The organism is Enterobacter sp. 4974935 (assembly GCF_058661735.1).
The window spans coordinates 3,133,432-3,248,774 of sequence record NZ_JBZWGT010000003.1; the positions used below are offsets into that span (position 1 = coordinate 3,133,432).

Genomic DNA, 115,343 nt, shown 5'->3' on the forward strand with positions numbered 1-115,343 from the left:
TAAATCCTGGTTGGAGATGTCGATGCTGTAGAGTTTGATCTCGGTTCGGCCGTTCTCTTTCAGCGCCTTATACGCGCCCTGGCTGAAGGCATCCCAGGTACCCCAGATGGCATCGATTTTACCTTTCGGGTATTTCGCGAGGATCGCGCCCACCTTGTTGGCAGTGTCGCCCTGCACGTCAGAAGAGACCGCGCCGATGGACTCCAGCTCTTTAATCTCCGGGTACTGCTTTTGCAGTTCTTTGTAGGCCGCCTGACGGCGCTCCATCGGCGGGAAGCCCGCGACCCATAGCTTGACGATATTGGCCTTGCCGTTGAAATCTTTCGCCAGCTGGCCGAAAGAGAGGTTGGTCAGGGAGGCATCGTCCTGCTGGGTAACGGTTACGCCCGGGATCTCGCCGTTCACAGCGGTATCAAACACCGAAACTTTGATCCCGGCATCCACCGCCTTCTTCACCAGCGCGGTGGAGTACGGATCGCGCCCCTGAGAGAGAATAATCCCGTCGTATTTCTGGCTGATGGCCTGGTTAACGAAATCCTGGAATTTGGCGTCGTCCCCGTTACTTAAAAAGGTGCTGACCTTAAAGCCGAGCTTTTTCCCTTCCTGAATCGCCCCGGCAACAAACTGCGTGGTGTTGTCGTCCGAGCCCAGGTTGCGGATCACCGCGATGCGGATCGGGCCGTCATGGCTGGCAATGGCGGTCGGAACCGGCGCGGGGGTAGCCGCCAGGCCCGGCAGAGAAGTGAGTAACCCAAGAGCTACCAAAGAGAGCGCAATCTTTTTCATTTATTATCCCGTTGTGTTGTCAGCGTTTTTGTATGTAGGTAATCGCCAGCGCTACCGCGAGCACCAGCCCTTTTATAATGTCCATGGCGTAATACGGCACGGAGAGCATCACCAGCCCGTTCGACAGCACGCCGAGGATCACCGCCCCCACCAGCGTACCCAGCGCGTTCGGCTTGCCGGATCCGGCCAGCGAGAAGCCGATCCACGCCGCCGCCACCGCGTCCATCAGGTAGCCGCCGCCCGCATTCACCTGCGATGAACCAATACGCGAGGCCAGCAGAATGCCGCCCAGCCCCGCCAGCAGAGAGGCAATCACGTAGGCTGCCACTTTGTAGCGGGTGGTGCGAATGCCGGAGAGGCGCGCGGCTTCGGGGTTGCCGCCAATGGCGTACATCCGGCGTCCATGGGTGGTCAGCGACAGGCCCAGCTGTGCCAGAATCGTCACCACCAGCATGACGATCACAATGGTCGGCACCTGCCCCAGCAGGCCAAACGCCGCCGGAATGGTCCCTTCCGCCATGTCGCCGCTCGGCAGTACCATGTTCTCGGTAATCGACCCGCCGTAGCTGTAGGTCATCGCCACACCCTGAATGACAAACAGGCTGGCAAGGGTCGCGAGCATGTCCGGAATGCGCAGGATGACGATCAGAAAGGCGTTAAACAGGCCGACCAGCGTACAGAGCGCGAGGGTCAGCAGAATCGACTCGGTGGTGCCAAAGCCGTGCCAGACGAAAAGCGAAATCACCAGCGCGTTCGCCAGCGACGCGGTAGATCCCACGGAGAGATCGAACCCGCCGACGGTCAGCGAAATAGAGACGCCAACGGCAATCACCGTCACGATGGCAATCGAGCGCAGAATGTTGATGATGTTGTTCGGGTCGAGGAAGCTGTCCGACGCCAGGCCAAACACCGCCACCAGCGCGACGACGGTCAGCAGCATGCCCCACTTATAAAGAAAATCGAAAATCTGCTGACGGCCAGACGCCGCCGTGGTCACTGAAAGGGCCTTGCTCACGACGCCGTTCCTCCGGTTGAATAATAAAGTAGTGTTTCTTCCCGGGCCTCTGCCCCGGCGATTTCCGCCACGATGCGACCGTCCCACAGCACGCAGATGCGGTCGCACAGACCGACCAGCTCGGCAAATTCACCCGAGGCGTAAATCACCCCTTTGCCCTCGCGCGCCAGGCCGTCGATCAGCTGAAACAGATCGGTTTTGGCCTTCACGTCCACGCCTTTGGTCGGCTCGTCGAATATCAGCACGCTGGCGTCATTGCGCAGCCATTTCCCGATGGCGACCTTCTGCTGGTTACCGCCGGAAAGCCGACGCAGCACCTGCCCCGGCCCGCGCGTGCGCACGCCGACGCGGGCAATCACCTCTTCCGCCCAGCGCCACGCCTGACGATGACCAAACAGGCTCCAGCGCGAGAAGCTGTTATCGGCACACACGGCAAGGTTCATGCTCACCGGCTCGTCGATAAAAATGCCCTCTTTGCGCCGCTCCTCCGGCACCAGCGCCAGACCGCGTAGCACCGAGTCTGCCGGATCGCGCGGTTTCCAGGCCTGATGGTTCAGCTCGCCGCGCGCCACGCGGCTTTTGCTGGCGCCAAACAGCGCCTTGCAGAGTTCCGTTTTCCCCGCCCCCGCCAGCCCGGCAATGCCGAGGATTTCACCTTTGCGCAGATGCAGGGAGATATCTTTCAGCAGCGCGTCGTCGTGCAGGCCTTCCACCCGCAGCAGCATCTCTTCACCGTGCGGCGGTCGCGGGGGCGGATAGATATCGCTCAGCTCGTGGCCGAGCATCTTCTCGACGATCTCCTCTCCGCTCAGATCCGCCATCGGGCCGGACTCAATCAGCCTGCCGTCGCGCAGCACCGTCAGGGTGTCGCAGATGGCCTTCAGCTCGTGAATGCGGTGAGAAATAAACACCACGCCAATGCCCTGCTGTTGCAGACGTCTTACTACCGCAAACAGACGCTCGCTTTCGTGCGCGTCCAGCGGCGCAGTGGGCTCATCAAGAATGAGAAAACGGCAGTGGTGCGAGAGCGCCCGCGCCAGCAAAATCTGCTGCTTTTCAGCCAGCGTGCAGCTGTCGATGGAACGGCGAACGTCCAGCGAAACATCCAGCTGCGCCAGCGCCTGCCGCGCCTGCTGACGAATCGCGCGCCAGCTGTAGCGGTGTCCCGGCTGCGCCAGCTGGTCGAGCATAATGTTCTCCGCAATGCTCAGCCCGGGGATCAGCGCCACGTCCACCTCCTGCTGCACAAGGTGGATACCCAGCCGTTTGGCGTCCAGCGGCTCGCGGATGCTTACCGGCTGGTTGTTAATGCAGATTTCGCCTTCATAAAGATCGTGCGTCCCACACAGCACCGCCATCAACGTCGATTTTCCCGCGCCGTTGGCGCCGGTCAGCGCATGCACCGACCCGCCATTCAGGGTGAAATCCACGCGCGACAGGGCCTGAAAGCCGGAAAAGGCCAGGCTGATACCGCGCATCTCAAGGCGACTGGAAACCATCCGCGTAAATCCTTCATTACTCTTCTGATTTAGCGAATTTTTCACAGCTCCGGTTGACTGACAACGACGGAAAAGGCATAAGATAAAGCGAAATATTATTAGCCATCCGGATGTCCAGACATAACATCGGGTTAGCGCTTGCTAAAAAAGGACAACTTCATGAGCAACACCAATATCCGCGTCGTGCCCGGCCCGGCGAACTACTTCTCTCATCCGGGAAGCCTTGCGCACCTGGATGATTTCTTTACTCCGGAACAGCTTTCCCGCGCGGTGTGGATCTACGGCGAGCGGGCTATCGAGGGCGCACGCCCTTATCTGCCGCAGAGTTTTAACGCAACGGGGGCAAAACATCTGCTGTTTAAGGGCCATTGCAGCGAGCGTGACGTCACTCATCTGGTGAACGCGTCGGGTGGTGAAGCCAGCGTGGTGATTGGCGTGGGCGGCGGTGCGGTAATGGATACCGTCAAGGCCGTGGCGCGTCGTCTGGGCGTGCCGTTCGTGGGCATTCCCACCATCGCCGCCACCTGCGCGGCGTGGACCCCGCTCTCCGTGTGGTACAACGATGCCGGGCAGGCGCTACAGTTTGAGATTTTTGACGACGCCAACTATCTGGTGCTGGTGGAGCCGCAAATCATCCTTAACGCCCCGGCGGAATACCTGTTGGCAGGCATCGGCGATACGCTGGCGAAGTGGTACGAAGCGGCGGTACTCGCCCCTGAACCGGAAAACCTGCCGCTGACCGTGCGTCTTGGCCTGAACGGTGCGCTGGCGATCCGCGACGTGCTGCTGGAGCGCAGCGAAGAGGCGCTGGCCGACCAGCAGCGCGGCGACCAGACGCAGGCGTTTCGGGACGTGGTGGACGCCGTTATCGCCGGTGGCGGTATGGTCGGCGGTCTGGGCGAACGCTATACCCGCGTGGCGGCGGCACATGCGGTGCACAACGGCTTAACCGTGCTGCCGCAGACGGAAAAATACCTCCACGGCACCAAGGTGGCCTACGGCATTCTGGTGCAGAGCGCCCTGCTCGGTCAGGAGGACGTGCTGACGCAGCTGGTGGCGGCATACCAGCGTTTTAACCTGCCGACCACGCTTCGCGCGCTGGAGGTCGATATCCATAACCGCGACGAGCTGGACAAGGTCATTGCTCACACCCTGCGCCCGGTGGAGTCGATTCACTTTTTACCGATTACGTTAAGCCCTGACGTTCTGCGCGCCGCGTTTGAGAAGGTGGAATCCTTCAGCCGTTAATCGCGCCGACGGGCTATACCTAATGATGATTCTCTCCACTCTTACAACGAGGTCATCATGCAGATCGATTTAACAGGTAAAAAGGCGCTGGTCACCGGCGCCAGTCGTGGGCTGGGTCGGGCGATTGCGCTGTCGCTGGCACGCGCCGGTGCCGATGTGGTTATCACCTACGAAAAATCCGTCGATAAAGCCCAGCAGGTCGTCGATGAAATCAACGCGCTGGGGCGACACGGCGAGGCGATTCAGGCCGACAGCGCCAGCGCGCAGGCGATTCAGGATGCGGTCACGCAGGCGGCGCGCTCCCTCGGCGGGCTGGATATTCTGGTCAATAACGCCGGGATTGCACGCGGCGGCCCGCTGGAGTCCATGACCCTGGCGGACATCGACGCTCTGATCAACGTCAATATCCGCGGCGTGGTGATCGCCATTCAGGAAGCGCTGGTGCATATGTCTGACGGCGGACGCATCATCAACATCGGCAGCTGTCTGGCGAACCGCGTGGCGCAGCCGGGGATCGCCGTCTACTCGATGACCAAATCGGCCCTAAACTCCCTTACCCGAGGTCTGGCCCGCGATTTAGGCCCGCGCGGCATTACCGTCAACCTGGTTCATCCCGGCCCGACCAACAGCGATATGAACCCGGAAGACGGCGAGCAGGCGGAAGCCCAGCGCCGGATGATCGCGCTTGGTCATTACGGCCAGCCGGAGGATATCGCAGCGGCGGTCACCTTCCTCGCCAGCCCGGCTGCGGGGCAAATTTCCGGCGCCGGTCTGGATGTGGACGGCGGTCTGAACGCCTGATCGCAAATTTACTGTATGCCTCTGTCGCCCGGCAGAGGCCTGTTCGAGTCGCCTCGACGATTCGCGTTTTGCCGCTTTCTCGCGGTTTTTCTCCGCTCTACAGTACCCCATAAGAAATTCGGAATTTATCTAATAGTCTTATTATTTCCTTATGTTTTGTGTGGGCGTACAGTGGAGGTACGGATGAAGATTGTCTGGTCTAAAACAGCAGAGAAGCAGTTTTCTAAAATCGATCCTCGATATCAGAACCGCATTAAATTCAGGCTGGAGAAGATGGACGATAAAACATCACCTGTCGCGGATATCAAGAAATTATCTTCTCCCGAAAACCACTACAGGTTGCGATTAGGTGATTACAGGGTCATTTACACCTTCGGGGATCCGCCGGGTGATATCTGCTACGTAGTGGCAGTAAAACGCCGGACAACCACTACCTACCTTCATGAGGAGCATACGGAATATGACTATTCAGTTCATCAAGGATGAAGAAGGAAAAAAACAGTATGTTGTCATACCCTACGGTGAATATTTTCGCATGCGTTTAGCCATGCTTGAGTACGATGACGATGATGAAAACGACTGGGAAGACATCCCTTACGAATCAGACATCTACGATAACGTAGGTTTACCGGGTGAAGTGTGCGACATCATGCATAACGAGAACGTCAGCCTACAGGCCGCCTGGCGCATTTTACGCGGTATGTCCCAGCAGGAGGTGGCGGAGAAGCTTGGCATCAGTCAGTCCGCCGTGTCACAGCTGGAGGCGCTGGACTCCCGACCGCAAAAGCGCACCCGCGAAAAGCTGGCGGCAATTTACGGCTGTAAACAGGAGCAGATCAGCCTCTATTTACCAAAAGAGGGTTAACAGCACTTCGCCCCGCCCTTGCCGCCGTAACGGGCGTCCTGGCGGTCGCGGAAAAACTCTTCGTAGGTCATTGGCGTCTGATCCGGGTGGTTGACGCGCATATGCTCGACGTAGTTGTCGTAATCCGGCACGCCAATCATCATTTTAGCGGCCTGGCCCAGGTATTTACCTGCTTTGGAAAGGGTGTCGAACATAGTCAGTTTCTCGTTTGTTTCCCTCACCCCGGCCCTCTCCCGGAGGGAGAGGGAGGATAAGAAATGTAGGCCGGGTAAGGCGAAGCCGCCACCCGGCACACGGGTTAATGCGCCCCTTTCGCCTGGGTGACAATCTCGTCCAGGTTCTCAGGCATTGGCTCATACGGCGTCTCTTTCGCCGTTGGCGTGTCGACTTTCAACGCCGCCAGCGCGGTTTTCAGAGAATACAACGCCAGCACCACAACCACCACCATAAAGAAGATGGTCAGCCCGGCGTCCAGACGGTTGTTAAACACCAGCTGGGACAGCTGAGATTCGGTGTACTGCGCCGGGATCTTGCCGCTGTCGATCATCGCCTGGAACTTGTTGGCAATGGCCAGGAAGCCCACCTTGTTGTCCGGGCTGAAGGCTTTCTGCCAGCCTGCTGTCAGGGTACAGATCAGCAGCCACGCCGTTGGCACCAGCGCCACCCATGCGTAACGCTGGCGCTTCATCTTGAACAGGACTACGGCACAAAGCATCAGCGCCATGCCCGCCAGCATCTGGTTGGCGATACCGAACAGCGGCCACAGGGTGTTAATGCCGCCCAGCGGATCGACCACGCCCTGATGCAGGAAGTAGCCCCACGCCAGCACGCACAGTGCCGTCGCCAGCAGGTTAGCCGGGAGTGAATCGGTACGTTTCAGATTCGGGGAGATCACCCCCAGCAGATCCTGCAACATAAAGCGCGCCGCGCGCGTACCGGCATCCACCGCCGTCAGGATAAACAGCGCCTCGAACAGAATGGCGAAGTGATACCAGAACGAGACATCCATCAGCCCGCCCAGCGCACCGTGCAGGATGTAGGCCATACCCACCGCCAGCGTCGGCGCCCCGCCCGCACGGGAGATAATCGACTGCTCGCCGACCTCGTTAGCGATATGCGTCAACGTTTCAGGGGTAATCGCAAAGCCCCAGCCGCTCACCACCTGCGCAGCAGAGGCGACCACGTCAACAGTGCCGGCCGGGGCCAGTACCGCCATCGGGCTGTTCATCGCGAAGTACACGCCCGGGTCGATAATACAGGCCGAGACAAGCGCCATAATCGCCACGAAGGATTCCATCAGCATGCCGCCATAGCCAATCAGGCAGGCCTGATTTTCATTCGCCAGCATCTTCGGCGTGGTCCCGGAGGCGATAAGCGCATGGAAGCCAGACACTGCCCCACAGGCGATGGTGATAAACAGGAACGGGAACAGATTGCCGGTCCAGACCGGGCCGGTGCCGTCAATGAATTTGGTCAGGGCAGGCATGGTCAGGGTCGGGCGCATAATCAGAATGCCGATCGCCAGCCCGACGATGGTACCAATTTTCAGGAACGTAGAGAGGTAGTCACGCGGGGCCAGCAGGAGCCATACCGGCAGCACCGCCGCCACGAAGCCGTAGCCCACCAGCATCCAGGTCAGCTGCACGCCGGTGAAGTCGAAGAACGGTGCCCAGGTCGGGCTTTCCGCCACCCAGCCACCGGAGATAATAGCAAACACCAGGAACACCAGGCCAATGACTGAAACTTCACCAATGCGTCCCGGACGCAGATAGCGAATGTAGATCCCCATGAACAGCGCCAGCGGAATGGTGAAGGCGACGGTATAGGTTCCCCACGGGCTGTGGGTCAAGGCTTTCACCACAATCATCGCCAGTACCGCGAGGATGATGACCATGATCATAAAGGTCGCCACCAGCGCAATCACCCCGGCAGTTGCCCCCATCTCCTCTTTCACCAGCTCACCCAGCGAACGACCGTCGCGACGGGTGGAGACGAACAGCACCATGAAGTCCTGCACCGCGCCCGCCAGCACCACCCCCGCGAGGATCCAGATCATCCCCGGCAGATAGCCCATCTGCGCCGCCAGTACCGGCCCCACCAGCGGGCCTGCCCCGGCAATCGCCGCGAAATGGTGACCGAACAGCACTTTTTTATCGGTCGGCACGTAGTCCAGACCATCGTTATGACGCACGGCCGGCGTCATGCGCGTGCCGTCTACGCCCAGTACCGTCTTCGCGATATAACGGCCATAAAAACGGTATGCGATCAGATAAATGCAGACGGAGGCGACCACGATCCAGAGCGCATTGATCTGCTCCCCCCGGTTGAGGGCGATGTAGCCCAGGGCAAAGGCTCCCACAACGGAGAGCCCTGCCCATATAAGGTATTTCCCTGAGTTGTTCATAATGGTTATCCGTTGTTGTGAAACAGTGAGATGTTACATTTTGTTTCTAGAACAACGGATAAAATTTAACAACTTTGAAACGCAATAATGCGTGGTCAAACCAGACATTTACACCACATTGTTAAGCCGATCACTTTCGTAGCGTCACCGTTCACACTTTTACCTTTTTCGGCCAGACACCGCCTTACGGAATGATTTGTATCATTTTTTTTGGCCATAACCTCGCCAGAATGATCCTGCGCAATCGCGTGCATACAAGGAAAAGGATATGAACAGTTCAGTACCTCAGGATAGTCAGGTCGGGCCGGGCGCGTACTTCGCGCTGGCGTTTGCAGCCGTTTTCTTCTCGGGTCTGTTAGGCGGACAAGAGTGGTACGGCGTCTTTGATTTCACCACCCTCAACGGCGCATTTGGCAAAGTGGTCAGCAAAGCCAGTCTGGATGACGGTACGTTAACCACAGCCAGCAGCGCCTTTCGCGGCACCGGCGGCAGCGGCGCGATGGACGGGTTTCTCTTCGCGCTCGGTTTAATTCCCGCGGTGATGTTCGCCCTGGGGATGATCAACGTGCTGGAGCACTATGGCGCCCTGCGTGCCGCGCGAAAACTCTTAACTCCTCTGCTGCGCCCGCTATTGGGGATCCCTGGCACCACCGGGCTGGCGCTGATTGGCAGCCTGCAAAGTACCGACGTGGGCGCGTCGCTTACCCGTAATCTCTCTGATGAAGGGCAAATCAGCGAAAAAGAGAAAGACGTTTTCGCCATGTTCCAGTTCTCCGCCGGGGCGATGATCACCAACTTTTTCTCTTCCGGGGCGATCCTCTTCACGCTGCTCGCCGTTGACGGCACGGCGGCGGTGCCCACCTCCATCGGGGCCTGTATCGCGGTGATGTTTATCATGAAAATTGTCGGCGCCAATCTGCTGCGCCTGATCCTGACGTTTACCCATAAAGGAGACGCCGCATGAGTGCCCCACAGTCCAATCCCGTCATTACCGATGTGTTTATCGAAGGCGCGCGCAAAGGCTGGAGCATTGCCACCAGCAGCACGCTGCCCAACGTGGTGATGGCCTTTATCATCATCAAGGCGCTGGAAATTACCGGCGCGCTGAAAGGGCTGGGCACGATCTTCTCCCCGCTGATGGGCCTGTTTGGCCTGCCGGGCGAAGCGGCCGCCGTGCTGATTGGCGGCTGGATGTCGATGGGCGGCGGGATCGGCGTTGCCATCGGCCTGTTTGATAAAGGCATCCTCACCGGCGAGCACCTGGCGATCCTGGCGCCCGCCATCTACCTGATGGGCTCGCAGGTGCAGTACCTGGGCCGCATTCTGGGGGTGATTGGCACCCGCGCCAAACGTATTCCGCTGATGATCGCCCTCTCGGTGGTCAACGCTTTCTTAGCCATGCTGCTGATGCGCATTATTCTCTGAACAGGACGTGAACATGAACCTTGACCATTATATCGAAGAGCTGAAAACCCTGGTGAACGTAGACTGCGGCACCCAGACGATTGACGGCGTCGCCGCTGTTGCAGGCATCATGCAGCAACTGTGGCAGCGCGAAGGCTGGCATACGGAGCAGGTGAACCTGGGCGACAAGGTGGGGCCCGGCGTCTTCGTCAGTAACAAGCCGCAGGCGGAACGGTTCGACGTGCTGCTGGTCGGGCATCTGGATACCGTATTTCCCGCCGGCACCGTGGCCGCGCGTCCGCTGAGCGAGGATGAAACCCGCCTGTACGGCCCCGGCGTCTCGGATATGAAGAGCGGACTTCTGAATATTTTGTGGGCAATGCGCGCGCTTGACGCCGCAGACAACGATCGTCTCGCGATTGCCGTTGCGATGAACCCGGACGAAGAGACCGGATCTGTCCATTCCCATGAGTGGATTGGCGAGCTGGCTAAGCGTTCCCGCTGCGTGCTGGTGTGCGAAGCCGCCCGCGCCGACGGTTCGCTGGTGAAAGCGCGTAAAGGGATGGCGGGCTATCACCTCACCTTTTGCGGCGTGGCGGCACACGCGGGCAATGACCCGGAAAAAGGCCGCTCGGCGATCACCGCGCTGGCAAAGAGCGTTATCGCCATCAATGCGCTGACGGACTGGGATCGCGGCACTACACTTAACGTCGGCGTGATTCAGGGCGGCAGCGCGGCGAACGTGGTCGCGGACAGCGCTGTGGCAGAACTGGACGTTCGCTTCTGGGAAAACGACGAGTATGACCGGGTGAACCAGGCGCTGGAGTTGTTATGTGAACAAGGCTTTTTAGACGGCGTGACCACCACGCTGACGCGGGTTAATCACAAACCGGCGATGGCCGCGAGCGACGCGACGCAGGCGCTGATGCAGCAGGTTGAAGCGGCGGGTAAAGCGGAAGGCATCGACATTACCTGGCAGGCAGTCGGCGGCGGCAGCGACGCCAACCACACCGCCGCGCTCGGCATCCCCACGCTTGACGGCTTCGGGCCGGTTGGCGCCGGGTTCCACAGCCCGGCGGAATGGCTGGATAAAGCGTCCATTGCGCCGCGAGTTCGGCTGTTGAAGCGGGTGGTATCGATGTTGTAACAACCGCCGGGTGGCGCTTCGCTTACCGGGCCTGCATGTTTCGTAGGCCGGGTAAGGCGAAGCCGCCACCCGGCACTCCCGCCGCACAATCTAACCCAGCACCATCGTACTCAACCGACACGTACAGCACCGCCGCCCCTGCTCGTCGAACACCACAATCTCCCAGCTCTGACTGGAGCGGCCCAGATGCAGCGGCTGACATACGCCGCGCACCTTACCGTGAGAGACCGCGCGGTGGTGCGTAGCGTTCAGTTCCGTGCCCACCACATTCTGCCCGTCGCGGGTCATCAGAAAACCGGCCATCGACCCCAGCGTTTCCGCCAGCGCCGCCGACGCACCGCCGTGCAGCAGGCCAAACGGCTGGTGGGTGCGCGCATCCACCGGCATCTCCGCTTCCAGCGTATCGTCCCCGAGGCGGGTATAGACGATGCCAAGGTGTTCCACCATCGTGTTCTGGCTAGTGGCATTCAGTTCGTCGAGGGATAAATGACGTTTCCAGATCATTACGCCCCCAGCGTGGAGCCGCCGTCCACCACGATATCCTGCAAGGTGATATGGCTGGCGGCATCGGATGCCAGGAACAGCACGGTCGCGGCAATCTCCTGCGGACGGGCAATTTTACCGAGCGGAATGCCGAGTTTGAACTGCTCGCCGAAGCCGCGAATGCGCCGCTGTTCCGCATTATCGCTGGTCCACAACGTGCGCTGCATGTCGGTATCCGTAGAACCCGGCGACACCAGGTTACAGCGTACGCCGCTGCCCGCCAGCTCCAGCCCGACGGTCAGCGCCAGGCTTTTCAGCGCCGCTTTCGACGCGCCGTAGGCGCTCATGCCGATGCGCGGCGTGTGCGCCGCGTCAGAGGCTACGGTCACAATTGCCCCGCCCTGCTGACGACGGAACTGGCCCATCGTCTGCTGGAACAGGTTGAACGCGCCGCCGACGTTGACCGCAAAGGTCTGCTGCCAGTCCTCCTGCGAAAGCTGATCCGTCGCGCCCATACGCAGAATGCCCGCCGCGTTAACCAGCACGTCGAGCCGCTCAAGGCTGCTGAGCAAACGCCCACAGACATCACTCGCCTGCGCCGCATCCGCCACGTCCAGCGTTTCGGTGGCAAACGGATATTCGCCGTGAGGGAAAGCCAGATCGAACCCGGTCACCTGCGCCCCGGCCTCCACAAATGCCAGCGCGGTCGCATAGCCAATGCCCTTACCCGCGCCCGTCACCCAGACGGTTTTACCGGTAAAATCAAAAGCCATCACTTCACCTCGCGGGAGAGCAGCGCCCACCAGGCGTCGAGGGTCGGATTTTTTGCCAGCATCACGAAATCAATGTCGCCGTGCACTTTGCGCCAGCGGGCGGCCAGCGCCATCATCCGTACTGAATCCAGACCGTAGTCGATCAGGTTTTCGTCATCCATCGGCTCGTCGGACTCGTCCAGCAGCGGCAGGATCAGCTCACGCAGCGCGGCTTTCGTTGCCGGAACAGACGGCAGCAACTCGTCGGTCATCACCACGCGGCCCGAACGTCCTGCCACGTATTTCAGCGACATCAGGTGCTCGTCGCGGGTGAAATCCGCCAGCGCGTCGGCGATAAAGAACGGTTTGATGTCGCGCATAAAGGCGTCGGTGGCGGTGGTCATGCAGCCGATGTGGGCGTACACGCCGGTGATCAAAAGCTGGTTGCGGCCGGTCTCTTTCAGCATCTGCTCCAGCGGGGAGCGGTGAAACGCGCTGTAGCGCCACTTCACCAGCACGGTGTCCGCTTCGTCCGGGGTCAGCTCAGCGACGATGCGCTGCTGCTCCGGTGAGCGAGTCAGACCCGGCCCCCACATATCGTTCAGCAGGGCGCGGTCTTCATCGCTCTGATCTTTCGGCTGCGCGGTGTAGTACACCGGAATATTGTGCTCTTTGCAGTACGCGCGCAGTTTAGCGATGTTCGCCACCACCTGCTGCATCATGTCGCTATTTTCGCCCCAGAAATTCAGGAAGTACTCCTGCATATCGTGGATCAGCAGCGCGGCGCGCTCCGGTTCAAACGCCCAGCTTACTTTACTGGTCGGCAGTTCGGCGGCGGTTGGCAGCGCATATGCGGTTAATTTTGGAATAGCCATTCTCTGTTCCTCAGCCCCGGGCGCGTTCAGCAAGCCACAGGCGCAACTGTTTCTTATCAACTTTGCCGACCGGCGTGAGCGGAAGCGCATCCACGCTCTCCACGCGGTCCGGCAGCTTAAATTCGGCAACGCCCTGCTCGCGCAGGAAGCGGCGCACCTCCACCGCGCGCAGCGGCTGTTTCACCACCAGGTACGCGCAGCTTTTTTCGCCCAGCAGGCTGTCCTCCATGCTCACCAGCGCGGCGTGGATCACCGCGTCGTGGCGCAGCAGCAGGTTTTCGATCTCTTCGGCGGCGATCTTCTCGCCACCGCGGTTGATCTGATCTTTCTCGCGCCCCTGCACGGTGATGTAACCCTGCTCATCGATGGCGATCAGATCGCCCGAGCAGTAGAAGCCGTTGGCATCGAAGGCGCTGGCGTTGTGGTCCGGGCTGTTGAAATAGCCGCGGAAGGTGTAAGGGCCGCGCGTCATCAGACGCCCGACCTCCCCGCGCGGCAGCGGGTTGCCGTCCTCGTCCGCCACCCACACTTCATCGTCCGGGCACATCGGGCGACCCTGGGTATTGATGATGCGCTCCGGCGCATCGTCGAGGGCGGTATAGTTCACCAGCCCTTCCGCCATGCCAAATACCTGCTGAAGCTGGCAGCCAATTTCCGCCGGAATGCGCGCCGCAAGCGTGGCGGAGAGGCGTGCGCCGCCCACCTGGAGCAGCCTGAGGGATTTCAGCTGGGCGTTCCCCGCGCCGTCGGCAATCGCCTGCAACCACAGGCTGACCGCGGGCGGCACCAGCGAGGTGACGTTTATCTGATGCTGCTCAATCAGCGGGAAGCAGAGCGTGGCGCTCGGATCGTTCGCCAGCACCACGCAGCCACCCGCCGTGAAAACGCCTAACGATCCTGGCGAGCTCATGGCGTAGTTGTGCGCCGCGGGAAGCGCGTTCAGATAGCGGGTGTGCGCAGTGATACCGCAGATTTCGTTGCTGCGACGGATGCTGTAGTCGTAATCGTTATGCGTGCGCGGGATCAGCTTCGGCGTGCCGGTGCTGCCGCCGGAGAGCTGGAAGAACGCCACTTCGTCGGCGGGCGTCGGGTTCGGGATGAAATTGTCCGCCGGGCGCGCAATCGCCGCCTCCAGCGCATGTTCGCCCTTATCGCCACGCAGCAGCACAACGCGTACCGAGCGATGCGCATCCACAAAGGTGTTGAGAAAATCGTCGCCCGAGAACAGCGCGTGGTCGCGATCGGCAATCAGCACGGCGGGTTTGATCTGCTCCGCGTAGGCGTTGAGTTCACTGCGCTGATGGCTAAAGAGCGCGTTGACCGGCGCGACGCCGATTTGCAGTAGCGCGAAGAAGGTGATGTAGAACTCGGCCACGTTGCCAAGCTGCACCAGCGCGGTCTCACCGCGATGCAGCCCCTGCGCCTGAAGGGAGGACGCCAGATTCGTCACCGCCTGATTAAACGCGCGGTAGGTGATGCGGCGATCGCCGTCAATTATCGCGACCGTATCGCTGTCCGCATGGTCCGTCAGGATGTGGGTCAGCGGCAGATCCTGCCAGTAGCCTTTTTCACGGTAGCGGCGGGCAAACTCCTCAGGCCAGCGGGTAAAAGGGATGGTCATGAGTATTCCTTAGTGCAAACCAAACACGTTGAGCATGGTGGAGAGCTTCACGCCCGTCTCGCGCCACTCGCCGACCGGGGAGGAGGCAGGCACAATGCCCGCGCCAGCAAACAGGCGAACGGTATTTTGATGCAGCCGCGCGCAGCGGATAGTTACCACCCACTCGCCGTTACCTTCGCTGTCGCACCAGCCGACGATGCCGCCGAACAGCTCGCGGTCGAACGGCTCCAGCTCGGCAATCAGCTCTTTTGCCGCCTGATGCGGGAAGCCGCTCAGCGCGGGCGTCGGGTGCAGCAGGCAGGCCAGCGTCAGGGCGTTCTCGTTTTCACGTGCCTCACCTTCTACCGGCGTGGCCAGATGCCACAGCGTCGGGGTGGTGATGAGCTGCGGGGAAACTGGCATGCTCAGATGATGGCTACGCGGTTCCAGAATGGTTTTCATCGCCTGCGTGACCAGATCGTGCTCGTGGCGGTCTTTTTCGGAGGCCAGCAGCTTAGTGCCCGCTTCGCGATCCAGCACATCGTCCGGCTGACGGCGCGCAGAGCCTGCCAGCGGCAGCGAGCTAAAGTGCGCGCCCTCTTTGCGCAGCAGCAGTTCCGGGCTGGCGCCCAGCAGCACGCCGCCGTCTTCCAGCGGTACGTGGAAGTTAAAGCTCGCCGGGTTCTGGGCGATAAGACGCTCCATCAGCGCGCTGCTATCGATCTGTTTGTCGGTAGCGATATCAATCAGGCGCGACAGCACCACCTTATTCACCTGCGGCGTAGCGGTGAGCGACGCGGCGCGAGCAACCATCTCCTCGAAAACCGGCTGTGACGGGATCTCGGTGCGCTGTTGCACGTTCAGCGTCTGCGCGCCGGAGGCATAACGTGCGGACTGCTGACGCGCCGGGCGGGAGAAGGTTTGCCAGCGTTGTGGAATAAACAGCGATGACGGTTTGCGGGTATCGAAGGGGATCGCCCCTACCATCACCGGATGGGCAATGCCGCTGTTTTTCGCATTCCGGAAAGCCTGAGCTAATTTCTGCTGAAAGGGACCCGCCGGATCGTCACCGCCGACGGCGGGTTCAGAAAAACGGGCAAAACAGCCGGACGTGGTAAAACTGCGGTAAGGCGACATAAAGAAAAAGCTGTCTGATTGCAGCGTTGTCGCGGTGTGCTGAACTTCCTCAGCCAGGGACGTGTCCATATCATCCTCCTTAAAATGATAAAAGAAGCAATAATGATTATCATTTATATTTTCGTCGGCTAACCTAATCCCACATCGCCCCGCTGTCAACCGTCGGGCAAATAACTTGTGCGACAAACGCTTGCATCCCTTCCCTACAGCCCTGAAAATGAGAAGCATTATCTTCAATAAAATCAGGATGCCGCTCTGTGAAAATCGCTGCCGTTTGCCGCAATGCCCTTCTTTTAACAGGACTTTTTGTTTTAGGACTAACCTCAGCCCTCGCCGCCGACTGGCCGCGCCAGGTCACCGACAGCCGCGGCGTTCACACGCTTGAGAGCAAACCGACGCGCATTGTCTCCACCAGCGTGACCTTAACCGGCTCCCTGCTGGCCATTGACGCGCCGGTCATTGCCAGCGGCGCGACCACGCCAAACAACCGCGTGGCGGATGCGCAGGGCTTCCTGCGTCAGTGGGGCGATATCGCCAAACAGCGTAAGGTTGCCCGGCTGTACATCGGCGAGCCGAGCGCCGAAGCCGTCGCGGCCCAGATGCCGGACCTGATTTTGATCAGCGCCACCGGCGGGGATTCCGCGCTGGCGCTCTACGATCAGCTTTCCGCCATCGCGCCGACGCTTATCATTAACTACGACGACAAAAGCTGGCAGGAACTGCTGACCCAACTGGGGACGATCACCGGGCAGGAGACACAGGCCGCAGAGCGCATCGCTGCCTTCGACAAACAGCTCGCCAAGGTGAAACAGCAGATGAAGCTGCCGCCACAGCCGGTGAACGCCATCGTCTACACCGCCGCGGCGCACACGGCGAACCTGTGGACGACAGACTCCGCGCAGGGCAAGCTTTTGCACCAGTTGGGCTTTACGCTGGCCGACGTGCCTGCCGGGTTGCACACCTCAAAAAGTCAGGGCAAACGCCACGACATTATCCAGTTAGGGGGTGAAAACCTGGCGACGGGGCTGAACGGCGAAGGGCTGTTCGTGTTTGCCGGCGATCAGAAAGACGTGGACGCGATTTACGCCAACCCGCTGCTGGCGCATCTGCCGTCGGTGAAGAACAAGCGCGTCTGGGCATTAGGAACCGAGACGTTCCGCCTGGATTATTACAGCGCGATGTTGGTGTTGCAGCGTTTGAATTCAATTTTTAAATAAGTGGCACGTTCCCCGTAGGCCCGGTAAGCGCAGCGCCACCGGGCGTTTTGTCGGGTGGCGGCTACGCCTTACCCGACCTACAGGGTCTGCCTGAACCGACGCAACTCCACCAGAACCGCCAGTAAAATCACGCCAACAACGGCTAACACAAACCCGCTGCTGCTCGCCGACGCCACCGGGGTCATTATCGCCCCCAGCCCGCCGAGGATCGCCGCGCCAATCGCATCGCCCGTGACGTTCTGCGCCGTCCACAGGCCGTTAATGCGCCCGAGCATCCCTTCCGGCGTCTGGGTCTGGATCAGGGTGTACTGTAAAAGAGAGCTGACCGCGCTCAGCCAGCCGAAAATCACCAGACACATCACCCCCAGCGCCCACACCGGCATCAGGCTAAAGCAACCAATGGCGATAAACGAGGCCAGCGTCGCCACCAGCATGATCAACCCCGGTCTCGCGCTCTGCGCCAGGTTGCCGCTGGTCAGCGCCCCGAAGGCCGCACCGAGCGGAATGGCGGCGTACAGCACGCCAATCTCTGAGGCGCTCATCTGCCACTCACCCGCCAGCGCCGGATACAGCACGCGCACGGCGCTCGCCATCGTCAGCAGGCCGCCGAGCAGCGCAATGCCGCCAATCAATGGGTTGCTGAACAGGAAACGAATCGCGGCCATCAGGGACTTCAGCGGATGCTCGCGCGGCTGCGGCGGGGGTGGCAGGAGCGGCAGACGCAGTAGCGTCAGGGTGGTAATAAACGTTCCCGCCGCGGCAAGGCCGTAGTTCCACGCCACGTTGCCGGTCGCCAGCAACAGACCGCCCACCATCGGCGAAATCACCGAGCCGAGACGTACGGTGAGCATGGTGATCGCCCCCGCCTGCATCAGGTTCTCGCGCCCGACCAGCGCGGGCGTGGCCGCCAGCAGCGCCGTCACGCCTAACGAAGCAAAAAAGCCGTCCCACAATCCCAGCACGTAAATGGCCACCAGCGACGGCTCCGGCAGCATGGCGTTCAGACACAGCCCGACAAAGCCCACCCCGCAGGTGCCGCGCGCCAGCAGGATCAGCTTTTTACGCTCGTAGCGGTCCGCCAGCACGCCGCCCACCATCAAGCCGATAAACATCGCCCCGCCGGTTAAGGTGACGGATAACCCTACCAGCCAGCTGGAGTGAGTCATGGTCTGGATTTGCACCGGTACGGCCACACCAAGCAGACCGAGGGACAAAATGGAGATAAAGCGAGCGATAAAAACGGCGCGATACGCCGGGTGTGTTTTGAGCAGGCTGAGGTTAAGCAGCCAGGATTTTTGATTCATGACAAAGCCTTGAGTCTATTTCTACCCATTCCATGGGCGCACATGCTAACATAGCCAAATAAGATAGATAACGATAATCACTATCATTATCAAATCATGGATGTTGCTATGTCGTTTTCCTCTTCTGCGGTGCGCGCCCTTGCCGTGCCCGTTTTATTGCTACTGCTAATCCTTGCGATTGCACTCAGCCTGCTGGTCGGCGCAAAACCGCTGCCCGCGTCCGTTATTGTCGATGCGCTATCCGGTACCTGTCAGAGCGCCGACTGCACCATCGTGCTCGACGCTCGCCTGCCCCGCACCCTTGCCGGATTGCTGGCTGGCGGTGCGCTCGGCCTTGCCGGTGCCCTGATGCAAACCCTCACCCGCAACCCGCTGGCGGACCCCGGCATTCTCGGCGTTAACTCCGGCGCCAGCTTTGCCATCGTGCTCGGCGCAGCGCTGTTTGGATTTACGTCCCCCTCTGAACAGCTGATGATGGCTTTTTGCGGCGCGCTGGCGGCCTCGCTGGTGGTGGCGTTTACCGGCAGCCAGGGCGGCGGCCAGCTCAGCCCGGTACGCTTAACGCTGGCGGGCGTAGCGCTCGCGGCGGTACTGGAAGGCTTGTCCAACGGCATCGCCCTGCTCAACCCGGACGTGTATGACCAGCTGCGCTTCTGGCAGGCGGGTTCGCTGGATATTCGTACCCTTGAAACCTTAAAGGTGGTGGTGATCCCGACGATCGTCGCTGCCGCCGTGGCGCTCTGTTTAAGCCGGGCGCTGAACAGCCTGAGCCTCGGCAGCGATACCGCGACCGCCCTCGGCAACCGTGTGGCGCGCACGCAGCTGACGGGGCTACTCGCCATTACCGTGCTCTGCGGCAGCGCGACCGCCGTGGTCGGGCCGATTGCCTTTATCGGCCTGATGATGCCGCACATGGCGCGCTGGCTGGTGGGGGCGGATCACCGCTGGTCGCTGCCGGTCACGCTGCTGGCGACCCCTGCCCTGCTGCTCTTTGCTGACGTACTGGGCCGCCTGCTGGTGCCGGGTGAACTGCGCGTCTCGGTGGTCAGCGCCTTTATCGGCGCGCCGGTGCTGATCTTCCTGGTTCGACGCAGACGCGGGGGTGGCGCATGATGGCCCCGTCCCGTCGTTTACTTACCAGCGTCGCCCTGCTGGTCGTCGCCAGTCTGCTGCTGGCGGTCTGGAGCCTGCAAAGCGGTGCCGTAACGCTTGATTTCGCGCAGGTCTTTCACGCTCTCAGCGGCAGCGCGCCGCGTAACATCACCATGGTGGTCACCGAATGGCGACTGCCGCGCGTGGCGATGGCGATCCTGGTGGGCGCGGCGCTTGGCGTCAGCGGCGCGATATTCCAGTCGCTGATGCGTAACCCCCTCGGGAGCCCGGACGTGATGGGCCTGAATACCGGCGCGTGGAGCGGCGTGCTGGTGGCGATGGTGCTGTTCGGGCAGCATCTTACGGCCATTACCTTTACGGCGATGGCGGGCGGCATTCTCACCTCCCTGCTTATCTGGGCCCTGGCCTGGCGCAACGGCATCGACACCTTCCGTCTGATCATCATCGGGATCGGCATCCGTGCGATGCTGATGGCGTTCAACACCTGGCTTCTGCTACAGGCATCGCTGGAAACCGCGCTCTCCGCCGGGCTGTGGTACGCCGGCTCCCTCAACGGTCTGACGTGGGGAAAAACCTGGCCCGCCGCGCCGCTGATTTTGCTGATGTTTATTGGCGCGTTGCTGCTGGTCAGGCGCATGCGGCTGCTGGAGATGGGCGACGACAGCGCCTGCGCGCTGGGCGTGAGCGTAGAGCGCTCGCGCCTGATGCTGATGCTGGTGGCGGTCTTGCTGACCGCAGCGTCTACCGCCATCGCCGGACCGATCTCGTTTATTGCCCTCGTAGCCCCGCATATCGCGCGGCGTCTTAGCGGTACCGCGCGCTGGGGATTAACCCAGGCGGCGCTGTGCGGCGCATTGTTACTGCTGGCCGCCGATCTCTGCGCTCAGCAGCTGTTTATGCCTTATCAACTGCCGGTGGGCGTGGTGACCGTCAGCCTCGGCGGGATTTACCTCATCGTCTTGCTCGTTCAGGAGTCACGCAAGAAATGACAGATTCAACATTCCGCTTGCGCGGCGAAAACTTGACCCTCGGCTACGGCAAAAAAATCATTGCCCGGGATTTATCCGTGTCCATTCCGGACGGCCACTTCACCGCCATTATCGGCCCGAACGGTTGCGGCAAATCGACCCTGCTGCGCACGCTGAGCCGCCTGATGTCGCCGGTTGAGGGTAGCGTGTTCCTCGACGGGGAGCAGATCCAGCGCTTCGCCAGCAAAGAGGTGGCGCGCCGAATTGGCCTGCTGGCGCAAAACGCCACCACGCCGGGGGATATCACCGTGCAGGAGCTGGTCTCCCGCGGGCGCTACCCGCACCAGCCGCTGTTTACCCGCTGGCGCAAGGAGGACGACGAGGCGGTGAAGCGCGCGATGCAGGCTACGGGCATCACCAATCTGGCCCAACAAAGCGTCGATACTCTCTCCGGCGGACAGCGCCAGCGCGCCTGGATTGCAATGGTACTGGCGCAGGAAACCTCGATTATGCTGCTGGACGAGCCGACAACCTGGCTCGATATCAGCCATCAGATTGATCTGCTGGAGCTGCTGAGCGAACTGAACCGCACGCAGGGGTACACCCTGGCGGCAGTGCTGCACGACTTAAATCAGGCGTGCCGCTACGCGACGCATCTGATTGCGCTGCGCGACGGCGAGATTGTGGCGCAGGGCGCGCCGAAGGAGATTGTGACGCCGGATCTGATCGCGCGGATCTACGGCATGCGCTGCATGATTATTGACGATCCGGTGGCGGGTACGCCGCTGGTGGTGCCGTTGGGCAAGCGTGCGGTCTGATGCCCTCACCCCGGCCCTCTCCCACAGGGAGAGGGAGCAAACCATCCCCTCTCCCCGTGGGAGAGGGTTAGGGTGAGGGGCATTTGCACTATTCTAAAATTTCCTTCAGTACCGGCCCAATCTTCTCAAACGCCTGCGGTGAAATAATATCCACGTGGGCGCAGTCCTGGCTGTACACCTCCAGCTCACCCACCCACGGCGCCCACGCGGCCTGCGGATCCAGGGTTCGCGTGCGTTCGGCGACAAACAGCGTCGCTTTACCGTCGAACCGTGAACTATGCGCGGTGGTGAGCAGCCGCACCGCATCGGCGTAGTTGCCTTCAATAGCGTTAAACAGCTCGCTGGAACCTTGCCCCTGCTGGGCGGCGATAAACGCCTGACGCTCGCGCTCAATTTCCGCCAGCACCTCCGGATCGAGGCCATTGGCCTCTTTCTCCGCCCAGTTCTGGGTTTCCGGCGGCCAGGTATCCAGCAGGCCGAGGAACGCTACGTTTTCACCCTGCTCGCGCAGACGCGCCGCAATGCCCTGCGCCAGCGTGCCGCCGAGGGAATAGCCGAACAGATAATACGGCCCCTGAGGCTGTTGCTTACGCAACGTGTTCAGATGATGTTCGATCACCGCATCGAGATCCGCACACTGCTCCATCGGCCCCTCAGGCCGGGGAGACTGAATGCCGACGATTGACCAGCGCGGGCTGAGGTAGCGCGCCAGGACGCTAAACTGCCAGGCAAAGCCGGATGCCGGATGGAAGCAGAACAGCGTCGGGCCGTTGCTTTCACGCAGCGGGAGAACAGTTTCATACCCCAGACGCTGCGCCTGCTCGTCGCTCATCTGCGAGTCCAGCAGGGCGCTAAGCTTACTCACCGTCGAGGCGACCATAATCTGGCCCGGCGTGACCTTACGGCTGAACGCACGGCTGAGCTGAGCCGCGAGGCGCATCGCCAGCAGCGAGTGGCCGCCGAGGGCAAAGAAATCGGATTCGATATCGTTCACTGCGCAGCCCAGCAGGGCAGAAAACGCCTGCGCCACGGCGACTTCGGTTTGTGTCTCAGGCGCGCGACCAGAGGTTTTGCTGGTCAGCTCCGGCAGCGGCAACGCCTTGCGATCCAGCTTGCCGTTGGCGCTTAACGGCAGCGCGCTGATTTGCAGCAGCACCACCGGCACCATATGTGGCGGCAGCTGGGCTTTGAGTGATGCTAGCAGCGCGTCGCGATCCAGCGGTAAGCCGGATTCGGAGACAACGTACCCCACCAGCTGGCGGGCATCGCCACCCGTCGCCGCTGCCTGGTTGAACACGCAGGCGTGCGCCACGGCCTGGGCCACATCCGGCAGCGCGAGCATCGCCCGATCGATTTCGCCCAGTTCGATACGCTGTCCGCGGATTTTTAACTGGTCATCGCTGCGGCCCAGATATTCTACCGCGCCGTTGTCCAGCCAGCGGGCAACGTCCCCGGTGCGATACATCCGCTCGCCGGGGGCAAACGGATCGGCGATAAAGCGGCTGGCGGTAAGGTCGGGGCGTCCCAGATACCCCTGCGCCAGCTGGATGCCGGTGAGATACAGATCCCCCGCCACGCCGAACGGCACCGGGCGCATCATCGCGTCCAGAATGCGCAGCCCCGTATTCCACACCGGGAAGCCGATCGGCACGCTGTTCCCTTCCACCGCCGCCAGCTCGGGGCCGTACGCCGGATACCAGCTGACGTCCACCGCCGCTTCGGTCGGGCCATAGAGGTTGTGCAGCGGCGCATGGGTGAGCTGTTCCCACTCGCGGCACAGCGCAGTCGGCAACGCCTCGCCGCTACAGAACACCTGCTTCAGCGTCCTGCAACAGTCGACGTTTTCCGGCGTCAGCGAGGCGGCGAACGCCGCCAGCATCGACGGCACGAAGTGGGTGGTGGTTACGCCATATTGTGCGAAGAAGCTCTGCATCGCCTGCGGATCGCGGTGCGCGTCCGGCTCGGCCATCACCAGCTTCGCCCCGGCGATAAACGGCCACCAGAACTCCCACACCGACACGTCAAAGCTGCACGGCGTTTTCTGCGCCACCACGTCATGCGCCTGAAGTGGATAATGATCCTGCATCCACTTCAGGCGGTTAACGATGGCGGTATGGCCGACCATCACGCCTTTTGGTCGTCCCGTCGAACCGGAGGTAAAGATGATGTACGCGGTCTGCTCCGGCTTCGCCAGGCGCAGAGGTTCAGCATCGGTGGCCGGTAATAGTGTGTTGTAACTAAAGGTGGCGATCGGCAGATCGTTAAAGCGCGGAAGCTGCTGGTCGGTGGTAATGAGCAGCGACGGCTTCGCGTCCTCCAGCATCATCCGCAGACGGTCGTCCGGGTAACCGGTATCCAGCGGCAGCCAGGCGGCGCCAGCTTCAACAATCCCGTGCAGCGCCAGGGTCAGGAACACCGAGCGCGGGAGCGCCACCGCCACGCTGTCGCCCGGCTTCACGCCGCGCGCGCGCAGCAGATTTGCCAGCGCGACCACCTGCTCGCGCATCTGGCGGTAGTTCAGCTCAGTATGGGCATCCGCCAGCGCCGGGGCGTCCGGCGTTTTGCTCGCCTGCTCCGCGACCAGATCCGCCAGCGTGGTGGACGGCAGCGCCAGCCCGGTATCGTTGATTCGCGCCAGCCGCGCGTATTCCTGCTCTGATACGGTTTCCACGTCGCCACAGCGCAGGTCCGGGTTGGCGGCAAACTGCGTCAGCATTGCGTTCAGCCGCGCCGCGTGCCCCTTCAGCGTCGCCTCGTCGTAACGCTGCCTGTTGGCGAGGATCTCAATGCTTAGTCCGCCCTGCTCGTCCGGGAACAGCGCCAGCTCCAGATCGTTCACCGGGCCGGTCGCCAGCGTGTGGGTAATGGCCTCCACGCAGTCGATATCCAGCTGATAATCGAACACCTTGACGTTCAGCACCGGACCAAACAAGGGTTCGTCCCCTGCTGCCTGCCCGCTGTCGCGCACGATCTGCTCGGCGTCGTAGCGCTGATGGCGGCGCATCTTTTTCAGCTGGTTCGCCAGGCGCAGCGCCAGCGCCGACAGGCTCTCGTGCGGGCGAATATTCACCGCCAGCGGCAGGACGTTGAGCACCGGTCCGGTCGCGGTCAGCGCGGCGGAGCCCATGCGGCGCATAAAGATAAACCCGGCGGCGTAGTCCAGCCGCCCGGTCAGGCGGCCCAGCCACAGCGCCACCAGCGCAAGCGCCAGATCGGTTCGCTGCGTTTGTCCGGCCGCCTGTGCAAGCTGGCTGAACGCACGGCCGTCCATCGCCATTTTCAGGCGCAGGATGTCGGTGGTGGCGGCACGTCCCGGCAGGGGCGCGGAAGAGAGCGAGACCGGAGAAGGAAGCTGTTTGCGCTGTTCGGTCCAGAAAGCACCGTCGCGCTGATACGCCTCGCTGTCGCGATAGCGCTGATACTCTTCTACCACCTCGGCGAACGGAGTAAACGGGGAGGCGGGCGCAGGTTCACCTTTCTGCCACGCAGCGTAAATGGCGGCGATTTGACGGGTAATGGCCGGGAAACTGAAGCCATCTACCACCAGATGATGATACCGCTGATACCAGTACCAGTGGTTTTCTCCCACCTGAATCAGCTGGTGAAACGCCAGCGGCTGACCGCTGTCGACGCGCAGGTTCTGGTTGAGATCGGCCTCCATCAGCGCCACGGCGGCGTCGTGGGAGTTAACGCGCACAATGGACGGCTCCGGCAGGATCATGGCCTCATCGACCCACTGCCACACCTCGCCGTTATCCTCAGCGAAACGCGTGCGCAGGGTGTCGGCCTGCATCATGCCTACTGCGATGGCTTTTGCCAGCAACGGCGCGTCGATAGCGCCTTTCAGTTCGGTGTAGTGCGCCACGCTCCAGGCGTTTGGCAGGGAGGAAAGCTGCTCTGCCATCCAGATCCCCGGCTGGGCGGCGACAAGAGGGAGACGGTTCATGCGCGCTTCCCCGCAAAATAAGACGGCTCAAGCGTCTGCCACTGTTCCGCCAGCCACTGCTGGCACGCCTCCTGAGATTGCGGTTCGCACACCACGCGCCAGCCCGTGGGCAACTCGCACTCCTGCGGCCACAGGCTGTACTGCCCCTGGTCATTTTGCAAAATGGCGAACTGTCCCTGCGGATTATCGAAAGGATTGCTGAATTCCATACAGACTCCGTTATTGAATAAGCGGCTGCCAGAGGGTCATCAGCCCCTGTGTCAGCCCACCGCGCCAGCAAAGCGCATCGTGTCCGCCGTCAACCTGACGCCAGAAAACCGGTTGCTGAGTGTGTAGTTCGGCGAGGATCGCCTGGTTTGCGCGTAAGATAAGCGGCTCGTTGCGCCCGGCCTCAAGGACGATGCGCAGCCCGCGAGCGGTTTTTTCACCCGCTTTGAGTTGTTCAATGAGCAGCCCGTCCTGCTGCGCGCCGCGGTGCGGCCACCAGTAGGATCCGGACTGGCTGAGGATGCAGCCAAAACGCTGCGGCCAGTTGAGGCCCGCATAGAGGGAAGAGAGCCCGCCGAAGCTTTGGCCCGCCACCACGGTATGGTCGGCGCGGTCGCTGAACGGGGCCATGCTTTTCACCTGCGGGAGGAGTTCGTCCTGCACCGCCAGCCAGAAATCAGGGTTGCACGGCAGCTCGCGGCTGCGGTGTGCGGTGTCAATAACGTCGATTAAGACATAAACCGCAGGCGGCAGTTTGCCTTCATGGGTTAGCGACGCCAGCGCAGGCCAGACGGGCATGCTTTCGGCCCAGAACTGCCCGTCAAGCAGCACCGCCAGCGGGCGCTCCGGGCTTTCATCCCCGGTGGTAAAAATCCACACGCGGCGATGGTTCCTCAGACGCGCGCTGTGCCACTCAATGCAGACTGGATTTTTATAGGGCGTATCGGGATGATTCCAGCCGGGCTGTACGGGCGCCTCCGGCATCTCCAGCGCCGAGACGGCATGCCCGCGTCCGCCGCGCCAGCTCTGCGCATTCAGCGGATCGGAAACCGCGTGCGGCAGCAGTTTGCGCCAGCCTTCGCGCAGCGCCATGCGGTCCGGCTGCTCGCCTTCAAACACTGCGCTGGCAAAATCATCTTCATTGTCGGAGGGGATAAAACAGTAGCTGCCGCGCCATTCGGGGCTGAACTCGCCCTGCCACTGCCAGACGTCGGTATCCGGGATACGTTCAAGGGACTGCGGACGGGCATTTTGATGGTGATCGGTCACGCCGGTGACGTAGAGCCAGACGCGTTTAATCGTCGACGTTTTCTGCGTTCCCGCCGGGTCCCGCCACCAGAATGTCACGCGATAGTTTTCCCGATGACGTTCCCGTTCCGGCCCGTTTTTCGCCTGCCACCACGCTTCACTTCCGGTTGTTAACGCCGTCACCCTTATAACCCCATGTTTAACAGTCTTTTTTGTTTCAGAGCAAATTTTATTGATAATATTATTGATAACTATTTGCATTTGCAATAGCGTAATGCCCGCGCTGTGGGAAGCGCGCTCATTAAATAACCATAAAAGCGGGACGTACAATGAATAAGAAGATTCACTCTCTGGCCTTGCTGGTCAATTTAGGGATTTATGGTGTCGCGCTGCCCGCCATGGCAGACGACAACACCGCCTCCGCGCAGCACGAAGACACCATGGTGATCACCGCCGCCGAGCAGAATTTGCAGGCGCCGGGCGTGTCGACCATCACCGCCGACGAGATCCGCAAAAACCCGCCCGCGCGCGACGTGGCGGAAATCATCCGCACCATGCCGGGCGTTAACCTGACCGGCAACTCCACCAGCGGCCAGCGCGGGAACAACCGTCAGATTGACATTCGCGGCATGGGCCCGGAAAACACCCTGATCCTGATCGACGGCAAGCCGGTCACCAGCCGCAACTCCATCCGTCTGGGCTGGCGCGGCGAGCGTGACACCCGCGGCGATACCGGCTGGGTACCGCCAGAGATGATCGAGCGCATCGAAGTGATCCGTGGCCCGGCTGCTGCCCGCTACGGTAACGGCGCGGCGGGCGGCGTGGTGAACATCATCACCAAAAAATTCGACGACCAGTGGCATGGCTCCTGGAACACCTACCTGAATGCGCCAGAGCATAAGGACGAAGGTTCGACTAAACGCACCAACTTCAGCCTGAGCGGCCCGCTGGGCGGCGACTTCAGCTTCCGCATGTTCGGTAACCTGGACAAAACCCAGGCCGATGCGTGGGACATCAACCAGGGTCACCAGTCTGAACGTACCGGTGCCTACGCCAACACCCTGCCCGCAGGCCGTGAAGGTGTGGAAAACAAAGACATCAACGGCGTGGTGCGCTGGGACTTCGCACCAATGCAGTCGCTGGAGTTTGAAGCGGGCTACAGCCGCCAGAACAACCTGTATGCGGGCGACACGCAGAACACCAACAACGACAACGCGCTGGTGAAGAAGAACTACGGTAAAGAGACGAACCGTATTTATCGCCAGAACTTCGCCGTGACCTGGAACGGCGGCTGGGATAACGGCATTACCACCAGCAACTGGGCGCAGTACGAGCACACCCGCAACTCCCGTCTGGGTGAAGGACTGGCGGGCGGTACTGAAGGTCTGTTCAACAGCAATAAATTCACCGACACCGATCTGTCCGACGTGATGCTGCACAGCGAAATCAACCTGCCGATTGATTTCATTGTGAACCAGAACCTGACGCTCGGCACCGAGTGGAACCAGCAGCGCATGAAGGACTCGACCTCCTTCACGCAAACCCAGCAGGGCGGCACCATCCCGGGCATGAGCGAAGACCGTAGCCCCTACACGTCAGCGGAGATCTTCTCCCTGTTCGCCGAAAACAACATGGAGCTGACCGACAGCACCATGCTGACCCCTGCCCTGCGCTTCGATCACCACACTATTGTCGGCAATAACTGGAGCCCGTCCCTGAACCTGTCGCAAGGTCTGGGGGATGACTTCACCCTGAAGATGGGCATCGCGCGCGCCTATAAAGCGCCAAGCCTGTATCAGACCAACCCGAACTACCTGCTGTACAGTAAAGGCCAGGGCTGCTACGCCAGCTCCGACGGCGTGGGCTGCTACATGATGGGTAACGACGATCTGAAAGCGGAAACCAGCATCAACAAAGAGATTGGCCTGGAGTGGAAACGCGACGGCTGGCTGGCGGGCGTGACCTGGTTCCGCAACGACTACCGCAACAAGATTGAAGCGGGCTACGCGCCGATTGGCCAGACGTCCACCGGCAAAGTCACCACCGATATCTACCAGTGGGAAAACGTACCGAAGGCGGTGGTGGAAGGTCTGGAAGGCTCCCTGAACGTGCCGGTCAGCGACACCATCAACTGGACCAACAACATCACCTACATGCTGCAAAGCAAGAACAAGGAGACCGGCGATCGTCTGTCGATCATCCCGGAGTATACGCTGAACTCTACCCTGAGCTGGCAGGTACGTCAGGATGTCTCATTGCAGTCGACCTTCACCTGGTACGGCAAGCAGCAGCCGAAGAAGTACAACTACAAAGGTCAGCCGGTGACCGGGTCTGAGAAAGACGAAGTCAGCCCGTACAGCATCGTTGGCCTGAGCGCGACCTGGGACGTGACCAAAAACGTCAGCCTGACCGGCGGCGTGGACAACGTCTTCGACAAGCGCCAGTGGCGCGCCGGTAACGCCCAGACCACGGGTAATACCACGACGGGTGCGTATATGTACGGTGCGGGTGCATATACGTATAATGAACCGGGTCGCACCTGGTACATGAGCGTGAATACGAGGTTCTGATACAGGCAGTGACTTCCCCCTCTCCCTGTGGGCTGAGGGATCCCCAGTAATTTTTTTATACAGAAGCAATAAAGTTGCTTTCTAAATGACTGAGGGCTGTCAGCGATGCCCTGGTCCGGCTGTAAATCGCTGAGGCGTTTCCTGCAGGCCGGGGCGAGGCGCAGGGATGCGCCGAGAGGGCGGCTTTACAGGGACGTTGCCTCCCCCCGTACCCGATAAGCCGGAAGGAATAAGCCGAGGGCACCGCGAAGCGGCGATTTACCGCCGGGAGCCCGGGTCGCCAGGGTGGTGGCGACTGAGCCACCCTGGCACGTTCACCGGTCATGTCGTTACAGAGTAGCAAGGAACATAAAGTGAACGGAATGACCACCACCGCCGTATGTTCCCCTCACCCTAACCCTCTCCCCGGAGGGGCGAGGGGATTGCTCAGTGCTCGCATTAATTTGTGGGGAACCCTCAGCCCTTTGGGAGAGGGCCGGGGTGAGGGCATCAGGCCGCACAATACTGAAGGGAAAACCATGCACACAACCCACAGCACATTTTCTCTCGCCGGCCACACCCTTCACCGCATCACTTTCGACCCCACCACCTTCACCGACGCCGATCTCCTCTGGCTCCCCCATCACGCACAGCTGGCTGACGCCGGACGCAAGCGCAAATCCGACCACCTGGCAGGCCGCATCGCCGCGGCGCATGCGCTAAACGAGCGCGTAATCCCCGGCATCGGACCCAGCGGCGAACCGCTCTGGCCGCAAGGTATTTCCGGCAGCATCACCCACAGCGGCACGCAGGCGATGGCCGTCGTCACGCATCACCCGGCGCTTATCGGCATCGATTGTGAAACGATCCTTTCCGAAAACGAAGCCAGGGAAATCAAAGACGGCATTATTGATACGCAGGAAGAACCTGTGCTTTCCCGCTCGGGATACCCGTTCGCCCTCGCCCTGACGCTGGCGTTCAGCGCCAAAGAGAGCCTGTTCAAGGCCCTCTTTCCGCAGGTGCAGGCCTGGATGGGTTTTGACAGCGCCCGCGTTACCCTGCTCGACGACAGGACGCTTACGCTGGCATTGACCCGTCAACTTGCAGGCTTTGAGGAAGGCACTGCCTTCACCCTTCACTGGCAGCAGCACGGCGAACAGGTCATCACCCTGCTGTCACACGCTCCTGCCGACGTGCCTTCACGCTGGTCACCACAAACGTCACGATAAACACCATCGCGAACAGGACCACAATGGTCGGCGCGGGCGCGCTGTCGAGATAAAACGAGGCATAAACGCCGCTTACCGACACCAGCGCTGAAACGGCGACCGCCACCAGCAGCGCCATGTGAAAGCGTCGGGTGATCAGCACCGCCACCGCGCCGGGGGCAATCAGCAGCGAAATCGACAGAATTATACCCACCGCTTTCAGCGTCGCCACGATGGTCAGCGAAACCATGCATAGTAAGCCGTAGTGCAGCCAGCGGGTGCGCAGGCCGCTCGCCTGCGCCTGCTGATAGTCAAAGCAGAACAGCAGAAAATCGCGCCACTTCAGGCCAATCACCAGCGCAATCAACCCCGCGACGAGACCGCTTTGCAAAATGTCCATCCCGTTAATGCCCAGCATATCGCCGAACAGAATGTGGTCGAGATGCACCTCAGGTTTGACGGCGATATAGAGGATCAGCCCGGCGCCGAACATGCCGGAAAAGACGATCCCCATAACCGTATCTTGCTTGATTCGGCTGTTATCCTTCAGGTATCCGGTGGCGACCGCGCAGAACAGACCGGCCACGAATGCGCCCAGCGCCAGCGGCAGGCCCATCATCCAGGCCAGCACGACGCCGGGAAACACCGCGTGGCTCATGGCGTCGCCCATCAGCGCCCAGCCTTTCAGCACCAGAAAAACCGACAGCAGCGCGCAGGGCACGGCCACCAGGAGTGAAATCAGCAGCGCGTTGTTCATAAACGCAAACTGGAACGGTTCGAGGATCAGCGTCATCATGGATGTGCCTCCCGCGCCCGACGGCGGCTGGCAAGCAGCCCGTGCTTCGGCGCAAAGACGAACGCCAGCAGGAACAGCAGCGTCTGGGCGACCACGATAATGCCGCCGGTGGCGCCGTCCAGGTAATAGCTGGCCCACGCACCGAGGAAGCTGGTGATGCTGCCAATGGCGACGGCAATCATCAACAGGCGCGGGAAGCGATCGGTCAGCAGCCAGGCGGTCGCACCGGGCGTAACCACCAGACAGATCACCAGAAATGCGCCGACGGTTTGCAGCGCCGCCACGGTAGAGACCGCCAGTAGCGTAAAGAAGAGAATTTTCAGACGTTCCGGGCGCAGACCGATGGCGCGGGCGTGGTTCTCATCAAAAAAGGTCACCATCAGATCTTTCCATTTGAACAGCAGGATAACTATCGACACCACGCCGATAATCGCCAGCTGGACGATATCTTCCGGGGCGATGGCGAGAATATTGCCGAGGACGATGGTCTGAATGTTCACCGAGGTCGGGTTGAGTGAGACCATAAACAGCCCCAGCCCGAAAAACGAGGAGAAGATCAGCCCGATAATGGCGTCCTCCTTCAGGCGGCTGCGCTGGTTGAGAAACAGCATGCTGCCCGCCGCCAGCCCGCCCGATAAAAACGCCCCCAGCGAGAACGGCAGTCCGAGCATGTAAGCGCCCGCTACGCCCGGCACGATGGAGTGCGACAGCGCATCGCCGATCAGCGACCAGCCTTTGAGCATCAGATAGCAGGAGAGAAACGCGCACAGCCCGCCCACCATCGCCGAGACCCACATCGCGTTGAGCATGTACTCGTAGCCAAAGGGTTCGAGAAGCGCGTTCATTTGGCCTCCTGTCGGTGCGTGACGAAGGGGCGTTCGTCGTCGGTAATAATGCGATCTTCCGAGCCGCTGAGCACCACGTGGCGCAGCACGCCGCTGAAGGCGCGCTCAAGATTCTCGGCGGTAAAGGTGATATCCGTCGGGCCGCTCGCCAGCACGGTGCCTTTGACCATCACCGTGTAATCGCAGAATTCCGTGACCGAGCCCAGATTGTGGGTCGAAACCAGCATCGTTTTACCCTCGTCGCGCAGCTCCCGCAGCAGGCTGATGATCCTGGCTTCGGTTTTGACGTCCACGCCGGTAAACGGCTCGTCGAGCAGGATCACCTCGCCCTGCTGGGCAATCGCCCGCGCCAGAAACACGCGCTTCTTTTGGCCGCCGGAGAGCTCGCCAATCTGCCGATGGCGCAGCTCAAGCATATCCACGCGCTTCAGGGCGTCGGTTACAATCTGCCTGTCGCGCTCTTTAGGCCGACGCAGAAACCCCATATGCCCGTAGCGGCCCATCATCACCACGTCCTCGACCAGCACCGGAAATGACCAGTCGACCTCTTCCGACTGCGGCACGTAGGCGACCAGGTTCTGGCGCAGCGCCCGGTGAGGCGGAAGCCCAAGAATGGAGATAGTGCCGCTCGCCGCCCGCACAAAGCCCATCACCGCCTTAAACAACGTGGACTTGCCGGATCCGTTCACCCCCACCAGGGCGGCAATCGATCCGCCCGGCACGCTGAACGACGCGTCGCGCAGCGCCGTGTGGCCGTTGCGGTAGGTCACGGTCACGTCGGTTACAACAATCCCCTTCTGCATGGTTACTCCTTCATCCCGTCGCGGATGCCCTGCACCAGCGTGCGGGTGGTGACGTTCAGCAGATCGATATAGGTTGGCACCGGGCCGTTTTCTGCACTCAGGGAGTCAACGTACAGCACGCCGCCGTAATGGGCGCCGGTTTCCCGCGCCACCTGACGAGCGGGCTTATCCGAGACGGTGCTTTCGCTGAACACCGCCGGAATGTGATGTTTTTTCACCAGATCGATAACCTTGCGCACCTGCTGCGGCGTGCCCTGCTGATCGGCGTTGATCGGCCACAGGTACAGCTCTTTCAGGCCCAAATCCCGCGCCAGATAGGAGAACGCCCCTTCGCTGGTCACCATCCAGCGTTTGTCTACCGGGATCGCCGTGACCTGCTTGCGCAGCGGTTCGAGAGTGGCGGTGATCTTCTGCTTGTAGGCGTCGGCGTTACGCTGATAGGTCTGCGCGTTGGCCGGATCGTACTTCACCAGCGCGTCGCGAATGTTATCGACGTAAATCAGGGCGTTGTCCGGCGACATCCACGCGTGCGGGTTGGGCTTGCCGTTATAGGGCCCTTCGCTGATGCCCATCGGGGTGATGCCTTTGGTAACAATCACCTCCGGCACGCCGTTCAGATGCTGATAAAAGCGCTGGAACCACAGCTCCAGATTCATGCCGTTCGCCAGGATCAGCTGCGCCTTCTGCGCGCGTTTGATATCGCCCGGGGTGGGCTGGTATTCGTGAATTTCCGCGCCCGGTTTGGTGATGGAGGTGACCTCTGCGGCATCCCCCGCTACGTTTTTCGCCATATCAGCGATAACGGTAAAAGTGGTGATGACCTGGAACTTTTCAGCCGCCAGCGCGCCGGTTGTGGTCGCGGTCATAAGCAGCGCGCCGAGCAACAGACGCTTCAATCCTTGCCGTGGATGCATCGCAGAAGTCTCCTGAGGTGATTAAATTAAAAGCAAAATTAGCCCGTGCTATAAGGTATAGCACAGGCTATATTTAAATGAAAATAGTTATCATTAAAGTTATGTCAACGGAGGGAGAGCCTGATGGCGCTTCGCTTATCAGGCCTACGGTAAAGCAGTTTTGGAGTTTTGTAGGCCGGGTAAGCGCAGCGCCACCCGGCATAAGGGCGACTCACTGCCCGGCAAGTGCCTTATAAAATGCAGGATTCTCCCGAATCACATTAAGTACCTTCGCCGCCAGCCCGGTTGGGTTGCGACGTTTAGACTCCCAGCTCTTTATCGTATCGACGCTCGTGCCAAGCGCCTTCGCCATTTCGCTTTGCGTGATATTGAGCTGCTCTCTGATGGCGCGCACATCAGCAACTTCATAGCGGGTTACCCGGGAAGCGGCTTTTCTTCCGTTATGAATCTCAACGGCCTCTTCAAGCGAAGATTTTAATTCATTAAAAATACTCATTATCAGCCTCCACCTGCCTGATTAGGGTACATAGTACACCTCAAATTTACGGCACTGGAAGCAGTATTTTTCAGAATGGAAGTCAGCTTTTTAAGTTCTGCTTTCTCTGTCTCTGTCAGGCTGTCCTTTATGCATTTTGGATAGGCCATAATGAAAAAGATCACCTCCTCTGTGGCAAGAAAGTAAATCACTCTGATCCCCCCTCTCTTTCCCTTTGAGCCTGCCGCCATCCTTATTTTACGTAAACCCCCCCGTCTGCTGGATCAGGTCACCTTTATCAGGCCAGGCAATAAGTTCCTTTTGCAGATCCTTTAATTCATCATCCGTAGCAATGCTTTTAATCTGTCGGGTAAAGAGTGATGTTTCGATAAACTCTATCGCATGACTCATCCATAGTTCCTTCCCTAAACGCAGCAAAAGCCCGAATGCTTCAGCATCAGGCTCTTGCTGCATGGTTACTCTTCCTTGAGTAAGGCTGCGCCAAATAACTGTATTTATATACAGTCTGAAGGTATTTTAAGAATCCGTTTAGACATCCGGGAACATCACGCTATTCCCCGGCGCTTCCCTGTGGAGATGGATAAAGTTCAGGTGCCGTTCATACTGGTCCAGAATATCCGTAATTACCTGCTCCTTGCTGTAATCCATCAAATCATTCCCCTGGCTCCCTTCCAGCAGGAAGGTCTCCAGCCGGTAGTAGGTCGATTTCCCGCTGCGCGCCCGGTAGGTGAACCCTGGCACCGAATACTGCTGCGGCCAGATCTGATAAACAAAGTTCTGCTCGTCGCCCATGTGCACCAGCAGATCCAGGTGCCCCAGGGTTTCGCCCTCTTCCGGTGGCAGGTTTTTCAGCTCCACGTAGGCGCCACGCAGCTTCAGCTCCTGCGCCACCTCTTCCATCGCCGGGAAGCAGACCGTCTCCATCATCTGGCTGGTGTAGCGCGTGCCCGGGTAGTTCATCAGGCGCGACAGGCGTTTCTTCCAGCTCAATCTGTCCTGTGCGCCCATCGGCCGCGGGGCAGTGTCGCGGCTGGCGCTGACGCGGCGGTAGTCTTCCACCTTAAGCGATTTATACAGCCCGGCCATCACGAAGAAGATCACGAAGCTGAACGGCAGGCCCATGATCACCGTGGTGTTCTGCAACGCAGAGATACCGTTGGTCATCAGCATCCCGAGCGTCAGCAGGCCGATGGCGACGGACCAGAAGATGCGCAGCCAGTTCGGCGCATCGCTGTTGATGTCTTTAAGCTTCGAAGTGAAGTTCCCCAGCACCAGCGCGCCGGAGTCCGCCGAGGTGACGTAGAACAACAGGCCGGTAATGGTTGCTACGGACGCGCTAAAGGTAAACGCCGGGTACTGCGCCAGCAGGCTGTAGAAGCCGCGCTCCGGGTGCACCATCGCTTCCTGGGCAAAGGTTGCGTTGCCGTGGATAATTTCGTGCAGCGCGCTGTTGCCGAAAATCGACAGCCACAGCAGGGTGAAGGTGAACGGGATGATCAGCGTGCCCATCACGAACTGACGGATGGTGCGCCCACGCGAAATGCGCGCCAGGAACAGGCCGACAAACGGCGACCAGGCCACCCACCACGCCCAGAAGAAGAGCGTCCAGTTGTTCATCCACTCCACCGGGCGGTCAAAGGCGAAGCTGTTCAGCGTCATGCCCATAAAGCGGTTCACGTAATCACCTACGTTGAGCACTAGGGCGTTGAGCAGGAACGAGGTGTCGCCCATAAACAGCACGAACAGGATCAGCCCCAGCGCCAGCGCGACGTTCAGCTCGGAGAGCACGCGAATACCTTTATCCACGCCGGAGGTCACCGAGATGGTAGCGATGATCACCGACAGCGCAATTAGCGCCGCCTTCGCCGCCATCGAATCCGGGATGTCAAACAGCACGCTCAGCCCGTAGTTAAGCTGCACTACGCCAATCCCGAGCGTGGTGGCGATGCCGAAGATGGTGCCGATCACCGCCGCGATATCGACGCTGTGGCCAATCGGGCCGTTGATCTTTTTCCCGAAAATCGGGTACAGCGCGGAGCGGATGGTTAGGGGCAAATTATAACGATAGCTAAAGTATCCGAGCGCCATGCCCATCAGGGCATACATTGACCAGCCCGTCAGGCCGTAGTGGAACAGCGTCCAGACCATCGCCTGACGCGCGGCCTCCATCGTCTGCCCTGCCCCTTCCGGCGGCTGCATATATTGCGTGACCGGTTCCGCCACGGAGAAGAACATCAGGTCGATGCCAATGCCCGCGGCAAACAGCATCGCGGCCCAACTCAGCAGGCTGAACTCGGGCTTGGACTGCTCCGGCCCAAGCTTCACCGAACCGAAGCGCGAGCAGGCAATGCAGACGACGAAGACGATATAGAGCGTCGCCGCCAGAAGGTAGTACCAGCCGAAGGTCTTCGACACCCAGTTCAGGGTGCGCCCAATCCACTCGGCAGAAAAATCACGAAAGAAGATGGTCGTCAGGGAAAACAACAAAATCAGCCCGGCGGACGTAAAAAAAACGACCGGGTTGATTTTGTCTTTTTCTCTGTCTTGTGAAAGGTCTGTCATCCAGTATCCCCACTGTTTTTGTAACTATTAAAATCCAAAATCGCAACAATTAAGACACATTTTATATTGAACGTCCAATCAAAAACCGCTTTAATAGATTACCAACGCTGATGAATGGAGTGGCAAAAATGCCCAAAGTGGGGATGCAGCCGATCCGGCGCAGGCAGCTCATCGATGCCACGCTGGAAGCAATTAATGAAGTGGGAATGCATGACGCAACCATCGCGCAAATCGCCCGTCGGGCGGGCGTGTCCACGGGCATCATCAGCCACTATTTCAAAGATAAAAACGGTCTGCTGGAAGCAACCATGCGCGACATCACCGGTCAGTTACGCGATGCGGTATTAAGCCGTTTACGCGCCCTGCCGGACGGCAGTGCAGAGCAGCGTTTGCAGGCGATTGTCGGCGGCAATTTTGATGAAACCCAGGTCAGCGGCGCGGCGATGAAGGCCTGGCTGGCCTTCTGGGCCAGCAGCATGCATCAGCCGATGCTCTATCGTTTGCAGCAGGTCAGCAGCCGCCGGTTGCTCTCAAATCTGGTGTACGAATTCCGCCGCGAACTGCCGCGTGAACAGGCTGAAGAGGCGGGCTACGGGCTCGCCGCACTGATTGACGGGCTGTGGCTGCGCGCCGCGCTCAGCGGCAAACCGCTGGATAAAACCCTGGCCCAGTCGCTCACCAGCCACTTTATCAGCCAGCATTTACCGACCGATTAACCGAGGAGAATTTATGTCCCGAATGGCAGAACAGCAGCTTTATATCAATGGTGGTTACACATCGGCCACCAGCGGTCGCACCTTCGAGACCATCAACCCGGCGAACGGTGAAGTTCTGGCAACCGTGCAGGCCGCCGGGCGCGAAGACGTGGACCGCGCCGTAGAGAGCGCAAAGCGCGGGCAAAAAATCTGGGCGGCGATGACCGCCATGGAGCGCTCGCGCATCCTGCGTCGCGCCGTCGATATCCTGCGCGAGCGCAACGACGAGCTGGCAAAGCTGGAAACCCTCGACACCGGTAAAGCGTTTTCTGAAACCTCGACCGTCGACATCGTCACCGGCGCGGACGTGCTGGAGTACTACGCGGGGCTGATCCCGGCACTGGAAGGCAGCCAGATCCCGCTGCGCGAGACCTCCTTCGTCTACACCCGCCGCGAGCCGCTGGGCGTGGTGGCGGGCATCGGCGCGTGGAACTATCCGATCCAGATCGCCCTGTGGAAATCCGCCCCGGCGCTGGCGGCGGGCAACGCGATGATCTTCAAGCCGAGCGAAGTAACGCCGCTTACCGCCCTGAAACTGGCGGAAATCTACACCGAAGCGGGCGTGCCGGACGGCGTGTTTAACGTTCTGCCGGGCGTGGGCGCGGAAACCGGCCAGTACCTGACCGAGCATCCGGGCATCGCCAAAGTCTCCTTTACCGGCGGCGTCGCCAGCGGCAAAAAGGTGATGGCGAACTCGGCGGCCTCGTCCCTGAAAGAGGTGACGATGGAGCTGGGCGGTAAATCCCCGCTGATAGTGTTTGACGATGCGGATCTGGATCTCGCGGCAGATATCGCCATGATGGCCAACTTCTTCAGCTCCGGTCAGGTGTGCACCAACGGCACCCGCGTGTTCGTGCCCGCGAAGTTCAAAGCCGCGTTTGAGCAAAAAATCGTTGAGCGCGTGGGCCGCATCCGCGCGGGCGACCTGTTCGATGAAAACACTAACTTTGGCCCGATGGTCAGCTTCCCGCACCGCGACAGCGTGATGCGCTACATCGCCAAAGGCAAAGAGGAAGGCGCGCGCGTGCTGTGCGGCGGTGATGTGCTGAAGGGTGACGGCTTTGATAACGGCGCGTGGGTGGCCCCGACCGTGTTCACCGACTGCACCGACGAAATGACCATCGTGCGCGAAGAGATCTTCGGCCCGGTGATGTCCATTCTTTCCTATGACACTGACGAAGAGGCCATTCGTCGCGCCAATGACACCGACTACGGTCTGGCGGCGGGCATTGTCACCGCCGATCTGAACCGCGCCCACGGCGCTATTCATCAGCTCGAAGCGGGCATCTGCTGGATCAACACCTGGGGCGAATCCGCCGCAGAGATGCCGGTGGGCGGCTACAAACACTCCGGCATTGGCCGCGAGAACGGCGTCATGACGCTTCAGAGTTACACCCAGGTGAAGTCCATCCAGGTTGAGATGGGTAAATTCCAGTCCATATTTTAACCGGGAGGTTTATTTGCAATTTGACTACATCATTATCGGGGCCGGCTCTGCCGGCAACGTTCTGGCAACACGACTGACTGAAGATCCGAACACCACCGTCCTGCTGCTTGAGGCGGGCGGGCCGGACTACCGCTTTGACTTCCGCACCCAGATGCCTGCCGCGCTGGCCTTCCCGTTGCAGGGCAAGCGCTACAACTGGGCGTATGAAACCGAGCCAGAGCCTTTCATGAACAACCGCCGCATGGAGTGCGGACGCGGAAAAGGGCTGGGCGGCTCGTCGCTGATCAACGGCATGTGCTACGTGCGCGGCAACGCAATGGATCTGGACAACTGGGCGAAAGAACCGGGTCTGGAGCACTGGAGCTATCTCAACTGCCTGCCCTACTACCGCAAGGCAGAGACCCGCGACGTGGGGCCGAACGACTACCACGGCGGCGACGGTCCGGTGAGCGTCACCACCTCTAAGCCGGGCGTGAACCCGCTGTTTGAAGCGATGGTGGAGGCAGGCGTGCAGGCGGGCTACCCGCGCACCGACGATCTCAACGGCTATCAGCAGGAAGGCTTTGGCCCGATGGATCGCACGGTCACGCCGCAGGGCCGACGCGCCAGCACCGCGCGCGGCTATCTGGATCAGGCCAAACCGCGCCCGAATCTGACCATCCGCACCCACGCCATGACCGATCACATTATCTTTGACGGCAAGCGCGCGGTGGGCGTCGAGTGGCTGGAAGGCGAAAGCACCATACCGTCAAAAGCGACAGCGAAGAAAGAGGTACTGCTGTGCGCGGGCGCTATTGCGTCACCGCAGATCCTCCAGCGCTCCGGCGTGGGTAACGCTGAACTGCTGAAGCAGTTTGATATCCCGCTGGTACATGATTTACCCGGCGTGGGGGAAAACTTGCAGGATCACCTGGAGATGTACCTTCAGTATGAATGCAAAGAGCCCGTTTCCCTCTACCCTGCCCTGCAGTGGTGGAATCAGCCGAAGATTGGCGCGGAGTGGCTGTTTGGCGGCACAGGCGTGGGCGCGAGCAACCACTTCGAAGCGGGCGGGTTTATCCGCAGCCGCGAGGAGTTCGAGTGGCCGAATATTCAGTATCACTTCCTGCCGGTAGCGATTAACTACAACGGCTCGAACGCGGTGAAAGAACACGGTTTCCAGTGCCACGTAGGGTCCATGCGCTCGCCGAGCCGCGGGCACGTACGGATTAAGTCCCGCGACCCGCATCAGCATCCGGCGATCCTGTTCAACTATATGTCCCACGAGCAGGACTGGCAGGAGTTCCGCGACGCGATCCGCATCACCCGCGAGATCATGCACCAGCCCGCGCTGGACAAATACCGTGGGCGCGAAATCAGCCCGGGCGTCGAATGCCAGACCGACGAACAGCTGGACGAGTTTGTGCGTAACCATGCCGAAACCGCGTTCCATCCGTGCGGCACCTGCAAAATGGGCTATGACGAGATGGCGGTGGTTGACGGTGAAGGCCGCGTTCACGGGCTGGAAGGGTTACGCGTGGTAGATGCGTCGATTATGCCGCAAATTATCACTGGCAACCTGAACGCCACCACCATCATGATTGGTGAGAAGATTGCCGACGCCATTCGCGGGCGCGAGCCGCTGGCGAAGAGCACGGCGGCGTATTATGTGGCGGATGGGGCGCCGGTTCGCCGCTGAGTGCGAACTTCTCCTCTCACCCCGGCCCTCTCCCTTTGGGCTGAGGGTTCCCCACAAATTAATGCGAGCACTGAGCAATCCCCTCGCCCCTCCGGGGAGAGGGTTAGGGTGAGGGGAACATACGACGGTGGTGGTTATTCCGTTCACTTTATGTTCCTTGCTACTCTGTAACGACATGACCGGTGAACGTGCCAGGGTGGCTCAGTCGCCACCACCCTGGCGACCCGGGCTCCCGGCGGAAAATCGCCGCTTCGCGGTGCCCTCGGCTTATTCCTTCCGGCTTATCGGGTACGGGCGGAGGCAACGTCCCTGTAAAGCCGCCCTCTCGGCGCATCCCTGCGCCTCGCCCCGGCCGGAAGGCAAACGCCTCAGCGATTTACAGCCGGACCAGGGCATCGCTGACAGCCCTCAGTCATTTAGAAAGCAACTTTATTGCTTCTGCATAAAAAAATTACTGGGGATCCCTCAGCCCTTTGGGAGAGGGTTAGGATGAGGGAAAATTATTTTCGAAATTCCTCTAACCGCCTGACCTGCCGCCCTTCCGCGTCAAAATTCTCCGCCGCCAGCCAGGCGCGCAGCTCCGTGTCCCTTTGCGGCCACTCGCCGTCAATAATCGAAAGCATATCGCTGTCGCGGTTGCGTCCTTTGCGCACCAGCTTCTGGCGCAGACGTCCCTCCCAGACGAACCCCAGCCGCTCCGCCGCGCGGCGTGAGGCGGTGTTCATCGAATCGCATTTCCACTCCAGCCGACGATATTTATGCTCAAAGGCATTTTTCAGCAGTAGCCACACCGCTTCGGTGCCAATGCGGGTGCCTTTCATCTTGCGCGACCAGGTGACGTGGCCAATTTCCACCGATCCCAGAAAGCGTTCAATCGCCATATAGCTCACCAGCCCTACCGCCTTTTCGGTGCGCAGATCGATAACGGCAAAGGGCACCAGGTCGTCATCCAGCACCTTTCCGAGCACCCAGTGCGCAGTAGCCTCAACGCTCACAGGCTGGGTGCTGGCAAGCCACGTCCAGTCGCTGTCATCGCCCAGTGCGTAAGCTTCAAACAGATCCGCCGCGTGGCGTTCTGCGTCCAACGGTTCCAGACGACAATACTGGCCGGTTAACGGCGTGCGAGTTAGCGCTCGGGCACATTTCCAGTCGGGGACGATATCGTTAACGGTTTGACCATGTTGATTGATTTCGGGCACGGCGGTGACTCCCTGCAAGGTAAGGAGTTTGTTATAGCAGGTTAAAAAGCGGTCGAAAAGGAAGAACGTGCAGGCCGGGTAACGCGTAGCCGCCACCCGGCATAAAATTACTTCAGCAGCTTAACCGTCGCGTCGATGTCGATTTCATCTTCGGTGAAGATCATCGTCGTGTTCTGGAAGGTGGTGATCGCCAGCTTCTTCACCGTGCGCATCTCGCCCGGCTTTTTCTCACTTTTCGGCTTGATGCTGTTCATCAGTAGCCCCACCGACAGCACCGCGTTCTCTTTGTCGATTTTGGTCTCAACGGGCTCTTCTTCGCTGAACACCACGAAGGATTTGATCGAGGTGAGCTTCACGCGCTCGCCCGCGATATAAAGATGCTTGCTCTCCGGGATCACCTTCACCGCATACGCGGAAAGGCCTTTGGTGTTTGTGGTGGGTTCGAAGGTCACCGCCGCATCTTTCTTAATCAGATCAGGGTTGGCGACCTTAATCACGTGAAAATAGCGGTTGTCGCCGTTTTCATCTTTGATAAATCCGAAGCCTTTATCTTTAAACCACGTTGTGATTGTACCGTTCATCGCTGTTACCGCCTGTCAGATCTTAAGACTAAAGTTTTGCAGCGCGCAGTGTAATGCACAATGGCTGAGGAGACAAAAAAAAGCCCCTGCACGGGAGCAGGGGAAAACTCATGTCAGAGCTTATTAGAATTTAGTTGAACACCATCCCACCATCGATGAGCAGAGACTGGCCGGTCATATAGTCAGAGTCTGGCCCGGCAAGATATGAAACGCAGGCGGCAACATCTTCCGGTTCAGACAGGCGGCCAAGCGTAATGCGTTTAGCAAAGGTCTCGGTCCCGTAGCCGAGCGGTTTACCCGCTGCCTCGGAGACCTGACGGTCGATCTCCGCCCACATCGGCGTTTTAACGATGCCCGGGCAGTAGGCGTTAACGGTGATCCCCAGCGGAGCAAGATCCCGTGCGGCGGTCTGGGTTAAGCCGCGCACCGCAAATTTACTGGAACTGTAGACGGCCAGCTCCGGGTTACCGGTATGCCCCGCCTGGGAGCAGGCGTTGATGATTTTGCCGCCGTGTCCCTCTTTGCGGAACGCATCAATCGCGGCCTGAATGCCCCAGATCACCCCTTTCACGTTGATGTTGTAGACCTTGTCGACAATCTCCGGCGTGATGGATTCGATCGGCGTGGACGGCGCGACCCCGGCATTGTTGACTATAACGTTGAAGCCGCCCAGTTCGGTGCGGGCTTTTTCCACCGCCGCAAACACCTGCTCGCGGTCAGAGACGTCCACCTTCACAGCGACAGCCTTCCCGCCGTTGCGGGTGATCTCATCCGCGACCGCTTTCGCCGTCTCTTCGTTGTAATCCGCAATAGCGACGGCAAAGCCGTCCTTCACCAGGCGAAGCGCGATCGCTTTGCCAATCCCCTGGCCGGAGCCGGTTACGAGAGCCACTTTTTGCATTTCTCTGTCCTTATATTGATTCACAAAATCTGGCTGAGATGGAGCTGGCCCATCAGCAGCGGGTTATCGCTGTAGTCGACGGGAATGGCCACCACGGCCGGGCCATCGACATCCATTGCGGCACGCAGCGTCGGTTCGAGCGCGTCGGCGCTCTCGACGGCAAAGCCTTTCGCACCGAAGGCGTCGGCATAGGCTTTGAAATCGACCGGGCCAAACTCGACGCCGGAGAGACGCTGGTATTTTTTCTCTTCCTGGATCGCCACCATGTTGTAGGCGTTATCCACCCAGATGATGTGCAGCACGTTGGCATTGAGGCGCACGGCGGTTTCCAGCTCCATGCTCGACTGCAAAAATCCGCCGTCCCCGGAGACCGACACCACCTTGCGCCCCGGGTTGACCAGCCACGCGCCAATCGCCCACGGCAGCGCCACGCCCATGGTCTGCTGACCGTTGGAGATCATCACCTGACGCGCGCGGAAGCTGTAGAGGTAGCGGGCGATCCAGATGTGGAAGCTGCCCATGTCGACGGTGAGCGTTACGTCGTTATTCACGATGTCCTGCATGGCGCGCACGATGCGCAGCGGATGCAGGGCAAACTGGTTTAGCGATGCGCCGCGACGGTCGAGGAGGTCACGCTGATGCTGGCGATCGACCAGAATTTCCGAGGCGCGCTGGCTCAGTTCAAGCTTGTGCTCAATGCGGCTGGCGAGCAGGTTCAGCGTGGCGGCGATATCCCCCACCAGCTCCAGATCGGGAACATACTTGCGCTCCTCATAGGCAGGCAGCACGTCAATGTGCACCAGCGTGGCTTCGCCGCTGTTCCACATAGAAGGCTCGTACTCCACCGGGCTGTAGCCGATGCAGATAATCAGATCCGCCAGATGCAGCAGCCGGTCGCCCGCCTGGTTGTTAAACAGGCCGACGCGTCCGGCAAAGCGGGTGAAGTGCTCCTGATTGACCGCCCCGGCGGCCTGGTAGGTGCTGGTGACCGGGATACGGCTTTTCTCCAGCAGCTTGCGCAGCGCGGCGCTGTTGGCGGGCTGGCTGGCCATCAGGCCGAGTAAGATGACCGGGTTTTTGGCCTTTTCAATAAGCTTCGCCACGTCGTTAATGGCGGATTCCGGTGCCGGGCCCATCAGCGCGGGACCGCTGGCGGGCAAAATCGCCCCCGTGGTGGGCTGGTCGACAATATCCTGCGGCAGGCTGACAAACGCCCCGCCCGGCCTGCCGTGCTCGGCGGCGCGAAACGCGTTGGACACCACCTCGGCAATCGCGTCCGGGGAGTTCACTTCTACAGCGTATTTCGTCACCGGGCTGAACATCGCGACGGTGTCCATGCTCTGGTGCACCAGCTTGGCTTTATCCGCCCGCTTCACCGCCCCGCCCAGCGCGACCACCGGGTCGCCTTCGCTGTTGGCGGTGGCGATGCCGGTGATCAGATTGGAGCAGCCCGGTCCGGAGGTGACCAGCGCCACCCCGGCTTTGCCGGTCAACCGCCCCACTGCCGCCGCCATAAACGCCGCGTTGGCCTCGTGGCGTACGGGAATGATCTCAATGGAGGAGTCCAGCAGGGAATCAAAGACCTTGTCGATTTTTGCGCCCGGGATCCCGAACACCTGCTTCACGCCCTGCGCTTCCAGCTGACCGACAACCATATCGGCGCCGTGCGCCCACTGACGTGACTGTTTCTCACTGTTCACGGTAGTTCTCCTGTTAGTTTTCGACGGCGCGGATAGCCGCATCAAGGTTGCTGGGGTGCAGGTTGGCCTGTAAAAACGCGCTGTCGGCGGGCAGGTCGATCATCAGCTTGTGAATTTCACCGAAGGTGAGCACGCCGCTCTCAAGCTGGTAGTCGAGCAGATGGCCGCCGCCCTGACGGTCGTCGGTGATAAAGTGTTCGTGATAGCCCGCCACGTTGATGCCCTGCATATGCTGCGGGGTGCGGAACCCGACCAGCACGCCCTCGCGCTGGTTAAAGCGGAACACCGGCTGGTCGTCCAGCACGTCGGTCATCGCCCGGTACGGCGGCGTCTGGCGCGGTACGGTGCGGGTGTGCGCGTGGCGGAAATTGCCGTCGATGCGCAGCGCGCAGAACAGGTTGTCGGAGGGGATCTGCTGGTCGATCACGTCGTGGATCTGCTGACGGCTGACCGGACCGTTAAAGGTTTTGCGGTACTGCGGCTGGAACCAGGTCATCACCGCGAACGGCGTTTTTTGCTCCGGCTTAGCGGCGCGGGCGCTGCCGTCGGCGCGCAGCTGGTACACCTGGCTGCTGAAGGCAATCATTTCACCGTCCAGCTCGTTAAAGGTGCCGAGACCAAAATCACCGTGTGCCAGCAGGTCGGCGATCGTCGTCTCCCCTTCGTAGACGCCGCTTAGCAGGGCGCTCATTAGCGATGTCTGATAGATCACGCTGTCAGGATGCTGCGCCGAGAACCCACGCAGGGTCTCGCATAAACTCGCCTCACAGTCGCATGCAGATGAATGCATCATCATGCCCGTCCTCTTCAACTTTATTTATAAAGGTTAAATAAATGTTGACCCGATTCAGCAGAGAGTTCCAATATAGAATCCATGCTGGTTTGAGACGTTTTTGATATGGAACTTCGTTATCTGCGCTATTTTGTCGCGGTTGCACGCGAGCGACACTTCACCAGGGCGGCCAAAGCGCTGGGTATTTCACAGCCTCCACTGAGCCAGCAGATTAAACGGCTTGAGGAGGAAGTGGGCACACCGTTGTTCAGGCGCCTGACGCGGGGCGTGGAGCTGACCGAGGCGGGAGAAGCCTTCTATGAGGACGCCTGTAAGATCCTGGCGCTGAGCGACTCCGCGCTGGAAAAAGCCCGGGGCATCGCGCGCGGGCTGAACGGCAGCCTTTCGATTGGCATCACCAGCTCCGACGCCTTTCATCCCAAAATTTTCGCGCTGATTCGTCAGTTTCAGGTGCAGAACATGGCGGTGCAGGTTCACCAGGTGGAAGCCAATATGTCTTCGCTGACGACAATGCTGGCGGAGGGTGAACTGGATATCGCCTTCGTGCGCCTGCCGTGCGAGAGCAGCAAGGTGTTCGAGTTGAAAATCCTCGACCGGGAGCCGATGGTGGTGGCGTTGCATCGCGATCATCCTCTGGCTGCGTGCGATTCGCTGGCGTTAGAGCAGCTTCGGGATACACCGGTGGTGCTGTTCCCCCAGGAGGTCGCGCCGGGACTGTATGACCGCGTTTACGGCAGCTGCGAGCGGGCCGGAGTCGATATGCAACACACGCTGCAATCTTCACAACTTTCCTCTTCTCTGAGCATGGTCTCCGCTGGCGGCGGGTTCGCGCTGGTGCCGAAATCGATGGCCGCTATTTCTCCGCCGAATGTCACCTACCACGCGCTGAGCTCACCGGAGCTTTATACCGATATCGCGCTCTGCTGGCGGCGCTTTGAACGCTCACGGACGGTGAAACGGTTTCTGGCGATGATGAGCGAGGGGGAACGGGAGCAGGGATGAACCTTTTCAGAAACTGCGGACTGTATTGATGCCCAATTTATTGCGAAGCAGTTTTTGAGGCTGAATTTGAAGGGAGTATGGGCAGGCTGCCATATAAAACTCAGTACCATTACCCTTTAAAAATAAAAAACCCGCACAGGTGCGGGTTAATTTTTATCAGTACAGCTTAACTGCTCGGACTATTGTCTTCATCGCTATCGTACGCCGCACTGATATTTAGCGCGGGTTACAGTGGAGAAACGTTTCCAGCTGCTGGACCTTTTGCGCCATTCTCAATGGTAAAGGAAACTTTCTGACCTTCATCAAGCGTTTTGAAGTTGTCGCTCTGAATTGCAGAGAAATGTACGAATACATCTTTGCTGCCGTCGTCAGGGGTGATAAAGCCAAAACCTTTATCTGCGTTGAACCATTTTACTAAACCAGTCATTTTATTAGACATAGATAAATCCTTAATTTATGAGCCACTTAAGCGCGGCGATGATGGCCTGTATTTCGAGAGTTACTTATTTGGCACTTAGGAGGAGGCTCACGAAGAAGGAGTATCTACTGATAACACCTGAACTGAGGACTGCTTTACTAAAACTGCTTTCATAAGGTCTGTATTCCAAACCGATGACGCTATTAAGACACAGCGAAATTTATTGCGCAATGATTATTATTATTTATTTTAACCATTTAAACGCCCGGATGGCTGGTCGCGGTGCCAGACATCGTTCTGGCTTGAGGTCTACCATGTACTACAAAATGGCTACGCTTTCACTGTGCCGGGAGTTTGGGGTGTTTTGTTCACAGGCGGGAAAATCCTCCCGCGCGACGCAGACATCATTAGAAGGGATGCTCAAAATGAAAAGGTCTGCGTAAGACGTAACCGCAGTGCAAACTGTGCCCGGGGGCGCTGCGCTTGCGCGGGCCTACGGGTCGTATCGCGGTGGTTTTGGAGGCCGGGTCGGGCGTAGCCGCCACGCGGCAATCCCCTTCTGGAAGCCGCCTCGCAAACCTGCAAGCAACCTTATGTAATTCAGGGTTATCCCTTTTCATCCCTTCTTCACGGTCGTAAAGTGCCTGCGTTGCGGCACATCCGTAACCGGGCGTAGGAACCCGTTAGCATAACATGACACTTTTCTGCACGACGAGGATGCTAAATGGCTACTACACCTAACTTTTCTTATGCGCTCTCTGAAGAAAGCGCTGTTCATCAGCTCATCAACGCTTCAATTTCCGATTTTGCGGATCTTTTCGAGCTGGCTGATACCTGCGCCGCGTATGTCAGCGTGCTGGTGGAAACTGACGACACAGTGACGTTTACCACGCTCTGCAAGCGATTGCTGGCCGCGCTGAAGCGGCTGCGTGAGTGCTGTGACTCAGAGCTTCCGTCGTATCTGGTTGAGCAATTGATTGCAGGTGAAAAGATTACTTCCTGCGTGCCGGACTGCTGGCAGGAAACGGTGTTGCAGGTGGATTATGCCGTGGCATTAACGCTGGCGGTGATGGGCGGGACACTGCCTGCGAGCGTGGCGAAAGAACTCACCGGGCTACTGCATGATATGGTCTGGTTGCTGGCAGAGTTTGTGAAGGAGCCGTATATAACGACGCACTGAGGCGGGTGATGGGAGGCCGGAGTTCTGCTGGGTAAGAAGCGGATCCCCGGCCATACGCAAAATTTAATGTTGTTTTTGAATGTCTGGTAAGAGCGAAGAGCGGACAAAGTAGCAGAGGGAAAGCATCAATGTTAATGTCCGGAAAGTTCATGTTAAAACTCTGTATGACATTTTTCATCGACGATTAAAAAGGGCTCTTAATGGCTACTGTTGAGGTATTAAAAGTAAAGTATCCAGGCGCAGATGCCTGGCAAATGGGAGACAGCCCGGAACTGGCCAGCGAGCTTGCGGACCTGATTAAAAAAGGGATTAAAACGGCCTCCTGCGGATCCTTTGCCTCTTACCAGCAAGAAAAGTCTGCCCCGAGGATTGGAAGCTATAACATTATCCTTGATGGCCTGAATGCCCCGGTCTGCGTGACCCGGCTGGTTTCAATGCGACTGGTGCGTTTTTGTGATGTGACTGAGGAGTTTGCCCGCAAAGAAGGTGAAGGCGATTTAAGCCTTCAATACTGGCGAAATGAGCATCAGCGATTTTTTACCCGCGAAGGTCATTTTTCTAAAGATATGGAGTTGATCGCAGAAGAATTTGAAGTGGTTGAAGTGCTGTAAGACGAGAGAGTCCGGCTGGCGTCTGCTGCTATTAATAACAATGTCCGCTCCTGGCACAAAGTGGACATTTCTTTCACAGTCACCTCTTACAGTGTTCACACTCATTAAATGATCGCCTTTATCACGAGCAAATGAAAACTGCAATCCATGACAATTCCCACATTCTCAACCCGCCGACCACCACCTTAAATGTTTCCAATCTGGAAACAAGGGGCAAAAATGCCCGCAGTCTCAAGAGCGCTTTCGACGCGGCCACCAGACATTTTCCTATTCAAGAACTCGCTCTGGAAGATCTTTACTGGGTACTAAAAGGAGACCACTACCCATCACCAGACGACATGCGAAAGCGCTTCCCCAGCCGGGAGAGGATGAAATACCGGGAAAAATGGTGGGTCATTGACGTAGGTGGCGGGTATTTAAGAGTAATGTTATTTACTGATTTTGAGCGCGGAAAGCTCTTCATCAAACACACCAGCACTCACGCAGATTATGACAAGCTCACGGACCTCTACCGGAGAAAGAAAGAATGAACTATTCAGCAGCCATCAAAGCGGCAAACGATCTAACAAGGGAGCTCCCTTTCCTGGGCTCAAGCCCGTCGCGACAAGATTATGAGGATGCTATGGGGTTGGTGGAGTATCTAATTGAGCATGACCCCGATAGTCCGCTGGTAGAGATGCTCACCGCTAAAATCGATAAATACGAAAACGAGTCTCCGGAGTTTGCAGAATTTAACGCGCGTGTTGCCAGCATTCCGTCAGGCGTTGCGTTATTGCGAACGCTGATGGATCAGTACCATCTCACTCAGAGCGATTTCGAAAACGAAATAGGTAAGAAGTCTCTGGTGAGTCGGATCCTCAACGGACAGCGCACGTTAACGCTGGATCATATGCGCGCGCTGGCGAAGCGTTTTGGCGTGCAGGTAAGTGCATTTGTGGGGAATTGATGAGGATAGAATTCTATTAGGTATTAAGTAAAAAGCGACACAGCTATTCTGTTCGCCGTTGAACGTTGGCTCAACAATTGTGCCATCTGCTCGAAATGGATCAGCATCACCATACAGTACGGCAAACAGGCTAGCCATGTCGCGTCTAAAACCTTACGGTAATTGTAGAGGCACATCATCATCGCAAGACTCTCGCCCCCTAGGTTTCTTTGTATCAAAACAAAAGCATTACCTAAACGTCCTGGGAGGATGAACCTCCCATTTCAATCATTTTTTATCTAAACATGAGAAACCGAAGTCAATATATCCCTCTGCACTGATCACTAGACACCATTTATTTTCCCTATCAAAAAAATAATGATGCTGAGGAATATTTTCTATAGCCACATCAAAAAATAAAAAGAACTGCGCGGGATTCAATCTGACAGAAAAATCAAGAGACAAATCATTTATATAGTAAATCTCATCACTATTTGATATCACGTCATGAACATCAGTTTCATGAATGAATTTCTTTATATCTACCAACCAATCCTTATAGTCTCCAAGTAGTTCTAAAGACCTATGAGCACTGGTCTTTGACCAGTCAATTTTTGAACCAGCCCAACTATAACTATCGGATAACTCATCCGCAATGTGTTCCCAGTCATCCACAATTTGTGGTTGTTCAGGAAGCAAAGATATTTCCTTCCTGATTTCATCATCGAGCTTCATTAAGAGCCTCTCCATGGTTTTGATGGTAAATTAAATAAATATTGAATTTTTGTTACAACGGATTCAGGTTCATCAAACATGAAGTGCTCCCCTTTATCTTTACCGCTAAACACATTGATATGAGCTCCGCTTCGCTCATCATACTCAACTCTAGAACCTGTTTTTCCGTCAATTGTTGTCATCCCGACAGGTTGACCTTTAGTCGAACCAAATTTGCCTGTGTTAACTTTTTCGGCTTTAAAACCTCGCTCTTCTAACCATTTCAGAGCCTTATTTCTGGCCTGTTTATATGAGTCTTTGGATGAACAGGTAGACAATCCCAGCGGATAAATCCACCCCAACGGATTCGGCGCATATTGATAAAGGTTCCACCCGCCATTCAGCCCAATCAGATCCTGCACAAAAAATCGCCCGACCTGCGGGTCGTAGTAGCGGAAAAGGTTATAGTGCAGTCCCGTTTCACCGTCAGCGTACTGCCCGGCATAGCGAAGCGGCTGATGCGCCATTGCCGTGCGGTTCACAAGCCTTGAGAACCCTTCGCTCTGATGGCGTACCTCGCCAAAGCTGCCGTACTGGCCGCTCCAGCGCACCTTGCCGCATTCGCCGGTTATCATGAAATCGATTGACAGCACGAGGTTGAAAAGAGCTGTAGATACAGCGTGATTTTAAGATAAATATTGACCTTATCTGGGATCGGTATATTCATCCTTTGGTTAAGCGTGTATTCACTATGTCATTCACATAATGTTCAATCGACATATTGTGCTCCCGATTAATCTGAGAAATCAATGCGCTAAGATGCTCTTGCGATTCATGAAGGGTAGTGGCAATAAGATTATCAAAATCGTTCTGAGTAAATCGTTTATGTCCTTTCAACGTCGAGTGCTGAAGCAGAGTGTGCGCGGTCACTTCCAGCACGGCCCGCCGGTAATGATCGGACAGCAGGACGTCAAGATCGGTCTGACTAATATCAAACTCAAAATAAAAGCTGACAAATCCCGATTCAACAGGTAATGAATATATAAGCCTGTCATTTAACTTATTAACATAAGGTTCGTAACCGTCTCCCATCAATCGTTGCATTTATCTTTTCCTTCTTTCGTCATCAATCTGAAGCTATGTAATAATATTCATCAAGCATGTAAATGCAATACCATTCCAAATTGGGCTATTGCACGCATTGCCATTTAACATGCTATTCTTCAGCATTAACATTAAATTATACGTACGCTGAAGCTTACGGTTTTAATCTTGGTTTTCATATCAGAACAATATCAATGATTACCAATAAATATAAACAAATCAAACACAAACCCAGTTATTAAATTTACAAGCATTAAATTAATGACTGACATTAAATAGTTTAATTAGTTACTTTTCTTTAGATTTCGATAACAACAAAATCACTTTTGTGAATTTTATACACTACCTTATTGCTTTCAAAGAAACAATTCCTCTAAAAATTCTGAGAACGAACCAGAAACCAATTCAACTTCCTTATCATCCATCAAAAAAAACAAACACTTTCCCTAATGAATCATCAGATTTAAGAGATAGCAGAAAAGAATTCCCCCCGTCATCATATGCAAAAGGAACCATATTCCTCAATTTGCCAAACGACTCAACAAGGTCACGGTAGAGTTGTTCTATAGGCAGGTCACCATATTTTATAGGGTTAAACCCGCCAAGCATAAACGGATTACCATCTTCATTTTTATGAGGATATCCGCCATTATTTTTCAGATAAAAATCAAGAAATGAAGCGGGAAGATGATTATCAAAACTCGTATTGAAAGCATTTATCTCGTATACAGTTAGTTTATTTTCTGAACCAGTAAGACACATAGTAATTTCACCCTAACGCATCTACAGGTGCGTATTTTTGTAAAGGTTCCGCACGTATTAAATTATACAAAGGACTGAGTTCGAAAGTTGGTTTAATGCCCACCTCAAACCACAACAATTGAAGAAATTATTTCTTTCACCATTTCTGATATTGTTCGAAAAAGACACCCAGCGCAGAAATATATAAATTATCACCAGACACCGCCATCAGATATCCTTCCAAAATGCAGTATCGCTCGCCCCTGTTAACTTAATAATTTCCGATATAGAATATGTTTTTAAAACATGCGAACCAACACCTCTGATAAATAGCTCAAAACTATCAGCTATCGATTCCCATCCATCCATAGTATGCTCACTTGTAATAGCATAAACTTTGCCATCATGATTATTAAGTAAAATAGTATAAGGGTCTGATATTGCAACACATATCACACCATCTGGTCTATGCTTGCCAATCCACCAATGGTTAAATTCATCATTGTTAATACTGATTATTTTCTCCAAATAATCACCACCATGGCCGAAAGATATATTCCCCAAAGAGAAGTTATCAATATCATAATTATTGACAAACTTAATAAAATCCTTTGAGAAATTTACACGAAGTTTTTCCTCAGAAAGTTTGATATTGTTTATCAGGCGAAATTCTTTTTTTCAAAATCAAATCATCCATCTCTCCATTAAAAGGAGAGAACTTCTCATGTAATTTAACTTCAATTTCATTTATTGTTAATAACACAATTATTACTCTCAATTCGTATGTCAAACATCGCCATTACCAACATGAGTACGTCCAGGTGCGAGTATAGCATATATTCCAAAATCGACATGTTAACGTATTATTGCAACTCCTTTATAATTCACATGCTCAGGAAATACGTTAATCTAGGTTTCATCTATTTTCGGTAACTGTTCTACTTCTTTTATTCTATATAACTCGCTTTAACTTAAGGAACCCGATGCATATCAGATTATTGACTCCAAAATTCCTGGCGTTTTCTTATATAACAATTTGAAGTACGTGTTCCTGATATTAACGTTCTGGTATCTATTTAGAATGCATGATGAGGTCCTCCGGTGTAATGAGGATCAACCCGCGTCTGGTATGGATTGTTACCTCTGACTTCAAATCCCCTACATAACCCAATCGGATCCTGTACAGTAAACCGCACAATCTGCGGGTCGTAGTAGAGGATGGATTATTAATTTTATGTTTGTGGTTCAAGAAAGGATTATATCATATCAAAACCGGGCGAATTTCTCACCCGGCCTTCATTCTTTCTAGCTTAGACAGTTTATTACTAGCGAGTCTAACTCTATCCATGCATCTTCTAATTTAAAAGCCAAATCTGGTTTGTTTTCCACTTTATCAAAACTAGCATACGCATTTCTTATCATTTGAGGTATTGTATATAAATACAAAGCTAATTCTTTATCTATGGATTCATTATTTTTCAAAAGATTAGCAAGCTCTTCTAAACTAGAGACCAATTCATTATACTGTATATCATTGAAAATCATATTAATTCTAACAATATTAACAAAATCATTATCAATTATTTTTTTCTTTACATCATTTAACATAAATGACCTATTAAAATATTAAGGTTTCGTGAAATGCCTTACCAAAATTAAAACTTTCTGGTGCGCCGCATCAGCATTTCGAATAAACGGTGTTTGTAAATTCTCTGCTGATGCCTGGCTTCTGGTGGAGGAAATCCAAGAGTCACGCGAATGCGGAGCACCTGCAATATGTTAGGCCGGTGTTATTTTATGCTAAGCTGTTGTACTTATTTTTTTTATCCGCTCACAAACTCTCGCGTTTCCAGGCGTCACCGCTCTTATGACAGTATTACCATTACATAACCCCCACAGAGCAAACCACCCCAGCGGATACAGTGCATACTGAAAAAGATTCCACCCTGCATTCAACCCAAGCGGATCCTGCACAATTAACTGCCCAACCTGTAGGTCTTAGTAGCGGAACAAGTAATTTCTTCTCAGTTTCAAACTACACTTCAAAAGGATACAATGAGATATTTTTTATGGCTGTTGAAAACGAAACAAATTTACTACCACCTGGGTAGGACTCAACATCTAAAAAAATGATCTGACCACCTAGTGAAACAGTTAAAACCCCGTCACTCTCATAAGAGATGACCTGAGAAACAAATAACATTCCATCACCATCCACCTTGATTTCAGGTGTCTCCTGACAAACATCATTAATATTCAAGCCCCATTTAAAAATGTCATCTACATCAAATTCGACATTATAACAACCATTTACTTCCGGTGGTTCACCACACCATACAGCCACTCCATTGCCTAAAGATGAGGTGAACTCTACTTTATTTCCATCAAATTTTACTACTGTTATGTTTGTCATTTTAGTATCGGTACTCTCACAACAAGATTATCAACATTCATGACATTATTTGCAGGATCTAATGTCCATGTTTCTTCATGGTAATGATGTTTAGTAGGTTTACTATTCATTTCATGGTTACCATAACGGATACTTCTCTTACCGTCAGCCGATACGATTCGGTCTGGGTCTGGTAATCCAGTTCTTGGATGGATATTTGTATGGGGGCCGGGGCCAAGGAAATCATCCCAACGATTAAGGGCATCCTCTGGTTTAACTGGATTTGGAGCATAAGTCTCATTGTGGTACCCCTGCCCTGGAGGATTAGGATTTTTTCCACCAGCATTAGATTCTGTCTTGCATAAACCCAGCGGATCAATCCACCCCAACGGGTTCGGCGCATACTGATAAAGGTTCCACCCGCCATTCAGCCCAATCGGATCCTGCACAATAAACCGCCCGACCTGCGGGTCGTAGTAGCGGAACAGGTTATAGTGCAGCCCCGTTTCACCGTCAGCGTACTGCCCGGCATAGCGAAGCGGCTGGTGCGCCATCGCCGTGCGGTTCACAAGCCGTGAGAACCCTTCGCTCTGATGGCGTACCTCGCCAAAACTGCCGTACTGGCCGCTCCAGCGCACCGCGCCGCGCTCGTCGGTCACCTCCAGCGGCGCGCCGTTCAGATCGGTGTTGAACCAGTTAATCTCACCGCTGTTCTGGTCACGGAGATGATCCACCCGCGCCAGCGGGCTCCAGGCTTCATTCGGGTCATAAATATAGGTGCTGCACAGCCCGCTCTCCTGCTGCTCCTGCAGCAGACGGTAGCCCTGCCACAGGAAGCGGGTGTCGGTGGTGCCGTGCGTCGTGGTGACGATTTTGCGCGTACGGCGGCCCAGCGCGTCGTAGTGATAGCGCGCCTCAAACCGCCCTTCCGGCCCGGTTCCCCGGTCGGACACCAGACGGTTCTCGGCGTCATACGCGTAATGCTGCTCATACAGCCCGTTGCGGCGGCTGACCAGGTTGCCCCAGTGGTCGTATTTCATGAAAAGCGCCTGCCAGTGCTGGAGGCGGTTATCCGTGACCGGTGCCGCAGCGTCACTGCCGGCGAGGTTATCCGCGGCGTCGTAGCTGAACTGCGCGCGGCTGTGTCCCTGTCGGGCCTCGTAGTGCTTCAGCAGACGCCCTTCGGCGTCGTAGCCGTAATCCACCTCACCGCGCAGGGTGTCGCTGACCCCGGAAAGCTCACCGCGCGCGGTGTAGCGGTACAGGCGTTCCAGTAGCGCCTGCTCCGGCAGGGTCACGTCCGTGCTCAATTCGCTGCACTGCAGGGTGCGTCTGCCGAGGCTGTCATACTGACGGAGCTGCTCGCGCGCGCCCTGGGTGCGGCGCACCTCGCGGTGCAGGCGGTCGCGGGTGAACTCGGTCACCAGCTGCTGCCCGAAGCGGATGGCGCTGACGTGGCCGGAGCCGTAGTGCAGCCAGGCCAGCTTTTGCTCGCCGGGCAGCGTCAGGCCGGTCAGGTTGCTCAGGGCATCCCATTCGTAGCCTACCGCGCCGTTAATGCCGGACTCGCTCAGCACGCGCCCGGCGGCGTCGTGCTGGTAAACGATCTCATCACTTTCGATACCCAGGGCAACGCCTTCGGCGGTTGGCGTGCGGCGGATGCGGGTAATCTGGCCGCTCAGATCGCAGACGTAGCGGTTTGCATAAGACAATCATGCTACCGCCACACCCTGATAAATTAAGCTATCTGCACGATACTTATGTTACTTTCTAAAAAGTAGGTTAAATAGAAAAAACTTACTCAAATTATCCTGCTTTTTAAGGTCGACTTTGTCGGCATTACCTATTCCAACCGTAAACCAAAATCTCTGCCGGACATACACGCAAGCCCAACTTGCCCCCTCATGAGCAACTGACTCGCAGAGAAGGGATTTTAGACCGGGCGCAGCGTCACCATGAATATTTCGAACAGCTATATTTTTCTGATAGCGGATAATTATGATATGCCGGAGCTATCCAAGTAACATAATCTGACTAGACATATGGTGTAAAACTTCCCCAAAATTAGAATAATAAAAAACAACCTTACCATTCTTTCAGATTATCAACTGAATCAACCTCTTGAAAACCAATTCCATTTTTCTTACAATATTCAACAGCTTTATCCCATATATTACCATCAAAAACAATTACACTCCCCCCAGCGACAGGAGTAAAAAACCTGTAAAAAAGAAATTGATAACCTTTTTTTATTAAAGAATTTATTACACTTACATCAGCACCACCATAATCATAAAGATTAAGTAGTTCAGGTTTCTCAGGGAAATTCTCTTCAGGTAATCCTTTATTAGTTCTTAACTTATTTTTCAGAAGCATCTTGCGATACTCCGTCAGTTGCTTATTCACTTGTTCATTATTGTTGCCAAAAAAATAAAGCCCTTTTCTACTTAGGGCTGAGCAAGCATCAAGATTTTGCCCCTCTTTATTAAAACACATAAGATTAGTAAATAAAGAGGACAATAGCCCCTTCGATTTTTCAGTTAAAAAATCATAAGGACCATATCCATTACTATCTATATTATATTGATAGCAAATACAATAAGCCTCCGATAGTAAATCAGTTTTGAAATGACCTGATTGAACTATCCATTCGGAAATAGGAAATTTAATTAATTGCTCAGGCATATTATTTACCATGTAAAAATCACCTCATTACCTTTAGGGTCAATCGCATGCACATGACCATTAGAATGATGCTCAGACATACCAGTTTGACTAGCATCCGGGTGGCCGTCGGGATGCTCAAACCAATGATTTTTCTAATTAGGATTACGCCTACCTGGTAGCAGATAAACCTAAAGAAGCTTTTACCAAAAAGCTAAAGGAATAAAATCTTAACTCAGTGCTAGATATTATTAAAGCATCACGACCGTAAATCATATCATATTTTTTTCTAGTGCCTTTACATTCATGTCAACGATATCCCGTCGTGTCTATAGAATTACAAACTTAACCAGTTGAAACTATGCATCTTAAAATATTAACATTTTGGCGGAGATAGAATTTTAAACACGGGCGAGCAATTATTAAATTATAACAAATATATTTTTCTGAGACATGATATTAATACCATGATTAATTGAAAGAAATTTTATAAAAGCAATTAAAAAATTAAGAAAAAAGCATTCTGAATAAAAAAACCATCAATATTATATAAGCCGGAAATAATTAATATTAATCCGGATTTTATTAATCATTTATCTTTACGAGTACTGCCAAAAACCAGCTATGATATTCCCGCCAGATATGTTTTTATACAAATACAAAGCACCGTAACCAAAGATGTAATCACCATCAAGCAATGCATCTGGATAATAATCTTCATCTATCTGCATGAAAAATTCATAACCATCTTTTTGCAAAGCATCAAAATAATAATCTTCCGATTGTATTAATCTTGCCTCTTCGGTTTTAGTGATAAAGTCAAACTCTTCACTTTCAACCTTATCATACCCAACGATAACTGCCTTATTAATGTGTTTTATCGTAAATACATCATTATTGCTTTCATCAGAATGCGTGTGCGTAAAAATTTTTACTGAACAATTAGGGTAGATGTTTTTATCAATCATATCATCATATCGTTCAGGAGTAAGTATCGTAATATACTCATGTGCCTCATCAGGATTCTGAACTGTCAAATAAAACTTATAACCCCGCACAATATCTAGTTTATCTAAAAAGAATTCAGGGATATTTCCACCAATCCGCCCAATGTCATTACCATCAGAAAAGATACTTATTTTAGAGATTAGATTACATTTAATCATTTCTTAAACTCGCTCCCATAAAAAGTACATTCTCTCTTTCCTAATTCCCATAACCCTTTCAGCGAACAAATTCTTAGCATTTTTAAGTCACATTTATGATTAACTACAATGTACGTCTCTTCAGGCATGATTAAAAAAAACTAACAAAAGCCGGAAATTTTATTTTCTTTGCCGGCTAATAGATTTAATAAATCCTGGAGTCTGAGCGTGGTTCAACATCTCTCATACCAAGTTGATTCGTTTTTTCAAAAATTAAATCATAGCAGTAAACAGTCTCTTCCCCCTTTAATAAATGAACCCCTTCAAGGCTCACTCTATATATTCCTTTAGGAACATCAGTGTTAATCCAACCAGTATAATCTTCCCACTCCCAAAACACTGCCATATCAGCAACGTATAAATCACCAGTTACATTAAGATAGAAATATTTATCTGTGAATATAACTTCCCTGTCTTTATTGTCGGGAAATTCATTTAAAAAAAGCCTAACAACATAGCCACCATCATCAAGGCCCATAATAGGTAAGGCAATACCTTCATTAAGAACAAGATCCCCTTTGTCTGTGGTGGTGAATTCCTGGAGAATGTTATCTCCATCCTCTATCTTCCCACCAAATGGGGCCAGTATTCCTGGATAATCGAAAATTATTATCCCGTTAAAATCCACATCAATGTCAATTGTTTTAACCACATCTGCCTCCTGATGCCTTACCTGTTTGTTTATTATTGAACCACTCCAGCAGTTTTGAATGTGCTTCTTTAGGAGTGACATTTCTGGCTAAGATTTCACCCGTCGAAGGAATCTTTAAATCACCTCTTATATGTGAAACGGAGTCTAAATTACGGCTAGACGCATTGAATAAATCTTCCGCGGAACCCTGCCACGGCCCCTGAATTTTTCCAATATCGTTTTTAATAGCTCTATGTAATTCTTCATGCATTCCAGCACTATAAGGATCTGGGAAAAACGTTGGCGTATTTTTCATAGTACCAAGATCGGTTAGCCCAATGCTGTTGGCCTTGTTTCGTGGGATTAAATGGTGTCCCATTCCATTTGGGTTCCATGCCCATGGCATTAGCCCTAATGGATCTATCCAAGTAAGTGGGTTAGGAACGTATGAATATAAATTAAAACCGCCATTCAACCCAATCGGATCCTGCACAATAAACCGCCCGACCTGCGGGTCGTAGTAGCGGAACAGGTTATAGTGCAGTCCCGTTTCACCGTCAGCGTACTGCCCGGCATAGCGAAGCGGCTGGTGTGCCATTGCCGTGCGGTTCACAAGCCTTGAGAACCCTTCACTCTGATGGCGCACCTCGCCAAAGCTGCCGTACTGGCCGCTCCAGCGCACAGCGCCGCGCTCGTCGGTCACTTCCAGTGGCGCGCCGTTCAGGTCGGTATTGAACCAGTAAATCTCACCGCTGCTCTGGTCACGAAGGTGATCCACCCGCGCCAGCGGGCTCCAGGCTTCATTCGGGTCGTATACATAGGTGCTGCGCAGCCCGCTCTCCTGCTGCTCCTGCAGCAGGCGGTAGCCCTGCCACAGGAAGCGGATGTCGGTGGTGCCGTGCGTCGTGGTGACGATTTTGCGCGTGCGGCGGCCCAGCGCGTCGTAGTGATAGCGCGCCTCAAACCGCCCTTCCGGCCCGGTTCCCCGGGCGGACACCAGACGGTTCTCGGCGTCATACGCGTAATGCTGTTCATACAGCCCGTTGCGGCGGCTGACCAGGTTGCCCCAGTGGTCGTATTTCATAAACAGCGCCTGCCAGTGCTGGAGGCGGTTATCCGTGACCGGTACCGCAGCGTCACTGGCGGCGAGGTTATCCGCGGCGTCATAGCTGAACTGCGCGCGGCTGTGCCCCTGTCGGGCCTCGTAGTGCTTCAGCAGACGCCCTTCGGCGTCGTAGCCGTAGTCCACCTCACCGCGCAGGGTGTCGCTGACGCCGGAAAGCTCACCGCGCGCGGTGTAGCGATACAGGCGTTCCAGTAGCGCCTGCTCCGGCAGGGTCACGTCCGTGCTCAGTTCGCTGCGCTGCAGGGTGCGTCTGCCGAGGCTGTCATACTGACGGAGCTGCTCGCGCGCGCCCTGGGTGCGGCGCACTTCGCGGTGCAGGCGGTCGCGGGTGAACTCGGTCACCAGCTGCTGCCCGAAGCGGATGGCGCTGACGTGGCCGGAGCCGTAGTGCAGCCAGGCCAGCTTTTGCTCGCCGGGCAGCGTCAGGCCGGTCAGGTTGCTCAGGGCATCCCATTCGTAGCCCACCGCGCCGTTAATGCCGGACTCGCTCAGCACGCGTCCGGCGGCGTCGTGGCGGTAAGCGATCTCATCGCTTTCGATACCCAGGGCAACGCCTTCGGCCGTCGGCGTGCGGCGGATGCGGGTAATCTGGCCGCTCAGGTCGCGGAAGTAGCGGTACTCCGCGTGGCGCTGAGTGCGCCCGATCAGCAGCCCGCTGTCGTCATAGCTGAACTGCTGGACGCGACGGGCGATGCCGCCGTCGGCGGCAGGCCGTCCGTTTTCTTCGAGCGCGCAGAGAAACCCTCGCGCGTCCCATTCCATATGGCGCACGGTCTCGTCCGGGCGCGTTTCGCTGAGCGGGCGGCCCACGGCGTCGTAGGTGAAGCGGTATTCCGCCCCGTTGCCGTTATCGAGTCGCAGCAGGTTACCGCGCGGGTCGTAGCGCCACTGGCGCACGCGACCAATACGGTCGGTAAGGCTGACCGGGAGGCCGAGCGCGTTATAGGCCCAGCTCACCTCGCTTTCCAGCGGGTCGCGCCAGCCCGTGAGCTGGCCGCGTTCGTTCCACACCAGCGACTCGCGGCTGCCGTCCGGATGGATCACGACGCTCAGCAGCCCGGCACGGCTCCACTCCCGCCGCGTGATATTCCCTTCTGCATCTTCGCTGGCAATCAGTTGCCCGAAGCGGTCGTAGGTGAAGCGGGTGACGCTGCCGGAGCAGTCGGTGCGCTGCGTCAGCAGCCCCTGGTGGTTCCAGACCAGGCGCACCACGCCGCCGATAGCGTCGGTGATGCTCTCCGGGAGGAATTCTTCATCATCGGGATAGCGATACGCGGTGGTGCTACCGGCCGGATCCGTCTCCGACAGCAGGCGACCGCGAAGGTCGTACATGGCCTGCGATGAGGTACCGTCCGGGTAAACCGTGCGGGTGATGCGGTCGGTCAGGCGATGCCAGTGATACTCCGTGCGGCGGCCCGCCGGGTCCGTCTCGCTGGTCATGCGGCCGTATTTGTCCCACGTGCTGCGGCGCATCGCCCCGCCCGGCAGAATGACGTGGCAGAGCTCGCCGTCGCGGTAGACAAACGTCGTCTGGCGACCGTCGTAATCCGTGAAGCGCGCGACGTTGTCGTCGTCATCCACCAGCCAGTGCGCCTGCGCGCCGTCTTCGCGGGTCGCGCGGCGGGTGCCGTTCTCAAAATCGTATTCGAACGTCAGCCGTTCGCCGCCGCTATGGCGGAAGCCGACCACGCGCGGCAGGCCGTCAATCTCCCGCCAGCGGTATTCGCTCAGCAGGCCGTTGGCGTCCTCATGAGCGCTCATCAGCCCGTCCTGCCAGCTGAAGCGTCGGCGCACGCTACCGCCCCGGCCGGTCACGGAGACCAGCTGGCGCTGTTCATCATAAGCGTAACTGACCAGGCAGATCTCGTCATCCAGCCAGGCGCCAACGAGCCTGTCGCGGTCGTAGCGGCAGACCACGCGCTGGCCCGCACAGTCGGTCAGGGCATGCAGGGTATTATTCGCATTCCACTCAAAGAGGATATCGTTGCCGCAGGGTTCGGAGAGGCGCTGGAGCAGCGACGGGGCATCATCCCGCAGCGGCGCATAGTGCCAGCGCTCGCCGCTGACGTCATACACCGACCAGCTGTCGTCCTGGTGATGTTCAAGCCAGTTTTTTTCGCTTTCGCAGTAGGAGCGCATCCCTTTCGGAACCTTCGGGAAGGCAACGTAATCGCCGGACGGTGCGCGCCACACCAGGCCATCCTGATAAGGCTCCAGGCGGCTTTCCCAGAACAGGCTCCATCCGCGGCCCAACACGCTGTCGCCGGGATTGCCGCTGCGCCAGCAGCGCTGCCAGCGCACCGGAAGACGGGAAGGCAGGACGAAGTCCAGCTCATCATCCCCGCTGAGAAACTTCTGTCCGCTGACGATATCCACCGGGCGGGCGATGATCCCCGCGGCCGCCACGCCGGTCATCAGCGTGCCGGCGCGACAGGCGATACGGGCCAGCTTGTTGATGCCGGGGATTTTGCCCAGCAGCTTAGAGAGCGCCCCGACTTTGCCAGCGGCGCCGCCCCAGCCGCCGAGAAGCCCGGCGAACAGCAGGGTAAGATCGGAGACCTTGTAGAGCCACTCGGGCACTTCAGACTGAATGGGGAGGGTTTGCTGCGGGTCGCCGCCGATAATGACGTTGTCTGAACCGGTCATCACCTTCGCGTCGCAGGTGGTGCGATCCCCGATGCGGGACGCTGGCTGGCTGTTAATGGAGACACGCTTAGAGCCTTCGGCCATCTGCTGCGAGCCGTCGTCAGAACAGTCGACGGTGCTATCGGTGGCAAGCGCGGCGGGTTTACCGTTGATAAACACGTTGGGCGAGCCGGAGGTGATGACGCCTTTCTTCGTCATGCTGGATGCCCCGGCGTCGGCGATGCTGTCCCTGGCGGCAGTCGCCAACTCCCCGGTGTAATATCCCACGGCCAGGCTGGCGCCGACGAGCAGGACGCCCACGCCAAGACAGGATGCGCCGAGACCGGCAATAAACATGGCCCCCGCCAGAATGCCCCCGGCTGCGGCAATCAGGCCACCGACAATCGTTCCGGCAATCATCCCGGCCAGCGCACCGGAGTGGCCGATATCATCACCAACGCGTGCTGCTTCAAACATAACAACGGTCCCTGAAGTTAATGGTGGAAGCGGAAGCTCCTGAGAAGATCGCCAAACAGCGCGCCGTCGGCATCGCCCGGCGCGCGGGTGCAGGTCATAGTGAACACCAGGATTTTATCGCCGTCGACGTTAAACACGGCCTGCTGCTGCCAGATGCGTTTCCCGTCGCGCAGGTAGCTGGCATGGACGGTTTCCCCCTGTAAAAGGCTGTCGCCCAGCGTAGCGGCGCTGCGCTCACCCTGCTTCCAGCCCTTGATGTGCTTTGCCATCAGGGCGAGCTGGCGATCGATATACGCGGCAAGCGCTTCGCCGGGGTTGAGGGCATCGCGGGAAATGTTGAACGCGGGCGCATCCGCTGCAGGCGGCGCGAAGACATTGACGGTACGGTCCTGATAGCCCTCAGGAAAAGCAATCATTCCTTCATTAAACAGGCACTGCGAAGATGGTTCTGACATTGAGCGGGTCCCACCACATTTTTTCAGAAGCGGTAAGTTTCGCATATGTGTTTAAGGCTGACTATCCCCAGATTATTGCTCCACCGTCACGCTCGCCGAACGGAAAAACAGCGGCCGTTAGCCCGGCCCCTCGCTCCCCGCCGCCAGCAGCGGCACCACCACGTCGCTGATGGGCACCGCAATACCATGCCTGCGGCCATAGCGCTGGATCACGCCGTTACGAATATCCCACTCCATCGGGCGTTCGGCCTGACGGTCGGCAAGGATCGACGTGCCTAAATCCTCGGGCGCACGCTGGAAGTTCGCCAGAATCTCCTGGGCCACCGCATCGTCCAGCTTCGCCCCTTCGGCGCGGGCGACGGCAAGCCCCTCGCGCAGGTAGGCCAGGGCCAGTTCGCTGATATCCTCGCGCCTGAACATCCCGGCGCGGCGATTGGCCAGCACCATCAGCCCGGCGACCGCGTTTTGCAGCAGCTTGCGCCAGGCGACGGTGGTGAAATCTGTCGAGAGCTCAACATCACAGCGCGTCCCGCGAAGCGCCTCGACCACCCGCTGCGCCTGCGGCACGTCCGGTAGTGTCAGACGCGGTTTTGCCCGCAGCCAGACGGAGGCGTCCGGCTCGCGCTGCGCCGGGAACCAGACCACCGACGGCAGCACCGTTGCGCCGTTGACCAAAGGCGCAAGCTGGGCTTTTTGCTCCACGCCGTTTTGCAGCGCGCAGACCACGGTATTTTCATCGCACAGGGCGCGCAGCCACCCGGCGCTGTCGGCATTTTGCGTCGTTTTTACCGCCACAAAAACGAGGTCTACGGGGCGGGTAATGACGGTGGGATCGGTAAGTACCGGACCGGGCACCACAGTTTCATCCTCATCGTGACGCAGGCGTAATACCGGATGCGCGGTGCGACCGCACAGCAGCGGCGTACGGCCCGCGTCATGCAGCACCGCGGCAATGGTGGTGCCAATCGCACCGGGACCAATCAGCGCAATGGTTGGATAGTCAGACATGGGTCACTCCCCTTTTGCTAAGCCTGCTATCAGTTATACCACCCTGAAAAGAGCGCGCCACGCCCATTGTCTATACTCAACACATAACAGACAACGGAGTGCGCCATGCCCTTACCCGATTTCAAGTCCTCTGAACCTTATACCCTCGGCATTGAGCTCGAACTCCAGGTGGTTAACCCGCCGGGTTACGATCTGAGCCAGGACTCCTCTGCCCTCATCGCCGCCGTCAAAGACGACATCAAAGGGGGCGAAGTCAAACACGACATCACCGAAAGCATGCTCGAAATCGCCACCGGCGTATGCCAGACCATCGACCAGGCGGCGGCCCAGTTCTCCGTGATGCAGCAGAGCATCCTGCGGGCGGCGTCGGAGCAGCACATCCAGATCTGCGGCGGCGGCACGCACCCGTTCCAGAAATGGCAGCGGCAGGAGGTGTGTGACGACGAGCGCTATAACGTCACGCTGGAGCGCTTTGGCTATCTGATTTTGCAGGCGACGGTGTTCGGCCAGCACGTGCACGTGGGATGCCGAAACGGGGAAGACGCGATTTACCTGCTGCACGGCCTGTCGCGCTTCGTGCCGCACTTTATCGCCCTCGCCGCGTCGTCGCCTTATATGCAGGGCACGGACACCAAGTTTTCCTCGTCGCGGCTCAACATATTTTCCGGGTTCCCGGATAACGGCCAGATGCCGTGGGTCAACAGCTGGCAGGAGTTCGAGGGGCTGTTCCGCCGCCTGAGTTCCACCAGCATGATCGACAGCATTAAGGATCTGCACTGGGACATCCGCCCCAGCCCGCACTTTGGCACCGTGGAGGTGCGAGTAATGGATACGCCGCTGACGCTCGGTCACGCCATTAACATCGCCGGGCTTATTCAGGCGACGTCGCACTGGCTGCTGACTGCGCGGCCCTATAAGCATCAGGAACGGGATTTTCTGCTATACCGCTTTAACCGTTTTCAGGCCTGTCGCTACGGGCTGGAAGGCATTCTGACCGACGTGCATACCGGCGAGCACAAAACCGTGGCGGAAGATATCGCCTGGCTGCTGGAGCAGGTTGCACCGTCGGCCGAGAAACTCGGCGCGACGAGCGCCATCAAGGAAATTGCCCTGCTGTTAAAGCAGGGCAAGAGCGAGGCGCAGCGCATGCGGGACTTTATCGCCGATGGCGGCTCGCTGATTTCTCTGGTGCAGAAGCACTGTGAGCTGTGGGCGACGAGTCCGTAAGGCCGTGCCCCCATTCGCGAAGGCGCTGGAACAGCACGAACAGCGCCGGGATGAACACTATCCCCACCACGGTGGCTACCAGCATGCCGCTGAACACCGTGGTGCCAATGATACGGCGGCTCTGGGCACCCGCCCCGGTCGCCAGCATCATCGGCAGGACGCCGATGATGAACGACACGGCGGTCATCATTACCGCGCGGAAGCGGCGCGATGCCCCTTCCCGCGCGGCATCGACAATCGCCATTCCGTCCATACGCCGGGCGCGGGCAAACTCCACGATCAGGATCGCGTTCTTGGCGGCGAGGGCTATCAATAGCACCAGACCAATCTGCACGTACACGTCGTTGGCATAGCCTGCCAGCCACAGCCAGACCAGCGCTCCGCCGATGGCGAACAGCACCGAGAGCATCACGCTCGCCGGCAGCGTCCAGCTCTCATACTGGGCGACGAGGAACAGCCACGCCATCACCACCGCCGCCAGCACAATCCATATCGCCTGATTCCCGGTCTGCTGCTCCTGATACGACATGCCGCTCCAGGCGTAGTCGTACCCGGCTGGCAGGTTTTCCGCCAGAATCTCGCCCATCGCCGCCATTGCGGTGCTGCTGCTCACCCCTTCCGCTGCCGAGCCGCTCACCGATACCGACGGGAACTGGTTGTACTGCTGAATAAATGGCGCGCCGACGGTCGGCGTGATGGTGACGAGGTTGCTCAGACGCACCCGCTCGCCGCTGTTGCTGCGCACGAACAGCTCGCTGATTTGCTCTGCGCGCTCGCGCCACTGCATCTCGTTCTGCATCACCACGTGGTAGACGCGGTTGTTGACGCTGAAATCCCCGGCGCGCGTGCCGCCAAAGGCGGTTTGCAGGCTGCTGAAGATGCGCGACACCGGCACGTCGAGGCGGGCCGCGCGCTCACGGTCAACGGTGAGCGTCATCTGCGGCACGTTGCTGCTCCAGGTGGTGAACACGCGGCTCAGCTGCGGGTGCTGGTTGGCTTTCGCCAGCACCTCGCGAGTTACGCGCTCCAGCTCCGCCGGGCTTTGCCCCGCCTGTGCCTGAATGCGCAGATCGAAGCCGGAGGCGTTGCCCAGCCCCGGCAGCGTCGGCGGTGCAAAGGTCATGATGGTGGCTTCCGGCAGGGCCAGCAGCTGGCGCTGAAGGGTGCCCATCACCTCATCCAGCGGCGGACGCTCGCTCCAGTCTTTGAGCATGATGGAGATAAACCCGCCGTTCGATGCGCTGGTGCCGTTGAGGATGTTAAACCCGGAGACCTGAATCACGTCTTCCACCGCCGGGTTTTTAGCGATCAGCTCGCGCGCGGTGGTCATCACCGCTTCGGTGCGCTCCAGCGAGGCTGCCTCCGGCAGCTGGACGCTGGCGAAGAAGTAGCCCTGATCCTCCTGGGGCAGGAAGCCCTTTGGCATCGATATAAAGCTGAATATCACCACCGCCGCCGCGCCTGCGGTGGCCAGCAGCGCCAGCCACGGACGGAGGTTGAACACGCTCACGATCCGGGTGTAAAGCGTGCGCGTGGCGTCCAGCCCGCGGTTGAACCCACGGAAAACGGCGGCGGGCTGTGCCGGACGCGGGCGCAGCAGCATCGCACAGAGCGCGGGCGTCAGGGTCAGCGCCACGAGGCTTGAGAGCGTGACGGCGGTCGAGAGCGTCACCGCGAACTGGCGGTACAGCTCGCCCACGATCCCCGGCAGGAGCGCCACCGGTACAAACACCGCCAGCAGCACCAGCGTGGTGGCAATCACCGGCCCGGCAATCTGACGCAGCGCCAGCGCGGTCGCCGCCGTGCGGCTCTGCCCTTCCGCCATCAGCGTTTCGACACTCTCCACTACCACGATGGCGTCATCCACCACCATGGTCAGCGCCAGAATGATGGCGAACAGACTGAGCGTGTTCGCGGAGTAGCCGAGCGCGTAGAGCACCGCAAAGGTGCCCACCAGCGACACCGGAATGGCAAGGGCGACAATCAGCGTCGCGCGCCAGCTTTGCAGGAACAGGGACACCACGACCACCACCGCCAGCATCGTCAGCGCCAGCGAGACGCCAATCTCTTTGATGGTAGCGGCCACAAACGAGGTGGTGTCGAATTTGACTTCATAGACCAGATCGTCCGGGAAGCGCGTGGATAACCGTTCCAGCTCCGCGCGCACCGCATCGGCCACGCGCAGGGCGTTAGCGGACGGCGTCGGGTAGATGCCAAGGTAGGCGGAGTCATGCCCGTTCAGCTGCGCGCCCGAGCTGTAGCTGCGCGAGCCAAGCTCAATGGTGGCGACGTCCTTCAGGCGCACCAGCTGCCCCATCTCCCCGGTGCGGATAATGATGTTGGCAAAGTCGTCGGCCTGGTTTAAGCGCCCTAGCCCGTTGATGGTTAGCGTCTGCTGCTGGCCGTTAAACACCGGCGGCGTGCCGACCTGGCCTGCCGCCCCCTGCACGTTCTGCTCGCGCAACGCCTGCGCCACGTCATCGCTGGTCACGTTCAGGGCATTCATGCGGTCCGGACGCAGCCAGATGCGCATACTGTAGTCGCGCGCGCCAAACATCTGTACCTGCCCGACGCCCGGCAGACGCGACAGCGCCTCGCGCACCTGGGTGCTGGCGTAGTTGCTGACGAACAGCGGCGTGTGGGTGTTATTTGGTGAGTAAAGGCTTACCCCCATCATCAGGTTGGTGGCGCGCTTGCGCACCTGCACGCCGTTTTGCTGTGCCTCGGTCGGCAGCTGCGCCACAGCCTGCGCCACGCGGTTCTGCACGTCGATGGCGGCGAGATCCGGGTCGGTGCCCGCCGCAAAGGTGATGTTCAGGCTGTACGTGCCTTCGTCCGAACTGGTGGACTCCATATAGAGCATATGATCCACCCCGTTCAGCTGCGTCTCCAGCGGCGTGGCGATGGCCTCCGCCACGTCAGCCGAGCTGGCGCCCGGCCATGACGCTGACACATTCACGACCGGCGGTGTGATCTGCGGGTACTGCTCCACCGGAATAATCCTCAGCGCGATGGCCCCCAGCAGGGTGATGACCAGCGCAATCACCATCGCAAAGCGCGGGCGTTTGATGAAAAACGTCAGCATGATGGCTCCTTAATTCAGTATCTGAACGGCAGCGCCTGGCTGCACGCGCTGCGCACCGTCAGTAATTGCTCGCTCACCGGGCTTAACGCCGGAGGCAATCTGGAACTGCTGGCCCATCTGCCCGGCGACCTTAAGCGGACGCATTTCGGCTTTATCCTCGGCGTTAACCACCCAGGCGAAGAACCCGTCGCCATTCTGTTGTACCGCAGCGGCGGGCAGGGTCAGGACAGGCTGCTCGCTTGCCGGACGCAGGTAGACGTTCACATTGCCGCCGGGCAGCAGCTGATGGCGCGGGTTAGCGAACTCGGCGCGCAGCATCACGCTGGCGGTACGCGGGTCGATGCGGTTGTCCACGGAGGTGAGTTCCCCGCTGACGCGCTGGCCGTTGCTGTCAATCAGCGCCTGCCAGGCCTGTTTCATGGCGCTGATATCCGCATGCTGTCCGGCTTTGGTGGCAAACGCGCCCTCTTCCAGCGCAAAGGCGATGCGGATCGGATCGAGCTGGACCACCTCCACCAGCACACCGCTGGCAGGATCCACCAGGCTGCCGACGTGAAAGTTGCTGTGCCCCACGCGTCCGTCAATCGGTGAGGTAATGCGCGTGTAGTTGAGGGTGACGCTGCGGGTGTCGAGACGGGCTTTCGCCTGCTCCAGCGCGGCGCTCGCTACGTCGCGCTGCATGCGGGCGTTGTCCACATCGTGGCGGCTGATGGCGTTGCTGCTGCCCAGGCTTTCGAAGCGGGACAGCTGCTGTTGCGCCTGACGCAGCGTGGCTTCGGCGCTTCTCACTTCGGCCTGCGCCAGGCGCAGGGCGGCGCGCGGCTCGGCGTCGTCAAGCTCGAACAGCACGTCGCCCTTTTTCACGTACTGGCCGTCGCGGAAGTGGATTTTGGTGATGACGCCTTCCGTACGCGCGCGCAGTTCAACGGTGTGAATCGCTTCGATGCGACCCGGGATCTGACGTTCGGCGGCGTGGGCGGTCTGCTCCACGGTGGCGATACGCACGGGAATGACTGCGGCGAATGCGGGCGGCAGGGTAGCGGCGAGGAGCGCGAACAGAAGTGGGAGTTTCATGGGAGTACCTCAGTATTTTCCCCTCACCCTAACCCTCTCCCCAAAGGGGAGAGGGAACTTGAACACCCTCTCCCCTTTGGGGAGAGGGTAGGGTGAGGGGTAAGGTTTTAGTTATGCAGCCTTACGGAACCTGCGGGTCAGTCGCTTCTCGATTTCGACGACGAAGAACATCACCCCCGCCACCGCCAGCGTCACGAACCAGTAGCGCAGCGGCAGTGCTTCGGTGCCGAACAGCATCTGCATAAACGGCAGGTAGATGATCGCCGCCTGGAGCAGGAACAGTACGCCCGTTACCAGCCAGATCCCTTTGTTCGCCAGCAGGCCGCGGTTCAGGGAGAACCCTTCGGTGTTGCGGCAGTTAATCATGTACACCCACTGGGCGCAGACCAGCATCTGGAGCAGCACGGTGCGGATGAACTCCGCGCTGTGGCCGCGCGGGGCCAGCCAGGCTTCCAGCGCAAAGGCGGCGATGGCAATCATGGTGCCGACGAAAGCCACGCGCCATACGGCGTAGGCGTCCATCACGTGCTGGCCGGTCTGACGCGGCGGACGGCGCATTATGTTGCGCTCGGCGGCCTCGAAGGCCAGGCCGAAGGAGAGCGTGGCGGAGGTCGCCATGTTCATCCACAGGATCAGCACCGGCGTCAGCGGAATGATGTTCCCCGCCAGCAGCGCAATCACAATCAGTAGCCCCTGCGCCAGGTTGGTCGGCATGATGAACAGAATGGTCTTCTTCAGGTTGTCGTAAACGCGACGCCCCTCTTTCACCGCGCTGGCGATGGTGGCGAAGTTATCGTCCGTCAGGACCATGTCCGCCGCCTCTTTGGTGACTTCCGTGCCTTTGATGCCCATCGCAATACCCACATCCGCCTGACGCAGCGCTGGCGCATCGTTCACGCCGTCACCGGTCATGCCGACGATTTCGCCTTTGTCCTGTAACGCTTTCACCAGGCGCAGCTTATGCTCCGGGCTGGTACGGGCGAAGATGTCATACTTCACCGCCGCTTCGGCCAGCTCCGCGTCGTCCATCTTCTCCAGCTCATAGCCGGTGACCGCCTGCTCGCTGTTGGTTATCCCCAGCATCTGGCCTATGCTCATCGCCGTCTGCGGGTGATCCCCGGTGATCATCTTCACGCGGATCCCCGCCTGCTGGCAGGCGTTAATCGCCTCAATCGCTTCCGGACGCGGCGGATCCATCATCCCGGCAATGCCGAGGAAGATCAGGCCGTGGCTCAGGTCGTCGTGAGTCAGTGCCTGCTCACCGTTCGCTGGCCTGAACGCCGCGGCGACCATGCGCAGCCCCTGACGCGCATAGCGCTCCATCTCCGTTTCCCAGTACGCGCGGTCAAAGGCTTGCGCACCGTTGCGGGTCTGCTGCTGCTCACACAGGGCGAAAATCACGTCCGGCGCGCCGGTGATCAAAATCTGCTCCTCACCGCCAATCTGGTAGTGGGTGCTCATGTACTTGTACTGCGAGTCGAACGGGATCTTGTTGACCAGGGTGGTCTCGACCGGTGCGAGGTGGGCTTTTGCCGCCAGCACCTTCAGCGCGCCCTCGGTCGGGCCGCCGGTGATGCCCCACAGGCCGCGCTCGTCCTGAATCAGCTGGCTGTCGTTACACAGGTCGATGGTGCGCAGGTACTGCTCCAGCACGGTGCCCGGCTGGATCTGAACCGGCTCGTCGCTGCCTTCGAGGTAGAGGTTGCCCACAGGCTCGTAGCTGTTGCCGTCCACGCGATAGCACGCATCGGCGGTAATGATGGCTTTCACCGTCATCTCGTTCATGGTCAGGGTGCCGGTTTTATCCGAGCAGACCACGGTCATCGCGCCCAGGGTTTCAACCGTCGGCAGCTTGCGGATAATCGCCCGCTTACGCGCCATCGCCTGTACGCCCAGAGAGAGGATGATGGAGATAATCGCCGGCAGACCTTCCGGTACGGAGGCTACCGCCAGGCTAATCAGGGAGAGCAGCAGCTCGCCCATCGGGATCTCGCGGAACACCAGGCTGAAGACAAACAGCGCGGCCATCATCGCCAGAATGATGGCAAAAATCGCTTTGCCCAGCTTGTCCATCTGCACCAGCAGCGGGGTGCGGTGCTTTTCAATGCCCGCCATCATCTGGTTGATGTGGCCGAGCTCCGTATCCTTACCGGTCGCGGTGACCAGGCCAACGCCACCGCCCGCGCTTACGGTCGTCCCGGAGAAGACCATATTGGTGCGGTCGCCCAGCGGCAGTTCACCGCTCAGCGGATTAATGTGTTTATCCACCACGGTGGATTCGCCGGTCAGAATTGCCTCTTCCACGCGTAAATTATGCGCTTCAATTAAGCGCATATCCGCCGGAATACGATCGCCTGCGCGCAACACAATAATATCGCCCGGGACGATTTCCGTCGTCGGGATGGTTTCATGGTTACCATTACGAATTACGCGCGCCTCGCTGGAGAGCATATTGCGAATACTCTTCAGGGATTTTTCTGCGTTACTTTCCTGAATGTGGCCAATTAAGGCATTGATTACCGCCACGCCCAGGATAACCAGCGTATCAACCCAGTGTCCCATTACAGCCGTTAATACGGCGGCCGCCAGCAGGACGTAAATCAGGACATCGTTAAAATGCGCGAGAAAACGCAGCCAGCCCGGCTTGCCTTTTTTCTCCGGCAGCGCGTTCGGGCCATGCTTCTGCAAACGTGCCTGCGCCTCGGTGCGGTCCAGGCCATTCGCCTGGCTCTGCGCCTGAGCAAGCACCTGCTCTACGGTCTGCTGGTACGCCTGCCCGCCTGCGGGTGGCATATTCTGCGAGAAATTTTTTTTGGTCATGGTATTTTTCCTTCAATATCCGGTGGACGGAAGCCGGAATTCCTTTCTGGCTTTAAATAATTCATTTTTAAGTCTTGCGGGTTAAATTGATCTACCGCAATATATTGACTACCCGGTTATTCAAAACTGATTAAAATTATTTCGACGCGTTGATTTTTACAAAATATTTCTAAACCAACACTAAACGAGGAGGAAGCATGTTTGGTATTTATCGCGGGCGGCGCCTGGCGTTATACATTGTCGCAGCCATTGTTATTGCGACGTTAATTGGATATAGCACCTATAGCTTTGTAAAATTATTTTCGTGAAAAAGACGTTTATTTACATTACGCGATATTAATTTAATCGCCCCGGAAATATTATCTATTTTCCGTTATTAACTCGCAGAATAACGGTGGCCTTTCACTCAATTTTGCCAGTGGGGATGATATTGCTTTACGTTTCAGGATGCCGGACAATGACATTTTTAACTCACGATTAACATTACGATGAAACACCCGTTAGAATCGCTGCTCACCGCAGGGGGCATTTTGCTGATGGCCCTGCTCTCCTGTCTGCTGTTACCTGCGCCGTCGCTGGGTCTGGTGCTGGCGCAGAAACTGGTTCAGACCTTTCATATGGTCGATCTGAATCAGCTGTACACCATTCTGTTCTGTCTGTGGTTTTTGGTGCTCGGCGCCATCGAATTCTTTATCCTGCGTTTCATCTGGCGCCGCTGGTTTTCACTGGCGTCGTAAGCCAGTGAGATCGCGCATCCCGTGGATCAGTGCTTCACACCAGGCCGCGTAGTCGTGGCCGCTGGATGAGGGGTGGAAGCTGACGCGATAGCCTTTTTCCTTCAGCACCTGTTCAAAATCCTGCGTGGTGCGATAAATGCCGCCGCCCGGCCCCGTGGTTTCAAACTTTCCGGCCTGTAACCAGAAGCGCACCGGATACGGCGGCGACTGCTGGTACTGACGCGTCAGCCAGCCGGGGGCGTCACCTTTCGGCGCCCACCAGTAGGAGCCGGAAAGGCTCAGCACGTTGCCAAACAGGCGCGGATAGCGCAGCGCCACCCATGACGAGGCAATTCCCCCGTAGCTCGACCCCGCCAGCACCGTTTTCTGCCGCTGCATGCCGATGCCCTGCCCGCGCAGCCACGGCAGCAGCTCGTGCGCCATAAAGTCAGCAAATTCCGGGTTCGGCGGCAGCTCGTTGCCGCGACGGGCGTGATCGAGGCTGTCGATAAATACCACGTTAATCGGTGGCAGGTGATGCCGGGCAATCAGACCGTCCAGCACGTTGGCAAAATGGTATTCGTCCTGATAAATCTGCCCGTCGAACAGAATTAACGTCCAGCGTGCGGGCTGTGCGCCGCGCGGTTTGTAGATCATCACGTCGCGGGCGTTGCCGAGGATGTGGCTGGAAAAACTCTGACGGCTCAACGTCCCGTGCACCAGCGGCTTTGCCGTGGCCTGAACGGAGCAGTAGCGCGCCGGGCTGAGATCGAGCAGCGAGTAACGGTTCCATCGATCCGCCTTCTGCTCCCCAAAGGTGTTCGGGTTAAGCGGATCGGCCTGTGCGCTCACCAGGATGGCGCGGCGTTGATCGCGGGCAGAGCCTTCAACGATCGGCACATCGGGGGCGAGCTTATATTGCATCACCGTATCAGCGGGGACCACGTAGCTGCGGAACCAGACGTCGCTGTTGCCCAGGCGGAACAGCGGATCGTGATCCCCCGCCGGAGAGCCGAGAATGAAGACGTTATCCCGCGCGCCGCGCCACAGAAAGGTCACGCGCTTATGGCTCGCATCTACCGGTTCCACCATTGGCGTTCCCTGTCGACGCTGCGCCTGCCAGAACGCCTCGGTACTTCCACCGGCAGAAATGACGTTTGCCAGCGCCTTTAGCGTCGGGCTTTCTGGCGCCAGCATCTGCACGCGTGGTAACGGAGAGGTCTCTTTCATCCGCCACTGAAAACGCCACGGCTTACCGGCTTCGCCGTGTAGCACCAGCGAGGTGTTCTGTTTCACCGGCAGGGCAAACAGCAGCGTGTGTTCCCCGTCCGCAGGACCATTTTCGATCAGCGTGCGGATGCGGCGGTTTTGCCCATCCAGCAGGCACGCATCCGTCACGCCATTCAGCGTGGCGGAAACGTAATTTTCACCCAGTTCAGGCAGGGAGAAGCAGACTTCGCCGCTGGCATCAAACTTTCCCTGAACATCGCCCTGCCGGGACGACTGCTCGCACGTTGCCGCCACGGCGGGCAGCGCGCCGATCCCCAACAGCAACCCACTCCATACCCTCTTCATTACCGCTTGTTCCCCAACGAAATTTGTTAACAACGCTAATGCAAATGGTAATAATTTGCAATATCATCAACGGCGATTTACCGGTGTTTTTATGGCGATAGCAACCAAGGACGTTCAATAAAAATGTTTAAAAATAATAAGATAATGTATCTCTGGCTGATGAGTCTGGCGACGACCAGCGTCGCGGCTCATGCAGAAATGAAAGAAGAAACGATTACGGTGACGCAGGGCGTGAGTGAAGAGCCCACTGCGCCCGTAAAAGGCATTGTGGCGACGAAAACGCTCTCCGCCACCAAGACCAGCGCGGAGATTGTGAAGACGCCGCAGTCGGTATCGGTGATCACCCGCGATCAGATGAACATGCAGGACGTCACATCCGTTTCGCAGGCGCTGCGCTACTCGGCGGGCGTGTTTACCGAATACCGGGGCTCGTCTAACCGTAACGACGAGGTGTTTGTGCGCGGCTTTAGCTACGTGCCAAAATTCCTCGACGGCTTAAGCTTTGGTGCAACGGCCTCATCACAGACGGGCACAGTTGACCCGTGGCTGCTGGAGCGCGTGGAGCTGGTGCGCGGCCCGGCGTCGGTCCTGTTTGGTCAGGTGAATCCTGGCGGGTTAATCAGCATGACCAGCAAGCGCCCGACGGCGGAGGCCATTCACAACGTGCAGTTCCGCACCGGCAATAACGATCTCGCCGAAGGTGCGTTTGATTTCGGCGGCAGGCTGAGCGACGACGGCCGCGTACTGTATCGCGTGAACGGTATCGCCCGTACGCAGCATAATCAGGTGGACGATTATAAAGAGACGCGGATGGCGATCGCCCCGGCGATCACCTGGTATCCGAACGATCAGACCCGCTTTACGCTGCTGACCAGCTACCAGAAAGATCCGGATGCCGGATACCGCAACTTTCTGCCCGCGTATGGCACGGTGAAAAGCGTCGACGGGAAGTACATCCCGCGCGACTTTAACGTCAGCGATCCGAATTACAATCAGTCCTGGCGCGAGCAGACGATGATTGGCTACGAGCTGGAACACCAGTTCGCCGACAACCTCACCTTCCGCCAGAACGCCCGTTACGCCACCATCAAGCAGAAATACCGTTATCTGGTTTACGCCAACAGCGCGGCCAACAGCACGGTGTTGACCCGTCGCGCCCAGCGTGAAGAGCGCACGACCAATGAATTTGGCCTCGATAACCAGCTGGAATATCTGCTGGAGACCCGGAGCGTCAGCCATACCCTGCTCGGCGGGTTTGATTACAAGACAAGCAAGGATAAACAGCTGCTGGCGCGCGGGAGCGGCTCACAGTATGACCTCAACTGGACAACCCCGGTTTACGGCGTGAACGTGGATGAAAGCACCTTCAAAACGGCCTCCGACGAGCAGCAAAATCTCGACCAGATGGGGCTGTATCTTCAGGATCAGATGAGCTGGAACAACTGGGAGTGGCTGGTTTCCGGGCGCTACGACTGGAGCGAAGTGCGTACCAACGACTTCACCGATAATAGCTTTACGCAGCAGAACGACAGCAAATTTACCTGGCGCACTGGCCTGCTGTACGCGATCGATTTTGGTCTCTCGCCGTACATCAGCTACAGCACGTCGTTTGAGCCGAACCTGCAAACCAACCGTGCGCCAGGCGTCGCGCCATTCAGGCCAACTACCGGGGAGCAGACCGAGATTGGCCTGAACTATCAGCCGGTCGACACCACGCTGATGACTCTCGCGCTGTACGATTTAACTCAGGACAACGTAGCGACCTATAACAGCGCTGAAGGCTGGTTCGAAAATGCGGGCAAGGTGCGTTCGAAAGGCGCTGAAGCGGAAATCCACGCCACGCTGATGGATAACATCAACCTGATTGGCTCCTACACTTATACCGATGCAAAAACCAAAAGCACCACGGTGGCGGGAACAGAAGGCAAAACGCCTGCGCGCATTCCAGCGCATATGGCATCGGCGTTCGCCAGCTATACCGTTCCGGGCGGCGTGCTGAAGAGCCTGACCGCTGGCGTGGGGATGCGCTACATCGGCACCAGCTACGGCGATGCGAAGAACACCTTTAAGGTGCCATCGGTGGATCTGTATGACGCGATGCTGCGCTACGATCTGGGCGAGATGAACCGCAGCCTGAAAGGGGCAAGCGTGCAGTTCAACGTCAATAACGTGGCGGACACGAAGTATGTGGCGTCATGCGCAAGCGATACGGCGTGCTTCTACGGGATTGGCCGGACGGTGACGGCGACGGTGAATTATCGGTGGTAAGTGATTTGTAGGCCCGGTAAGCGCAGCGCCACCGGGCAATTACGGGCACCGAGCCCACAAAAAAGCCGGGTGGCGGCTACGCCTTACCCGGCCTACACGCGACATGTTAATGTGTCTGGCTATGGTTCTCTTTGCGGTACGCCCCGGGCGGCTGGTTGAAGGTGCGGGTAAAGATGCGGGTAAACGTCTGCTGCGAGTCAAACCCGTAGCGCAGGCAGATATCGTACACGCGCTCGTCTGACTCACGCAGATCGCGCGCCGCCATCAGCAGCTTGCGTTCGCGGATGTAGCGCCCCAGACTTTCGCCTTTGTACTGCATAAACAGCCGCTGTAAATGCCATTTTGAGTAACCCGCATGGCGGGCAATCTCTTCGATGCGTAACGGCTGGTGTAGGTTGTCATCGATCCATTCGACAATCGTATCAATGACCTGAGCGGAAATCGTCATACTGCTCTCCCCCTCTGCTTCTCGCTTAAACATTATTCCCACCACTCGCGAAATTGTTGCGTGGTATCACTCACCCGCACGGGCTCGCCCAGCTCCGGTGTCAGCAGCCGGTAGTTTTTATCCTTACTGGCTTTCGCCAGCTGGATCAGTGGATCGTTCCAGGTATGTTTCGCCAGCACAAAACGCCCGTTATGTCCCGGTACGACCGCTCTGGCATTGAGATCTGCCGAGGCCTGCGCCGTTTCCGCCGGATGCATATGAATGTACTTCCAGTCCTGGTCGTACTGGCCGTTTTCCATAATGGCTAAGTCCACTCCGCCAAACTGCTCGCCAATTGCTTTGAAGTGCGGGCCATAACCGGAATCTCCGCTGTAGTAGACCTTCTGCTCCGGAGAGACAAACATAAAGCTGCCCCACAGGGTCTGGTTACGCTTAATGCCGCGCCCGGAAAAATGGCGCGCCGGCAGAACATGTACCGTCAGCGCATCGCTGATACGTACCGACTGGTTCCAGTCCCGCTCGTCGATAATCTCAGGGTTCATCCCCCAGTAGCGCAGATGCGAACCCACGCCCAGCGGGGTGACCACGCGCTTAACCTTCGGCAGCAGCGCCTTGATGGTGGCGTAATCCAGATGGTCATAGTGATCGTGGGAGATAATCAGCAGGTCGATCTCCGGCATGCTCTCCGCACGCCACGGGTACTCCCCCGCAAAGGCTTTATTGAGGAAGGAGAACGGTGCGGCGTAGTTACTCAGAACCGGATCGATCAGGATTCGTTGCCCCGCCAGCTGCATATACCAGGAGGAGTGGCCGAGCCACACCAGCGTGTCCTGTTCAGGCGACAGGCTCGCCAGATCGGTTTTCACCAGCGGCAGCGGCTGCGCAGGACGGGCGTTTTCGGTTTTACGGGTAAGAAACTGCCACCACGCCACCAGCATATTTTGTTGCCCGGTAAAGCCCGGCGTAGGGAGCGTGTTATGGAATTGCCCGTCGCGATAGTGCGGAGAGGCCTCCACTTCAGAGAGCTGCGCACCCTGCGGTGGCTGGCCAAATCCGGCATTCAGTACAAACGGTAAACTGGCAGCTGAAGCAATAATCATGACTAACACCACGCAGATGAATAGAGGCTTTTTCATTATCCTGACCCGCCAACGCGCCCTGTCTGATAGTTTGCGCGGGTTGAACTTGATTATGAGTGAGTAAGCACTCATTATAGATAGGATGATTACGCCGTCAAGAAGGTTTTCGATCTTTGACATTCCGCGTTGCAGCGTGGCAAAGCACGTGTTTCAATCAGGGTTTTTACAATTGACGGGAGGAAAAATTTAGTGGCACGTCCGAAGAGTGAAGATAAAAAACAGGCCTTACTGGAAGCAGCAACGGCTGCGTTTGCGCAGTCAGGTATTGCCGCCTCAACGGCGTTAATTGCCCGTAATGCGGGCGTCGCTGAAGGGACACTGTTTCGCTACTTTGCTACCAAAGACGATCTGCTGAATGCCCTCTATCTGCATCTGAAGCAGGATCTTTGCCAGACCATGCTGGCGAACCTCGATCGCACCATCACCCAGCCAAAAGAGCATACCCGTAATATCTGGAATAGCTATGTGGACTGGGGCATTCGTAACCCCCTGGCGCATGCGGCTATCCGCCAGATTGGCGTCAGTGAAAAGCTGAACATTGAAACCGAGCAGGCGGTGAAAGACATGTTCCCGGAAATACACGAACTGTGTCACCGCTCGGTGCGCCCGGTGTTTATGTCTGACGAGTTTAAGACCTTCGGTGATGCAATATTCTTATCGCTGGCTGAAACCACCATGGAGTTTGCCGCGCGCGATCCGTCCCGTGCCGTCGATTTTAAAGCGCTGGGCTTTGAAGCCATGTGGCGCGGGCTTGCTGAGGAAGAGAGCCATGGACAGTAAAGCCTTGCAGGAACATGCCAGACGCGTCGCGCTGGAGATGCCTTTTACCGAACATTGCTGGCCGTTTGGCCCGGAGTATGACGTGTTTAAGGTGGGCGGGAAAATTTTTATGCTGATGGCGACCGCTCACGGTCGGGCCCACGTCAGCCTGAAATCCGATCCGGAAAAATCGCTGCTCAATCAGCAGATCTACCGTGGCGTGGAGCCTGGCTACCATCTGAATAAAAAACACTGGATCTCCCTTTATGGCACGGACGACATCACGCCTGAACTGGTCACCGACCTGATTACGGATTCGTGGAATCTGGTCGTTGATAAACTGCCGAAAAAAGATCAGAAGTGGATTCGGCCAGCCTGATTGTTCGTCTGAGACGAACAGAATAAGCGCTCGAATCGCACTTATCTTTTCCCGCTTCGCGCGGTAATCTGCTTTCCTTTCACGCCCGCCCGCGGGCGAATTTCATCACCAGGAGTTGTTATGGATATTATTTCTGTCGCCCTGAAACGCCACTCTACCAAGGCGTTCGACCCAGCCAAAAAACTGACCGCAGAAGAAGCGGAAAAAATCAAAACGCTGCTGCAATACAGCCCGTCCAGCACCAACTCCCAGCCGTGGCACTTTATTGTTGCCAGCACTGAAGAGGGTAAAGCGCGCGTGGCAAAATCTGCGGCGGGCACCTATGTGTTTAACGAACGCAAAATGCTGGATGCCTCTCACGTGGTGGTGTTCTGCGCGAAAACCGCGATGGACGATGCCTGGCTTGAGCGCGTCGTCGATCAGGAAGAGGCTGACGGCCGTTTCGCCACGCCAGAAGCAAAAGCCGCGAACCACAAAGGCCGCTGCTATTTTGCCGACATGCACCGCGTGGATCTGAAAGATGACGACCAGTGGATGGCGAAGCAGGTTTACCTGAACGTCGGCAACTTCCTGCTGGGCGTGGCCGCGATGGGCCTGGACGCAGTGCCGATTGAAGGCTTCGATGCCGCAATCCTCGACGAAGAGTTCGGCCTGAAAGAGAAAGGCTTCACCAGCCTGGTGGTGGTGCCTGTTGGGCATCACAGCGTTGAGGATTTCAATGCCACGCTGCCGAAGTCTCGCCTGCCGCTGAGCACGATTGTGACTGAATGCTAATGAAAATGGGCCGCTGCATGCGGCCCGTTACGCTTTACTGATGACAAGCCTGCGATGCGGATGGACCTCACGATCGTTTCCCCAGGCAAAAGCAATCCAGCGCTCTTCCAGCTCAGCGTAGGAATTTACGGGCGTTAACGTCCACTCTTCTCCCACCGTACCGTCCGCCACACTAATGCGATAGTTCATGGTAAACGCCCAGTCGATCATGCGCAGCCAGAACCGTTGCCCGTCTCCCGTTTGTTCGCTGTCAGAGACAACGATGTCGTATTCGCTTAGCACCCACTGAAAAAAGAGTTGTGGCAACCCGCTTATCACGCGTTGATGAACGGCACGCGGAGTACGCCACACCATCACCTGCGTGGCGGCACCGTGGGGAAAGGTAATTTCTTTATGAAATTTAAGCTTTACGGCATACGCCGTATAAGGTTTGCCGTCATCGGTGGTGACGAGACGATATTCATCACCATAACGCGATTTCAGGAGCCGGTATCCCACAGGCAGCAGAAACCCCGGCAGATGAAAATCCGCCGTACCTCGTGCCAGGAACGCTTCGGTGTGTTCGACGTTTCGGGAGATAAGGCCGAGTTTTTGGCTGAAGTCTGCGGAATCAATCATCAGTGGCGACATTTGTTGTTTCTCATGGCGTGAGTATAGTCGACTTAATCCCTCATCGAAATGATGTCGATTCAGTCGGTTGGTTTAAGTTAAACGCCACCTTATACCTGTCTCATCCGCTTAGCAGAGCCAGCTCTTATTCCCTGAAAGCCCCTCGCAAAAAACTTATTTCCCCTGCGCCTCCAGCCACGCCATCGCCCTCTCCCCCGCCTCGTCCACCGGTAAATAGACCAGCAGCCGCGATCCGTTTCGCGGGGCGGAGTACCAGTACATCTGCTGGAGATGAAAATCCCCCAGCTCGGGATGGGTGAACAGCTTGAGCTGGTTCTCCACGCCGCGCACGTCGTTGCGCTGGTGCCACAGGGTTTTGAACTCCTCAGAAACCGCAAAAAAACGCGCCAGCTTCGCTTCCCAGAGCGGGTCGCCACGGTGCTCAGCCATTGCCGCGCGGAAGTAGGAGACGAAAATCGGCAGCACGTCGTCACGTTTGCCGAGCCGCGCGCGCCACGCCGGATGGGTGAGGAACAGGTAAATACAGTTGCGATCTTCCGGCGGGATAGCGTTGAAATCGACGCCCATCAGGTGTCCGAAGCTGTCGTTCCACGCCACGATATCGAAATTCGGTTTCTGAATACTGGCAGGCTTCGGCATCAGGGTATCCAGCAGGCGACGCGTGCCTTCGCTGATCCCCTCACAGCACACCGCCTGCGGGGCTTCGCCCGGCGGCAAACCGGCAAGCACAAAAAGATGCCGGGCTTCGGTCGGGGTGCATTGCAGCGCTTTTGCAATGGCGGCCATCACCGCGCTGGACGGATTGACGTCCCGGCCCTGTTCCAGCCAGGTGTACCAGGTCACACCGACATCCGCGAGCATCGCTACCTCCTCCCGGCGCAGGCCCGGCGTGCGGCGGCGGCCGCTGCGCGGTAAGCCGAGCCGCTGCGGATCGAGGCTTTCGCGCCGGGCACGCAAAAACGCGCCCAGCTGCTTGCGGGTGTCATCCTGGAGAGAGGTGACAGGTTCAGACATCAGCGCCATAACATCTCCTGCATGGTAGTGCCAGTACCAGTATAAGTAAGAACTGGTACCCGTTTATCAGATGGTTGATGCTACGACTCTACGCTGTTTGACGCAATGGAGTCACCATGAATACGTCAGTTGTTTCACCGGGTCGTGCGGGCCTGATATTGCTGTTAACCGGCCAGATGCTGCCGCTGATTGATACCTCGATCACCAACGTGGCGCTGGATTCCATCACCCATTCGTTACACGCCACCGCCACCGAACTGGAGCTGATCGTCGCCCTCTACGGCGTGGCCTTTGCCGTCTGTCTGGCCCCCGGCAGCAAGCTGGGCGATAACCTTGGCCGCCGTCGCTTGTTTATGTGGGGCGTGGCGAGTTTTGGCCTGGCCTCGCTGCTGTGCGGCATAGCGGGCAATATCGAACAGTTGCTTGCCGCGCGCATTATCCAGGGCGCGGGCGCCGCGCTGATCATGCCGCAAATTCTCGCGACGTTGCACGTGACGTTAAAAGGAACGGCACACGCCAAAGCGATCAGTCTGTTCGGCGGTATCGGCGGTATTGCGTTTATCGTCGGCCAGATGGGTGGCGGCTGGCTGGTGTCGGCGGACATCGCCGGGCTTGGCTGGCGTAACGCCTTCTTTATCAACGTGCCGATTTGTCTGGTGGTGCTGGCGTTGAGCCGTCGCTACGTACCGGAAACCCGCCGCGACACGCCGTCGCGCATTGACTGGACCGGGACTATCCTGCTGACGGCGATACTGTGCTGTCTGCTGTTCCCGATGGCGCTCGGCCCGCAATGGCACTGGTCGTGGCCGCTGAAGGCCGCGCTGCTGGCGATTGTGCCGCTGGTCTATTTGATGGTGTTAAACGCGCGTAAGAAAGAGCGAGAAGATGCCCACCCGCTCATCGCGCCGCGCCTGTTGCAGCTGCGCAGCATCCGTTTTGGCGTGCTGATCGGGATACTCTTTTTCAGCGTCTGGTCCGGGTTTATGTTCTGTATGGCGCTGACCATGCAAAGCGGTCTGGGGATGGCGCCGTGGCAGTCCGGGAACAGCTTTATCGCGCTCGGCGTCACCTATTTTATTTCCGCCTGGTTCGCCCCACGCCTGATTGCCCGCTACAGCACCAGCGCCATCCTGCTGACCGGGCTTGCGATTCAGCTTGTCGGCCTGGTGGCGCTGATCGCCACGTTCCGTCACTGGGGAATGCAGAATACCGCGCTGACGTTGGCCCCGGCCACCGGGCTGGTGGGTTACGGGCAGGCGCTGATTGTAAACAGCTTCTACCGTATCGGGATGCGCGATATTCAGCCTGACGACGCGGGGTCCGCGAGCGCGATTTTAAGCACGCTGCAACAGGCTGCGCTGGGGCTTGGCCCGGCCATTTTCGGCGCGATTTTGCTGCACGGGCTGCAAAATCATCACGGAGATTACACCCAGGCAGTCAACGTCTTCCTGATGGTGGAAACGGCCATGATGGGGGTGCTGGCGCTGGCCACGCTGCGTATGCGCCATCGTCTGTGTTTGCCGGTCGTCAAGGCCTGTCCGGCGACAAAATAAAACTGCCTGAATTTGCATAATAGATCCGCAGCCGCCATTATGGGGCTGCATCAATACAGGAGACGTTATGCAGGAATTAATTGCTCAGGTTGAAGAGTTAGGAATTGAAATTAATCACACCACCTCTTTAGTGATTATCTTTGGTATTATTTTTCTTACAGCCATTATCGTTCATTTTATTCTGCACAAAGTGGTGCTGCGCGCCTTCGAAAAACGCGCGCAGGCCAGCAGCCATTTATGGTTGCAGATCATTACGCAGAACAAGTTATTTCACCGTCTGGCGTTTACCCTCCAGGGGATAATCGTCAACGTTCAGGCGGTTCTGTGGCTGCAAAAAGGCAGCGAAGCGGCGGAAATGCTCACCACCTGCGCAAAATTGTGGGTGATGGTCTATGCCCTGCTCTCCTTCTTCTCGCTGCTGGATGTGATTTTTAATCTGTCGCAGAAAATGGCCACCGCATCACAGCTGCCGCTGAAGGGGATATTCCAGGGCATCAAGCTGGTGAGCGCCATTCTGGTGGGAATATTAATTATCTCCCTTCTGATCGGTCAGTCACCCGCCATTCTGATAAGCGGCCTGGGTGCGATGGCTGCCGTTCTGATGCTGGTCTTTAAAGACCCGATACTGGGCTTAGTGGCCGGTATTCAGCTCTCCGCCAACGACATGCTGAAGCTCGGGGACTGGCTGGAGATGCCGAAATACGGGGCCAACGGCACGGTGACCGACATCGGCCTGACCACCGTTAAAGTGCGCAACTTCGATAACACCATCACCACCATCCCGACCTGGGCGCTGGTGTCCGACGCGTTCATCAACTGGAGCGGCATGTCAGCCTCCGGTGGTCGCCGCATCAAGCGTAGCCTGAATATCGATACCACCAGCATTCATTTCCTCGATGAGCAGGAGCAGCAGAAACTGATTCAGGCGAAACTACTGAAGCCGTATCTGGCCGCGCGTCATGAGGAAATTAACCTGTGGAATCAGCAGAACGGCGAAGGGGAATCGGTATTAAACCTGCGCAAGATGACCAATATCGGCACCTTCCGTGCCTATCTGAATGAATATCTGCGTAACCACCCGCGTATTCGTAAAGATATGACGCTGATGGTGCGCCAGCTCGCGCCCGATGCCAACGGGCTGCCGATTGAAATATATGCCTTTACCAACACGGTGATTTGGGCAGAATACGAAGATATTCAGGCCGACATCTTCGATCATATTTTCGCGGTGGTGGATGAATTTGGCCTGCGTATTCACCAGTCGCCAACCGGAAACGATATTCGCTCGCTGGCTGGCTTCATCGCCAGATAATCAGGTGCTGGCGCGGGAAATAAAGCGCCAGTCCATCATGACCCTTTCCGTGGGCGCATCCGGGTTGTCGATCTTATTTAACAGCAGATTGACCGCCTTGCGCCCGATATCCCGCGACGGTTGTTCAATGGTGGTGAGAGAAATCATCTCCGCCAGCTCGGTGCCGTCAAAACCCACCACCGCGATATCTTCTGGCACCCGCAGCCCTGCCTGCTGAATGGCGCGCAGCGCCCCCGCCGCCAGCGTATCAGAAACGGCAAACACCGCATCCGGCGGGTTTGCCTTTAACAGATTTTGCATCGCCGCCATGCCCGCACTGGAGCTGAGCTCACTGGCGTACTCCACCGCCTGATAGTCCAGATCCCGCAGGTGTATGACGCTCTTATAGCCGCGTTCGCGCAAACGGGCATATTTGTAGCTGAGGTCGTGGTTGATGAGCGCAATGCGTTTGCGGCCCTTGTCGGCAAGCTGGCTGACAACGTGCTGGGAGGCATCAACATCGTTAATCCCCACGCAGGAGACCGCGCCCGCATCGGCGTATTCGGCGCACTGCACCCACGGCGCGTTGCCAATCAGCGCGGCCAGCTCCGGCAGCTTCGAGAACGCATCCATAGTGATAATGCCATCGACGATTTTGCCGGAGAGCAGGCTTAAGCCCGAGCGGGAGCGCTCAATATCCGAGCCGGAGTTGCACAGCAGGATGCGGTAGCCGTTCTTTTCCGCCTCGGCTTCGATGCCCTTCACCACTTCGGCACAGAACGGGTTGGCGATGTTCGAGACCATCACCAGGATCATATAGCTGCGGGCGGTGCGCAGCTGACGCGCCAGCAGATTGGGCTGGTAGTTACTCTCCTGGATCGCCTGCAAAACGCGCTCGCGGTTTTTTGCCTTCACGGTATCGCTGTTATTCAGTACGCGAGAGACCGTTGCCACGGATACCCCGGCCAGTTGAGCGATTTTCTGAATTGACATAGCGACGATACATCCTGCGGTTAGCGTTTTGTGCAGGCTACCATAAATTGGTTGCCCGGCGAACCGGGCAATGCGTCAGTATTCCACACGCACCCAGCGCTGCTGCTGATGGCTTTTCACAATCGCATCAAGGATATACATCACACTGGCGCCATCGTGGAAGGTGGCAAACTGCGGCTTATCCGGCATCGCTCCCGCCTGCACGGCACGGTAAAACTGCGCCATCATATTTTTAAAAGCATCCGGCCAGCCTTCAATGTGTCCGCCGGGGAAATGGGCGCTGTCGGCCACATCACGGTTCATCAAACCCGGATCGTCGCTGAGCGTCTGGTTTGCCCGGGCGCGATGGCCGATCCACAGCTGCTGCGGGGTTTCCTGATCCCACGCCACCGACTGCTCGCTGCCGTTAATTTCAAAGGTCAGGCGGTTTTTTCGCCCCGCGCTCACCTGCGAGACGCTAAAGCTGCCCTTGCTGCCGTCGTCAAAACGCAACAGCACCGAGCCGAAGTCTTCGGTGGTGACCAGTTTATCTTCATAGTGAGCATGTTCGTCGTGCGTAAACGTCTGATTCCCTGCCACATTAGCCTTGCGCGTCGGCCAGACGATGGATAAATCAGCCATCACCCCAGTAATGCGCCTGCCGGTGACATACTGCACCGTATCGCACCAGTGGGAGCCGATATCCGCCACCGCCCGCGATGCGCCGCCGAGCGCGGCATCCACCCGCCAGTTGTAGTCTGTTTCCAGCAGCATCCAGTCCTGCAAATAGCTGCCGTGCGAGGCAAACAGCCGCCCGAGGGTGCCCGCGCGCATCATGCTCGCCGCCTGGCGCACCATCGCAAACTGACGATAGACAAAGCTCACGCCATGCACCACGCCAGCCTGCTCTGCCAGCGCCACCAGCTCGCGCGCCTCGTCCGGCGTCATGCACAGCGGCTTTTCGGAAAACACGTGCTTGCCCGCGCGCAGGATCTGGCGGTTAATCTCCGCGTGCAGGTGGTTCGGCGTGCAGTTGTGCACCGCATGCAGATTGGAGTGCGCGAGCAGTTCTTCCACGCTGGCGTAAGCATGCGGCACATTTAGCTGGCGCGCCTTTTCCTGCGCCTTAACGAGCGAACCGTCGCAGAGCGCGACCACCTGCACAAACCCGAGACGCCTGAGCGCCTCGATGTGTGCCGGGCCAATAAACCCGCTGCCGATAATCCCGACGTTAATCATGGCTGCCCCCTGCGGCGAAATCATCAAACGCCCGTCCGGAAACGGGAATAATGTGGCGGCGGATAAATTCGCTGCCTTCACTCGCGCCGGTATCGCCATCCTTCAGGCAGCACTCCCACTCCAACACCGCCCAGCCGTCGTAGTCGTACTGGGTCAGCTTGCTGAAGATGCCCTTAAAGTCGATCTGCCCGTCACCCAGCGAGCGAAAACGTCCGGCGCGGTTGATCCACGGCTGGTAGCCGCCGTAGACGCCGCTGCGCCCGCTGGGGCGGAACTCCGCGTCCTTGACATGGAACGCTTTAATGCGCGCATGGTAGAGATCAATAAAGGTCAGGTAATCCATTTGCTGAAGCAGCATGTGGCTCGGGTCGTAGAGTATGTTGCAGCGCGGATGGTTATCCACCAGCGCCAGAAAACGCTCGAAGGTTACGCCGTCGTGCAGATCTTCCCCCGGATGCAGCTCAAAGCAGACGTCCACGCCCTGCTCGTCGAAGGTATCCAGTATCGGCCGCCAGCGGGTTGCCAGCGCCTCGAACGCCTCCTGAAAACGCTGCTCGTTGTGCGGCGGCCACGGATAGAAAAAAGGCCAGGCCAGCGAGCCGGAGAAGGTGGCGTGCGCTTTCAGCCCTAATCGGGCCGAGGCGACCGCCGCCTGCTTCAGTTTTTCCGTCGCCCACGCCTGACGCGCCGCATCGTTACCGCGCACGGATGCGGGTGCGAAGTGGTCAAACGCCTCGCTGTAAACCGGGTTCACCGCCACAAGCTGCCCTTCCAGATGGGTCGACAGCTCGCTGATGACCAGCCCGTGCGCGGCCAGCTTTGCGGTGATGTCGTCGCAGTAGGCCTGACTCTCTGCGGCTTTCTCCACATCAAAGATATGCGGATGGTTGCAGGGGATCTGCACCGCTTTGTAACCCTTCGACGCCGCCCATTCTGCCAGCCCGTCGAGCGTGTTGAAGGGCGCTTCCCCGCCAATAAACTGCGACAGAAAAATGCCCGGTCCTTTCATTGTCCTCATACCACCTCCAGAACATTACGCCTTGTCATCGTCATACTTAAACGTGAGAAGGAAAATCAGCGCGATCGCCGCGGCAGCCACCGCCGGGATCCACCAGAATGTAACCCACGCCTGCGGCACGGTCTGCCCTGCCACCAGGCGGTTGTAAAGCGCCCCTGAAATCTGCGAGCCGAGCAGCATGCCGATGCCGTAGGTGAACATCACGATCATGCTCTGCGCCTGGCCTTTGACCTTTTCTCCCGCCACGCGGTCGGTGTAGATAAAGCCGACGACAAAGAAGAAATCGTAGCAGACGCCGTGCAGCAGAATGCCCAGATACAGCAGAATGCGCCCCTCCTCGCTGACGCCCAGCGCGAACATGGCATAACGTACGAACCACGCCAGCATGCCGATCAGCAGCATATATTTCACGCCCAGGCGGCGGAACAGCAGCGGAATAACCAGCATGAAGACGATCTCAGACATCTGCCCGAAGGACATGGCGGTGCTGACGTCGGCAATGCCGGCATCCGCCAGATACGAGGCGGTGTAGGCGTAATAGGTGCCGAGCGGGACGGAGATCAGCATTGCGCAGACGGAGAAGACGAAGAAGTGGCGGGTTTTGAGCAGCGCGAAGGCGTCCGCGCAGAAGAGATCGCGCACCTTCACAGGCAGGCCTTTCGCCGGTGCTGGTGTGTGCGGCAGCGTCAGGCTATAGAGCGCCAGCAGCACGGAGCTGACCGCCGCTACCTGGAAGATGGTCACGCTGGACGCCACGCCGGTGACGCCGATAAAAATGCCCGCCACGATCCAGCCGATGGTGCCAAACACACGCACCACCGGGAAAGTTTTATCCACGTTTGCCAGGCTGTGGAACGCGATGTTGTTGGTGAGCGCCAGCGTTGGCATGTAGCAGAGCGTGTAGCCAAACAGAAGGCCAATCAGCAGCGCGCCGTTCTCAGCAATCAGCGCCCCCGGCACGAACCAGAGGATCGCCGCGCCCGCGAGGTGCATCACCGCCATCACCTTCTGTGAAGCGAAGAAGCGGTCCACCAGCATCCCGAGCACGAACGGCGAAAGAATGGAGGCGATGGGCCCGGCTGAGAACGCATCGCCAATCAGCAGAGACATGTTGTGCCGGGTCATCACCAGGCCAAGCGTGACCGACCAGCTACCCCAGATAAAAAATTGCAGAAACATCATCAGCGACAGACGCGGCACCAGCAGCCGGTGCTGCGTTATCGCCTTTTCACTACTCTCAGTTGACACCATGATAAGCCTCACCCGGAAAAAGTAATCGATTACAAATTAGTTCAAATGAAAAGTAATCGATTACAAAACAAAGATCCTGTGGATCGAAACAGAATTGGGAGAGGGGTCACGATAATGGTGTAGCGGAGGTGCCGGGTGGCGGCTTCGCCTTACCCGGCCTACTAAATAACGTCCCCGAACATGTAGGCCCGGTAAGCGCAGCGCCACCGGGCGTGAAGGCAGGCAGTGTGGTGCGGTCTGGTGCCCTCACCCCGGCCCTCTCCCACAGGGAGAGGGGGCAAACACTAAAAACGGCAACCTGGTTGCCGTTTTGCTTTTACCTTCGAGAGAGTTTAAAGGCAACAAACAGGAACAACACCCACACCGGCAGCAGCATCGCTGACAGGCGCATCTCATCCATGGTGCACATCAGCACCAGAATCAGGCCGAGGAAGGCGATGCAAATGTAGTTCCCCGCCGGATAGAGCAGCGCCTTGAACTGCGTCTCGCGCCCCTTGCGGCGCATCGCGGCGCGAAAGCGCAGGTGCGCCAGGCAGATCATGATCCAGTTCAGCAGCAGCGTGGCGACAACCAGCGCCATCAGCAGGCCAAACGCCTCTTTCGGCAGCAGATAGTTGATCAGCACCACCAGCGAGGTGATAGCGCCGGAAAGGAACAGCGAATTGATCGGCACGCCGCGACGGCTGACGCGGGTAAGGAACTTCGGCGCGTTGCCCTGTACGGAGAGGCCAAACAGCATGCGGCTGTTGGAGTAAACCCCGCTGTTGTACACCGACAAAGACGCCACCAGAATGACGAAGTTCAGCGCGGAAGCCACCACGTTGCTGTTCAGGTCATGGAAGATCATCACGAACGGGCTGCTGTCAGATTTTACTTCCACCCACGGATAGAGCGCCAGCAGCACCACCAGCGAGCCGATATAGAACAGCAGGATACGGTACACCACCTGGTTGACCGCTTTCGGAATGCTTTTGTGCGGATCGCGCGCTTCGGCAGCGGTGATGCCAATCAGCTCCAGACCGCCAAAGGAGAACATAATGACCGCCAGCGAGAGGATCAGCCCTTTCCAGCCGGTCGCCAGGAAGCCGCCGTGCTGCCACAGGTTGTCGATCGATGCACGCTCGCCGCCGTGGCCGGAGAACAGCAGCCACAGGCCAAAGCCGATCATGCCGATAATCGCCAGCACCTTGATCAGCGCAAACCAGAACTCGGTCTCACCATACAGGCGCACGTTCACAAGGTTAACGGCGTTAATGATGATGAAGAAGGCCGCCGCCCAGATCCACGTTGGCACGTCCGGGAGCCAGTACTGCATATAGATGCCTGCGGCGGTCAGCTCTGCCATCCCCACCAGCACAAACATCACCCAGTAGTTCCAGCCGGAGAGGAAGCCTGCGAACGGACCCCAGTATTTATAGGCAAAATGCGCGAAGGAGCCGGACACCGGCTCTTCAACAACCATCTCGCCGAGCTGGCGCATGATCAGGAAGGCGATAATTCCTGCGAGAGCGTAACCCAGCAGAACCGCCGGGCCAGCCATTTGAATGGCGGGGCCGATGCCGAGAAACAGCCCGGTACCGATCGCGCCGCCAAGGGCAATTAACTGAATATGTCGATTTTGCAAACCACGTTGCAGCGTCGGACTCTGATCCGACGAAGCTTCAGCGCTACCATGGCCTGAAGCGGATGACGCGTCTTTCACGCCCTACCCCTGTCTCTTTTTTAGAAGGGGCACGTTTTAACACTTCATGCTGGTGGTAGCAAGCTTAACGCCGGGCCAGCGCATGCGCCCGGCGGATAAACGTCACGACCCGATGATCCCGCCGTCTGCTTTGACTATCACCACCGTTGACGATCGCGGACGCCCGTTCGGGCTCGCGTCTGGCCAGCTGGAAACAGCGCGAGGGTTGGCCGGGTCGGTAATATCATCCCCGCCCTCCCCCGGATGCTGAATGTTGATAAACAGCGTCCGGTTGTCTGGCGTAAATGCAATGCCGGTGATTTCGCACCCGCGCGGCCCGGTCAGGAATCGGCGATACTCGTTGGTGCCTGGAATGGTAGCCACCATCTGGTTATTGCCCATCCCCTCGTACGCTTTCTTATTGATGGTGCTGGAGGAGACATCGGTCTGGATCCACAGGACGCCCTGATGGTCAAACGACAGGCCGTCCGGGCTGCCAAATTCCGCGCCCTGCATCGAGCCTTTGGCCTTCGGATCGTCGCCGTCGGTGCGCCCGGCCATGACCAGAATATCCCACTTAAAGCGTGCGGCGGCAGGATCGGCCCCCTCTTCGAGCCAGTGCATAATATGCCCGTACACGTTGTTGGCGCGCGGGTTAGCAGCATCGACCGGTGCCTTGCCCTCTTTCCCGCGATCGCTGTTGTTGGTGAGCGTACAGTAGACGCTGCCGCTGGCGTGCGGATCGACGGCTATCCACTCGGGGCGATCCATCTTCGTTGCCCCCACCACGTCGGCCGCCAGACGGGTTTTAATCAGCAGATCGCCCTGGCTTGCAAAACCGTTGCTTTTATCCAGGCCATTTTGCCCGAAGACAAGCGGCAGCCAGTCGCCGCTGCCGTTTTCGTTGAACCTGGCGACGTACAGCGTGCCGGACGTCAGCAGCTGCATATTGGCTTCGCGGTTCGCGGGATCGTATTTTTTATCCGAAACAAATTTATAGATGTACTCAAACTTTTGGTCGTCACCCATATAAACCACCACGCGATTATCGGCGGCGAGCGTGACGGCTGCCCCCTCATGCTTGAAGCGGCCCAGCGCGGTGTGCTTGCGCGGGGTGGAGGTCGGGTTGTAGGGATCGATTTCCACGACCCAGCCGAAACGGTTGGGTTCGTTAGGGGTTTTATCGACGCTGAACCGCTCATCCACCTCGTTCCAGCGGTATGATTCATCGCTGTCGCTAATGCCGTAGCGTTTTTCCAGCGGGTTGAGATCGGCTTTTTTCACAAATATGTCCGACCAGTTCTCCTCGCAGGTGAGATAGGTCCCCCACGGCGTGTGGCCGTTGGCGCAGTTCTGCATGGTGCCCAGAACGCGTTCCCCCTGCGGATCGGCGGCGGTTTTCATTAAGTCCTGATGCCGCGCCGGGCCGGTAAGCTGCATCGGCGTATTGACGGTAATACGGCGGGCGAACGAAGACGGACGCACCACCTCCCAGCCGCTGCCCGTTTTTTTCACTTCCACCACCGACACGCCCATCGCGTTCTGCCCCTTGCGGGCTTTGTCGAGGCTCCAGTTCGCCGTACCGTCCGTAAACAGCATTCCGTTGTCGATGTATTCATGGTTCAGCGCCAGCAGGCCATGCTCCGGGCTTTGCGCCCCCTGCGGCAGGCTAAACCACGCCATGCCGTCGTGGTGCATGCCCGCCTGCACGGCCTGCTCGTCTGTGGTATTGCTGGCATCCGGTTTAAACGCCGGCATGTTGTTTTTGATGCCTGTCGGATCGCCCCAGCGATAGAACGGGCGGGCAATATAACCTTCCGGCACCCTGACCGTATCTTCCGTGGAGACGTCGATGCTGGTAAAGCCCAGGGAAACCGCTTTTGCCAGCGCGGACGGTTTTGAGACCGCGGCAATCGCATTCTCGGGTGTGATCAGATACGGGAATGATACGGCGGCCCCCGCTACGGCCCCCATCTGGAGAAAACGGCGGCGGGAGAGGAACACCTCTGCCACCTCGGAGAATACCGGGTTAGCGCTGCGGTTACTGATATCGTCGCGATGTTCTTTTTTAAATACGGATTTGAGGGGTCTGCCCATAGCGGCTTCCTGTCATTGGCCAAGAGGTAAGGATGTGGCGACCAGTGTAAGAAGCTTTTATTACAATTTTATAACACAACAACGAAGGGATTGGGGCGTCCCTGCCCCGGATAACGAGGTGGAACGCTTAGAACTCGTAGCCAACCGAGACCTTAAAGGTACGCGGCTCGCCCTGAGTGATGTAAGTACCGGAATCATCCACGCTTGACCAGTAGTTCTCGTTGGTCACGTTGTCGATGCCTGCGCGCACGGTCATCTGGTTTTCATTGTGGTTCACCGCGAAGCGATAGCGCATACCCAGATCCAGCGTGGTGTAGCTGTCCAGCTTTTTGGTGTTCGCCAGGTCAGCATACTGCGTGCCGGAGTGGTTAACGCGCGCGGTCGCCGTCAGGCCCTCAATCGGCTTGATATCGTATTCTGCCCCCAGCACGGCGTAGAAGCTCGGAATACCGATCGCGTCGTTCCCCTGGCTCACGCCGTTTTTAGTTTTGGTCAGCTCGGCCTGAAGCCAGGTGGCGCTGGCGTTCAGACGCATCCCGAGCGTTGGCTCGCCGAAAACGTTCAGCTCCACGCCGCGGTTACGCTGTTCAGCGTCCAGGCCGTAGTGGCCGCTGTCGTCGAGGATAGCCGACGGCATTTTGATCTCAAACAGTGCCAGGGAGCCGCCCACGCGGCCAAAGTCCGCCTTTACACCCACTTCGTTCTGCTTAGAGTGCACGATACCGGTGCTCTGGCCGTAGTTGTTTGCTGAGCGAGGCGCGGTTTCACCGGGCTGTAACGCCTCGGTGTGGTTGGCGTAGAGGGAAATTTCCTCCCACGGCTTATAGACCACGCCGTAGGTTGGCATCCAGCGGCTACCGTCAAAACCGTCCGCGTCGTTTTCCGCACCGGTAATTTTGTTGTACCCGCGAATCACCACTTTCTGATGGCGTGCGCCTGCGGTAAACAGCAGTTTGTCGTCCAGCACGCCCAGGGTATCGCTCAACAGCCAGCCCTGCGTGCGGGTGCGCCCGCTGGTCAGCGGATCGCTGTATTTGCCGCCTGAGCCGCTGAAGTTGCTGCTGTCCGGCATAGCAACGCCAGTGTTGTGGTAGATGTTGGTGGTCGGGTTATCCGCCGCGGCAGACATTTTCCACGCGATTTTTTCGTTTTTGGTCATCGCCGAATACCCGACATTCACCTTGTGCGAGACGAAGCCGGTCATGAAGTTACCGCGAATGCCCGCCATGCCGCTGACGGAATCGCTGATGCGGTTGGTATCAAGGCGGCTGACCGTCGCATTACCGCTTTTATCCATCAGCTTCGGCGCGCTGTAGATCCCCTCTTCGTGCGCGTGCTGTGCGCCGAGGCCGGTATAGGCCGTCCAGCTATCGGTAATGTCGTACTCGCTGCGCCACATGCCGAATTCGTTTTCGATATCGCTGTAGGCCCACTTCTGCGAGAAGTTGCGATCGTTCTTCGGTGGTTCAGGCACGAAGTCCACCGCCGAGATGTTGACGCTGGTCGGGCTGCCGTGGAAGGTTTTTTTCTGATAGCCCAGGTCCAGCGAGGTGCGGAAACGGTCACCTTTGTAATCCAGACCGGTGGAGAGCAGCGTGGTGCGGCGGCGGTCGTTCGGCACGCCGGTTTCGCCTTCACGATGCACAAGGTTCACCCGCGCGCCGAACTGGTCGTTATCGCCAAAGCGACGCCCCGCATCCAGCGTGGTGCCAATCTGGGAATCCGAGGTGTAGTCGACGCCCACTTTCGCCTGCGGGATGTCGCCCGCGTGTTTTGGCTCAAGGTTGATCATCCCGCCCACGCCCGAGCTGGCCGCGCCGTTCATCAGGGAGTTGGCCCCTTTGAAGATCTCGATGCGGTCAACCATCTGGGCATCCACCACCTGACGCGGCAGTACGCCAGACAATCCGCCAAAGGTCATATCGTCGCCGTCAAACTTCAGGCCGCGGATACGGAAGGTTTCCGCGCTGTTGCCGTACCCCTGAACGAACTGCACGCCCGCGTCGTTAGCGACCACGTCAGCAATGGTTTTCGCCTGCTGATCTTCCACCAGCTTCGAGGTGTAGCTAATGATGTTGAACGGCACGTCCATGGCGTTCTGCTGCCCGAGCATCCCCATACGTCCGCCGTTAGCCACCTGGCCGTCGAGGAAGGCCGGAAGCAGCTGGTCACCGCCGGGTTTGAAATCACTCCCCGCCGTGGACTGGACCACGATGGTGTCCTCTTTTTTCTCTTCCGCCGCAAAGGCGGAGTGTGTAACCGCGCCGATGGCAATCGCCAGCAGCGTTTTGTGCATTGTGGTGTTGTTCATAATGAGCTCTTAACGTGCGCGCAAAAATGGCCCGTTGTCGGGCCTTAGTATTTATCAAATGAAATGCAAATGAGAACTATACGCATTATATATACGTAATCAAGCGTCAACGAGGAGCACTGCGCGAGAAGAGGCTAAAAACGATGTGGGGGAGAAGTACGGAGCACAACCACCCCAGACAGGGGTGGTTGCTAAAGCGTTATTTTTTCTTGTAAATATCGGCGGTGCCGTGAATTTTGTTGTTTGTATTACCGGAAGTCAGCACCAGCACATCAGCACCTTCTTTATCGGCCTTTTCGACCAGCTCTTTTTTCGCATCGTCGACAGAGACTTCGTTAGCCGTGCTCACGGTACCGATTTTTTCGTACTGAGACTCAACTTTTTCGAATTCGTTTTTTGTCATCATTTCAGCCGCAAAGGCGTTGGTGGTAAACAGAAACGCGGTGCCCAACAAAATAGCAGTCGTTTTTTTCATAAACTTTTTCCTTAAGATTAATGAGCAACTACGAAAAGCCCCCACGCGAAACGGTGAGGTGTAATGAGCATGGTAGAGGATTGGCGAAAATGCCATATACCAGGGAAAATTCTTTTATAACAGGCTGTTGTCCTGCATGAATAAAGGGTTTAAGCGGTATTTGAACGCGCCAGATACTTCCTCTGGACGATTTTATGGTGTCGTCTGATTTTTTTTGCGATCAGGCGTTTTTCCCAACGCCGGTGGGATTCAATGGGAATACCAATGCGCAGGCTGGCCGTCACGTTGTCTTCAACAATCCTTTTCGCGCTACAACGCTTCCCGGACAGATCGATGATCCTTATTCCTTTTTCACTCAGGATGAAGTTCCCGCCGTGCGCATCGCCGGAAATGATTTTCAGATTGTGCATTTTCTGCATACTGTGTCGGATTTCACGCTTTATGTCCGGCGTGATCGCGGGAAGAACGCGTAACTCCGGACCGGGGACATACTCAAACAACATGAGCGAGATTTTTGCGAATCTGAAAATCCGGCGTTCAGCCAGGAGATAAAAATCATTCGGGAAGGTATGACCTTGCCTGCCAGCATAGTCGATCCGCTCAATCAAATTTTCGTTGGGGTTGGGCGTAAAAAACGATTTGAAAAATTTTTCTATCCTTTTTTTCCTGGGGGAGTAAATCTTTAATACAAACTGTCCGTAGGGGGTAATCAGTAAAGAGACGTGGGTATGCGGAAGGCTTTTAAATACCATCTTAACGCTGAGTCGTTTTACATTACAGGACAATATATCGTCCAGTATTTCCAGGTATCGTGTATCGTTATTTTTATAAAAGACGTGAAAACCACGGTATTTCATTTTTGTAATCATAATAATGTGCTTAGTATGATTTTTCCACGGTGGTATTAGAACCCGTTGTGATGATACGAACTTTGTCGCCAGGGTTAAATGTCAAACCATTATTGTGCTGCACCACCTGAATAGTCTGCCCGGATTGAGTCTTGATAAGTAACTTCACTTCCTGTGCTGCCAATTCGTAAGACTGCCGGTTATGAGAAGCCGCCGCCCCGGCTGTTGCACCGGCCACCGTCATGGCGGTTTTCCCTTTGCCGTTACCGAACTGGTGACCCACTACGCCACCAATCGTGCCCGCGGTTAAGGTACGCAGCGGATGATACCCTTCTCGGGTATGCGTAATAATTTGGCTCTGCAGAACCGTGCCATCCTCCACCAGCGATCGGATGCCAGCGTAACTCGCCGGACTGGTGATAGCCAGAAAGCTCAACGCGATGAGTAAATATTTTTTCATTTTAAGCCTTTCTTATACATTGAAGGTGATACTATTCTGCCCGGCGAAAAATCCTCTCCTTTAGCTAAATATGCTTTACCAGGCAAATAATTTATTTTTACACAAAACGACCATAAATTTAAAAATAAACAATTTAAAACTGGAAAGGTATATTGACTTCAATTATCAATAACGTGTTTTCCAGATACATTGTCAGAGTATTTGATTCAGACGAAGCAATATCCATTGCACAATTCTCAATAATTACCAATCATCGTTATTAAAATAATGGTCCCTGTCCATACAGGGAAAACATCAGGAGTTATATTATGAAAAAAGTCATTCTCGCTCTGGCTTTCACTGCGGCATCATTTTCTGCATTTGCAAATCATCCGGTAGCCCGTGCCACTGCCGTCGCCTCCGCCGATCATCCTGTTGCCGTTGCGGCGGCCACCGGTGAAGGTAACCATCCTGTCGCCCGCACCACGGCGGTGGTATCTGCCGATCACCCTGTCGCCGTCGCAGCCGCAACAGACGGTAGTTATCATCCCGTCGCCCGTGCAACTGTGGTCGCTAACGCTGACCATCCGGTCGCCGCCGCGGCCGTTACAGGGCACTAATGGCGCTCTCCCCCGGCAAGGAAGCTGGGGGTATCGGCCCAACCTGGGCATCCACTCTTCGTGTAACCCGGTCTTTTTCATTACCGCCAGAATACTCAGGGTGATGATGGTCGCCAGTAGCCCACCAAACAACGAGGAGCACCAGCCATGTTTGTCGCAGAGCCCTGACCACAGTGCCGCCAGGAAGGCCGTGAAGCTCCCCCAGTACAGATAGGAGTTGGACTTCACCCAGGTAACAGACAAAGAAAACCATCCCCATACGTCGGGGGCTTTTTCAAACATGGGAATCTCCTGATATTAATAAAAGAAGGAATTATTCCGTCGGGTGACGGGGATCAACGTGCTTAATAATGCGCCCCGCAGGACGCATGATAAGGGCGCTATTCTTTCTGGCGGATAAGCGGCAGTGCGACGGCAATAAAGCAGACCACCAGCACATCATCAGCCAGGAACGACATCATCCGCCCGGTAAAATCTACCGCCATGACCAGGAAAAGCGGGGCGGCAGCCAGCGCAAGACGTGCATTTTTCACAGGTACTGATCCAGAGAGAGCTGAAGAGCCTGCGCTCAGGAATTTGAGGAAAAAAGCCCCATGCATGTAAGGCTCTGTAAATTCTTTGCCACATCTAAGGATGTGGCTGCGCTCATGCTCTTAAGTTGATATCGATTCATCGCTACCTAGAACCGGTGCACATTAAGCAGATATAAAAAAGCTCCGGTAAAAAACCGAAGCTTTATGTTTAACAGCTGTCATTTAGCTCCGGACACTAATAACACCGATTATTAGAAAAGAAATGAATCCTAAAGCTAACTGATACCGTGACATTACTTCTGCATCCTGCACGATACAAACAATATGAATAAAATTCTTTTTTGCAAAAACCCAAATTAACGAGTCATTTTCTTTAAATGCAAAATACTCTTTCTAACCGACTGAGAAACACAATATTGAAAAAGCAAGCCATATGGCACGTAAACGGAAAAAATCGCCGACCTGGCGGTGCATCATCCGATGACTACGATTGCCTTCATGAAGCAATGGAGTCCAGAAATTACTTTCGCGAAATTCAGGACGGAGCCGGAAATTGGTTTAATCTTCCATCCGCTGAGTACGTAGCCGAAAAAAACGCATCAGCCCGCGCAGTTCGAGACGAAGTTGTAGCCATCGCCGGGACGATAAAGGATAACCCTCGGGTGCTGGTCTCTTAGGCTGCAGATCGCTCATGGCATTTAATCAAGAAGTTAGCTTTGGTCGCCGTCACCGGTTATCCCATTCCCGCTACGTCCATCATCAACTCTGACGCCAGGGGCGCTATCAAGGCGTTCCATTGCAATAAACGCGGCGGCCACATAGCGACCGAGATTTTCGTTATATTCCTCTCCCCGCTGCCCCTGAGCCACAATAAGCTGGCCCAGTCTTTTTGCGTAACGCACTAACATTTTTTATGATTGGCGGAAAGATAATCGGAGTATCAATATGAGCGATGGATTACAGGTCGTAATGTCGCCGGTACAACTGGCCGCCGTAATGTCTGATAAAACAGTAACTGAAGCAGAGACACTGCAGAATCGGTTGCTGGGCGGACTCGGTGTAGCAATGAGTACCGTTGAACTGGCCGGTGCGACAATTTTGTGCGCAGCGCCAGACCCAACGACGCTGACTAAAGCGGCCTGCATTGTTGTTGGTGCGCATGGACTCGACAGCCTCAATGCTGCTATTGACCAGACTCTGACGGGTCGAGATACACGGACAGCAGCGTATCAGTTAGCTACTGATACAGCTCGCCGTCTTGGAGCTGATGAAAAGACTGCGCTTAATATTGGCCTGACTGTCGATATTGCTGTTCCCGTAGCCTTTGGCCTTGCTTTGGGGGCTGTACGTATTGCCTCTGTTCGTGTTGGTCGGATTAAACTGATGGAACATGAATCAGCGACCGGATATAAACCTGGGGGACATACACTATCTCGCCATGTGGGGCTAAGTGAAGCGGAGCTGCGAACCCGTCTGGCTAACCGACCAACGTTATCCGGTAGCAGCACTTTCTATAATCGGCGCGTAGCAGAGGAGGCAATTTCCCAGGCGTTGAGGTTCAATTCGTCTTATATCACCAATTGGGCCAAAACAACGAGACCGGGAGCGAAACTGAATATCGACTTTTTTGCAGGAAAAGAGGTCGGTTTTGGAATTGAGTCTGCCACTGGCTCTGTGATCAAGTCTCATAAAATGCGTGTCGTACTTGAGCTTCAAATGTACAACGATAAACCATATTACGTTCTGACCGCCTTCCCGATACTGAGATAATGATGATTTATAGATACCTGGATCACCTTATAGCGACCTACTTCAATCAGGATTATGACCTCTTCGGAGAAACCATTGAGGAGGTGATGGATGAATACCTTAAATGCGAGGGGCCTGAGTATGCCCGAGGCGTAGTCACAGATTGCATAAATTTCATCAATACAAGCAAAGACTTAGAAATGGAGTTTCTTGAACTGTATAAGTTCGACTTTCACCCTGAGTTATGGGGGATCACAGCTAAGCAGTTTTTAACCATGATCTCCGCACAGGCCACCCGTTACCTTGAAGAGGAAAGATAAGGGCCTTTTCCGGCCCTTGAAGGTGTTCAATAATCCATCTCCAGCCGAATATCCAGCATCGCCGGGCAGCCATCAATAAAAGCTTCCGCCATCTGAAATTTAATGCGAATCATTCCCTCTGACAGACGTAACTTTCGCCCAAGCACACGCTTAGAGATATTTTTGACATAATGGTCAAAAAGAAGACCGTACTCATCCGGCCTTTTCTGTTTCAGGCGCGCCATGCTTGAATCGATAATTAACGCGTCATTCTCGATACAACTCGCAGAACTCCATCAGTGAGGAAAATGCGGGTTGATGACCAGAGCGCATGGAATGCAGCATGTCGTCGTGCAGGTATCGAAGATTTCCGATTCCACGACCTGAGACATACATGGGCGAGCTGGTTAATTCAGTCTGGCGTCCCGTTATCTGTTCTTCAGGAAATGGGCGGCGGGGAAAGTATCGAAATGGTTCGTCGATATGCTCACCTGGCACCGAAACACTAAAGCGAACACGCACGGAAAATTGATGCCATTTTTGGCAATCATGACACAAATACGACGCATGGAGAAAATCAGGCCAGTTTGAGACTAGCGTATGTGCATGATATTTAATGGCACGCCCTGTAGGATTCGAACCTACGACCTACGGCTTAGAAGGCCGTTGCTCTATCCAACTGAGCTAAGGGCGCACGGAGAAGAGTGTACTTCGCGGTGGTGAAACGCCTGGAATTATACGGTCAATGCGTAGTGAGTCAATGCCTTTTCCACCTTCTCTGCCGTTAATGACTAGCTGATTGTAAATACGGCTGTTTTTTCAACATTTATCCCTCTTTTACGGGCTGCGAAAAGGCTTAGCCGCTTTTAAGTAACGCCTGCTGTTTTCCTGTTTACTTCCCCTTCACACTGTCCTGCGGTATCCCGGCCGCCTGGAGGCTGGAAATGAACAGGACGACGGAGTGACAGCGCCAGACCAGACAGGTTTCCCCTCGTGCGTGCAGCACATCTCACACGACATTACAGGCATCAAGCTTGAACCCATTGTCGCCCTCTCCTCTTCGCGCACGGTAGGGGCTGAAGTGCTCAGCGTGCTGTCACCGCATCAGCAAAGCGAAGGCTTTTTTCACGACTGGTCCGCTGCTCGGGCGCTTATGCTGCTGGAAGCTCAGATCGCTGCGTTAAAAAAACCCTTTCCCTGCGACAACCTTTTCATAAATTTGCCGATAACCGTTCTGACCATACCGGAAATGTTCCAGCGTTTACTGCAACTTAACAGCCCACCGCTGAACATTGAACTCGTGGAACCTGCTTCCTTCTTTTCTCTCTCAGACCCGGCACGTCTGAGGGTGAGTTGTGCGCTTCAGCAGTTGACGGCGCAAGGACATCGGATCTGGTTGGATGACATTGATGAAGCGTCAGGGCGCGCGTTTTTGTCCTGCCGCATGCCGTTAAGCGGAATAAAAATCGATAAGATCGCTTTCTGGCGTTTACGTGCAACGCCAGCGCTGGCAAACCTGGTCACGCTTTGTTCAAAAATTGCTGAAAATGTACTCATAGAAGGCATTGAAACAGAAACGGACCGTAAGTTTGCGCTTCAGGCTGGCGCGCGCTTCGGTCAGGGATATTATTGGCCATCCTGGAGATGGCAGGAGGACTGAACGGTCATCGCCAAGAGGGAAGCTATGCGAATGACAGTACGCCGTTACCGGCGTCGTCGGACAGGAAGTGATTCACCGGGTTCAACGCACTCGCCTTTTGCTCTCCCATTTTTTGATCGTCTCGAATATTTGAGCCAGTCAATCAACCAGACCCGCAAAACCGATGCTCCCTTTATCGTCCTGGTCACACAGGATAACTTTTTCCGTTCCGGTTTTCTGAGCGGGCACTCTCCCCTGAGCAATTGCTGTGACTATTCCACCCTGGAAGCCGCCCTCAGCGATCTGAATCAGTGGCCTTCATCACGTCTGGTGGTAGATGTAGAAAGCCGCGCCTCGCCGCTTATTGACCTGCTGGACCGATTACGACGCCACAGCCTGTTCGCCCCCTACCTGACACCCTACCTGCTCATCCGCGCCGATGATTACGATACACGCCTGTTTTGCAAAGCGGCTGGCCCTTTTCATGTGATTGAACGGCAACTTACGCCGCGGGCTTTGCAACAAACCTTGCTGGAAGCGCCGTCACCCGCCGGCCACCGGAAAGAGTGGTTTTCACGTGATGAATGGCCGATCCTGCAGGCGCTGTCGCAGGGTAGCACCCTGCGACAGATTGCTCAGTTACAGAACCGCCCCTATAGCCGCATTATTTACCGTCTCAGCTGCATCCTGGCGAAACTTGGGCTGAATCATCGTCATGAGTTGCTACATCTTCTCAACAACCTTTCAGATTTCACGTATTAACGTATTCAGTAACCCATTAATTCCTAAAGACCTTTAAGAAAATACTTAGGACATATGTTAATTTTTTGTGTTTTTTAACAAAACTTTCGATTTTATAACTATTCCTAATTCTTCAACTTAAACCATGCGAAATGCTGCCTGTACGCTAAACGAGAGTCATTTTATCCATGCGTTAAGTTTCTGACGTTTCCGTTAACAGGATGATAATGGTGTAAAAACAAGCGATTTATCTGTAAATAAAAGCGATGAGAGGTGAAGAAAACAGCAGATAGTGCTGTTTTGACGAAGGGATCATCCTCCTTGCCTGAGGTGTTAGAAATGAGGCAATGACGCGCTAAAGAGCGGACATCAGAGGTAGCGGACAGGCGAAAAGCACTTTGTCACGACCTGCGTATTGTTAACATTTGATCAACATACAGTAAGATCGTTTATTTTTTGTTATTACATAAAGATGAAACTGTGTGGTAAATGCAATATCAGGACATTTTTGCTAATTTTAAAAAGTTAGCGATTCAGATACAGAAGATAATAATCATCAATATATGGACATTAATTTACAGGCTTTTCGGACAATACTTAAACGGTATAATAAGACGTGTTTGACACGCGAATAAGAAAAATCATTTTGCCATAACAGCCTTATGAGATAACTGCGCTCAGGCATTGATATCACCACTACGTAAACAAGGATGCTTTCGCTCTTCCCAGGGATCTACCGTACAAGGATCTGCGTAATTATCCTTCCGGCTTTTCGAGAGTTTTAACAAAACTCAGCATAACGCTTTTAACAATCTGAGGCATAAAAAATGAAACCGGCATCCGTTATCATTATGGACGAACACCCTATCGTCAGAATGTCGATAGAAGTCCTGCTACAGAAAAATAAAAACATCCAGGTCAAACTGAAGTCAGGCGACAGCCACGAAGTGCTTGACTGTATACGCAACCACCCCATCGACCTGGTCATTCTCGATATCGAAATGACAGGCACGGACGGCTTCGTATTATTGAAAAGAATCAGAAACTTAAATAAAGATATTAAGATTCTCTTCCTCTCTTCGAAATCTGAAGCCTTCTACGCAGGGCGCGCCATCCGCGCCGGGGCAAATGGTTTTGTCAGTAAGCGGAAAGATCTGGGGGAAATTTATAACGCGGTGGAAATGATACTGACGGGCTATTCTTTTTTCCCGTCAGAAACATTGAGTTTTATAAACCATACAGGCTCCCGGACAGGCGCCGCTGTGGATATGCCATTATCGAATCGTGAAGTGACGGTTCTGCGATATCTGGCGAACGGATTATCTAATAAGGAGATTGCGGATCAATTATTACTTAGCAACAAAACAATTAGCGCCCATAAGTCTAATATTTTTTCCAAGCTGGGCGTACAAAGTATCGTTGAATTAATTGATTACGCGAAAGCGCACGAATTACTGTAATCCTTCCCTCTCCCTGCAACATATAACCGTTACAGGGAGAGGGGATACGATTAATTATAATTAATCATGAAAGTTGCATCGGCATCAGCCCGGCCCGGCTGCGGGTTATCCGCCGTGGCGATATAATTGGCATAAAACGACAGTTCGGCATTTCCCTGCGCATCCACCGACACCGTCTGGCTGGCCTGCTGCAACGCGAGGCGCGTTTTATCCCGGTCGAGGATCTCCACGGCCACGTTACTGGCCGCGCTGGCATCATTCAGCGCCAGCAGGCTGTTATCATGCCCGTCCATCTTCCCCGTAAATGTGATCGAAGCCGCCCCCGGCGGGCATCCGGTCAGCTTCAGGGTGAACGGTACAGGCTGCGTCCGGCTTCCCGTTGTGCGGAGCTGTTTCGTGGGCCAGGTGCCGAGCGTGACGGTTTTATTGCTGTCGTCCCCCTCCGCCACGCAGGTAAAATCCACGATATTGCCATAGAGCTGAATGTTAATTTCCCCAAGCGCCGTCTCTGCGTGCGCAGGGGAGCAAAGCGCAAAGAGCGCGACGGCTAAATACCGCATTCCGTTTCGCATACCTGCTCCTTAGTCATAGTCGACGCGTAAATAGCCGCGAGAGGTAAAACGCCCCTCGGCAGGTTTTTTACCGGTCACGCTGACAGGCCACGCGCGGATCCCCACCTGTGCCTGTGCGCTATCGTCCAGACGGAACGGGATTTTGCTGGTCAGGTTGTTCGGCGTCAGCGGCACACCATTACTGTTGGCAATCACAAAACCCACATCCGCGTTATCAGAGACCAGCGTACTGCCTGAAACCTTCTCCGCTTCAACACGCATTGTGAGCATGGCGTTCGCCTCGACGTTGGTGCATTTTATGCCGATGGTTTTGCTTTGCGCTGAGATCCCTTCCGGCTTATTTCCGATGCCCGCTTTACTGAACAGAGAGGCGCCGATGTCTCCGAAATCGAACTCCACCACATTTCCGGCATTAATCTCACAGCTCTGAGGCACCTGAATGGTCCCGCTGTAGCTGATGGTATAAACCGGCGTGGTGAGCGGATCCGTGGAGGTCGTGGTGACGTAAACCCGGAACATGATTGCCCGGGGGATCACCACCATATTGATAAAGCGTCGGGTCACCTTAAGCCGAAAGACGAGGCTGGAATCCTGTACTCCAAACGGTTTGTTTTTAGACACGTTCGGATGGCTCCCCATCTGAATGTACTTTCTGGGTGGATAGAACGTGCCAGCGTAGCTGTCGGTGATTTTCATCGCCCCGTCCAGATAGTCGTTTAGCTTCAGATACTGGTAGCCATCGCTGGTGCCTGTGACCGGGAATTCGGTCACATAGCTACGCTTGGTGGTGTTCCCGGACGTTCCCTTAGGGCAGACGGCGTTGACGCCCACCCACTGGGACTTCTCGCTGAGTGTAACAATCTGCCCCACCTGGTTATTGGAGCTGTTGAATTTATCCGTCAGGTCGTAATACACCTCCGTCGGCACGCCATTTTCATTGACGCAGACGGTGGCGAACGCCTCAGATAGCGGCAAAAATGCCAGAAGGGATAGCCCCAGATAATGGATTTTATTCACAGCGGATCCCCTTAAGTGTGATCGCCTGTTGCAGGCTCTGTTCTGGCAGGCTGTAGGGCGCACGACACTGGGACTGCTTCCCGTCTCCCCACTGAATCAGCAGTTCCCCGCTCAGCGGCAGCCCGCTCAGGTAAATCTGACCGTCATCGCCCACCATGCTGGTTACGCCGCTCTGCGTCTCACGCACCACCGCCCCAAACGGCACAGGCTGGTTATCACGCTTCACGGTGAGCAACGCACGCACGCCGATGCGGGTGTCAAAACTGGCGCGCACCAGCGCACCGTTCGTCGGCACGACGCTGGAAACGTTATTTTCAATGTCGGTGTTGTTGCTCATGGTGTTAGTGTCGAGCGCCACGCGGTTGTAACGGTACACCGTGGCGTACGGCATCACCGCATAGCCACGCCAGTCTGTTTTGACGCCGGTCTGGTTTTCGACGCTCACGCCTGACGCGCCCGGCGCTTTGATCAAGACGTTGGTATCGCCCAGCGGCTGACTGAATGTGATGCCGTCTGAATGCCCTACCACGCCGCCGGAGAGCTGCCAGTTGAGGTCGTGCTGATCCCGCGTGTAGTTGTAGCCCACACCCAGCGTACCGTACGTTGCCTGCCAGTTGGCGCTGGCGCTGCCGCTGGCACCGTTATTGCTGGTGTGACCCTGCGTGACGCTGTAGTTCAGGTTACGATCCTGGAGCAGCGTTCCGCTGATCCCGGTCTGCCAACTGGTATCACCGTCGCTGTTGCGGCTGGCTGAGGCCGTGGCATAGGCCCGGTCGATCGCGTTATCGCGACGGTAGCCGTGACGGGTGAACAGGCTGAACGGGACGGAGACGTTAAACGAGGCGATCCGGTCAGTTCCTTCAATGCCGACGGCCTTGTTCCATGACCAGGATAAGGCGTAGCTGACCCCTTTCACCCCGCCTGCGTAGCCGAGCTGATACCAGACGTTGGACTCGCTGGTGCCCCAGTAACTTTGCTGGCTGCCCGACACGTACACCGAGCCGTAATCGCCAAGAGACTGGGAGATATTGAGCTGGAAACGTCCTTTTTTATTCAGCGTCAGGTTGTGATAGCTCTGCACGTCCGGCACGCCGTCATCGTCCTGATCGTCGCCATACTGGTAGCCTTCCATTGTGCGCCAGGCCACATCGTCGAGGGTGTAGAAGCCTTTGGTCGAGTAGCGATAGCCCAGCAGCTGGAAGTTGGTGCCGAATCCGTTAAGGGATTTTGCGTACAGGAACCGCAGGGACTGCCCTTCATGGCGGCTGTCATCGGCAAGCTGGCTGCGGGCATGGGTGAGGTCAAGTGACACCGCCCCCCAGTCACCGAGGTTTTTACCCGCGCCAATGGCGATGGCGGTATAGCGCGAGGCCAGCTGCGTTCCGCCGTACAGCGTGTAGCCGTCGGCAAGACCCGCAATCATCGTACCCTGAGTAAAGAACGGCGTGTCCTGCTCGCTGTTGCCGCTGCGATAGTCCCCTGCCACCAGATCGTATTTCCAGCGTCCTTCACGCTGAAGCAACGGAACGGTGGAATACGGGACGGTGTAGCGCTGCTGGCTGCCGTCCTTCTCTTCCACCGTCACCTCCAGGTCACCGCTTGAGGAGGTCGGGTTAAGGTCAGTTATCGCAAAAGCCCCCGGCTGCACATAGCTTTGGTAAATCACGTATCCGTTCTGGCGGATCACCACTTTGGCAGGGGTGCGGGCGATTCCGCGTACGGTAGGCGCGTAGCCTTGCAGGCTGTCCGGATACATGCTGTCGGACGAATAGAGCCGACCACCGCGAAAACCGACGCTGTCGAAGACATCGTTACCGGTGTTGCTGTCGCCGAGCACCAGCTCGCTTTTTAGCGGAATGACCGTACGCTGCGCCCAGGTGCCAATATTTTGCCAGCTGCTGTGCCGCTGGCCGTTGCTTTCGGTATAACGCCACGCGCCGTTATTGCGTAATCGCCAGGCGCCATAGTTCAACCCGCTTTGCAGGTTCAGATAGTAGCTGTCGTCGTCGCTGCCCCGGTTGCCGGTGAAGCTGTAGTTCAGCAGCGCGGCTGGGATGCCTTCATCCCACTGTTCAGGCGGAATATACCCGCGGGCGCTGTTTTGCATCGCCACCTGAGGCAGACTGACGTTAAGGCGCAACGAGGCGAAGTTGAACGCCGTTTCGCTGCCCGGAATAGCCGTGGTGAGCGGAACGCAGGTCTCGCCCTGCACGTTGCTCAGTTCCGGGAAGGCGGCGATATTGACGCCAAAGCGATCGAGCATCGCGCGCGTAATGCACGGCGACAAACCGCCCGCGACCGGCGGCGTGTTGTCGGCTTGCTCAAACCGCACGTCCTGGGTGCCGATAAACTCATCGTTACGCCAGATATCGACGCGATAGACGCCCGGTGCCTGCTGGTGGCCTTTCTCAAAACGCGACAAATCCGCCACGTTCGCCGCGTCATCGGAGAGAAACGCCGGGTTAAAGTAGCTTTCGCCCCAGCCAGCGTGTGGCCAGAGCGTTGCCATCAGTGCCAGCGCAACCGGGCAGTAACGCCATTGAGTGTTCATCGCCCTGTCTCTGCTCACAGGCTGACGCTACGCGCCGGCGTAATGGCACCGTAGTCATTCACACTCTGCCAGGAGAGCGTGCCGCTCGCTGCGGCAGGCAGCACCTGCTGCGCCGAGCTTTTAGGGGCAACCATCAGGTTCTCCAGCGTCTGACCGCCGAGCTTCAGATTGACCAGCGTGACGTAATACGGCGAGGCATTGCTCACCTTAAGATGGTTGCCGACGCGCTCAAAACGCAGCTGTGAGAGCGCCTCTTCCGGCGGCATCGCCAGGTTAGCCGGGCGAACAAACAGCTTGATGCGTGACAGAATGGCCAGTTGCAGGACGTTGTTGCCGTCCTGATGTTTTTTGCTGACGGAGGGAATCGCTTTGACGTTCATGTAAAAGAGTGATTCGCGATCGGCAGGCAGCGCCGGGCCTGCGTAGATAATGCGCAGGGTGTTTTCGCTGGCCGGCTCGCTGACAAACAGCGGCGGCGTGACGGCAAAGGTTTTTTCCTTTTGCCCGTTGGCATTTTCTATCCACGCGTTAATTAAATAGCGCTCTTGTTTATTGCTGTTGGTGATCGCCAGCGACGTTTGTTTTGCATCGGCCGGATAAATAACGCGCGTCGCGCCCAGCGCAATTCCGCCGGATGCATTCGCGCTGGCAGAAACCATCATCAAAATAAAAGTTAAAAACAGTCCAGGTTTAATCAGGGTGTTCATCACAACCGTACCTTTAATAATTAGTTCGCAGGCGTCAGGGATAAATCAACGTAAACCAGACATTCGACTGAATAGTGCCTGGTACAAGGTGTTCGGAAATAGCGCGGTAGCGGGCGCTGAAATGAAATACCAGCTCGCGGGTGTTAATGGGTAACCAGCTCACTGCCGTCGCGTTCGGGATGATCTGACGTTGCTGTTCGTCAAAAAGCGCCAGTCCGACACCGCTGCTGACCGCATTTTCCCCCGGCCGCGATGTCGCCAGGAAAACCTGCGGGTCTTCTGCCGGTGTCACTCCCTGGAACTGGATCCCCACGGTGCGGGAGACGTCCACGCTGCAATCCAGCAGACGTACGGTGAAAGGCACATTAACCGTGGAAAAGCTGCCGACGCCGGAAAAGGCGTTTGTGCGGTATTGCCCCATATCCACGCGCATATTCTGGCTGTCCGGGGCCACGGCGCAGCCGCCGTTAACCAGCTCTCCCCTGAGGTGTACTTTGCCGCCGTCTATGACAACGGTATGTGCGTTTACCGCTGAGGCAATCGCAAGGGCACACAGCAGTATCCCAGTCCTTGTCATCCTTCGCTCCCGGTATAGGCGATCAAAAGACCTCTTCCCTGAGGCCAGCCACATCCCTGTACTCAGGCATTACTCGTATTTCATTACGAATGTTGCGTCCGCGTTTGCCTGGCCCGGCGCGGTGGTCGCCGCCGTGGCTTTATAGCGCGCGGTGAAGTTCAGGGTGTTAGTCCCTTCAATCAGGTTCTGCGCCGCAGAGAAGGTTGCACCGTCCGGGGTCAGCGTGGAGGATTTGCTGTCGAGGATCTCAATGCCTACGCCCTTCGCGGAGTTGTCGTTGTTACCGGAGCTTACCGCCAGCAGCGTTTTGTCGGTGGCGTCGATCTGGCCGGTAAACGCGACAGCAGCGGTTTTCGCTACCGCAGGATCGCAGTCGTTCAGTTCGATGGTGAAGGGAATATTGGAGGTGGTGTCACCCACTTTAGTGAATTTCGCGGTACGGTACTGGCCGAGATTAACCGTCTGCTCTGAAGAGTCAGTATTCACTGAACACGCGGCATTCACTAATTCACCTTTAAAATGCACCGTACCACCGTTTACAGATACAGGTGCTACCGGATCTTCTGCGTGAGCGGCACCCGCGACCAGGGCCAGAGTTGCAATAACAGTAGAAGCAATGTTGCTGAGTTTCATGTCTATTCCTTTAAAATGTAAATAACCCTTCCCGCGCATATTCGGGAATAAGAAATACGTTCAATTAAAAAATTGAAGGCTTATTTCGGAGAGGACAAAGTAGCTCAGGAATCTATTTTGTAATATGTCAAAACGCTGCCATTTTGCCAGGTCACATCCTAATCGCCTCTAAGAAATTGACCATGCCCTGAGAAGGGGTTTTGCGGGCCATCGATGAAATCTCGTAAAGGGTGACTGACAGCGGCGCTCGCTTCTGACAAAATACAGGTAATCCCCCCTTTCTAACGTTACAGACGGAATCTTCTCTCTGATGGCAGCAAAGATTATTGACGGTAAAACGATTGCGCAGCAGGTGCGCTCTGAGGTTGCGGAAAAAGTGAAGGCGCGTAAAGCTGCCGGAAAACGCGCTCCAGGGCTGGCCGTAGTGCTGGTTGGCAGCAACCCGGCCTCGCAAATTTATGTCGGCAGCAAACGCAAAGCGTGTGAAGAGGTGGGGTTCGTCTCCCGCTCTTACGATCTGCCGGAAACCACCAGCGAAGCGGAACTGCTGGAACTGATTGACACCCTGAATGCCGATAAAGAGATCGACGGCATTCTGGTTCAGCTGCCGCTGCCTGCGGGCATCGACAACGTGAAGGTGCTGGAGCGTATCGCGCCGGACAAAGACGTTGACGGTTTCCATCCGTATAACGTGGGCCGCCTGTGCCAGCGCGCGCCGCGCCTGCGTCCGTGCACCCCGCGCGGCATCGTGACGCTGCTGGAGCGTTATAACATCGACACCTATGGCCTGAACGCCGTGGTGATTGGCGCCTCCAACATCGTGGGCCGCCCGATGAGCATGGAGCTGCTGCTGGCGGGCTGCACCACCACCGTCACCCACCGCTTCACCAAAAACCTGCGTCATCACGTCGAAAACGCCGATCTGCTGATCGTTGCGGTCGGCAAGCCGGGCTTTATTCCGGGCGAGTGGATCAAAGAGGGCGCAATCGTCGTGGACGTGGGTATTAACCGTCTGGAAAACGGCAAAGTGGTCGGCGACGTGGTGTATGAAGATGCCGCAGCGCGCGCATCCTATATTACTCCGGTCCCGGGCGGCGTAGGCCCGATGACGGTAGCAACACTGATTCAGAATACCTTGCAGGCGTGCGAGGAGTATCACGACGTAGAGGACGCGTAATCATGGCAACTTTTTCTTTAGGAAAACATCCGCACGTTGAGCTGTGCGATCTGCTGAAGCTGGAAGGCTGGAGCGAAAGCGGCGCGCAGGCGAAAATCGTCATCGCCGACGGGCAGGTAAAAGTAGACGGCACGGTGGAAACCCGCAAGCGCTGCAAAATTGTCGCGGGCCAGACCGTGAGCTTTGCAGGTCAGAGCGTGACCGTGACGGCCTGAGCTGTCTGATGCCCTCACCCTAACCCTCTCCCACAGGGAGAGGGGATAAACATCCCCTCACACCCATCACGGTTAATTATCGATCAACTTCAAATAATCACTATTCCCTCTGGCGAAACGTGAAAATTATGTTGCGCGATTTTCAGACTTTCCCCACGATAAGTAGAACGTTCTACTAAAACGTTCTACTTACAATAACAGCGCGAAAAAGCGCTACTCGGGGGAAATCAGCATGAGTCTGATATCAGGGTTTGTTAAATCGCTGTCTAAGTTATCGATGATTGGTCGCGCCTTAATGCTGCCAATTTCACTGCTTCCCGCTGCAGGCCTGCTGCTGGCCTTCGGCGATAAGTTCCACCTGCCGCTGATGATGAACGCCGGCGGGGTTATCTTTGATAACCTGCCGATGCTGTTCGCCATCGGCTCTGCCGTCGGTCTGGCTTCGGAATCCGGCATTGCGGCACTCTCTGCGGCGGTCTCGGTGTTTGTCACCAACATCACCATCAGCACCGTGCTGAGCATTACGCCGGAAATGGCCTCCCAGGGCGGGAAATACGCCATGGTCGTCGGCATTCCGACGTTGCAGATGGGTGTCTTTGGCGGCCTGATCTGCGGTATTCTCGCGGCCTGGTGCTACAACCGCTTCCACACCATGCAGCTGCCGGAATTCCTCGGCTTCTTCTCCGGGAAGCGTTTTGTGGCGATTGCGACGGCATTTCTGTCGTTCCTGCTCGGCCTGCTGCTGCCGTACGTGTGGCAGCATATTCAGTCCGGGATCGACGCCCTGTCCGTGGTGGTGAACGGCGATAACCAGGCGGCCTCGACCTTTATCTTCGGGCTGGTGGAGCGCGCGTTGATCCCGCTCGGTCTGCACCACATCTGGTATCCCTCCTTCTGGTATTCGTTCGGGGATTACACTACCCAGGCGGGTCAGGTGATCCACGGCGACCAGACCATCTGGTTCAAGATGCTCGAAGAGGGGGTGAAATCCTTCAGCAGCGATACCTACCAGAACGCCGGGAAATTCATGCAGGGCGAGTTCCCGCTGATGCTGTTCGCGCTGCCTGCGGCGTGCCTTGCGATGTACCATGAAGCGCACACGAAGAATAAGAAAATTGCGGCCGGTATTCTCTTCTCCGCCGCCCTCACCTGCTTCCTGACGGGCATCACCGAGCCGGTAGAGTTCACCTTTATCTTCGTGGCGCCGATCCTTTACGTCTTCAACGCCATCATGGCGGGCCTGGCGTACATGACCATGTACCTGCTGCATGCGCACATCGCCAAGTCGTTCTCGGCGGGCTTTATCGACTACCTGTCGTTCGGGATCCTGCCGTCGTTTAACGGCTATCAGACCAACTTCCTGAGCGCCATTATCATCGGTATCCCAATGGCCCTGATTTACTATTTCACCTTCCGCTTCGTGATCCGCCGTTTCGACGTGAAAACGCCGGGCCGCACCGAAGTGACCGCCAGCGCGAATGACAAGTCCGATTCCGAACTTGCCACCGAAATCATCGGCCTGCTGGGCGGTGCGCAGAACATTGATTCTGTCGGCTCCTGCATCACGCGTCTGCGTCTGGAAGTGGCGAAGAGCGAAGCGGTGGACCGGGACGGGCTGAACGGGCTGGGCGCGCGCGGCGTGGTGTTTGTTGGCGACAACGGGATACAGGTGATTTTCGGGGCCAGAGCACAGTTTATCGCCCAGACCATGTCCACGATGATTGGCAAATAATAAGATGCCTGAAGGAGGCGTCTCCTGTACGCTGGGGTACGCCTCTTATCTGGCTGATAATCGGTAAATTTCAGGGAGCGGTTTTGAAGAAAGTCAGCATTATTGATGTTGCAAAGCATGCGGGCGTGTCGGTTTCTACCGTGTCGCTGGTGCTGCGCCAGAAAGGGAAAATCTCAGAGGCGACGATCGGGAAGGTCAATGCCGCCATCACAACGCTGGGCTATGTTCATAACGTCGCCGCTGCCAACCTTCGCGCCAACACCTCCAATTTAATCGGCCTGATCCTGCGGGACTTCAGCGACAGCTTTTCCATCAAAGTGATGGCGAGCATCGTTCAGGAGCTGGAGAAACAGGGTTATATGGTTTTTCTCGGTCAGCCGCTGAACGACGACGAACATCTTGAGCGTACCCTGCTCTCATTTAAGCAGCAGGGCGTGGCGGGCGTCATCTATCTGGCGTCGGACACCCGCGCCGCCTCTCTCCCGGAACACATTCGCCAATGCCCGCTGCCGCTTGTGGCGGTTTCGCAGTCGTTGCTGGAAGAGAAATGCAATCTGGTGATGCGCGATAACCGCCAGGCGGCGAACCTGGCCGCGCGTTATCTTATCGAGCGCGGGCACCGCACCATCGCCTACATTGGCGGGCGCGACGGGTGCCGTATTCGCGAGCAGCGCCTGCTCGGTTTTCGCAGCGCGATGACGCAGAACGGCCTGGTCTGGCGTGAGGAATATTCTCCCGCCTGCACCGATGATACGCAGGCGGCGGCCATGGCGACTCGCCAGCTGCTGGAGAAGAACAACACGATTACCGCCCTGCTCTGCCATTCGCCGGACGCGATGATCGGTTCGATCTCCGGCATTCACCAGGTGGGGCGCACGGTGGGCAAAGATGTTTTCCTGACTCAGCAGGTGGCGC

The 115,343-nt window shown here is 56.8% G+C and carries 104 protein-coding genes, 1 tRNA gene and 4 pseudogenes (2 of these 109 only partly in view); 40 read left to right on the plus strand and 69 right to left on the minus strand.

The genetic code is table 11. The features are described 5' to 3' along the window. The 3 genes in view from AC4OVS_RS16335 to AC4OVS_RS16345 are tightly spaced (at most 19 nt apart) and all read right to left on the minus strand, a layout consistent with a single transcriptional unit that may run on beyond the window. A protein-coding gene (locus tag AC4OVS_RS16335) for a sugar ABC transporter substrate-binding protein (RefSeq protein WP_180243547.1) crosses the window boundary here: on the minus strand, positions 1–786 show its 5' portion. The gene continues 279 nt to the left of window position 1, outside the view; only the first 786 of its 1,065 coding nucleotides appear in the window; its start codon is at positions 784–786; its stop codon lies off the left edge, out of view. 19 nt (positions 787–805) lie between these two features. Continuing rightward, a complete protein-coding gene (locus tag AC4OVS_RS16340; protein ID WP_022647397.1) occupies positions 806–1,801 on the minus strand; it encodes an ABC transporter permease in 996 nt (331 codons plus the stop codon). After that, on the minus strand, positions 1,798–3,300 hold the full coding sequence (locus AC4OVS_RS16345) for a sugar ABC transporter ATP-binding protein (RefSeq protein WP_491922568.1): 1,503 nt from the start codon (positions 3,298–3,300) through the stop codon (positions 1,798–1,800). The genes AC4OVS_RS16340 and AC4OVS_RS16345 overlap by 4 nt, the downstream gene beginning before the upstream one ends. 159 nt (positions 3,301–3,459) lie before the next feature. Here AC4OVS_RS16345 and AC4OVS_RS16350 point away from each other — a divergent pair, with 159 nt between their 5' ends. The 4 genes from AC4OVS_RS16350 (at position 3,460) to AC4OVS_RS16365 (ending at position 6,214) form a co-directional block, all read left to right on the plus strand. Continuing rightward, on the plus strand, positions 3,460–4,548 hold the full coding sequence (locus AC4OVS_RS16350) for an oxidoreductase (RefSeq protein WP_063150844.1): 1,089 nt from the start codon (positions 3,460–3,462) through the stop codon (positions 4,546–4,548). Between the two features lie 57 nt (positions 4,549–4,605). Next, positions 4,606–5,349, plus strand: coding sequence for an SDR family NAD(P)-dependent oxidoreductase (locus AC4OVS_RS16355; RefSeq protein ID WP_038415642.1), 744 nt, complete (start codon positions 4,606–4,608; stop codon positions 5,347–5,349). A 183-nt stretch (positions 5,350–5,532) separates the two neighbouring features. Further along, complete coding sequence (locus AC4OVS_RS16360; protein ID WP_022647393.1) at positions 5,533–5,835, plus strand: type II toxin-antitoxin system RelE family toxin; 303 nt, start codon at positions 5,533–5,535, stop codon at positions 5,833–5,835. After that, positions 5,810–6,214, plus strand: coding sequence for a helix-turn-helix domain-containing protein (locus AC4OVS_RS16365; protein ID WP_022647392.1), 405 nt, complete (start codon positions 5,810–5,812; stop codon positions 6,212–6,214). Before AC4OVS_RS16360 ends, AC4OVS_RS16365 begins: the two co-directional genes overlap by 26 nt. Here AC4OVS_RS16365 and AC4OVS_RS16370 read toward each other — a convergent pair. Both AC4OVS_RS16370 and cstA read right to left on the minus strand, forming a co-directional pair. Continuing rightward, positions 6,211–6,408: a YbdD/YjiX family protein gene (locus AC4OVS_RS16370; RefSeq protein ID WP_006809671.1), complete on the minus strand. Its 198-nt coding sequence runs from the start codon at positions 6,406–6,408 to the stop codon at positions 6,211–6,213. The two genes, AC4OVS_RS16365 and AC4OVS_RS16370, sit on opposite strands and share 4 nt — an antisense overlap. Before the next feature lie 104 nt (positions 6,409–6,512). Beyond that, positions 6,513–8,618 (minus strand): pyruvate/proton symporter CstA, encoded by a 2,106-nt coding sequence (gene cstA / locus AC4OVS_RS16375; RefSeq protein WP_038415638.1) that lies wholly within the window; start codon positions 8,616–8,618, stop codon positions 6,513–6,515. Between the two features lie 268 nt (positions 8,619–8,886). On the opposite strand from cstA, the gene AC4OVS_RS16380 reads away from it, so the two are divergent. Genes AC4OVS_RS16380 through AC4OVS_RS16390 form a run of 3 tightly spaced genes read left to right on the plus strand, consistent with a single transcriptional unit; the run spans position 8,887 to position 11,169 of the window. Beyond that, positions 8,887–9,582, plus strand: coding sequence for a nucleoside recognition domain-containing protein (locus tag AC4OVS_RS16380; RefSeq protein WP_022647389.1), 696 nt, complete (start codon positions 8,887–8,889; stop codon positions 9,580–9,582). Next, a complete protein-coding gene (locus tag AC4OVS_RS16385) occupies positions 9,579–10,043 on the plus strand; it encodes a YjiG family protein (protein ID WP_023305665.1) in 465 nt (154 codons plus the stop codon). Before AC4OVS_RS16380 ends, AC4OVS_RS16385 begins: the two co-directional genes overlap by 4 nt. A 13-nt stretch (positions 10,044–10,056) precedes the next feature. After that, positions 10,057–11,169 (plus strand): M20 family metallopeptidase, encoded by a 1,113-nt coding sequence (locus AC4OVS_RS16390; protein WP_491922569.1) that lies wholly within the window; start codon positions 10,057–10,059, stop codon positions 11,167–11,169. Positions 11,170–11,259: 90 nt separating this feature from the next. On the opposite strand, the gene entH is transcribed toward AC4OVS_RS16390, so the two are convergent. From entH to entC, 5 genes are read right to left on the minus strand one after another with little or no spacing between them, the layout of a single operon-like run. Beyond that, positions 11,260–11,673 carry a proofreading thioesterase EntH gene (entH, locus tag AC4OVS_RS16395; RefSeq protein WP_022647384.1) on the minus strand — a complete coding sequence of 138 codons (414 nt, stop codon included), beginning with the start codon at positions 11,671–11,673 and terminating at the stop codon, positions 11,260–11,262. After that, positions 11,673–12,425, minus strand: a complete 753-nt coding sequence (gene entA / locus AC4OVS_RS16400) for a 2,3-dihydro-2,3-dihydroxybenzoate dehydrogenase EntA (protein ID WP_491922570.1) — start codon at positions 12,423–12,425, stop codon at positions 11,673–11,675. Before entA ends, entH begins: the two co-directional genes overlap by 1 nt. Then, the gene (locus AC4OVS_RS16405; RefSeq protein WP_022647383.1) at positions 12,425–13,279 is read right to left on the minus strand and encodes an isochorismatase; all 855 of its coding nucleotides are present in this window, start codon (positions 13,277–13,279) and stop codon (positions 12,425–12,427) included. The genes entA and AC4OVS_RS16405 overlap by 1 nt, the downstream gene beginning before the upstream one ends. A gap of 10 nt (positions 13,280–13,289) precedes the next feature. Next, entirely contained in the window at positions 13,290–14,900 is a 1,611-nt protein-coding gene (entE, locus tag AC4OVS_RS16410) for a (2,3-dihydroxybenzoyl)adenylate synthase EntE (RefSeq protein ID WP_023305662.1), read from the minus strand. 9 nt (positions 14,901–14,909) lie between these two features. Beyond that, entirely contained in the window at positions 14,910–16,085 is a 1,176-nt protein-coding gene (gene entC / locus AC4OVS_RS16415) for an isochorismate synthase EntC (RefSeq protein WP_491922571.1), read from the minus strand. 188 nt (positions 16,086–16,273) lie between these two features. Between entC and fepB the strand changes: the two genes are divergently transcribed. After that, entirely contained in the window at positions 16,274–17,233 is a 960-nt protein-coding gene (fepB, locus tag AC4OVS_RS16420) for a Fe2+-enterobactin ABC transporter substrate-binding protein (RefSeq protein WP_032676374.1), read from the plus strand. Positions 17,234–17,310: 77 nt separating this feature from the next. Here the strand turns inward: fepB and entS are convergent, their stop codons facing one another. Further along, positions 17,311–18,537, minus strand: a complete 1,227-nt coding sequence (gene entS, locus AC4OVS_RS16425; RefSeq protein WP_046618940.1) for an enterobactin transporter EntS — start codon at positions 18,535–18,537, stop codon at positions 17,311–17,313. Positions 18,538–18,645: 108 nt separating this feature from the next. On the opposite strand from entS, the gene fepD reads away from it, so the two are divergent. Genes fepD through fepC form a run of 3 tightly spaced genes read left to right on the plus strand, consistent with a single transcriptional unit; the run spans position 18,646 to position 21,436 of the window. After that, complete coding sequence (fepD, locus tag AC4OVS_RS16430) at positions 18,646–19,650, plus strand: Fe(3+)-siderophore ABC transporter permease (protein ID WP_022647378.1); 1,005 nt, start codon at positions 18,646–18,648, stop codon at positions 19,648–19,650. Next, positions 19,650–20,639: an iron-enterobactin ABC transporter permease gene (gene fepG, locus AC4OVS_RS16435; protein ID WP_074129344.1), complete on the plus strand. Its 990-nt coding sequence runs from the start codon at positions 19,650–19,652 to the stop codon at positions 20,637–20,639. Before fepD ends, fepG begins: the two co-directional genes overlap by 1 nt. Further along, entirely contained in the window at positions 20,636–21,436 is an 801-nt protein-coding gene (gene fepC / locus AC4OVS_RS16440; protein ID WP_023299555.1) for an iron-enterobactin ABC transporter ATP-binding protein, read from the plus strand. Before fepG ends, fepC begins: the two co-directional genes overlap by 4 nt. A gap of 88 nt (positions 21,437–21,524) precedes the next feature. On the opposite strand, the gene entF is transcribed toward fepC, so the two are convergent. From entF to fes, 3 genes are read right to left on the minus strand one after another with little or no spacing between them, the layout of a single operon-like run. After that, positions 21,525–25,382: an enterobactin non-ribosomal peptide synthetase EntF gene (entF, locus tag AC4OVS_RS16445; RefSeq protein ID WP_491922572.1), complete on the minus strand. Its 3,858-nt coding sequence runs from the start codon at positions 25,380–25,382 to the stop codon at positions 21,525–21,527. Further along, positions 25,379–25,591, minus strand: coding sequence for an MbtH family protein (locus AC4OVS_RS16450; RefSeq protein WP_022647374.1), 213 nt, complete (start codon positions 25,589–25,591; stop codon positions 25,379–25,381). Before AC4OVS_RS16450 ends, entF begins: the two co-directional genes overlap by 4 nt. Before the next feature lie 10 nt (positions 25,592–25,601). Beyond that, positions 25,602–26,801: an enterochelin esterase gene (gene fes / locus AC4OVS_RS16455; protein ID WP_491922573.1), complete on the minus strand. Its 1,200-nt coding sequence runs from the start codon at positions 26,799–26,801 to the stop codon at positions 25,602–25,604. Between the two features lie 146 nt (positions 26,802–26,947). Here fes and AC4OVS_RS16460 point away from each other — a divergent pair, with 146 nt between their 5' ends. Both AC4OVS_RS16460 and entD read left to right on the plus strand, forming a co-directional pair. Further along, the gene (locus AC4OVS_RS16460; protein WP_023299551.1) at positions 26,948–29,188 is read left to right on the plus strand and encodes a TonB-dependent siderophore receptor; all 2,241 of its coding nucleotides are present in this window, start codon (positions 26,948–26,950) and stop codon (positions 29,186–29,188) included. Positions 29,189–29,706: 518 nt separating this feature from the next. After that, positions 29,707–30,396 carry an enterobactin synthase subunit EntD gene (gene entD / locus AC4OVS_RS16465; protein WP_032621648.1) on the plus strand — a complete coding sequence of 230 codons (690 nt, stop codon included), beginning with the start codon at positions 29,707–29,709 and terminating at the stop codon, positions 30,394–30,396. Here entD and AC4OVS_RS16470 read toward each other — a convergent pair. The 7 genes and pseudogenes from AC4OVS_RS16470 to betT form a co-directional block, all read right to left on the minus strand. After that, a complete protein-coding gene (locus tag AC4OVS_RS16470; RefSeq protein WP_022647370.1) occupies positions 30,332–31,171 on the minus strand; it encodes a metal ABC transporter permease in 840 nt (279 codons plus the stop codon). The genes entD and AC4OVS_RS16470 overlap by 65 nt on opposite strands. After that, a complete protein-coding gene (gene sitC, locus AC4OVS_RS16475) occupies positions 31,168–32,016 on the minus strand; it encodes an iron/manganese ABC transporter permease subunit SitC (RefSeq protein ID WP_022647369.1) in 849 nt (282 codons plus the stop codon). Before sitC ends, AC4OVS_RS16470 begins: the two co-directional genes overlap by 4 nt. Then, complete coding sequence (sitB, locus tag AC4OVS_RS16480) at positions 32,013–32,819, minus strand: iron/manganese ABC transporter ATP-binding protein SitB (protein ID WP_038415616.1); 807 nt, start codon at positions 32,817–32,819, stop codon at positions 32,013–32,015. Before sitB ends, sitC begins: the two co-directional genes overlap by 4 nt. Positions 32,820–32,821: 2 nt before the next feature. After that, the gene (locus AC4OVS_RS16485) at positions 32,822–33,733 is read right to left on the minus strand and encodes a metal ABC transporter substrate-binding protein (RefSeq protein ID WP_022647367.1); all 912 of its coding nucleotides are present in this window, start codon (positions 33,731–33,733) and stop codon (positions 32,822–32,824) included. 211 nt (positions 33,734–33,944) lie between these two features. Beyond that, positions 33,945–34,229, minus strand: a complete 285-nt coding sequence (gene nadS, locus AC4OVS_RS16490; protein ID WP_003858821.1) for a NadS family protein — start codon at positions 34,227–34,229, stop codon at positions 33,945–33,947. A gap of 2 nt (positions 34,230–34,231) precedes the next feature. After that, positions 34,232–34,619, minus strand: a pseudogene (locus AC4OVS_RS16495) (type II toxin-antitoxin system RelE/ParE family toxin). Positions 34,620–34,757: 138 nt separating this feature from the next. After that, positions 34,758–36,791: a choline BCCT transporter BetT gene (gene betT, locus AC4OVS_RS16500; protein WP_022647365.1), complete on the minus strand. Its 2,034-nt coding sequence runs from the start codon at positions 36,789–36,791 to the stop codon at positions 34,758–34,760. 128 nt (positions 36,792–36,919) lie between these two features. On the opposite strand from betT, the gene betI reads away from it, so the two are divergent. From betI to betA, 3 genes are read left to right on the plus strand one after another with little or no spacing between them, the layout of a single operon-like run. Further along, on the plus strand, positions 36,920–37,507 hold the full coding sequence (betI, locus tag AC4OVS_RS16505) for a transcriptional regulator BetI (protein ID WP_003858827.1): 588 nt from the start codon (positions 36,920–36,922) through the stop codon (positions 37,505–37,507). Positions 37,508–37,520: 13 nt separating this feature from the next. Continuing rightward, complete coding sequence (betB, locus tag AC4OVS_RS16510) at positions 37,521–38,993, plus strand: betaine-aldehyde dehydrogenase (protein WP_032624707.1); 1,473 nt, start codon at positions 37,521–37,523, stop codon at positions 38,991–38,993. A 13-nt stretch (positions 38,994–39,006) separates the two neighbouring features. After that, positions 39,007–40,671: a choline dehydrogenase gene (gene betA, locus AC4OVS_RS16515; protein WP_017694353.1), complete on the plus strand. Its 1,665-nt coding sequence runs from the start codon at positions 39,007–39,009 to the stop codon at positions 40,669–40,671. A 500-nt stretch (positions 40,672–41,171) separates the two neighbouring features. On the opposite strand, the gene AC4OVS_RS16520 is transcribed toward betA, so the two are convergent. The 5 genes from AC4OVS_RS16520 to budA all read right to left on the minus strand — a co-directional run bounded on the left by AC4OVS_RS16520 (position 41,172) and on the right by budA (position 45,845). After that, positions 41,172–41,870, minus strand: coding sequence for a GNAT family N-acetyltransferase (locus tag AC4OVS_RS16520; protein WP_157508247.1), 699 nt, complete (start codon positions 41,868–41,870; stop codon positions 41,172–41,174). Positions 41,871–41,977: 107 nt separating this feature from the next. Then, positions 41,978–42,451, minus strand: coding sequence for a cold-shock protein (locus tag AC4OVS_RS16525; protein ID WP_022647360.1), 474 nt, complete (start codon positions 42,449–42,451; stop codon positions 41,978–41,980). A 130-nt stretch (positions 42,452–42,581) separates the two neighbouring features. Next, positions 42,582–43,352 carry a (S)-acetoin forming diacetyl reductase gene (locus AC4OVS_RS16530; RefSeq protein ID WP_224066362.1) on the minus strand — a complete coding sequence of 257 codons (771 nt, stop codon included), beginning with the start codon at positions 43,350–43,352 and terminating at the stop codon, positions 42,582–42,584. 20 nt (positions 43,353–43,372) lie between these two features. Then, positions 43,373–45,052, minus strand: coding sequence for an acetolactate synthase AlsS (gene alsS, locus AC4OVS_RS16535; RefSeq protein WP_317578855.1), 1,680 nt, complete (start codon positions 45,050–45,052; stop codon positions 43,373–43,375). 13 nt (positions 45,053–45,065) lie between these two features. Further along, complete coding sequence (budA, locus tag AC4OVS_RS16540) at positions 45,066–45,845, minus strand: acetolactate decarboxylase (protein WP_088581799.1); 780 nt, start codon at positions 45,843–45,845, stop codon at positions 45,066–45,068. Positions 45,846–45,950: 105 nt separating this feature from the next. Between budA and AC4OVS_RS16545 the strand changes: the two genes are divergently transcribed. Further along, positions 45,951–46,847 (plus strand): LysR family transcriptional regulator, encoded by an 897-nt coding sequence (locus AC4OVS_RS16545; RefSeq protein WP_063147979.1) that lies wholly within the window; start codon positions 45,951–45,953, stop codon positions 46,845–46,847. Between the two features lie 226 nt (positions 46,848–47,073). On the opposite strand, the gene cspE is transcribed toward AC4OVS_RS16545, so the two are convergent. After that, positions 47,074–47,286 (minus strand): transcription antiterminator/RNA stability regulator CspE, encoded by a 213-nt coding sequence (gene cspE, locus AC4OVS_RS16550; RefSeq protein ID WP_022647355.1) that lies wholly within the window; start codon positions 47,284–47,286, stop codon positions 47,074–47,076. Between the two features lie 703 nt (positions 47,287–47,989). Between cspE and AC4OVS_RS16555 the strand changes: the two genes are divergently transcribed. The 4 genes from AC4OVS_RS16555 (at position 47,990) to AC4OVS_RS16570 (ending at position 50,002) form a co-directional block, all read left to right on the plus strand. Further along, on the plus strand, positions 47,990–48,445 hold the full coding sequence (locus AC4OVS_RS16555) for a hypothetical protein (protein ID WP_063201170.1): 456 nt from the start codon (positions 47,990–47,992) through the stop codon (positions 48,443–48,445). A 200-nt stretch (positions 48,446–48,645) separates the two neighbouring features. Then, complete coding sequence (locus AC4OVS_RS16560) at positions 48,646–49,056, plus strand: ASCH domain-containing protein (protein ID WP_023299534.1); 411 nt, start codon at positions 48,646–48,648, stop codon at positions 49,054–49,056. Between the two features lie 200 nt (positions 49,057–49,256). Further along, positions 49,257–49,586: a type II toxin-antitoxin system HigB family toxin gene (locus tag AC4OVS_RS16565; protein ID WP_491922760.1), complete on the plus strand. Its 330-nt coding sequence runs from the start codon at positions 49,257–49,259 to the stop codon at positions 49,584–49,586. After that, the gene (locus AC4OVS_RS16570; RefSeq protein WP_046620444.1) at positions 49,583–50,002 is read left to right on the plus strand and encodes a helix-turn-helix domain-containing protein; all 420 of its coding nucleotides are present in this window, start codon (positions 49,583–49,585) and stop codon (positions 50,000–50,002) included. Before AC4OVS_RS16565 ends, AC4OVS_RS16570 begins: the two co-directional genes overlap by 4 nt. 267 nt (positions 50,003–50,269) lie before the next feature. Here AC4OVS_RS16570 and AC4OVS_RS16575 read toward each other — a convergent pair whose 3' ends face one another. From AC4OVS_RS16575 to AC4OVS_RS16640, 14 genes and pseudogenes are all read right to left on the minus strand, one after another. Next, positions 50,270–50,716 (minus strand): type IV secretion protein Rhs, encoded by a 447-nt coding sequence (locus AC4OVS_RS16575; RefSeq protein WP_491922574.1) that lies wholly within the window; start codon positions 50,714–50,716, stop codon positions 50,270–50,272. Continuing rightward, positions 50,716–51,327 (minus strand): annotated as a pseudogene (locus tag AC4OVS_RS16580) (RHS repeat-associated core domain-containing protein); the annotation flags it as partial. The pseudogene AC4OVS_RS16580 and the gene AC4OVS_RS16575, both read right to left, overlap by 1 nt. A gap of 91 nt (positions 51,328–51,418) precedes the next feature. After that, positions 51,419–51,799 carry a hypothetical protein gene (locus AC4OVS_RS16585; RefSeq protein WP_045309197.1) on the minus strand — a complete coding sequence of 127 codons (381 nt, stop codon included), beginning with the start codon at positions 51,797–51,799 and terminating at the stop codon, positions 51,419–51,421. Between the two features lie 417 nt (positions 51,800–52,216). Then, on the minus strand, positions 52,217–52,561 hold the full coding sequence (locus AC4OVS_RS16590; protein WP_491922575.1) for an SMI1/KNR4 family protein: 345 nt from the start codon (positions 52,559–52,561) through the stop codon (positions 52,217–52,219). A 207-nt stretch (positions 52,562–52,768) separates the two neighbouring features. Then, positions 52,769–53,203: an SMI1/KNR4 family protein gene (locus AC4OVS_RS16595; RefSeq protein WP_491922761.1), complete on the minus strand. Its 435-nt coding sequence runs from the start codon at positions 53,201–53,203 to the stop codon at positions 52,769–52,771. Between the two features lie 642 nt (positions 53,204–53,845). Then, positions 53,846–54,148 (minus strand): hypothetical protein, encoded by a 303-nt coding sequence (locus tag AC4OVS_RS16600; RefSeq protein ID WP_045309199.1) that lies wholly within the window; start codon positions 54,146–54,148, stop codon positions 53,846–53,848. Between the two features lie 427 nt (positions 54,149–54,575). Next, positions 54,576–54,953, minus strand: coding sequence for a hypothetical protein (locus AC4OVS_RS16605; RefSeq protein WP_071892814.1), 378 nt, complete (start codon positions 54,951–54,953; stop codon positions 54,576–54,578). A gap of 337 nt (positions 54,954–55,290) precedes the next feature. Then, positions 55,291–56,617, minus strand: a pseudogene (locus AC4OVS_RS16610) (RHS repeat-associated core domain-containing protein); the annotation flags it as partial. Between the two features lie 400 nt (positions 56,618–57,017). After that, a complete protein-coding gene (locus AC4OVS_RS16615; RefSeq protein WP_139154176.1) occupies positions 57,018–57,629 on the minus strand; it encodes a hypothetical protein in 612 nt (203 codons plus the stop codon). Between the two features lie 566 nt (positions 57,630–58,195). Continuing rightward, positions 58,196–58,762, minus strand: a complete 567-nt coding sequence (locus AC4OVS_RS16620; protein WP_063849520.1) for a hypothetical protein — start codon at positions 58,760–58,762, stop codon at positions 58,196–58,198. A 184-nt stretch (positions 58,763–58,946) separates the two neighbouring features. Then, positions 58,947–59,453, minus strand: a complete 507-nt coding sequence (locus AC4OVS_RS16625) for a hypothetical protein (RefSeq protein ID WP_063849519.1) — start codon at positions 59,451–59,453, stop codon at positions 58,947–58,949. Continuing rightward, positions 59,446–63,660: an RHS repeat-associated core domain-containing protein gene (locus tag AC4OVS_RS16630; protein ID WP_491922576.1), complete on the minus strand. Its 4,215-nt coding sequence runs from the start codon at positions 63,658–63,660 to the stop codon at positions 59,446–59,448. The genes AC4OVS_RS16625 and AC4OVS_RS16630 overlap by 8 nt, the downstream gene beginning before the upstream one ends. 17 nt (positions 63,661–63,677) lie before the next feature. Continuing rightward, the gene (locus tag AC4OVS_RS16635; protein ID WP_038415594.1) at positions 63,678–64,115 is read right to left on the minus strand and encodes a DcrB-related protein; all 438 of its coding nucleotides are present in this window, start codon (positions 64,113–64,115) and stop codon (positions 63,678–63,680) included. Positions 64,116–64,232: 117 nt separating this feature from the next. Beyond that, entirely contained in the window at positions 64,233–65,123 is an 891-nt protein-coding gene (locus AC4OVS_RS16640) for an oxidoreductase (protein ID WP_063152381.1), read from the minus strand. Between the two features lie 105 nt (positions 65,124–65,228). Between AC4OVS_RS16640 and AC4OVS_RS16645 the strand changes: the two genes are divergently transcribed. Continuing rightward, on the plus strand, positions 65,229–66,350 hold the full coding sequence (locus AC4OVS_RS16645; RefSeq protein ID WP_491922577.1) for a YbdK family carboxylate-amine ligase: 1,122 nt from the start codon (positions 65,229–65,231) through the stop codon (positions 66,348–66,350). Here the strand turns inward: AC4OVS_RS16645 and AC4OVS_RS16650 are convergent. The 3 genes from AC4OVS_RS16650 to AC4OVS_RS16660 all read right to left on the minus strand — a co-directional run bounded on the left by AC4OVS_RS16650 (position 66,280) and on the right by AC4OVS_RS16660 (position 73,329). Continuing rightward, positions 66,280–69,435 carry an efflux RND transporter permease subunit gene (locus AC4OVS_RS16650; RefSeq protein WP_063135797.1) on the minus strand — a complete coding sequence of 1,052 codons (3,156 nt, stop codon included), beginning with the start codon at positions 69,433–69,435 and terminating at the stop codon, positions 66,280–66,282. The genes AC4OVS_RS16645 and AC4OVS_RS16650 overlap by 71 nt on opposite strands. 9 nt (positions 69,436–69,444) lie before the next feature. Then, positions 69,445–70,509, minus strand: coding sequence for an efflux RND transporter periplasmic adaptor subunit (locus AC4OVS_RS16655; protein ID WP_038415590.1), 1,065 nt, complete (start codon positions 70,507–70,509; stop codon positions 69,445–69,447). A gap of 111 nt (positions 70,510–70,620) precedes the next feature. Continuing rightward, positions 70,621–73,329 carry a cation-transporting P-type ATPase gene (locus AC4OVS_RS16660; RefSeq protein ID WP_023299512.1) on the minus strand — a complete coding sequence of 903 codons (2,709 nt, stop codon included), beginning with the start codon at positions 73,327–73,329 and terminating at the stop codon, positions 70,621–70,623. Between the two features lie 488 nt (positions 73,330–73,817). Between AC4OVS_RS16660 and AC4OVS_RS16665 the strand changes: the two genes are divergently transcribed. Beyond that, on the plus strand, positions 73,818–74,066 hold the full coding sequence (locus AC4OVS_RS16665; protein WP_003858875.1) for a DUF1158 domain-containing protein: 249 nt from the start codon (positions 73,818–73,820) through the stop codon (positions 74,064–74,066). Here the strand turns inward: AC4OVS_RS16665 and AC4OVS_RS16670 are convergent. Continuing rightward, complete coding sequence (locus AC4OVS_RS16670; protein ID WP_317578852.1) at positions 74,052–75,620, minus strand: alpha/beta hydrolase-fold protein; 1,569 nt, start codon at positions 75,618–75,620, stop codon at positions 74,052–74,054. The genes AC4OVS_RS16665 and AC4OVS_RS16670 overlap by 15 nt on opposite strands. A gap of 123 nt (positions 75,621–75,743) precedes the next feature. Here AC4OVS_RS16670 and AC4OVS_RS16675 point away from each other — a divergent pair, with 123 nt between their 5' ends. After that, positions 75,744–77,888, plus strand: coding sequence for a TonB-dependent siderophore receptor (locus AC4OVS_RS16675; protein WP_491922578.1), 2,145 nt, complete (start codon positions 75,744–75,746; stop codon positions 77,886–77,888). A gap of 106 nt (positions 77,889–77,994) precedes the next feature. Here the strand turns inward: AC4OVS_RS16675 and AC4OVS_RS16680 are convergent, their stop codons facing one another. Further along, positions 77,995–78,336, minus strand: coding sequence for a RamA family antibiotic efflux transcriptional regulator (locus AC4OVS_RS16680; protein ID WP_017694370.1), 342 nt, complete (start codon positions 78,334–78,336; stop codon positions 77,995–77,997). Positions 78,337–78,368: 32 nt separating this feature from the next. Further along, entirely contained in the window at positions 78,369–79,472 is a 1,104-nt protein-coding gene (locus AC4OVS_RS16685; RefSeq protein WP_022647332.1) for a RomA family MBL fold metallo-hydrolase, read from the minus strand. A 192-nt stretch (positions 79,473–79,664) separates the two neighbouring features. Here AC4OVS_RS16685 and AC4OVS_RS16690 point away from each other — a divergent pair, with 192 nt between their 5' ends. From AC4OVS_RS16690 to nfsB, 3 genes are all read left to right on the plus strand, one after another. Continuing rightward, positions 79,665–80,255 (plus strand): TetR/AcrR family transcriptional regulator, encoded by a 591-nt coding sequence (locus tag AC4OVS_RS16690; protein ID WP_023299509.1) that lies wholly within the window; start codon positions 79,665–79,667, stop codon positions 80,253–80,255. Beyond that, entirely contained in the window at positions 80,245–80,613 is a 369-nt protein-coding gene (locus AC4OVS_RS16695; protein ID WP_022647330.1) for an MmcQ/YjbR family DNA-binding protein, read from the plus strand. The genes AC4OVS_RS16690 and AC4OVS_RS16695 overlap by 11 nt, the downstream gene beginning before the upstream one ends. A gap of 120 nt (positions 80,614–80,733) precedes the next feature. Further along, positions 80,734–81,387: an oxygen-insensitive NAD(P)H nitroreductase gene (nfsB, locus tag AC4OVS_RS16700; RefSeq protein WP_003858884.1), complete on the plus strand. Its 654-nt coding sequence runs from the start codon at positions 80,734–80,736 to the stop codon at positions 81,385–81,387. A gap of 27 nt (positions 81,388–81,414) precedes the next feature. Here nfsB and AC4OVS_RS16705 read toward each other — a convergent pair whose 3' ends face one another. Continuing rightward, positions 81,415–82,017 (minus strand): hypothetical protein, encoded by a 603-nt coding sequence (locus AC4OVS_RS16705; RefSeq protein ID WP_023299508.1) that lies wholly within the window; start codon positions 82,015–82,017, stop codon positions 81,415–81,417. A gap of 153 nt (positions 82,018–82,170) precedes the next feature. Beyond that, positions 82,171–83,040 (minus strand): helix-turn-helix transcriptional regulator, encoded by an 870-nt coding sequence (locus AC4OVS_RS16710; protein ID WP_022647328.1) that lies wholly within the window; start codon positions 83,038–83,040, stop codon positions 82,171–82,173. Positions 83,041–83,147: 107 nt separating this feature from the next. On the opposite strand from AC4OVS_RS16710, the gene AC4OVS_RS16715 reads away from it, so the two are divergent. Both AC4OVS_RS16715 and AC4OVS_RS16720 read left to right on the plus strand, forming a co-directional pair. Continuing rightward, entirely contained in the window at positions 83,148–84,584 is a 1,437-nt protein-coding gene (locus AC4OVS_RS16715; RefSeq protein ID WP_317578850.1) for an MFS transporter, read from the plus strand. A gap of 67 nt (positions 84,585–84,651) precedes the next feature. Further along, on the plus strand, positions 84,652–85,896 hold the full coding sequence (locus tag AC4OVS_RS16720) for a mechanosensitive ion channel family protein (RefSeq protein WP_023299505.1): 1,245 nt from the start codon (positions 84,652–84,654) through the stop codon (positions 85,894–85,896). On the opposite strand, the gene AC4OVS_RS16725 is transcribed toward AC4OVS_RS16720, so the two are convergent. From AC4OVS_RS16725 to AC4OVS_RS16770, 10 genes are all read right to left on the minus strand, one after another. Beyond that, positions 85,897–86,868 (minus strand): LacI family DNA-binding transcriptional regulator, encoded by a 972-nt coding sequence (locus tag AC4OVS_RS16725; RefSeq protein ID WP_063841800.1) that lies wholly within the window; start codon positions 86,866–86,868, stop codon positions 85,897–85,899. 75 nt (positions 86,869–86,943) lie between these two features. Next, a complete protein-coding gene (locus AC4OVS_RS16730; protein ID WP_063841799.1) occupies positions 86,944–88,086 on the minus strand; it encodes a Gfo/Idh/MocA family protein in 1,143 nt (380 codons plus the stop codon). Further along, positions 88,079–89,104 (minus strand): sugar phosphate isomerase/epimerase family protein, encoded by a 1,026-nt coding sequence (locus AC4OVS_RS16735; protein WP_022647323.1) that lies wholly within the window; start codon positions 89,102–89,104, stop codon positions 88,079–88,081. The genes AC4OVS_RS16730 and AC4OVS_RS16735 overlap by 8 nt, the downstream gene beginning before the upstream one ends. A gap of 15 nt (positions 89,105–89,119) precedes the next feature. After that, positions 89,120–90,355, minus strand: coding sequence for an MFS transporter (locus tag AC4OVS_RS16740; RefSeq protein ID WP_023299501.1), 1,236 nt, complete (start codon positions 90,353–90,355; stop codon positions 89,120–89,122). 316 nt (positions 90,356–90,671) lie between these two features. Beyond that, a complete protein-coding gene (gene pheP / locus AC4OVS_RS16745) occupies positions 90,672–92,057 on the minus strand; it encodes a phenylalanine transporter (RefSeq protein ID WP_491922579.1) in 1,386 nt (461 codons plus the stop codon). Between the two features lie 102 nt (positions 92,058–92,159). Then, complete coding sequence (locus tag AC4OVS_RS16750) at positions 92,160–94,133, minus strand: PhoX family protein (RefSeq protein ID WP_491922580.1); 1,974 nt, start codon at positions 94,131–94,133, stop codon at positions 92,160–92,162. A 127-nt stretch (positions 94,134–94,260) separates the two neighbouring features. After that, entirely contained in the window at positions 94,261–96,444 is a 2,184-nt protein-coding gene (locus AC4OVS_RS16755) for a TonB-dependent receptor (protein WP_491922581.1), read from the minus strand. Between the two features lie 199 nt (positions 96,445–96,643). Further along, positions 96,644–96,919, minus strand: a complete 276-nt coding sequence (gene yahO / locus AC4OVS_RS16760) for a DUF1471 family periplasmic protein YahO (RefSeq protein ID WP_022647318.1) — start codon at positions 96,917–96,919, stop codon at positions 96,644–96,646. A gap of 149 nt (positions 96,920–97,068) precedes the next feature. Continuing rightward, on the minus strand, positions 97,069–97,788 hold the full coding sequence (locus AC4OVS_RS16765; protein ID WP_491922582.1) for a lipopolysaccharide core heptose(II) kinase RfaY: 720 nt from the start codon (positions 97,786–97,788) through the stop codon (positions 97,069–97,071). Between the two features lie 10 nt (positions 97,789–97,798). After that, positions 97,799–98,227: a glycine zipper 2TM domain-containing protein gene (locus AC4OVS_RS16770; RefSeq protein ID WP_045621279.1), complete on the minus strand. Its 429-nt coding sequence runs from the start codon at positions 98,225–98,227 to the stop codon at positions 97,799–97,801. Between the two features lie 308 nt (positions 98,228–98,535). Here AC4OVS_RS16770 and AC4OVS_RS16775 point away from each other — a divergent pair, with 308 nt between their 5' ends. After that, positions 98,536–98,826 carry a hypothetical protein gene (locus AC4OVS_RS16775; protein ID WP_022647314.1) on the plus strand — a complete coding sequence of 97 codons (291 nt, stop codon included), beginning with the start codon at positions 98,536–98,538 and terminating at the stop codon, positions 98,824–98,826. 380 nt (positions 98,827–99,206) lie between these two features. Here AC4OVS_RS16775 and AC4OVS_RS16780 read toward each other — a convergent pair whose 3' ends face one another. Both AC4OVS_RS16780 and AC4OVS_RS16785 read right to left on the minus strand, forming a co-directional pair. Next, positions 99,207–99,359, minus strand: a complete 153-nt coding sequence (locus AC4OVS_RS16780; RefSeq protein ID WP_032624714.1) for a DUF3927 family protein — start codon at positions 99,357–99,359, stop codon at positions 99,207–99,209. A 710-nt stretch (positions 99,360–100,069) separates the two neighbouring features. Next, positions 100,070–100,261, minus strand: a complete 192-nt coding sequence (locus AC4OVS_RS16785) for a hypothetical protein (protein ID WP_241973734.1) — start codon at positions 100,259–100,261, stop codon at positions 100,070–100,072. A gap of 43 nt (positions 100,262–100,304) precedes the next feature. Between AC4OVS_RS16785 and AC4OVS_RS16790 the strand changes: the two genes are divergently transcribed. Further along, positions 100,305–101,129, plus strand: coding sequence for an RNase A-like domain-containing protein (locus tag AC4OVS_RS16790; protein ID WP_032624715.1), 825 nt, complete (start codon positions 100,305–100,307; stop codon positions 101,127–101,129). Further along, a complete protein-coding gene (locus tag AC4OVS_RS16795; RefSeq protein ID WP_032624716.1) occupies positions 101,129–101,428 on the plus strand; it encodes a contact-dependent growth inhibition system immunity protein in 300 nt (99 codons plus the stop codon). Before AC4OVS_RS16790 ends, AC4OVS_RS16795 begins: the two co-directional genes overlap by 1 nt. 26 nt (positions 101,429–101,454) lie before the next feature. Here the strand turns inward: AC4OVS_RS16795 and AC4OVS_RS16800 are convergent, their stop codons facing one another. Beyond that, complete coding sequence (locus tag AC4OVS_RS16800) at positions 101,455–101,685, minus strand: antiterminator Q family protein (RefSeq protein ID WP_370967635.1); 231 nt, start codon at positions 101,683–101,685, stop codon at positions 101,455–101,457. A gap of 12 nt (positions 101,686–101,697) precedes the next feature. Between AC4OVS_RS16800 and AC4OVS_RS16805 the strand changes: the two are divergent. Next, positions 101,698–102,024, plus strand: a pseudogene (locus AC4OVS_RS16805) (site-specific integrase); the annotation flags it as partial. Here the strand turns inward: AC4OVS_RS16805 and AC4OVS_RS16810 are convergent. Then, a tRNA-Arg gene (locus AC4OVS_RS16810) sits at positions 102,025–102,101 on the minus strand. Positions 102,102–102,404: 303 nt separating this feature from the next. Between AC4OVS_RS16810 and AC4OVS_RS16815 the strand changes: the two genes are divergently transcribed. The 3 genes from AC4OVS_RS16815 (at position 102,405) to fimZ (ending at position 105,247) form a co-directional block, all read left to right on the plus strand. After that, complete coding sequence (locus AC4OVS_RS16815) at positions 102,405–103,067, plus strand: EAL domain-containing protein (RefSeq protein ID WP_032670951.1); 663 nt, start codon at positions 102,405–102,407, stop codon at positions 103,065–103,067. A gap of 24 nt (positions 103,068–103,091) precedes the next feature. Further along, positions 103,092–103,808, plus strand: coding sequence for a helix-turn-helix domain-containing protein (locus tag AC4OVS_RS16820; protein ID WP_023299489.1), 717 nt, complete (start codon positions 103,092–103,094; stop codon positions 103,806–103,808). An 806-nt stretch (positions 103,809–104,614) separates the two neighbouring features. Continuing rightward, complete coding sequence (gene fimZ / locus AC4OVS_RS16825) at positions 104,615–105,247, plus strand: fimbria biosynthesis transcriptional regulator FimZ (RefSeq protein WP_491922583.1); 633 nt, start codon at positions 104,615–104,617, stop codon at positions 105,245–105,247. A 50-nt stretch (positions 105,248–105,297) separates the two neighbouring features. On the opposite strand, the gene sfmF is transcribed toward fimZ, so the two are convergent. The 6 genes from sfmF to fimA all read right to left on the minus strand — a co-directional run bounded on the left by sfmF (position 105,298) and on the right by fimA (position 111,304). After that, positions 105,298–105,819 carry a fimbria assembly protein gene (sfmF, locus tag AC4OVS_RS16830; protein WP_023299488.1) on the minus strand — a complete coding sequence of 174 codons (522 nt, stop codon included), beginning with the start codon at positions 105,817–105,819 and terminating at the stop codon, positions 105,298–105,300. A gap of 9 nt (positions 105,820–105,828) precedes the next feature. Next, a complete protein-coding gene (gene fimH, locus AC4OVS_RS16835) occupies positions 105,829–106,836 on the minus strand; it encodes a type 1 fimbria D-mannose specific adhesin FimH (protein WP_022647309.1) in 1,008 nt (335 codons plus the stop codon). Then, positions 106,829–109,387, minus strand: coding sequence for a fimbrial biogenesis usher protein (locus tag AC4OVS_RS16840; protein WP_038415566.1), 2,559 nt, complete (start codon positions 109,385–109,387; stop codon positions 106,829–106,831). Before AC4OVS_RS16840 ends, fimH begins: the two co-directional genes overlap by 8 nt. A 14-nt stretch (positions 109,388–109,401) precedes the next feature. Continuing rightward, positions 109,402–110,094, minus strand: a complete 693-nt coding sequence (fimC, locus tag AC4OVS_RS16845; protein ID WP_022647307.1) for a type 1 fimbria chaperone FimC — start codon at positions 110,092–110,094, stop codon at positions 109,402–109,404. Positions 110,095–110,128: 34 nt separating this feature from the next. Further along, the gene (fimI, locus tag AC4OVS_RS16850) at positions 110,129–110,671 is read right to left on the minus strand and encodes a type 1 fimbrial protein subunit FimI (RefSeq protein ID WP_023305613.1); all 543 of its coding nucleotides are present in this window, start codon (positions 110,669–110,671) and stop codon (positions 110,129–110,131) included. A gap of 69 nt (positions 110,672–110,740) precedes the next feature. Then, a complete protein-coding gene (gene fimA, locus AC4OVS_RS16855) occupies positions 110,741–111,304 on the minus strand; it encodes a type 1 fimbrial major subunit FimA (RefSeq protein WP_022647305.1) in 564 nt (187 codons plus the stop codon). A gap of 310 nt (positions 111,305–111,614) precedes the next feature. Here fimA and folD point away from each other — a divergent pair, with 310 nt between their 5' ends. The 4 genes from folD to malI all read left to right on the plus strand — a co-directional run. After that, positions 111,615–112,481, plus strand: coding sequence for a bifunctional methylenetetrahydrofolate dehydrogenase/methenyltetrahydrofolate cyclohydrolase FolD (folD, locus tag AC4OVS_RS16860; RefSeq protein WP_008499332.1), 867 nt, complete (start codon positions 111,615–111,617; stop codon positions 112,479–112,481). Positions 112,482–112,483: 2 nt separating this feature from the next. After that, the gene (gene ybcJ / locus AC4OVS_RS16865) at positions 112,484–112,696 is read left to right on the plus strand and encodes a ribosome-associated protein YbcJ (protein ID WP_022647303.1); all 213 of its coding nucleotides are present in this window, start codon (positions 112,484–112,486) and stop codon (positions 112,694–112,696) included. 232 nt (positions 112,697–112,928) lie between these two features. Then, complete coding sequence (locus AC4OVS_RS16870; protein ID WP_003858916.1) at positions 112,929–114,428, plus strand: PTS transporter subunit EIIC; 1,500 nt, start codon at positions 112,929–112,931, stop codon at positions 114,426–114,428. Between the two features lie 83 nt (positions 114,429–114,511). Then, positions 114,512–115,343, plus strand: the 5' portion of a protein-coding gene (gene malI, locus AC4OVS_RS16875; RefSeq protein WP_023299483.1) for a Mal regulon transcriptional regulator MalI. 185 nt of this gene lie beyond the right edge of the window; 832 of the gene's 1,017 nt are visible here — the first part of the coding sequence; it begins with the start codon at positions 114,512–114,514; its stop codon lies off the right edge, out of view.

What these genes read in the sequence shown, in the direction of transcription:
- AC4OVS_RS16345 (WP_491922568.1), bottom strand. Translation starts at nt 3,300, where the DNA reads ATGGTTTCCAGTCGCCTTGAGATGCGCGGTATCAGCCTGGCCTTTTCC.
- AC4OVS_RS16350 (WP_063150844.1), top strand. Translation starts at nt 3,460, where the DNA reads ATGAGCAACACCAATATCCGCGTCGTGCCCGGCCCGGCGAACTACTTC.
- AC4OVS_RS16355 (WP_038415642.1), top strand. Translation starts at nt 4,606, where the DNA reads ATGCAGATCGATTTAACAGGTAAAAAGGCGCTGGTCACCGGCGCCAGT.
- AC4OVS_RS16360 (WP_022647393.1), top strand. Translation starts at nt 5,533, where the DNA reads ATGAAGATTGTCTGGTCTAAAACAGCAGAGAAGCAGTTTTCTAAAATC.
- AC4OVS_RS16365 (WP_022647392.1), top strand. Translation starts at nt 5,810, where the DNA reads ATGACTATTCAGTTCATCAAGGATGAAGAAGGAAAAAAACAGTATGTT.
- AC4OVS_RS16370 (WP_006809671.1), bottom strand. Translation starts at nt 6,408, where the DNA reads ATGTTCGACACCCTTTCCAAAGCAGGTAAATACCTGGGCCAGGCCGCT.
- cstA (WP_038415638.1), bottom strand. Translation starts at nt 8,618, where the DNA reads ATGAACAACTCAGGGAAATACCTTATATGGGCAGGGCTCTCCGTTGTG.
- AC4OVS_RS16380 (WP_022647389.1), top strand. Translation starts at nt 8,887, where the DNA reads ATGAACAGTTCAGTACCTCAGGATAGTCAGGTCGGGCCGGGCGCGTAC.
- AC4OVS_RS16385 (WP_023305665.1), top strand. Translation starts at nt 9,579, where the DNA reads ATGAGTGCCCCACAGTCCAATCCCGTCATTACCGATGTGTTTATCGAA.
- AC4OVS_RS16390 (WP_491922569.1), top strand. Translation starts at nt 10,057, where the DNA reads ATGAACCTTGACCATTATATCGAAGAGCTGAAAACCCTGGTGAACGTA.
- entH (WP_022647384.1), bottom strand. Translation starts at nt 11,673, where the DNA reads ATGATCTGGAAACGTCATTTATCCCTCGACGAACTGAATGCCACTAGC.
- entA (WP_491922570.1), bottom strand. Translation starts at nt 12,425, where the DNA reads ATGGCTTTTGATTTTACCGGTAAAACCGTCTGGGTGACGGGCGCGGGT.
- AC4OVS_RS16405 (WP_022647383.1), bottom strand. Translation starts at nt 13,279, where the DNA reads ATGGCTATTCCAAAATTAACCGCATATGCGCTGCCAACCGCCGCCGAA.
- entE (WP_023305662.1), bottom strand. Translation starts at nt 14,900, where the DNA reads ATGACCATCCCTTTTACCCGCTGGCCTGAGGAGTTTGCCCGCCGCTAC.
- entC (WP_491922571.1), bottom strand. Translation starts at nt 16,085, where the DNA reads ATGGACACGTCCCTGGCTGAGGAAGTTCAGCACACCGCGACAACGCTG.
- entS (WP_046618940.1), bottom strand. Translation starts at nt 18,537, where the DNA reads ATGAATCAAAAATCCTGGCTGCTTAACCTCAGCCTGCTCAAAACACAC.
- fepD (WP_022647378.1), top strand. Translation starts at nt 18,646, where the DNA reads ATGTCGTTTTCCTCTTCTGCGGTGCGCGCCCTTGCCGTGCCCGTTTTA.
- fepG (WP_074129344.1), top strand. Translation starts at nt 19,650, where the DNA reads ATGGCCCCGTCCCGTCGTTTACTTACCAGCGTCGCCCTGCTGGTCGTC.
- fepC (WP_023299555.1), top strand. Translation starts at nt 20,636, where the DNA reads ATGACAGATTCAACATTCCGCTTGCGCGGCGAAAACTTGACCCTCGGC.
- entF (WP_491922572.1), bottom strand. Translation starts at nt 25,382, where the DNA reads ATGAACCGTCTCCCTCTTGTCGCCGCCCAGCCGGGGATCTGGATGGCA.
- AC4OVS_RS16450 (WP_022647374.1), bottom strand. Translation starts at nt 25,591, where the DNA reads ATGGAATTCAGCAATCCTTTCGATAATCCGCAGGGACAGTTCGCCATT.
- AC4OVS_RS16460 (WP_023299551.1), top strand. Translation starts at nt 26,948, where the DNA reads ATGAATAAGAAGATTCACTCTCTGGCCTTGCTGGTCAATTTAGGGATT.
- entD (WP_032621648.1), top strand. Translation starts at nt 29,707, where the DNA reads ATGCACACAACCCACAGCACATTTTCTCTCGCCGGCCACACCCTTCAC.
- AC4OVS_RS16470 (WP_022647370.1), bottom strand. Translation starts at nt 31,171, where the DNA reads ATGATGACGCTGATCCTCGAACCGTTCCAGTTTGCGTTTATGAACAAC.
- sitC (WP_022647369.1), bottom strand. Translation starts at nt 32,016, where the DNA reads ATGAACGCGCTTCTCGAACCCTTTGGCTACGAGTACATGCTCAACGCG.
- sitB (WP_038415616.1), bottom strand. Translation starts at nt 32,819, where the DNA reads ATGCAGAAGGGGATTGTTGTAACCGACGTGACCGTGACCTACCGCAAC.
- AC4OVS_RS16485 (WP_022647367.1), bottom strand. Translation starts at nt 33,733, where the DNA reads ATGCATCCACGGCAAGGATTGAAGCGTCTGTTGCTCGGCGCGCTGCTT.
- nadS (WP_003858821.1), bottom strand. Translation starts at nt 34,229, where the DNA reads ATGAGTATTTTTAATGAATTAAAATCTTCGCTTGAAGAGGCCGTTGAG.
- betT (WP_022647365.1), bottom strand. Translation starts at nt 36,791, where the DNA reads ATGACAGACCTTTCACAAGACAGAGAAAAAGACAAAATCAACCCGGTC.
- betI (WP_003858827.1), top strand. Translation starts at nt 36,920, where the DNA reads ATGCCCAAAGTGGGGATGCAGCCGATCCGGCGCAGGCAGCTCATCGAT.
- betB (WP_032624707.1), top strand. Translation starts at nt 37,521, where the DNA reads ATGTCCCGAATGGCAGAACAGCAGCTTTATATCAATGGTGGTTACACA.
- AC4OVS_RS16525 (WP_022647360.1), bottom strand. Translation starts at nt 42,451, where the DNA reads ATGAACGGTACAATCACAACGTGGTTTAAAGATAAAGGCTTCGGATTT.
- AC4OVS_RS16530 (WP_224066362.1), bottom strand. Translation starts at nt 43,352, where the DNA reads ATGCAAAAAGTGGCTCTCGTAACCGGCTCCGGCCAGGGGATTGGCAAA.
- budA (WP_088581799.1), bottom strand. Translation starts at nt 45,845, where the DNA reads ATGATGCATTCATCTGCATGCGACTGTGAGGCGAGTTTATGCGAGACC.
- AC4OVS_RS16545 (WP_063147979.1), top strand. Translation starts at nt 45,951, where the DNA reads ATGGAACTTCGTTATCTGCGCTATTTTGTCGCGGTTGCACGCGAGCGA.
- cspE (WP_022647355.1), bottom strand. Translation starts at nt 47,286, where the DNA reads ATGTCTAATAAAATGACTGGTTTAGTAAAATGGTTCAACGCAGATAAA.
- AC4OVS_RS16555 (WP_063201170.1), top strand. Translation starts at nt 47,990, where the DNA reads ATGGCTACTACACCTAACTTTTCTTATGCGCTCTCTGAAGAAAGCGCT.
- AC4OVS_RS16560 (WP_023299534.1), top strand. Translation starts at nt 48,646, where the DNA reads ATGGCTACTGTTGAGGTATTAAAAGTAAAGTATCCAGGCGCAGATGCC.
- AC4OVS_RS16570 (WP_046620444.1), top strand. Translation starts at nt 49,583, where the DNA reads ATGAACTATTCAGCAGCCATCAAAGCGGCAAACGATCTAACAAGGGAG.
- AC4OVS_RS16575 (WP_491922574.1), bottom strand. Translation starts at nt 50,716, where the DNA reads ATGAAGCTCGATGATGAAATCAGGAAGGAAATATCTTTGCTTCCTGAA.
- AC4OVS_RS16585 (WP_045309197.1), bottom strand. Translation starts at nt 51,799, where the DNA reads ATGCAACGATTGATGGGAGACGGTTACGAACCTTATGTTAATAAGTTA.
- AC4OVS_RS16590 (WP_491922575.1), bottom strand. Translation starts at nt 52,561, where the DNA reads ATGTGTCTTACTGGTTCAGAAAATAAACTAACTGTATACGAGATAAAT.
- AC4OVS_RS16600 (WP_045309199.1), bottom strand. Translation starts at nt 54,148, where the DNA reads ATGTTAAATGATGTAAAGAAAAAAATAATTGATAATGATTTTGTTAAT.
- AC4OVS_RS16605 (WP_071892814.1), bottom strand. Translation starts at nt 54,953, where the DNA reads ATGACAAACATAACAGTAGTAAAATTTGATGGAAATAAAGTAGAGTTC.
- AC4OVS_RS16615 (WP_139154176.1), bottom strand. Translation starts at nt 57,629, where the DNA reads ATGGTAAATAATATGCCTGAGCAATTAATTAAATTTCCTATTTCCGAA.
- AC4OVS_RS16620 (WP_063849520.1), bottom strand. Translation starts at nt 58,762, where the DNA reads ATGATTAAATGTAATCTAATCTCTAAAATAAGTATCTTTTCTGATGGT.
- AC4OVS_RS16630 (WP_491922576.1), bottom strand. Translation starts at nt 63,660, where the DNA reads ATGTTTGAAGCAGCACGCGTTGGTGATGATATCGGCCACTCCGGTGCG.
- AC4OVS_RS16635 (WP_038415594.1), bottom strand. Translation starts at nt 64,115, where the DNA reads ATGTCAGAACCATCTTCGCAGTGCCTGTTTAATGAAGGAATGATTGCT.
- AC4OVS_RS16640 (WP_063152381.1), bottom strand. Translation starts at nt 65,123, where the DNA reads ATGTCTGACTATCCAACCATTGCGCTGATTGGTCCCGGTGCGATTGGC.
- AC4OVS_RS16645 (WP_491922577.1), top strand. Translation starts at nt 65,229, where the DNA reads ATGCCCTTACCCGATTTCAAGTCCTCTGAACCTTATACCCTCGGCATT.
- AC4OVS_RS16650 (WP_063135797.1), bottom strand. Translation starts at nt 69,435, where the DNA reads ATGCTGACGTTTTTCATCAAACGCCCGCGCTTTGCGATGGTGATTGCG.
- AC4OVS_RS16655 (WP_038415590.1), bottom strand. Translation starts at nt 70,509, where the DNA reads ATGAAACTCCCACTTCTGTTCGCGCTCCTCGCCGCTACCCTGCCGCCC.
- AC4OVS_RS16660 (WP_023299512.1), bottom strand. Translation starts at nt 73,329, where the DNA reads ATGACCAAAAAAAATTTCTCGCAGAATATGCCACCCGCAGGCGGGCAG.
- AC4OVS_RS16665 (WP_003858875.1), top strand. Translation starts at nt 73,818, where the DNA reads ATGAAACACCCGTTAGAATCGCTGCTCACCGCAGGGGGCATTTTGCTG.
- AC4OVS_RS16670 (WP_317578852.1), bottom strand. Translation starts at nt 75,620, where the DNA reads ATGAAGAGGGTATGGAGTGGGTTGCTGTTGGGGATCGGCGCGCTGCCC.
- AC4OVS_RS16675 (WP_491922578.1), top strand. Translation starts at nt 75,744, where the DNA reads ATGTTTAAAAATAATAAGATAATGTATCTCTGGCTGATGAGTCTGGCG.
- AC4OVS_RS16680 (WP_017694370.1), bottom strand. Translation starts at nt 78,336, where the DNA reads ATGACGATTTCCGCTCAGGTCATTGATACGATTGTCGAATGGATCGAT.
- AC4OVS_RS16685 (WP_022647332.1), bottom strand. Translation starts at nt 79,472, where the DNA reads ATGAAAAAGCCTCTATTCATCTGCGTGGTGTTAGTCATGATTATTGCT.
- AC4OVS_RS16695 (WP_022647330.1), top strand. Translation starts at nt 80,245, where the DNA reads ATGGACAGTAAAGCCTTGCAGGAACATGCCAGACGCGTCGCGCTGGAG.
- nfsB (WP_003858884.1), top strand. Translation starts at nt 80,734, where the DNA reads ATGGATATTATTTCTGTCGCCCTGAAACGCCACTCTACCAAGGCGTTC.
- AC4OVS_RS16705 (WP_023299508.1), bottom strand. Translation starts at nt 82,017, where the DNA reads ATGTCGCCACTGATGATTGATTCCGCAGACTTCAGCCAAAAACTCGGC.
- AC4OVS_RS16710 (WP_022647328.1), bottom strand. Translation starts at nt 83,040, where the DNA reads ATGGCGCTGATGTCTGAACCTGTCACCTCTCTCCAGGATGACACCCGC.
- AC4OVS_RS16715 (WP_317578850.1), top strand. Translation starts at nt 83,148, where the DNA reads ATGAATACGTCAGTTGTTTCACCGGGTCGTGCGGGCCTGATATTGCTG.
- AC4OVS_RS16720 (WP_023299505.1), top strand. Translation starts at nt 84,652, where the DNA reads ATGCAGGAATTAATTGCTCAGGTTGAAGAGTTAGGAATTGAAATTAAT.
- AC4OVS_RS16725 (WP_063841800.1), bottom strand. Translation starts at nt 86,868, where the DNA reads ATGTCAATTCAGAAAATCGCTCAACTGGCCGGGGTATCCGTGGCAACG.
- AC4OVS_RS16730 (WP_063841799.1), bottom strand. Translation starts at nt 88,086, where the DNA reads ATGATTAACGTCGGGATTATCGGCAGCGGGTTTATTGGCCCGGCACAC.
- AC4OVS_RS16735 (WP_022647323.1), bottom strand. Translation starts at nt 89,104, where the DNA reads ATGAGGACAATGAAAGGACCGGGCATTTTTCTGTCGCAGTTTATTGGC.
- AC4OVS_RS16740 (WP_023299501.1), bottom strand. Translation starts at nt 90,355, where the DNA reads ATGGTGTCAACTGAGAGTAGTGAAAAGGCGATAACGCAGCACCGGCTG.
- AC4OVS_RS16750 (WP_491922580.1), bottom strand. Translation starts at nt 94,133, where the DNA reads ATGGGCAGACCCCTCAAATCCGTATTTAAAAAAGAACATCGCGACGAT.
- AC4OVS_RS16755 (WP_491922581.1), bottom strand. Translation starts at nt 96,444, where the DNA reads ATGAACAACACCACAATGCACAAAACGCTGCTGGCGATTGCCATCGGC.
- yahO (WP_022647318.1), bottom strand. Translation starts at nt 96,919, where the DNA reads ATGAAAAAAACGACTGCTATTTTGTTGGGCACCGCGTTTCTGTTTACC.
- AC4OVS_RS16765 (WP_491922582.1), bottom strand. Translation starts at nt 97,788, where the DNA reads ATGATTACAAAAATGAAATACCGTGGTTTTCACGTCTTTTATAAAAAT.
- AC4OVS_RS16770 (WP_045621279.1), bottom strand. Translation starts at nt 98,227, where the DNA reads ATGAAAAAATATTTACTCATCGCGTTGAGCTTTCTGGCTATCACCAGT.
- AC4OVS_RS16775 (WP_022647314.1), top strand. Translation starts at nt 98,536, where the DNA reads ATGAAAAAAGTCATTCTCGCTCTGGCTTTCACTGCGGCATCATTTTCT.
- AC4OVS_RS16790 (WP_032624715.1), top strand. Translation starts at nt 100,305, where the DNA reads ATGAGCGATGGATTACAGGTCGTAATGTCGCCGGTACAACTGGCCGCC.
- AC4OVS_RS16795 (WP_032624716.1), top strand. Translation starts at nt 101,129, where the DNA reads ATGATGATTTATAGATACCTGGATCACCTTATAGCGACCTACTTCAAT.
- AC4OVS_RS16820 (WP_023299489.1), top strand. Translation starts at nt 103,092, where the DNA reads ATGCGAATGACAGTACGCCGTTACCGGCGTCGTCGGACAGGAAGTGAT.
- fimZ (WP_491922583.1), top strand. Translation starts at nt 104,615, where the DNA reads ATGAAACCGGCATCCGTTATCATTATGGACGAACACCCTATCGTCAGA.
- sfmF (WP_023299488.1), bottom strand. Translation starts at nt 105,819, where the DNA reads ATGCGAAACGGAATGCGGTATTTAGCCGTCGCGCTCTTTGCGCTTTGC.
- AC4OVS_RS16840 (WP_038415566.1), bottom strand. Translation starts at nt 109,387, where the DNA reads ATGAACACTCAATGGCGTTACTGCCCGGTTGCGCTGGCACTGATGGCA.
- fimC (WP_022647307.1), bottom strand. Translation starts at nt 110,094, where the DNA reads ATGAACACCCTGATTAAACCTGGACTGTTTTTAACTTTTATTTTGATG.
- fimI (WP_023305613.1), bottom strand. Translation starts at nt 110,671, where the DNA reads ATGACAAGGACTGGGATACTGCTGTGTGCCCTTGCGATTGCCTCAGCG.
- fimA (WP_022647305.1), bottom strand. Translation starts at nt 111,304, where the DNA reads ATGAAACTCAGCAACATTGCTTCTACTGTTATTGCAACTCTGGCCCTG.
- folD (WP_008499332.1), top strand. Translation starts at nt 111,615, where the DNA reads ATGGCAGCAAAGATTATTGACGGTAAAACGATTGCGCAGCAGGTGCGC.
- ybcJ (WP_022647303.1), top strand. Translation starts at nt 112,484, where the DNA reads ATGGCAACTTTTTCTTTAGGAAAACATCCGCACGTTGAGCTGTGCGAT.
- AC4OVS_RS16870 (WP_003858916.1), top strand. Translation starts at nt 112,929, where the DNA reads ATGAGTCTGATATCAGGGTTTGTTAAATCGCTGTCTAAGTTATCGATG.